Source organism: Agromyces sp. NPDC056523, assembly GCF_042794545.1.
Taxonomy (GTDB): Bacteria; Actinomycetota; Actinomycetes; order Actinomycetales; family Microbacteriaceae; genus Agromyces.
The window spans coordinates 1-111,529 of record NZ_JBHTTM010000003.1 but is presented as its reverse complement, the minus strand read 5'-3'; the positions used below and the strand labels follow the sequence as shown (position 1 = coordinate 111,529).

Here is a 111,529-nt window from a genome sequence, read left to right as displayed (position 1 = left end):
ACCGCGAGCGGCTCATCGTCACCATGGCGGCCACCGAGCGCGACGCCGAGCGCGAGCTCGAGCTCGTCCGCACGCTGCGCGGCCAGCGCCCGCGCGTGATGATCCTCGCCGCCTCGCGCCGCGAGGGCGACCCGAACAACGAGGCGCTCGAGGCCGAGCTGCGCGCCTTCGAGTCCAACGGCGGACGTGTCGCGTTCGTCAGCAGCGCCGACCTGCCGTTCCGAGCGGTGCAGCTCGACAACCACGCCGGGGCCGAGGCGCTCGGCCGCGAGCTCACTGGCCTGGGATACCGCCGGTTCGCCGCGATCACGGGCGCCGAGGGCATCCGCACCGCCGACGAGCGCCTCGCCGGCTTCCGTGCCGGCCTCGAGGCGACGGGCGGCACGCTCGAGCGCGTCGTGCGCCCGGCGTTCACGCGCGACGGCGGCTACGACGGCATGAAGGAACTCATCGACTCCGGGCTCGAGGGCATCGAGCTCGTGTTCGCCGCGAACGACGTGATGGCCGTCGGCGCGATGTCGGCACTGCGCGACGCAGGGCTCACTCCGGGGGCGGATGTCGCGGTCGCGGGCTTCGACGACGTGCCGACGGTGCGCGACGTCACGCCGCCCCTCACGACGGTGCGGATCCCGCTCGAGGAGGTCGGCCGCCGCGCGCTGCGCCTCGCCCTCGGCGAGGCGACCGCCGACGACGAGGCGCCCGTGCACACCGAGGTCGTGCTGCGGGAGTCGACGCCGCGCCGCGGCTGAGCCGCACGCGGACGGCGCCCGCTCTCGCCGAATCCCGCCTTCATGCGACCTGACCCGCGACAACCCGGGTCTGGCGCTTCATCCCCGCCGCGTCATCCGCGCCCGCCCAGCACCCGGCCCACTCTCGCCGAATCCCGCCTTCGCGCGGCCCGACCCGCGACAACCCGGGACTCGCGCTTCATCCCCGCCGCGTCATCCGCGCCCGCCCCCGCACCAGCACCCGGCCCACTCTCGCCGAATCCCGCTTTCGTGCGGGCCGACCCGCGACAACCCGGGACTCGCGCTTGATGCCCTCGCCCCGCACCGCGTTCACATCGAAGGAGATCCGATTCGACGCGCCGTCGGATCCGGCCCGCTGGCGGCGCGTCGGGTCGGATCTCCGACGCCGTGTACCCCGAACGAATTGCCGATGGGCCGCACCGGGTCGTGCACCCGAACAGGGTGCCGGTGGTGGCCCACCGAATCGCAACGTGCGGAGCGTGCCGCGAACGAGGTGTTGCGCTCACGGGGAACCATGTCCTACACTCGGGTAAACGCTTTCCCACAGCGTGGCGGCGGCCGCCAGGTCCGTCGCCCGCTCCCGGCTCGAAGAGGAACCTCACCGTGGCAGACGCGACGACCCCGAAGACCATCGGCATCATCATGAACGGCGTGTCCGGCCGCATGGGCTACCGCCAGCATCTCGTGCGCTCGATCCTCGCGATCCGCGAGCAGGGCGGCGTGCTGCTGTCGGACGGCATCACGCGCGTCCAGGTCGAGCCGCTGCTCGTCGGCCGCAGCGAGGCCAAGCTCGCCGAGCTCGCCGAGAAGCACGGGCTCGAGCACTGGACGACCGACCTCGACGCGGCGCTCGCCGACGACCGCTGGCAGGTCTACTCCGACTTCCTCGTGACGAAGGCCCGCGCAGCCGCGCTGAAGAAGGCGATCGCCGCCGGCAAGGCCATCTACACCGAGAAGCCGACCGCCGAGAGTTTCGAGGAGGCGCTCGAGCTCGCGCGCCTCGCCGACGAGGCCGGCATCAAGAACGGCGTCGTGCACGACAAGCTCTACCTCCCGGGCCTGCAGAAGCTGAAGCGCCTGATCGAGAGCGGCTTCTTCGGCCGCATCCTCAGCGTGCGCGGGGAGTTCGGCTACTGGGTGTTCGAGGGCGACTGGCAGCCCGCGCAGCGCCCGAGCTGGAACTACCGCGCCGAGGACGGCGGCGGCATCATCGTCGACATGTTCCCGCACTGGAACTACGTGCTCGAGAACCTGTTCGGCCGCGTCGAGTCGGTCTACGCGAAGGCCGTCACCGAGATCCCCGAGCGCGTCGACGAGCACGGCGAGACGTACCAGGCGACGGCGGATGACGCGGCCTACGCCATCTTCGAACTCGAGGGCGGCATCACGGTGCAGCTCAACTCCAGCTGGACCACGCGCGTGAACCGCGACGAGCTCGTCGAGTTCCAGGTCGACGGCACGCACGGCTCGGCCGTCGTGGGCCTGTTCGGCTGCAAGATCCAGCCTCGCAACGCGACCCCGAAGCCCGTGTGGAACCCCGACCTCGCCGACGAGCACGACTACGCGGGCGACTGGATCGAGTCGCCCGGCAACCGCGAGTTCCAGAACGGGTTCAAGGAGCAGTGGGAGGAGTTCATCCGCCACGTCGTGGAGGACGCCCCGAACCACTACGACTTCCTCGCGGGCGCGCGCGGCGTGCTCCTCGCCGAGGAGGGCCTCCGCTCGAACGCCGAGGGCCGTCGCATCGAGATCCCGGTCGTGACGCTCGACTCGCCTGTCGAGACGGTCGCCGTGCCGGGCGACGCGTCAGAGCTCACCGGAGCCCGCTGACCATGACCACGCTCACCCTCCTCGGCACGGATGGCGCGACCCGCGCCGTCGCGCTGCATCCGGCGCCGAGCTTCGCCAAGCCCCGTCGGCCCCTGCAGTCGCGCGTGGCTTACGCCGCAGCCCACGTGGTGCCGAAGGCCCACGCCGACAACACGCCGGGGCAACCGGCCGACATCGACTGGGACGCGACGCTCGCGTTCCGCCATCACGTGTGGTCGTGGGACCTCGGCGTCGCCGACGCCATGGACACCGCGCAGCGCAACATGGGCCTCGATGCGGCCGCGACGCGCGAACTCATCTCCCGCAGCGCCGCCGAGGCGGCGTCGGCGGGCGCACGCCTCGTCGTCGGCGTGAATACGGACCACGTCGACGACGAGTCCATCTCGCTCGAGCAGGTGATCGACGCCTACAAGGAGCAGCTGCATCACACCGAGGACGCGGGTGCCGGAGTCGTGCTCATGGCGAGCCGGCACCTGGCCCGCGCCGCGCAGAACGCCGACGACTACCGCCGCGTCTACCGCGAGGTGCTCTCGGCGGCGGGCGCCCCGGTCGTGCTCCATTGGCTCGGCACGGCGTTCGATCCGGCGCTCGAGGGGTACTTCGGGTCGACCGATACGGATGCCGCGGCCGGCACGCTCCTGCAGGTCATCGAGGCGAACCGCGACGCGGTCCAGGGCGTCAAGATGAGCCTGCTCGACGCCGATGCCGAGATCTCGGTGCGGCGTCGCCTTCCGGCGACGGCCCGCATGTTCACGGGCGATGACTTCCACTACGTCGGCCTGATCGAGGGCGACGAGCAGGGGCACTCCGACGCGCTGCTCGGAGCGTTCGCGGCCCTCGCGCCGAACGCCTCCGCGGCGATCCAGGCGCTCGACGCGAACGACATCGACGCCTACCGCGCCATCCTCGGCCCGACCGAGGAGCTGTCGCGCCAGGTCTTCGCCGCCCCCACGTTCTACTACAAGACGGGCGTCGCCTTCCTGGCGTGGCTGAACGGCCACCAACCGGCGTTCCAGATGGTCGGCGGCCTGCACGCGGCGCGCAGCCTGCCGCACCTCTCGCGCATCGTCGAGCTCGCGAACGCCTCGGCCGCGCTCGAGCGCCCTGAGCTCGCGGCTGCTCGCTGGCACGAGCTGCTCACGATCAACGGCGTCGACACGACCGCGCGCCCGGTCGAGACCGCAGCGGATGGCGCGCCCGCGCCGGCTGCGTCCGACTCGGCCGACGCGACGAGCGTGGGGGTGCCCGCATGAGCGCGCATCCGAGGCTCTCGCTGAACCAGGCCACGATCAAGCACGCGACGCTCGACGAGGCGCTGCAGGTCACCGCGGAGGCCGGCTACCAGGCGATCGGCCTGTGGCGAGAGCCCGTGGCCGAGCTCGGTCTCGAGCAGGCGGCCCGCCGCCTCGGGAGCTCGGGCCTGCGGTTCACGAGCCTCTGCCGGGCGGGATTCTTCACGATGCCCGAGGGTCCGGAGCGCCGCGCGTCGATCGACGACAACCGCCGTGCGATCGAGGAGACCGCGACGCTCGCGGCGGCCGGCGCGCCGGGCTCGACGGCCGTGCTCGTGCTCGTCGCGGGCGGGATCCCCGCGGGCTCGTCCGACCTGATCGGCGCGCGCGCCCGCGTGGCCGACGCGCTCGCCGAGCTCGCCCCCGACGCCGAGGCGGGCGGCGTGCAGCTCGCCATCGAGCCGCTCCATCCGATGTACGTGTCCGACCGGGCGGTCGTCTCGACGCTGAAGCAGGCGCTCGACCTGGCAGCGCCGTTCGCGCCCGAGGTCGTCGGCGTCGAGGTCGACACGTTCCACGTCTGGTGGGACCCGGAGGCGCTCGACCAGATCGCACGGGCCGGCCGCGAGGGCCGCATCGCGAGCTACCAGGTATGCGACTGGAAGGCGCCGCTGCCTGCCGACGTCCTGCTCGCCCGGCACTATCCGGGCGACGGCGTGGTCGACTTCGCGTCGTTCACGGAGGCCGTCGAGGCGACGGGCTACGACCGCGACATCGAGGTCGAGCTCTTCAATGCCGAGATCTGGGCGACGCCGTTCGCGGAGGTGGCCGACCGCACCGCGGCATCCTTCGACGCCGTCGTGGCCCCGCACCTCGCGAAGGCGCCCGCGACGTCGTCGGCCCTCAGTCGAGGCGCGTGATCGCAGGCATCCGGTAGGTGCCGTCGAGCACCGACGCCCGTGGCTCGTAGATGCGCACCATGGGCCGGAACTCGCCGGCGGGCGTCGGCAGCCAGTTCGCGGCCGCGACCTCGTCGTCGGGTCGCTCGCGCTGCATCCGGATCACGAGCGATCCGTCAGTGGCGCGCACGAGCCCCGGCGTGCGGTCCCCGATCGAGTACCGGTCGATCGGGTTGGCCACGAGCAGGAAGTCGGGCATCGAGTACATCGTGATCGACCAGAACGCGTCTGCGGGCGGCGGCTCCTCGAGCCGCAGCTCGTAGGCGTGCGCACCGTCGAGCTGCCGGCCGTCGGCGTCGACGAACACCTCGCCGTACACCGCCTCGTACCCGTGATTGCCCCACAGGCCGTTGCGGGCCGAGCGCGCCCGCGTCTCGTACGCCTGCTCGCGGTCGGCGATGCGCCACTCGGGGGCGTCGACGGTGCCGATGCCGAAGTGGTCGAGGTTGTAGTCGAACGCGTGCACGAGCAGGTTCCACCCATTGACGGCGCGCGACGCGTCGGGTCGCGAGAGCTCCTCGATGCGGTTGCGACCCTCGGCGGTGGCGTGCGCGAGGTGCTCGTCGAGCTCGCGCGAGACGATGCCGTACGGGTTGCCGCGATCGGCGAGGCCGTACGCCGCGAAGCGGCGCAGGTACTCGCGGTCGGGCGCTGACGGCGGGAACGCCTGGCTCCACGCGCGCAGAAGCTCCCACGGACGCAGGTGCTCGGGCAGCCCGGCGGCGTGACCCTGCGGGATGCCGCGGAGCGGTCCGTTCCCGTTGAGGGGCTCGAGTGCGAGGCCCGCCTCGATGCGCTGCACGCGAGGCAGGTCGTCGTCGCCGTCGACCGCGAGCCGGCCGACGATGGCGGCGATGTCGGTCGGGGCCTCGATGACACGCACGCCGTCGGACCCGACGGGACCGTCCCATCCCGGCGGCACGATGAGGAACTCCGCCTCGCCCGTTCCGGTCGCCCGTCGCCCGACGTAGGCGAAGTTGTTCGTCCACGCGTCCACGAACTGCAGCACGTAGTACGAGCCGTCGGTGTCAGGAACCCGCAGTCGAACCGGTCCGCCCGACAGGTCGAGGAAGGCGATGGCGTAGATCGTGTCGTTGTTCACGCTGACGAACGCATCATCGGGCGTCGCCAGCCGCGGCGCGAACGCGAAGCGGTTCCAGCCCGGCGGCGGCAGCGCGGCGCCCATGCCGTGCTGCGCGATCGCCTGGATCGACGAGAGGTTGTAGACGACCGGATACCCGAAGACGTAGCCGTCGACGAGCAGGCGTTCGGTCCAATCCATCGAGCACCCCCGGAAAACGGGCCCGCGCGGGCCCTTCCGGTCAGGCTACTGCGATCAGGCGGATTGCACGCGATGCAGTTCGGCGTACCTTCCGCCGACGGCGACGAGTTCGTCGTGCGAGCCGGTCTCGACGACGCGGCCGCGCTCGAGCACCACGATGCGATCGGCCGATCGGATGGTGCTGAGCCGATGGGCCACGACGAGGGTCGTGCGTCCGCGCATCAGCCGGCTCAGCGCGTCCTTCACCTTCGACTCCGACTCGGGATCGAGCGCGCTGGTCGCCTCGTCGAGCAGCAGGACGCGTGGATCGCGCACGAGCGCCCGCGCGATCGAGAGCCGCTGGCGCTGGCCTCCCGACAGCCGCGCACCGCGCTCGCCGACCACGGTGTCCCAGCCCTGCGGCTGGGCGGCGACGATGTCGAGTGCGTTCGCGTCGCGCAGGGCGGCGAGCACGCGCTCGTCGCTCACGTCTCCGAGTCCGTACGCGATGTTCTCGCGGATGGTGCCCTCGAACAGCACCGACTCCTGCGGCACGACCGACACGAAGCGCCGGAAGGTGCGCAGGTCGAGCTCCTCCATGACGACGCCGTCGAGCAGCACCCGACCGCGGGTGGGCCGCAGGAACCCGAGCACGAGGTTCAGCAGGGTCGACTTGCCCGATCCGGACGAGCCGACGAAGGCGACGGTCTCCCCCGCGCGGATCTCGAGGTCGACGCCGTCGAGCGCGGGCGGCTCGCCGGACTCGTACCGCACCTCGGCACCGTCGAGGCGGATGTCGCCGCGCACCGCCTGCACGGCCCGCTTGCCCGCGTTGTGCTCGAGGTCGGGTTCCTGCAGCACCTCGGCGATCGAGCGGACCGACTCCGTGCCGCGCGCGATGATCGGCAGCAGCATGAGCAGGCCGGTCGCCGCCTGCGTGAGCAGCGCGAAGTAGGCGCTCAGCAGCACGACCTGTCCTGCGGTGATGGGGAGCCACCCGCTCACCGAGATCCATGCGGCGAGCACGAGGCAGCCGACGCCGAGGAGCTGCAGCGAGACCCACGACAGCGAGGCGAACCGTCCGTTGAGCAAGTCGAGCGCGAAACCGGCCTGTCGCACCCCGTCGGCCCCGCGCGCGACGCGGCCGACGGCCACCTGCTCCAGCCCGTGCGCGCGGGTGATCGGCAGCAGCGTCGCCATCTCGCCGACGCGCGCCGAGAACTGCTCGACCTCGCGCCGGAACGACTCGTTGCGTGCCCGGCTCCGGCGGTTCAGGATGGCGCGCAGCAGCACGGCGAGCGGGATGGCGAGCGCGTACACCGGAAGGAACTGGGGCACGTTGATCGCGGTCATGGTGATCGCGCCGATCAGCACCATCGTGGCCGACAGCAGCGGATGCGCGGTCTGCTGCAGCATGACCTCGACGTTCTCGACGTCGCGCACCACCTTCGTCTGCACGATCGCCGAGTTCGCGCGCGTGTGGAAGCCGATCGACAGCACCTGGAGCCGCGCGGCCAGGGCGTTGCGCAGGTCGCGGCCGATGTCGCGGACGGCCCCCATGAACCGGCGCGTGTACGCGACGTGGTTCGGGTAGTTCTGCACGAGTGCGATGACCGCGATGCCGGCCCAGAGCGCGAGCGTGCCGAGCGGCCCGCCCGCGACCACGACGTCGATGATCTCAGCCGTGACGACCGGCATGAGCCACAGCGGCGTGTCCTTCAGGGCGAAGAAGGCGACGGATGCCGCGACCCGGCCGCGGTGCATGACGAGCAGTCGCAGGACCGACCGAGCGGGCCGTCGTCCGTCGACGGCCCGCTCGATCTCGGAAAGCGCTTGCCCATGCATGCGTCCATTCTGCCGTGCGGGCGACCGACGCGCCATCCCCGCTGCTGGATCGACCGGCGTGCTCGGGCGCCCGCCGCAGCACCGTAGGCTGGATCGATGTCGTTCGAACCCCGCTCCATCCCGATCGACCCCGACGCGAAGGCGGCCCTCGCCGCGAAGGGCCTGGACTATCGGCTCGTCGACCCGACCGACCTCGAGGCACTCGACGGATGGATCGATGCCGACCACCGCGGCTTCCACCACCCGCGCCCGCGCGACGTCGGCCGCGAGTACGACCGCGGGGTCATGGCGGAGCGCCGCATCCACGGCGTCTACGACGACATCCCCGAACCCCGCGTCCCGGTCGCCACGGTCTCGAGCTGGCCCTCGGGCCTGAGTGTGCCGGGCGGCCGCAGCGTCGACGGCTGGGCCGTGAGCTCGGTGACCGTCTCGCCGACCCATCGCCGTCGTGGCATCGCCCGCGCCCTCATGGAGGCCGAGCTCGCGACCGCCCGGCGCGCGGGCGCGGCGGTCGCCATGCTCACCGCGACCGAGGCGACCATCTACGGCCGCTTCGGCTACGCGCCCGCCGCCAAGGCGACGACCGTCGAGGTCGACCGCCGGCGCGCCCACTGGATCGGGCCGGATGCACCGGGGCGTGTCCACTTCGTCGAGCCCGCGTCGCTCCGCGACCAGGCACCGGCCATCTCCCGGCGTGCGGTCTCGCGCACGCCCGGCGAGATCGACCGCTGGTCCGGCGCGCTCGATCGGATGCTCGGCCTCGTCGACCCCGATTCGGATTCCTCGCGGGGCCTCAGGGCCCTGCGGTACGACGACGAGCACGGCCAGCCGCAGGGCTTCGCGACCTTCCGGGTCACCCGCGAGCCGAACGAGCCCGGCTGGGTCGAGTTCGACGTGCTGGCCGCGGCGACGGATGACGCGGAGCGCGCGCTCTGGCGCGTGCTGGTCGAGCAGGACTTCGTCACAGGCGTGCGCGGCCTGCTGCGCTCGGTCGACGAGCCGCTCGAATGGCTGCTCGAGGATCCGCGCGCCGTCACGACGCGCGACGCCGGCGACCACCTGTGGGTCCGCGTCGTCGACGCCGCGGCCGCCCTCGGGGCCCGCCGCTACGGCGCCGCGGGCGAGCTCGTGCTGGACATCGTCGATCCGCTCGGGTACGCCGCCGGGCGCTACACCCTGCTGGCGTCCGCCGACGGGCGGGCGGTCGTGCACTCCCCCCGTTCCGACGGCCAAGCCGACGAGGCGGCGCCCAAGCGCGAACGATCGCGCACGCGCAGCGCCGGTGCCGAGGCGGGCGGCTCGCGCTCGGCGAACCGCGCTGCCGTCCCGCGCTCGATGCGCCTGCACGTGCGCGACCTCGCGTCGATCTACCTCGGCGGCGTGCGTCCGTCGGTGCTCGCGCGGGCCGGACGCATCACGGAGGCGTCGCCCGGGGCGCTCGACCTCGCCGACCGCATGTTCGCGTCACCGCGCACGCCGCACCTCAGCATCTGGTTCTGACGCGTCATCCGGTCAGGCGAGGTCCTGGCGCGGGAAGATCACCTTCTCGACGATGATGATGAGCGATGCCGCGATGGGGATCGCGACGAGCGCGCCGAGCACGCCGCCGAGCGTTCCTCCCGCCACCGCCGCGATGACCACGAGCGCGCCCGGCACCGAGACGGCGCGGCTCATGATGCGCGGGCTCAGCACGTACGCCTCGATCTGCATGTAGATCAGGTAGTAGACCGCGGCCGCGACGCCGGTCGCGGGCCCGGCGGTGAAGCTGATGATGGTGATGATCACCGCGCCCGTCAGGGTGCCGATCAGTGGCACGAGCGAGCCGAGGAACGCGATGAACGCGAGCAGGATGGGCGCAGGCGCGCCGATGATCGTCAGGTAGATGAGGCTCAGCACGCCGTTGATCGAGGCGAGGCTGACCTGTCCGATGACGTAGCGGCCGACCGATCCCGTGATCTCCTCGGACACCTCGACGAAGCCGTTGCGCGAGGAGGCCGGCACGAAGCGCGAGGCGTACCGCTTCATCGCGTCGAGCGATGCGAGGAAGTACAGCGTGAGGATGAGCACGATCGTCGCACCGGTGAGCCCGCCGGCGATGCCGGCCCCCACGGCGAGGATGCCGCCGGTCAGCGCGCCGATGTTCTTCGGGTCGCCGAGCCAATCGCCGATGAAGGCGATGCTGTCCTCGATCCAGGTGGTGCCGCCGGCGACGGAGCTGATCCACGCGACGAGGTCGCTGTTCGCGGCATCCTCGACGATCTGGTCCCAGTTCTCGACGATCGTGGTCACCTGCTCGACGACGAGCGGCACGATGGTCGCGATGAGGCCGACGAACAGGCCGATGACGACCAGGAACACGATGAGGATGGCGACCCACCGCGCCATCCCGCGGCGCTGCATCCAGCTCACGACCGGGTCGAGGCCGAGCGCGAGGAACAGCGCGAGCGCGACGTACAGGAGGACCGTGCTGAGCTGGCCGATGATGCCGCCGAGGAACACCGCGAGCAGCACGCCGATCGCGCCGACGAAGCCCATCCGGAACGCCCGCACCCGGACCTCGGGCGCGTTCGAGTTCGCCTCGGCGGTCACCTCGGCCTGCACGGGCGGCTCGGGCTGCCGGACCACGCCGGCGACGCGTCTCCACATGGGTGCGACGCTACGCGCGCGCCGCGCGGCGCGACGGTCGGCGCGCCGCGCCGACCGTCAACCCACGCGATGGCGCCATCCGCATCGGGCGGGTCACACGGACACGCCGGCGGTCGTGAGCCAGACCGCGACCGCGACGCCGACCGCGAGGGCGCCGAGCAGCGCCCCGGCGGCGCCGATGAGCAGCCGTTGCTTCGCGGCATCCCCCTGGTCGGCGACCCGGGCCCAGGTGGGAACCCGGCCCTTGCGCACGTGCGTCTCGAAGATCATCGAGCGGATGATGTCGCGCATGGTGCTCGCGACGTCGTGCGCGTTCGGCCGCACCGCGGGGTCGTCCGCGGTCATCGCGGCGAGCAGGGCCCGCCACTCGGCCGAGAGCTCCTCGGGGATCTCAGGCGACCGGTGGAGGCGCGCGAGCGCGGCCTCGATCGGGGTGCCCGAGTACTCGCGCTCGCCCTTCAGCGACTCGAGGAGTACGAGCCCGAGCGAGTAGATGTCCGTCGCGGCGGTGACGTCCTCACCGCGCGCCTGCTCGGGCGAGATGTACGCCGCCGTGCCCATGATGGTGCCGTGGCCGGTCAGGCGCGTGCCGTCGACGAACTGGGCGACGCCGAAGTCGGCCAGTCGGGTCATGAGCGTGTACCCGAACGTCGGCGTCTCGCTCACGAGGATGTTCTCGGGCTTGATGTCGCGGTGGATGACGCCGTGGCCGTGCACGTAGCTGAGCACGTCGGCGACCTGGGCGCCGACATCGGCGACCTGCCGCGGCTTGAGCGGCCCGTTGTGGATCCGGTGCGCGAGGGAGAGGCCCTCGACGAGCTCCATCACGAGGTACCGGCGCTCGACGCCCGCGTGCATGAGCCTGCCCGCGTCGTAGACCGGGACCAGGCCCAGGTGGGTGAGGCCGCTGAGCAGGTTGATCTCGCGCTCCCGGCGCTGGCGGTCGGAGACCGTCTCGTCGGCGTCGCGGAACAGCTTCACGGCGACGTGCCGGCCGAGCTCGTTGTCGCGGGCCCGGTAGACGTCGGCCATGCCACCCGAGCCGATGTGCTCGAGGAACTCGTAGCGCGGCACCGGCTCGGTGTACTCGGGCTCGCCGGCCGTGTCCTGCGCAGGCACGGGAAATGCATCGGGTGAGACGGCGCCCGGGATGGACGGCATCGCGCTCGGGTCGGTGCGAAGGGCGGGATCGGTGCGGACGCTGGGATCGGTGCGGACATCCCGATGCGCGGGCAGGATCGGGTCGGCCCGCAGGTCGGCGACGTGTGCGCCGACTGCGTTCGCGCTCGCGGCCTCGTCGGGGTTCGGAACGGCGCCCGGCCCGGTGCGGTGGACCGCATCAGGTCGGAGGGTGGGGTCGGTGCTGACGCCGACGCCGGCCACGCCCGGCATGCCGGGCGGGTGCGGGCGTCCTTCGGGGGACGACTCGTGCATGCGGATGGCCTCTTCTCTCCGGTCGGGGCGACCGATTCCACGCGCACGATTGCTGGGGATCTTGCGGCGTTTCGCTAGTTTATCTAACTAGCATCCCCGGCGATCGCATCACGTCATGCAGTCTTCCGAATGCGGATACAGTTGGGCAATTCACCTGCTGCCCGTTGACATGGCGCACCTGAACGTGCAGCGGATGAGTCCGGGCTCAGGAGACGGGTCGCCCCGACACGATGGCCGAGACCCGCGCCTCAGCCCGTTCGTCGGGTCCGCCGACCTCGCTCACGCTGTCGACGGCCTCGCGCATGCGGTCGAGGAAGTCGAGGACCGCGACGGCCTCATCGGGCTCGAGCCCCTCCGCGACCTCGATCATCCTGCGGTGCATATCGCCGAGCGTCGCACGCACTTCGTCGTCGCTCGTGATGGTCGGGGCGATGACGAGCGCTCGGCGATCCGTCGGGTGCGGCAGGCGTTCGACGTGACCGCTGCGCACCAGCCGGTCGATGAGCACGGTCGTCGACGCGGACGAGATGCCGAGGTGCGCTGAGAGGTCCTTCGGGCTCACCGACCGCTTCTCGGCCTGGCACTTGAGGAGGAAGCGGATGGCGAGGAGATCGGTCTCGCCCATGTGCATGGCGGAGCGCGTGCGTCGCCGCATGGCCGTCTCGGCGGCTCGGTAATCGCGAAGCGCGTTGAGCACCGCGACGCCCCGTCGGGTGCGATCAGCGGCATACCAGTAGCCCGAGGATCGCTCGCCAGTCATCCCACCGATACTACATGAACTCGTTACTAGACCCTCTAGCAATCGGCCCCGGCGCGGGGCTCAGAAGGAACGGACGTACCTCCACGGCAGCTGGTCCATGAGGAGCCGATGTCGGGCCCCGACCGACTCGCCCGCTTCCTCGCCTCGGACGGTGTTCTCCCGCTCCACCGCGAACTCCTCATCCTCCTGCCAGAACAACCGACTCCGGTCGCCGCTGAACCGGCCGACGAACGGCAGCACCCCCTGCTCGGCGAGTCGGGCGAGCACGGCCTCGACGGAGAGCGCATCGCGAAGCCCGTGCAACGTGACCCACGTCGGCGGGAACAGGGTCATCCGGCCCCCGGCATGGCGGGCGAGCGCGTCGGCCGGGCGCAGCCACTCGGTGGCGACGAGCTCGGCAGGCGCCGGCACGGGCTCGGCCTCGGGCGCCCGGGAGGCGAAGAACCGCGTGCGGAGGCGCTTCGGCACACCCTCGGGCGGACTCCACACGGCGAACTCGACGAGTGCCTCCGGGTCGATCGCGAGCCCGACCTCCTCGGCCGTCTCGCGCACCGCGGCACGTCGCGCGGCCCCGCTCGAGTCGAGCGGCTCGCCCTCGGCGTCATCGTCGTCGACGGCGCCGCCCGGGAAGACCCAGGCGCCGGCGAACGACCCGCGGTCGGGGCGCTCTGCGAGGAGCACCTCCACTCCCCCGAGGCCGTCGCGGAGCAGTACGACGGTGGCGGCCGATCCGACGGCGGGAACGGTGGCTGGGGCCTCGTCGCGATCCATCCCGCCAGCCTATGCCGGGTCGGTACACTGCCGAGGTGGCCGAGACCGCCGATGCTCCGCAGCTGCCCGATGGCGTGACGCTGGTTCGCGCGCCGAACCCGGGGCCGATGACGCTGGACGGCACGAACTCCTGGGTGCTCCGCGCGCCGGGCGCGCGCGGCTCGATCGTGATCGATCCGGGGCCGTCCGACCCCGCGCATCTCGAGCGCCTCGCGGCCGGCGGCGTCGAGCTGGTGCTCATCACCCACCGCCACCGCGACCACACCGAGGCCGTCGACGCGTTCGCCGGGCTGTCCGGCGCGCCCGTGCGCGCGATCGACCCCGTCTGGTGCCGCGACGGCGCGCCGCTCGCCGACGGCGAGCGCATCCGGGCCGGCGGGGTCGAGCTCGAGGTGCTCGCGACGCCCGGCCACACGTCCGATTCGGCGTGCTTCGCCCTGGTGCCAGTGACGACGGATGGCGCGGCCGCTGCCTCCGCTGCCGCGGTCGCCGTGTTCACGGGTGACACGGTGCTCGGCCGCGGAACGACGATCATCGCGCACCCCGACGGCGCGCTCGGTCCGTACCTCGAGTCGCTCGAGCGCCTCCGGGCGATCGGCGCACCCGGCGGGATCGCCGTCCTCCCCGGTCACGGACCGGCGCTGCCCGACCTCGCCGCGATCTGCGACGCCTACCTCGCGCACCGCAGCGAGCGGCTCGACCAGATCCGCAACGCCCTCACCCGGCTCGGCGCCGACGCGACGACCGAGGCCGTGACCGACGACGTGTACGCCGACGTCCATGGGTCCGTGCGCTTCGCCGCCGAGGCATCCGTGCGGGCACAACTGGAGTACCTGCGCGGCGCCTGACGCCGGCAGGGCGCCCGCTCACTCGACCGGCTGGACCTCCTTGACGCTGCCGGTGTCGTCGACGTACTGCTGGTGCAGGTGCACGGGCTCGACCTCCCGCTGGGCCGAACGCTTGGCGCGGCGGCGCGCTGCGGTGAGGTTCAGCAGCTCGACGAAGATCGCGAAGGCCATAGGGCCGTAGATGAGGGCCTTGTCGATCTTGAAGCCGAAGCCGTCGGCGATGAGGAACACGCCGATGAGCAGCAGGAACGAGAGCGCGAGCATCTTCACCGTGGGGTGGCGGTTCACGAACGCGAAGATGTAGCGCGCGGCCACGAGCATGAGCGCGAACGAGAGCACGACGACCGTGATGATCACGATCATGTTCTCGGTCATGCCCACCGCGGTGATGACCGAGTCGAGCGAGAACACGATGTCCAGCGCGAGGATCTGCGCGAGGACCCGCGCCGAAGGTCGCGGTGCCGGCGCCGGTCGTGTGCTCCTCGGCGCCTTCGAGCTTGTGGTGGATCTCGGTGACGGCCTTGTAGACGAGGAACGTGCCGCCCGCGATCAGGATCAGGTCGCGGCCCGAGAAGCCCATGCCCCAGAGCGTGAACAGGTCGGTCTTCAGCGTGATGATCCATCCGGCGGCGAACACGAGCCCGACGCGCATGACCATCGCGAGGGTCAGGCCGAGGTTGCGGGCCCTCGCCTGCTGCTCGACGGGCAGCTTCGCGGCGAGGATCGAGATGAAGATCACGTTGTCGACGCCGAGTACGACTTCGAGCACGAACAGGGTCAGGAACACGGCCAGCAGGTCGGGCGTGAACTCGAGGGAGAAGTCCATGCGGACCATTCTCTCCGAGCCGCGGGTTCACTCCCTGTGCGCCGGCCTGAGTGAGATCGGCGGGATGGCGGTGCCGAGCGGATGGCGCATCCACACGTCGCCGGTGCGCCGGTGCTCCTCGCGCGTCGCGAACGTGTACAGCTCGGTGCGCGCTCGGACCGCGACCGGGCGCTCGCCGCCGAACGGATCGTGTGCGAGCAGCTTCAGCGTCGCGGCATCCGCCTCGAGCAGCTTCTCGAGGAACCGCAGGAACCAGTTCTCCTCGATGCGGCCCAGGGGCAGGAACCACATGAGCCAGTCGAGGCGCAGGTGGTAGGGCGCGTACTGCCGCGGGATCCGCCGTGCGTCGCCGGGCTTGCCCTTGAACCCGTACTCGCGCCACTCGGCCGACGGGTCGCGCGGGTCGTCGGCCGTCCCCTCGACGACGACCTCGACGCGCTGCCGCGTGACCGAACCGAACGCGCCGTACGCGTTGACCAGCATGAACCGGTCGAACGACGCGTTCATGAGCTGCCGCTTCGAGAACAGGTTCATGAGCGGATTGCGGCTGAGCCACAGGATGAGGCCCGTGACGAGGAGCACGATCGCGATCCACCACTGCGGGCTCATCGCATCCGCGGGTGCCTCGAGCGCCTCGAGCGGCAGCCACGGGAACAGCCATTGGACCGCGGCGTCGCCGACCGCGCCGAACGCGAGCACGATCGTGATCCAGTTCAGCCAGGCGAAGTTGCCGGTGATCACGAGCCACAGTTGCGTGGCGATGACGATGGCGGCCGCGGCCGTGCGCACCGGCTGCGGCGCGAAGAGCAGGAACGGCACGACGAGCTGCGCGAAGTGGTTGCCGAGCACCTCGAACCGGTGGAACCACTTCGGCAGCAGGTGCGCCTGCCGGCTCAGCGGACCCGGCATGGGCTGGGTCTCGTGGTGGTAGTACAGCGCCGTGAGGTCGCGCCAGGCGCGATCGCCGCGCAGCTTGATCATGCCGGCGCCGAACTCGAGGCGGAACACGAGCCACCACACGAGCACGATGATGGGCAGCGGCGGCGGCACTTCACGCGAGCCGAGGAACGCGACGAGGAAGCCCGCCTCGCACAGCAGCATCTCCCAGCCGAACGAGTAGAACGTCTGCCCGACGCTCGCGATCGACAGGTACAGACCCCACAAGGCCAGGAACACGAGCATCGGCAGCCAGGGCGGGCCCAGCTGGGGCAGGCCGACGACGGCGGATGCCGCGAGCACGAGCCCCACGATGGCGACGCCGACCAGCTTCGCGTCGCTGTACCCCCACCGGCGGAAGATGGTGGGGCCGAGGTACCCACGACGACGCGTGCGCCGGAGCGGCCCGACCTTCTCGCCGAGCCGTTCCTCGCGCTCGCGCATCCGCCGCTCGGTGGCGCGCACCGCGTCGAGCAGGTCGGGCACAGGCAGCAGCCCGCGCTCGCCGAGCAGGACGCGGAACTGGTTCAGCGTCGAGGCGAACGCGACGAGGAACAGGGCCGCGATGCCGCGCTGCAGCACCTCGCGCGCGAGGTCGGAATCGCGCGCGTCGAACCAGGAGAACCAGTCGGTCCAGTCCACGTCGTCACGCTAGCCCCTGCGACGACAGCGGCCCGGGGCCGAGGGCCTCTCGCCGCGTGTCGCGGTCGTCGGCGCGTTCAGGCCGGGGGGTTCGCCGGATCGACCGTCTCGATGGTCTCCTGCTCGACCGGGTTGTCGGCTTCGAGGTCGTTCGCGTCGGGGCCGGGGTCGGTATCGGCGCGGCCTCCGGGGCCTGGCTCGGCGCCGGTGTCACCCACGCCGCCCGCTGCCGTACGCTCGGCGTCGGCTGCCTCGCGGTCGGCCGAGTCAGGGTCGAGCATCGCGTCGCCGGGGCTGCCGCCGGTGCCCCCGACGCCTCCGCCCGTCGCGCCGCCGCCCATCGTTCCTCCGGAGTCGATCATGCTTCCGCCGCCCATCGTGTTGATCGTGCCGGTCAGCCCTGGCGAATTCTCGTTCAGATCGCCCGCGGGTGGGAGACGGTCCTCGTCCTCCCACGGGTTCAGCGGGTCGTCGCCCATGTGCGCGTGCCTCCTCTGCGAATCGTGGTTCGAGATGATTCCACGTTGCTCCGAGTGCGCGGAAGCGTCAACGGGTTGACACTCCTGCGGGCCCGCGGCGCGCCGGAGACGCGGATGCGCCCCGAGCCCGGGGGCTCGGGGCGCATCGTGCGTGGGGGCGGATGGCGCGGGGCGCCGGGTGTGCGCGCGGATCAGGCGACGAGCGCGACGCCGGCGTTCCAGCCGACCTTCTCCTGCACGGCCAGCGTGAGCTGGAGGAAGCCGATCGACTCGAGCTCGCGGGCGCGCGACAGCTTGCCTGCGTCGACCGCGTTCACGCCGCCGGCCCGGATGACGTCGACCAGGGCCTGCTTCGCGAGGTCGTCGTCACCGGCGACGAGCACGGTCGTGGGGTGGGCACCGCCGACCGACTTCGCGGCCAGGGTTGCGGCGAAGTTGGTGTTGAACGCCTTGAGCACGCGCGACTCGGGGAGCTTCGCGGCGAGTTCGGCGGCGGCGGACCCGTCGGCGGGCACGACGAGCGAGTCGAAGGTCTCGAAGTTGAGCGGGTTGGAGATGTCGACCACGATCTTGCCGGCGAGCTGTTCGCGGCGCGCCTCGATGATCTCGCTGAGCGACGGGTAGGGCACGGCGAGGATCACGAGGTCGCCCGTGACCTGCTGCGCGACGTCGCGGCCGATGAACTCGACCGTGTTGCCGCCCGCTGCCACGATGCCGCCGATGGCGGTGCCCATGTTGCCGTTTCCGATGATGCTGACCGTCGTCATGATGTCCTCTCCGCGCCGTTCGACGCGATTACTTGTTGCGACAACCAATACGATAGCGCAGTTCAGTTGTCGCGTCAACTATGTGTGCGAGAATGTCGTCATGACGGATGACACGCGCTGGCTGAACACCGAGGAGTCGGCGGCCTGGGTGCGCCTCGTGGCGCTCACCGAACTGCTGCCCGGCGCGCTCGACGCCCAGCTGCTGCGCGACGCCCAGCTGACACACTTCGAGTACGGGGCGCTGATGGCGCTCGCGGCCGCGCCCGACCGCACGATGCGCATGACCGCGCTCGCCGCGCGCACGAACGCCACGCTCCCCCGGCTCTCGCACGTCGCGCGCCGGCTCGAGGAGCGCGGGCTCATCCGGCGCTTCCCGTGCCCCGAGGACCGTCGCGCGACGAACGCCACGATCACCGAGGCCGGCATGGAACTCATCGACCGGGCCGCGCCCGGACACGTCGAGACCGTCCGCAGCACGGTGCTCGACGCGCTCTCGCCCGAGCAGCTGCAGCAGCTGTACGCGATCGCCGGCGCCGTGCTCACGCGGCTCGATCCCGACGAGCGACTCTCGGCGACCTCCTGCCAGTTCAGCGAGGGTCCGGCGCTCGCACGCGCCGGATAGACACGCCCGAGCAGGATCCACCTCCGACGCTCGCCCCCGTTGAGGGGTCGTGTCCGCGGAGGCACCTCGTTAGCATGAACTCATCGTGACCCGAGGGACGGCGATGCTGCCGCGCCCGGATCACCTGTGCTGAGGAGGCCAGGATGAACGTGGTTCGAACTCTCGCCAAGCCTGTGGTGCTGGTGTCCGCCGCATTGCTTCTCGCCGTCGGCTCCACGGCTGCACTGAGCGCCGCCGGTGCCGACGAGGAGACGCTCCGGCTGCACCTCGGCAGCGACGGGACGCGCTTCGTCTACAGCAACGACGGCGATCCGATCACCCAGGCGATCCCCGCTCCGCGGAACTGCCGAGTCAGCGTCGACGGTGCGCTCGCCGCCATCACCGGCAGCGATCAGGGACCGGGCCTCAAGGACGGTTCCATCGGCATCAAGACGGGCGGCTCCACGGGTGTGCCGTGCGCCCGGGTCGACAGCACCGAAGACCTGACGGTGGCGCTGAAGGGCGTGCCCGACGCGGTGAAGGCCAGCCTCGACCTCGAGCTCAAGGGCGGCGTCCGGGTCGACATCGTCGTCTCGCGCGACGGCACCGAGGTCGACACCTTCCAGATCCGCTCCGGCGGCGGGATCGTCCCCGGCCAAGGAGTGGACGGAAGTACAACCGAGCCCTACACCGCGACGGCGACCGCGGCGCAGCCGATCGCGAACTGTCGCAACGCCTCCGACTCCGGACCGGACGCAGGCCCCAAGGACAACTGCTACGTGACCATCGAACCGGCGTCGTCGTTCGACGAGGTCGCGTTCCGGCCGGTGAGCGGGGAGGTGTCGCTCGAGGGCAGTGGAGACTTCGGCAACAACCCCAGCTTCGACACGATCTTCACCCTGGCCGGGTTCACCGGTGAGCTGGGCTGCACCGAGGCCGACAACACTGCGGCCATCGAGCAGGGCGGCGTCTTCGGCAGCTTCACACGGCTGGAGAACAGCGACGGATCCGACTGCGTGCTGAAGCCCTACACGCTCGAGGTCGACGTCGCCGCCGAGACGATCAGCTTCGTGCCGGTCGACAACGAGGGAGCCCCACAGCCCGCGACCTATCGCGGCACGGTGAAGTTCGGCCCCCAGGACTCGGCGAACCCGTTCACGAGCAAGCTCGAGTACGACCAGGATGACGACGGACCGCTCGACTTCGAGTTCATGCCGTGGTGCGCGGGCGATCCGTTCGCCACGCCCGACGTGCCCGGCTCGATCGACACCTCCGTGATCCCCTCCGGCCACACCTGGTGCATCGTCTCGGAGACCACCACCATCTTCTCGGCGACGCAGACGCGCACCGCGTGGGACGTGGTCGGGATCGGCGACCCGAAGATGCGCTGACGGTTCGACCGAGCGTCACCCCTGAGAACTCGGCGTGGTGCTCACCACGCCGAGTTCGTGGAGGAGTGCGTCCGCCTCGAGACGGATCACCTGCGCCGCCGACGGGTCCTCGGTGAGTTCCGCCTCGATGATCCGGAGCTGGGCGACCTCGAACGCCAATCCCTGCTCGCGTGCCTGGGCGAGCCCGGCCGCCACCGCGTACCTGGCTTCCTCGGTACGACCCAACGCGGCAAGCGCCCGCGCCCTCGTCCGTGCGATCGTGCTGCCGTAGAGCTCCGCCTCGCCGCCTGAGCCGCGCTCCGTCTCGGCCAGGGTGTCGAGTGCCTCCCCCGGTCGACCGGCGAGGAGGAGCCCAAGTGCGACGAGTGTCGCCGCTTCGATCGCCGACTGCACCTGACCGGTCCGTGCCGCCTCCGCCTGAAGCGCGACCATCGACTCCATCGCACCGTGGTCGCCCCGGACCAGCCGGAGGCGCGTCAGTTGAATCTCTGCGAAGATCGCGGCGTCCACGAGCCCATGCGCACGAAGCACGCGCACCGCGGGAACGAGCACGTCTTCCGCCTCACTCAGCCGCCCTTGGCTGATCAGGACCTCACCGATGTTCGCGCCGCAGATCGCCGCCTCGGACTCATTTCCGGCCCGGGTGAAGGCGTCCTGGGCGCGCGAATAGAAGTTCACCGCATCCTGCCACTTGCCCTCGAAGTAGGCCTGCCCTCCCAGGTTGTTCGTCACGACGGCCGTGCCCGTCAGATCACCGAGCTCGTCGTAGATGGCGAGCGCGCGCTCGCCATAGACCGCCTTCGAGGACTGGCCCAGCATCACGTACGCCGCGTCGAGCACCTGGTACGACCGCGCCAAGGCCTCCCGCTCGCCGGAAGCCTCCGCCTCGACCATCGCCTGCTCGGCGAGGCGCACCGCGGCGGGCATGTGCTCCTGCAACTGTCGGATCTGGGCGTTCAGCGCGTTGAGCCGCGCGGTCGCGCCGAGCGCCTCCGCGCTCCCGACATCCGCGACCAGGCGACGGCCGACGGTGAGGTCGCGATAGGCCGTGACGTAGGCACCGGTGCGCGCCCGAGCTCGGGCTCGCTTGAGCAGGACGTCGGCGGAGCGGATGGGGTCGTCCCCGACAAGACGTCCGGCCTGCCGGAACGCATCGACGGACTCCTCGAAGAGTCCAGCCTGTTCGAGCACGTCGCCGAGTGCCTCAGAGACGTCGGCGATCCCGACGGGCGGGAGGCCGGGTACATGACGCGACGCGTTCAGCGCACGTCGGTAGAACGTCGCGGCTTCGAGGTTCGCGTAGATCTCCTTGGCACCGTCACCCGCCTGCCGGGAGAACTCCCACGCCTCCGGCCAGCGGTGGGCCTCCGAATAGTGGACGGAGAGAAGTTCGACCTGACCGGTGGGTCCGTCGGACGAGCTCGCGCGGATGGCGTCGCCCACCTGCGCGTGCAGCTCGCGACGGGTCTTGAACGGCAGTCCCTCGTAGGCCACGTCGCGGATCAGGGTGTGCTGGAAGCGGACCCAACCGCTCGCGTCGACGGAGAGGAAGTCGCCGAGTCGAAGCAGGGTGTTCATGAGCCAGCCGGGGTCTTCGGCGGATCGACCCAGAACGGTCGGGGTGTACTCCTCCCGGAATCCGGCGCCGAGCACGGCCAGCCGCCGAACGAGGTTGCGGTCGGTGGGCGCGAGCGTGTCGATCCTCGCGGCGATCAGGCCCTCCACGGACTGGGGCAGGTAGTCGACCGCGGCACCCGCACGCAGCGCGTGGAGCAGCTCGAGCAGGAACAGGGGGTTGCCTTCGGCGCGAGCGGCCAAGGTCTCGGCCTGACTGGACAGCAGCGGGACTCCGGTCGTCGCCCGCTGGAGGAGGTCCTTGGCGTGCGCGAGGTCGAGCGGGCGGAGCTCGAGACGCGTCACGACGGGGCTCTCGGGCGCGGTGAATCCCCCGTTCCCCGGCTGGCGAGTGAGGATGATCAGCCACGGCAAGGGCTCGATCTCGGCGATGAGCGTGGTGAGCAGGTCGCGGGACGCCTCGTCCATCCACTGCGTCCCGTCGATGAGGAACATGGTGGGATGGTCGTTCGTGGCCTGCAGCAGTGCGGACACTGCCCCGTGCGCGCGCACTGGGCGGAACTGGTCGTCCAGCTCCGCGACCTGGGGCGACTCGGCCAGCGCGAGGCCCAGGGGTGTGCCGAGCAGCGCAAGCCAGGGCTCGAGGTCGGGGGCTCGCGTTCGGACCAGTTCGGCGAGCGCCGCCGCGGTCGTCGCAGGGTCGCCGTCGTGCAGCCCCCAGGCTTCCCGCAGGAGGGCTCGGAACGGGAAGTACGGCGTGTTGGTCCGATAGAGCCGGCACTCCACCGCGATCACGCGCTCCGGCTGCGCCGACGTGAGCAATTCCTGCACGAGCCGGGACTTGCCCATGCCCACGCCGGCGGTGATCTCCACCACGCTCCCGCGGCCTTCCCGGGCGTCGGCCCAGGCTCGACTGAGGATGGCGAGCTCCTCGTCGCGACCGACCAGCGGTGAGGCGGCGACCTGCTCCGGACCGCGGCTGCCCTCGGGCTTGCCGACGGAGAAGGCATGGACGGGCTCGGCCTTGCCCTTCACGGAGAACGGCTCGGGAGCGGACACCTGGAACGTCGTCCGCGAGCCGTCCAGCACGTTCCGGGTGGCGTAGACCTCGCCCGCCGGCGCTTTCTCCATGATGCGGGCGGCCAGGTTCACCGCGTCGCCCATGATGGTGTAGGTCCGGCGGTAGCCGGGACCCACTGCGCCCGCGAAGACGTATCCGGAATTGACGCCGATGCGGAGGGGCAGGCCGTCGGGAGCGCAGTTCCGGATCTCCCCGAGCGCGAGCAGCATCTGCTCCTCGTTGTTGCCCGCGGTGTCGGGGACCCCGGCGGTGAGGATGATCTTGCCGCCGTCCTCCGCGATGTCGGTGGCGAGGAACGTCACTCCGTGCGAGTCGGCGAACCGCTGCACCCCACGGACCAGGTCGTCCAGCACGTCTGCGGCGTTGGCCGGGTCATGGACGACGAGTCGGTCGAATCCGACGTAGCGGAGGAAGGCGACGGCGGCCGGCCGGTGCTCGGGGTCGATGGTGCCGCTCAGGAGGGTCTGGCGAAGTCCGACGGGAACGAACTGCTCGAGCTCGACCTCCGGACTCTCGGCGGCGCGGAAGCCGAATTCCTCCACCTCCGGGGCTCGGCGCAGGAGGACGCCGGGCCCGCTCCGCCCGCCGAGGGACGAGCGAGGAAGCAGTCGCGCGGTCTCGGGGCTGATGAGGATCTGCGCCGCGGAGGCCGCGGCTTCCATGTGGACGGTGCGCGTGGCCGCCGGACCCGCGACGATCAGTTCCCGATGCGACCCGCCCACGAGGAAGAAGTCGAAGGTGCCGCTGTGCACTCCGACCGACATCCGGAGTGTCACGTTGCCGGCGTTCGTCGCGAATCCCTCGATCCGCCGCAGCTCGGCCCGCATCGCGTGAGCCGCGGCCGCCGCCCGGAGATGATGGTCGTCTCCGGTGAACAGCAGCAGCTGGGCGTCGCCGCCGAACTTCAGCAGGTTGGCGCCGAAGGCGTACGCGGCGGGAAGGAGCCTGCCGAACGTGCCGTCGATCACCTCGGTGACCTCCTCGGCGCCGACGTGGCCGTGACGCGCCAACCGTTCCGACATCCGCGTGAAGCCGGTGATGTCGACCAGCGCCATGGTGCCGTCGACCGGACGATGCAGGCGCCCCGGCGTCTCCTCGTCCCAGTAGCGGACCATGCGGGCGACGTACGGCTGGAGGACGTCAGTAGCGGGGGCTCGGGCGCTCGTGATCATCGCGTCGTCACGCGCCCCCGGGTCGATGTGAACAGCACGATGCCTCCTCCGCATCGGGGTTCCCTTCGAGCCAATCTAACGCCGGATGGCGCCGCATGGCGCTGTGACGCACCTGATCGCGCTGCTGTGGGCAGCACTGCCCTGAGCGGCATCCGCCCCACAGCCCGCCGGGGCGGCGCAGGGTGGACGCATGAGCGACCACGAGAGCCCACCCGTCCAGCCCATCGACCACGAGCTCATCCGCCGGCTGCACCACGAGCGCATCGTCGTGCTCGGCGACGAGCTCGACCAGGCGGGCGGCAACCGCATCTGCGCGCAGCTCGTCTCCCTCGCCGCCGACGACCCGCGTCGCGACATCCGCCTCTGGATCAACTCACCGGGCGGGTCGGTGCCCGCCATGCTCGCGATCATGGACGTGATGCGCGCCATCCCGAACGACGTGGCCACCATCGCGATCGGCATGGCCGCGAGCGCCGGGCAGTTCCTGCTCACGATGGGGACGCCGGGCAAGCGCGCCGCGCTGCCGCACGCGCGCATCCTGCTGCACCAGGGATCCGCTGGCATCGGCGGCACGGCCGTCGACGTCGAACTGCAGGCCGACGACCTCCGGCACACGCGCGACACCGTGCTCGGGCTCATCGCCGAGCGCACCGGCCAGCCGATCGAACGGGTGCGACAGGACTCCCTGCGTGACCGCTGGTACACCGCCGAGCAGTCCGTCGACTACGGCTTCATCGATCGCGTCGCCCACGGACTCGACGAGCTGTTCCCCGTCGAACCGCGCGCCGTCGCCGGGCTGGGGGTGCCGGCATGAGCTCGTACGCGATCCCCTACGTCGTCGAGAAGCGCGGCGGGGTGGAGCGGTCGCTCGACGTCTACAGCCGCCTCCTGTCGGAGCGCATCGTCTACCTCGGCACCGAGATCGACGACGGCGTCGCCAACGTGCTCATCGCGCAGTTCCTGCACCTGGCGGCCGACTCGAACGACGCGCCCATCAGCCTCTACGTCAATTCGCCCGGCGGCTCGCCGAGCGCCGCGCTCGCGGTCTACGACACCATGCGGCACATCAGGCCGGATGTCGCGACGACGTGCGTCGGCCGGGCCGGCGGGCCCGCGGCGGTGCTGCTGGCCGGCGGCACGCGCGGTCAGCGGTCGATGCTGCCCCACAGCACCGTCACGCTCCACCAGCCGTCGACGCAGGGACGCGGCACGGTGCCCGACCTGATCCTGCACGCCGACGAGGTGCTGCGCGTCCGCGCCGAGCTCGAGGCGGCGCTCGCGGCCGACACCGGGCGTTCGGCGGAGTCGATCCGCGTGGACACCGACCGCGACCTCATCCTGCCCGCGCAGGCCGCGGTCGAGTACGGACTCGCCGACCACGTGCTCACGGCCGCGGTCGGTGCGCCGGCCGGCGCGCTCGCCGCGGCACTGCGCTGACGTGTCGCGAACTGCGGCGCCGGCACGCCGGACCGCGCTTCGCGTCATCCCGACGGCGCGCTCAGGCGGCGAGGAGGAAGGCGCCCGTGACGAGGCCGCTGGGCGGGGCGGTGCCCGGGGCGAGTTCCCTCGTCGGGCGCGGCGCGTCGGCGCGGCGGCCGTGCACCTCGCGCAGGTCGAGCGTGCGCCGATCGTCGGTGCGGGCCGCGAGGCGGCCGGCCACGCGGGCCACGACGTCACCGAGCTCGAGCCCGAGCGCCTCGGCCACCGCGCCGAGCACCTCGGACGACGCCTCCTTGCGTCCGCGCTCGACCTCGGAGAGGTACTGCGGCGAGACGCCGGCCGTGGCGGCGACCTCGGTCAGGATGCGCTCCTGCTCGAGGCGCTCGCCGCGCAGCACCTCGCCGAGCACGTGCCGCCACAGCGGCTTCGCGGCGCGCGGCGCCGCCTCCGGAGACGGGAACACGACAAGCCTGCCCATGCCCCGAGGCTACGCAGCGGGGGCCGCGACCGACAGGCCGATCCGCTGAGAGCAGAACGACGTCGTCAGCGCGGTTCGTACGTGAGGCAGTCGGCGTCGACCGCACCGGGTCCGACGCGCACCGCCGCGGCCGTGCACTCGAGCGAGTCGTTGTGCACGCACTCCGCCCGCTGGCAGGCGCCGACGTGGCTGATCACCTTGTCGAGCCCGCCCTTGGTCCCGAGCGGGATGAACGTCGCGCACTCCGCGTCGCCGATCGAGCCGGCGATCGTCACGGCCGCGGCGTGGCAATGCGAGTGGTCGTTGTACGAACACCCGGTCACCGAGCATTCGGCGACGGCGGGCAGTTCGTCGAGGGTCATGCTCACGGTGACCTCCAGATGGGGTGTCGGACCGGCAGGTGCGGGCGATGCTACTCCGGCGGCCTCGCCGCGGCCAGACCCGTCCGGCGCGTCGCGCGCCGCGCCTGTCGCGGCGCGCCGATCAGAGCAGCCAGGGATCGATGCCGAGGTCGTCGCCGCGCGGCGGGTCCGCGATCGCGGGCGGCGGCGCCATCCGTCGTCGAACGGATGCCGCGACGCGGCCGCGCACGCGACCGAGCACGCCGGGCGACCCGGCGCCCAGGCGCACGAGCTCGCGCCCGCGCGGGCCGGTCGGGATGTCGCGCGGCAGCGCCGCGGAGGCGACGAGCCATCGCGGAAGCCCGAGCAGCTCGAGCGCGCGCGCGAGCCGTTCGGACTCGAACACGCTGTCGGAGTCGAGCTCCTCGTCGAGCACTTCTGCGAGCTCCTCGGCGGCATCGGGCCTGCCGGCCGCAGCGGCGAACGCGTCGGCGTGCTCCGTACCGAAGGGCGCTCCGAGCACCTCGTCGTCGGCACCCGGCTCACGGGACGGATCGCTCGAGTAGCGGCCGAGCTCGGCGTGCCCCCTCCACGCTGCGATCACCAGCTGGCGGTCCTGCCGGACCCGCAGCGCGAACGCCGTGGTGTCGAGGCGCTCGGCGAGCGCAGCGGCGACCTCGAGCACCCCGCGGCGGCCGGACGCGACGGTGCCGTCGCCCGGCTCCGCGATCGCGGCGATCCAGCCGCCGTCGGGCGGGGCGATCCATCCCGTGAAGCCGAGCTCCCGCAGCGCGTCGACCACGTCGTCTCTCGTGGCCCCGTCGGTCGTCGACACGAGCGCCGCGCCGTACGTCTCACCCGCCGCGCCCTCGGGCTCGTGCGGCGTGCCGGGCAGCGGGAGGGCCATGCCCCATCATCCCGCACACGCGGCGAGCGCGAGGCTCAGCCGGCGGCGTCGCCCGCGTCGCCCTTGGCGAGCCGGGCGCGGCCCTGCTCGGTGTTCGCGCTCGACCGGGTCAGGTTCTTGATGAACTCCACGCGCCGGAACCGGAGTGCCGACCAGTCCTCGTCGATCGCCACCTGTCGCACAGGTTCGAATCCGGCTGCCCCCATCGACGCCCAGCCGCTGTCGCGGTTGAACTCGCACGTGTACCGCTTGGACGACGCCTTCGGATAGGCGATCCACACGACCACGTCGCCCTCGGTCGCGCGCGCGACCTGCTCGGCGAACGCGTCGACCTCATGCTGCTTCGTCGCGAACGCCAGGGCGAACCCGGCGCCGGTCACGCCCTCGAGCGTGCGCTCGACGGCGTTCGTCGCGCCGACCTCGGCGAGCTCGGGTTCGAACGAGCTCGGGGCGTCGATCACGTGCACGGCGCCGTCGCCCTTGAGGTTGAGCTTGCGGAAGATCCCGCTCACGATGCCGCCCGCAGTGCCTCGGCGATCGGGGTGCCGCCGCGGTTGAAGCGGATGGTGCGCCCGATGGTGCCATCGTCGGCGAGCGCCGCCGCCACGACCGCCGCGACATCCGCGCGGTCGACGTCGCTGCTGGACTCGCCCGTTGCGTCGATCGAGCCCGTGCCGGGCCCGTCGGTGAGGGTTGAGGGCCCGAGGATCGTGGCGTCGAGGTTCGACGCCCGGAGGTGCTCGTCGGCGTCGGCCTTCGCGTCGGCGTAGTGCCGGAACGCGCTGTCGGCGGGCACCCGGTGGTCGGTGCGCGAGCCGAAGTACGAGACCATCACGTACCGCCGCACGCCGGCCCGCTCGGCGGCATCCATCGAGCGGACCGCGGCGTCGTGGTCGACCGCGCGCGTGCGCACCGGATTGCCGCCGCCGGCTCCGGCCGACCACACCACGGCGTCGTGTCCGGAGATGAGCTCGGCGAGGCCGTCGACATCGAGCTCCTCGACGTCGGCGACGACCGGGTTCGCACCGGTCTCGGCGACGTCGTCGGCGTGATCTGCGTTCCGGATGACGGCGTCGACCTCGTCGTCCCGCTCCGTCAGGATCCGCTCGAGCTGGAGCGCCACCCTCCCGTGGCCTCCGATGATCAACACCTTCGCCATCGTCGTCCCCTTCCGCGTACCTCAACCGTAGTGACGGATGCCGCGTCGGCAACCCCGTGCGCGGAATGCTGGCATCCGCGCCCGGCGCGCGGGCAGAATGAGCGCAGTGACACACGGAGGTGCACATGTCGATGGAAACGCTGCTCTGGGGCGCGATCTTCGGGATCATGGCGATCGGCGGGGTGGGCCTCGCCGCCTGCCTGTGGATGTTCGCCCGCTCGCCTCGACCCTGACGAGGCCTCGTCGATGCCGGTGACGAGCGCCGGCGTGCTGCTCTTCCGGCGTGCGCCGGAGTTGGAGGTGCTCGTCGCTCACATGGGCGGGCCGTTCTGGGCACGGAAGCAGGAGCACGCCTGGTCGATCCCCAAGGGCGAGCTCGACCCCGAAGAGCAGCCGCGGGCCGCGGCGTTGCGCGAGTTCGCCGAGGAGCTCGGCCTGCCCGCACCCGAGGTGGACTATGCGAACCTCGGAACCGTCCGCTACGCGTCGGGCAAGCTGCTGCACGTCTTCGCGGGCGAGGCGCCCGACTTCGCGCTCGACGGCTTCGAGCCGGGCACGTTCGAGCTCGAGTGGCCGCCGCGCTCGGGACGCACCGCCGAGTTCCCCGAGGTCGACGACGTGCGATGGGCGGGGCTCGCTGAGGCGCGCACGCTCCTCGTGAAGGGCCAGCTCGGCGCGCTCGACGCGCTCGAACGGCACCTCGCGACATCCGCCTGACCCCGTCATGCGACCGGGGTTCCGCCGGCCGAATCGGCGGGCAGGCCCTCACCGCTCGACGTGGCGTCGGCGTGCTGTCGGCGCCTCAGGTGGTACGACTTGCGTTCGTCGAGTGAGGGGTCGGGTGCATCCCAGACCTTCACGATCGCCCAGCCGAGGGCGGTGAGCGGCACGGCGAGCACCGCGCCGGCCACGCCGGCGAGGATCGTTCCGGCCGTCAGCGCGATGAGGACGACGAGCGGGTGCAGTTTCAGGGACTGCGCCATGACGACCGGCTGCAGCAGGTCGCCCTCGAGCTGGTTCACGACGATGACGATCGCGACCACGATGAGCGCGACGACGGGTCCATTGGCGACGAGCGCGACCAGGGCCGCCAGGATGCCCGCGAGCGTGGCGCCCACGATCGGGATGAACGACGTGAGGAACACGATCACGGCGAGCGGCAGCGCGAGCGGCACCTGCAGGATCACGAGTCCGAGGCCGATGAAGAACGCGTCGACGAAGGCCACGATCGCGGTGCCGCGCAGGTACCCGCCCAGGACCTTGACGCCCGTCACGCCGATCCGGCGGCCGCGCTCGAGACGCTCACCGCGGTACGGACGGAGGAAGAACGCCCAGATGCGGTCGCCGTCCTTGAGGAAGAAGAAGAGCACGACCAGCATGAGGATGAGGCCCGTGATGAACTCGGTGGCACGCGAGACACCGGTCAGTGCCGTCTGCCCGAACTCGGCGCTCGTCACGAAGTCGATGATCGAATTGCGGGCGTCATCGATCTGCTGCTGGTCGATCGGGATCGGCAGGGTCTCGACCCAGCCGAGGAGGTCGTCGAATCCTTGCGTGGCGGACTCCGCGAGCTCCTCCCACTGACTGCGCACGGCGAAGACGATCCCGGTGATGATGCCACCGAGCACGAGGATGCCGCCGAGCAGCGTGACCCACGCCGCAAGCATCGGTGGAAGCCCGATGCGCCGCAGCCAGACGATGAGCGGGCTGGCCGCCGCCGCCAGGATGATCGCGATGATCACCGGGATGACGAGGACCTTGACCTGCAGGAGCGCCCAGATCCCGATCGCGGCGAGCACGATGACGACCAGCATCTGCCAGCTGCGGATGGACCATCGGCCGAGGCGGTCGTTCCAGATGGGACCACCGGTGCTTCCGCGCACGCCCTCCTCGTGCTCGGGCTGCATCGTCACGACCTCGGTCGTGACGACGGGATCCGGATCGCGGTGCCGTCGGGAGAACATGGCACGACGATAGGGCCGCTCGCGCGCGATTGCACGGGCCTTGACGCGGCGCGCCTCAGGCCGAGCCGCTCCACGGCGCGGGGACGAGCACCCACACGACCTCGGCCGGCGCGTCGCCCTCGGCGTTCCAGGTGTGCGGCTCGCGCCCGGGGAAGGTGAGCGCGTCGCCGGCCTCGAGGTGCACGACCCGGTCGGCGAACCGCACGCTCACCCTGCCCGTGATCACGTGCAGCACCTCGACGTCGCAGTTGACCGTGTAGAGCTCGTGGCCCCCGTGCGCGCCGGGCTCGAGCGACGAGCGGAGCAGCTGCACGCGCGACTCGCCACGCGGCGACATGAGGTGCTCCTCGACGTGGACGCCGCCGAGGTTGATACGCGGCGCCTCGGCGCGGGTCACCTTCTGGATCTCGGGCTCGGCGAAGAGCGCGCCCATCGGGAGCGAGAGCACCTGGCAGAGCTGCACGAGGGTCGCGACGCTCGGCGACGTCTCGTCGCGTTCGAGCCTGCTGAGGAACCCCTTGCTCAGCCCCGTGGAGTCGGCGACCTGGGCGAGCGTGAGGCCCTGCGCCATCCGCGTGCTGCGCAGCTTGGCGCCGATCGGGGGCCCCGCGACGTCGGCGGACGGATGGATGGGACGCACGACGCCTCCTTCGATCTTGACGCCGGCGCGTCGCGGGCGTACGGTGTGGTCAAGTTTCCTCAACAGTACTGGAAGTTTCGTAATATGCAACCCACTCCTGAGAATGCCCCGCGCGGACCGGTCGACGCGAGCGTCGTCCCGCGCTTCGCCGGCATCGCCACGTTCGCGCGCCTTCCGCGCCTCGACGAGGTGGGGCGAGCGGATGTCGCGATCGTCGGCGTCCCGTTCGACTCGGGCGTGAGCTACCGCCCCGGCGCGCGCTTCGGCCCGTCGCACGTGCGCGAGGCGTCGCGGCTGCTGCGCCCCTACAACCCCGCACAGGACGTCTTCCCGTTCGGTGCGCAGCAGGTCGCCGACGCGGGCGACATCGCCGTCAACCCGTTCGACATCGCCGAGGCCGTGCGCCAGGTCGAGGCAGGCGCCCGCGAGCTGCAATCGAGCGCGGGCAAGCTCGTCGCCATCGGCGGCGACCACACGATCGCGCTGCCGCTGCTGCGCGCCATCCATGCCCAGCACGGCCCCGTCGCGGTGCTGCACTTCGATGCGCACCTCGACACCTGGGACACCTACTTCGGCGCGCCCACCACGCACGGCACGCCGTTCCGCCGCGCGAGCGAGGAGGGCCTCATCGACCTCACCGCGAGCATGCACGTCGGCATCCGCGGTCCGCTGTACGCCAAGAGCGACCTCGAGGACGACGAACGCCTCGGCTTCTCCATCGTCTCGAGCGAGTACCTCGAGGAGCACGGCGTCGCGTCCGCGATCGATCGCATGCGCGCCCGCATCGGCGACGCGCCGCTCTACATCTCGATCGACATCGACGTGCTCGACCCCGCGCACGCGCCCGGCACCGGCACCCCCGAGGCCGGCGGGCTCACGAGCCGCGAGTTGCTCCGCATGCTCCGCGCGCTCGCCGACCGGAACATCGTCGGCGCCGACATCGTCGAGGTCGCGCCCGCCTACGACCACGCCCAGCTCACGGCGGTCGCGGCGAGCCACGTCGCCTACGAGCTGCTCAGCGCGATGGCGCCACGCACCTGAGTCCGACCACCCCATCCAGCCGACCCACCCCAGGCGAAGGAGCCACGAGATGTCCGAACCCCGCACCCCTGACCGCGAGGAGGTCGAGGCCGCGGCATCCGCCATCGTCGAGGCCTTCGCGGCCACCGACGCGCCCCGCTACTTCGCGACGTTCGCCCCCGACGCCACGTTCGTCTTCCACACCGAGCCGGCGCGGCTCGACGACCGGGCCACGTACGAGCGGCTCTGGGCCGAGTGGGTGGCGAGCGGATGGCGCGTCGTCACGTGCACGTCGAGCGAACCCGCCGTGCAGCCCTTCCCCGGCGGTGCGGTGTTCAGCCACACGGTCGACACGACCGTCGAGACGCCCGACGGCCGCGACTCGTACCGCGAGCGCGAGAGCATCGTGTTCCGCACCGACGCGAACCGGGGCCTCGTCGCCGTGCACGAGCACCTCTCCCCCATGCCCGCCGCCGACGCGGCCTGACCCCTTCCCCACCCCTTCACCGAGGAGACCAGCAATGTCGCTCTACACCCGCCTCGAACAACGCCTCGAACGCAACTCCGATGACGCCGGCCCCGTGCGCGGCGAGTTCTCGCTGCTGCGCATCGGCATGATCTGGCTCGCCGCCAACCTCGTCGTCACGACGCTCCTCACCGGAACGCTGTTCATTCCCGAGGTGGACTACGGCCTCGTCATCCTGCTGATCATCGTCGGCACGCTGATCGGTGCCGTCGTACTCGTGCTCGTCGGCAACATCGGCACGCGCACGGGCCTGCCGACGATGGCGCTCACGCGAGGGCCGTTCGGCACGCGCGGGAGCCTGCTCCCGGTGACGGCGAACGTCGTCATCCTCATGGGCTGGAGCTGGGTGCAGGCGATGCTCGCGGGGATCGCGCTCGACTTCCTCGTGTTCTCCGTCACCGGCGTCTCGATGCCGGTGCTCTGGGCCGTCGTCTGCCAGACGATCGTCGTGATCCTCGCGATCTTCGGCCACGAGGGCATCGCGAGGATCGAGCCGTGGCTCGCCGCGCTCATGCTCGCGATCATGGCGTACATCTTCTTCGTCGCCTTCACGACCTTCACGCCGGCCGAGTACAACGCCATCCCGGAAGCACCCACGATCTACACGCCCATCCTCGTGCTCGACGTCGTCATCGCGACCGCCATCTCGTGGACCGTGCTCTCGGCGGACTTCAACCGGTTCGCGCGCGACAGCAAGGCCGGCATCGTCGGCTCGGGCATCGGCTACAGCCTCTCGACGATCATCTCGATGTCGCTCGGGGCGACGGCGTTCGCGTTCGTGATCCTGTCGGGCGGCGAGGCGATCCCATTCGACCCGGTGAGCATCATCGAGCCCCTCGGCTGGCCGCTCGCGATCGTGATCTTCGTCTCGGTCATGGCCACGAACACGATGGTCGTCTACGGCATGGTGACGACCGTCGTGAACGCGGTGCCGGGCACGCGCGTGAAGTTCCTGCCGACCGCGCTCATCCTGGGTGCGATCTCGATCATCGGCGCGACCTTCTTCGGGCTGCTGAACCAGTTCACCGCGTTCCTCGTGACGATCGGCGCCCTCTTCGCCCCGGTGTTCGCGATCATGATCGCCGACTACTACATCGTCAAGCGCGGGGCGTACACGCCGGCGATCCTCGACGCTCGCGGCGGCGGCCGGTACTGGTACCTGGCGGGCGTCAACTGGGCGGCGGTCGCCTCCTGGCTTGTGGGCGCGGTGCTCGTCTACCTCTTGACGTACGTGTGGCCGGTGTCGCCGATCGGGGCGACGATCCCGGGCTTCGCGGTGACGTTCGTGCTCTACCTGCTGCTCTCCCTGCGCGAGCGGTCGGCGCACCCCGCCGAGCCGAGCCGGCACCTCGCCCGCACGGCCGAGGACACGCCGCGCCAGGCGCGAGCCTGACCGTGCGCGACCTCAGCCACCCCATCTCGGACGGCATGATGGTGTACCCCGGCGACCCCGGGGTACACCTCGCCGCCGCCCTCGAGCTCGACCGCGACGGCGCCGCCGTGACCTCGGTGCGGATGGGATCGCACACGGGGACGCACGTCGACGCTCCCGCGCACACCGTGGCGGGCGGACGGACGATGGACGCGGTCGGCCTCGACGAACTCGTCGGCGATGCGCTCGTCATCCGGGTCGACGGGCTCGGCGATCGCGCGATGATCGGAGTCGCCGAACTCGGCGACCTGCCCGAGCGCGTTCCGCCCATCGTCGTGGTCGACACGGGGTGGGCCGCGCACTTCGGCACGGACCGAGCCCTCCGGCATCCGGCGCTGTCGGCCGAGGCGGCGCGGGAACTCGTTGGACGCGGAATGCACGTCCTCGCGGTCGACACGCTGAGTCCCGACCCGACGGATGCCGCGGGGACGACCGAGTTCCCCGTGCACGAGATCGTGCTCGGCGCCGACCGGCTGATCGTCGAGAACGTCGCGAACCTCGACGGGCTGCCGGAACGGGTGCGGATCGGGTTCTTCCCGCTTCGGCTCGGGACGGACGGCGCGCCGGTGCGCGCGGTCGCCTTCGACGCCGAGACGGTGATCGAGTAGCCCTCGACCATCGCCCGCCCCACCCGGCAGACTGGGGCGATGGACCCGGTGCAGGCGCTCGAGGAGATCGCGACGCTGCTCGAGGTGCAGCTCGCCTCGCCGTTCAAGGCGAAGGCCTTCCGGCGGGCGGCCGCGGCGATCGCGCCGCTGTCGGCCGACGAGGTGCGCGAGCGGGCCGCCGACGGCCGGCTCAAGCGCACGCCGGGAATCGGCGATTCCAGCCTGAACGTCATCACCGAGGCGCTGGCCGGCGACGTGCCGTCGTACCTGGCCGACCTGCGCGAGAAGGCGGGCGTCGAGTCCCGCACCGGGCTGCGGGCGCAGCTGAAGGGCGACCTGCACGCGCACTCGGAATGGTCGGACGGCACGACGAGCATCGCCGCGATGGCGCGCGCCGCGGCATCCGCCGGGCTCGAGTACTTCGCCCTCACCGACCACTCGCCGAACCTGCGCGTCGCGAACGGGCTCTCACCCGAGCGGCTCGAGTCGCAGCTCGAGATCGTGGCGGCGCTGAACGCTGGGCACGGCGAGGGCGTCGACGATGCCGACGAGCGCGACCGCGGCGACCTCGGGGTGCGCATCCTGATGGGCATCGAGGTCGACATCCTCGAGGACGGCACGCTCGACCAGCGGCCCGACCTGCTCGACCGCCTCGACGTCGTGGTCGCGAGCGTGCACTCGAAGCTGCGTGCACCGGCAGCCGAGATGACCCCGCGGATGCTGCGCGCCATCCGGGACCCGCGCACCAACGTGCTGGGCCATTGCACGGGCCGCCTCGTGCAGGGGTCGCGCGGCACCCGGCCGCAATCGGAGTTCGACGCCGCCGCGGTCTTCGCGGCGTGCGCCGAGCACGACGTCGCGGTCGAGATCAACTCGCGCCCGGAGCGTCAGGACCCGCCCGACGACCTGATCCGGCTCGCACTCGAGCACGGATGCCGCTTCTCGATCGACACCGACGGGCACGCGCCGGGGCACTTCGGGTTCCTCGCGCTCGGCGCCGCCCGTGCCGAGGCGGCCGGCATCCCGCCGGAGCGGATCGTGACGACGTGGGACGCGGACCGGCTGGTGGAATGGGCGGGCGCGAAGAAACGACGACGGAAGGGGTCGTGATGGAACTCGGCGCATTCTCGGTGAGCCTCGCGGTGAAGGATCTCGCGGTCTCGCGGGCGTTCTACGAGACGCTCGGATTCGAGCCGTTCATAGGGGACGCCGAGCAGGGATGGCTCGTGCTCCGCAACGGCGACCACGTGATCGGGCTGTTCCAGGGCATGTTCGAGGGCAACCTGCTCACGTTCAATCCCGGCTGGGACCAGCAGACGCAGGAGACGGCGTCGTTCACCGACGTGCGCGAGCTGCAGCGGCACCTGCGCGACGCGGGCATCGACCTCGCGAGTGAGGTCGACGAGTCGGGGTCGGGTCCGGGCAGCTTCATGGTCGTGGATCCGGACGGCAACACGATCCTGTTCGACCAGCACCGCTGAGCGAGCGTCAGCGTTCGATGCTGCTCCGGTCGCCCGAGCGACCCAGCCAGGCACGCAGCGCGAAGAACACTGCAGCCGCCACGACGGCGACGATCGCGAACTTCACGATGAACCACAGCACGCTGAACACGAGGTCGACGAGGAACCACGCGATCACGACGGAGGCGATGACGCCGAGGACGATCCAGACGGTGCGGGCCATGCCCCGAGCCTAGCGGCGCACGGCAGCGCGAGCCGCGGCATCCGTCAGCCCTGGACGCGACCCGACATCGCCGCGATGCGCTTGAGCAGCGGCGGCTTGGCGAGCACCCACGCGACGACCATGACGACCACCGAGAGGGCGAACACCGCGAACCCGAGCCAGTCGTCGGTGTCGCGCGCGGTGTACATCTGGTTGAGCTTGCGGAGGGCGCCGGTCGTGAGCACGAGCACGACGTGCACGAAGGTGAAGGCCAGGAAGAACAGCATCACCGGGTAGTGGATCGCGCGCGACCACTTCTCGGTCACCGGGTCGGCCAGGCGACCCTCGACCGGCCACGCCGACGACAGCCGGAGGCCGGTGAGGATCGCGAGCGGCGACGCGATGAACACGACCGTGAAGTACGCCAGCTGCTGGAGCGAGTTGTAGACGACCCACGAGTCCTCGGTCGGCCAGTCGAGCGAGGCGTACTGCAACGCCGCCGAGATCGCGTTCGGCACGACCGCCCAGTCGGTCGGCACGACGCGCACCCACTGCCCGGTCGCGAGCAGCAGGATGATGTAGCTCAGGCCCGTCAGCACCCAGAACGCATCGAGCCACAGGTGGAACCACAGCCAGATGCCGAGGCGGCGCGGTGCGCGCTTGGTGCGCGGCCAGCGTGTGTTGTCGCGCGTCCAGAACCCGGGCGGCCGGCGCTTGCCGCGGAGCTCCAGCCCGGTCTTCACGAGCAGTGCGAGGAAGAACGCGTTGAGGAAGTGCTGCCACCCCAGCCACGCGGGAATGCCGACGGGCGCGCCATCGGGCGGCGGCACGATGCCGGGGTACTCGCCGATGAACGCCTCGACGGCGGGGATGCCGCGCAGGACGCGCGCGACCACGACCGCGATGACGAACGCAACGAGCGCGATGCCGACGCCCCATGCCACTCGCCGGCGCTGCGCCTTCCACCATTCGGCGGCGCGCGAGGGCTTCGTCGAGGTCACGGTCATCTCCGGGCGGTTCCTTCTCCGGTGCGGTCGGCGAGGCACAGGGCGTTACGACGATAGCGCCGCCGGCTGGGAACGCGTGGGCCGGATGACGCTCCGCGACGAGACCGCCGTCCCCATGCCGCGGTCCCTATGCTGGGGCGGATGCTGAAGGAACTCGCGGCGGGTGCGCGGATGCTGCTGCGCGGCTTCGGATTCTGGAGCCGTGATGCCGGCGTCATGCTGCTCGGACTCGTGCCCGCGGCGATCGTCTTCGCCGCGCTCGTCTGGGGGCTCGTCGCGCTCGGCATCGGCCTTCCCGGGCTGGTCGACTGGGCGACGCCCTTCGCCGACGGCTGGCAGGAGTTCTGGCGGTCGGCGTTCCGCGCCCTCGTGACGGTGGTGGTCTTCGCCGGCGCGGCCGTCCTCGCCTTCGTCACGTTCACCGCGCTCACGCTCATCGTGGGCGACCCGTTCTACGAGCGTATCTGGAAGGCCGTCGAGGCCGACCTCGGCGGGCCCGCGCCATCCGAGGGGCCGAGCTTCTGGAGCGGGGTGGGCAACTCGCTCGTGCTCGTGGCGCAGGGCCTGCTCTCGGCAGCGGTCGTCGCCATCGCCGGTTTCGTGCCGGTGATCGGCGGCGTGCTCGCGGCCGTGCTCGGTGCGGTGCTCACGGGTCGCCTCCTCGCGCGCGAACTCGCCGCGCGGGCGTTCGACGCGCGGCACCTCAACCGTGGGGTGCGCCGTGCCCTGATCCGCGCGCATCGGTGGCGCTTCCTCGGCTTCGGCATCGCGACGCAGCTCTGCTTCCTCGTACCGCTCGGCGCGGTGGCCACGATGCCCGCGGCGGTCGCGGGCGCGACGATGCTCGCGAGGTCCGTGCTCGACGAGGTGCATCCGATCCCGGCCGACGACCCGAAGTAGTGGTGACGGGCATCTCGTTCCGGACCCGTCGACCAGGATGCCGCGGGTCGGTCGAGTCGCCCGCGGCATCCGCCGGTCTGTGCCACCGCCGGCCCGCCCAATCCATTCAGCCGGCGCCGAGCACCTCGTCGACCCACCGCGGCACGAGCTCGCTCGCAAGTCCGAGCCGGCTCTCCGCGAAGAACGGCGTGATCTCGCTCTCCGCGAGGTTGAGCTCGAGCGTCGCCGCGCCGAACGCCGACGCCGTGAGGACGAACCCGGCCGCAGGGTGCACGGCGCCCGACGTGCCGATCGCGACGAACCGCTCGCAGGCGACGAGGGCCGCGTCGATGTCGTCGAGCCAGTAGGGCATCTCGCCGAACCAGACGACGTCGGGGCGCAGCATCCGTTCGTCGCAGACGGGGCACGGCGGCGCGTCGACCAAGTCGCCCGACACGTCGACCCGCGATTCGCACGCGAGGCACAGCGCACGACCGATCTCGCCGTGCATGTGGCGCACGCGAGCAGAGCCGGCGCGCTCGTGCAGGTCGTCGATGTTCTGCGTCACGAGCAGCAGGTCGTCGCCGAACTCGGCTTCGAGCCGCGCGAGGGCGGCGTGCGCTGGGTTCGGGGCGACGGATGCCACGGCGCGGCGCCGCGCGTCGTAGAACCGCTGCACGGTGTCGGGGTCGCGTTCGAACGCCTCGGGCGTCGCGACATCCTCGACGCGGTGGCCCTCCCAGAGCCCGCCCGCATCGCGGAACGTGGGCACGCCGCTCTCGGCCGAGATGCCGGCACCCGTGAGCACGACGATGTGCGGCATCGCGCCCTCGTCGTCCGTCACGTCAGCCAGTATGCGAGCCGTGGGCCGGCCGGGCAACGGCACGACGCGGGCAGGCTCACGCCATCAGGGTGCGCCCTGCCCGCGTCGGGCCGTAGCGGTCAGCAGGATGTGGCGTCGTTGCCGTCGATCGAGGCGAGCAGCGATCCCAGGCCGCCGAGGCCGTCGACCCCGAACAGGCGGGCGACGTTGCCGAGGCCCAGGCGCGGTTCGTCGAAGGAGCTCGAGTGCTCACCGAGACCGCCGTCCGACCGCGCCGCCTGCGACGAGACGACGCCCCAGCAGTTGCTGCCGTCCGCAGCGACCGCGGGCGTGGCGACGGCGAGCGTTGCGGTCAGGCCGAGCACGCCGGCTGCTCCTGCAAGAGTGCGGATGTTCATGATTCCTCCCCATCCTGGATCGCGGCGGGAATCGCCGCCTGAGAGGTGTTCGTCACCGACCGTCTGCCGGATTGGACGTGCCTGGCGCCGCGGCCTCGGGCACGTGGCCACTGAAGAGCAGGACCCGGGTCGGGCCGAACGGGAACGACGGGACGCGCACCATCCGCACGTCGTCGCCGGCGAAGCCCGCCGCGGCGAGGGCGGCGCCCGTGTCGCGATCCCAGTGGCACCCGTGGCAGAACCGCGTCGAGAAGGGCGTGACGATGCGCTGGACTGCGCGCTTGAGCGTGCGCGGCGGCGCGATGACGTGGTCGACGAACACGACCGTGCCGCCCGGGCGAAGCACCCGGCGGACCTCGGCGAGCGCGGCGCCCTGGTCGCGCACCGAGCAGAGCACGTAGGTGCCCACGACCGCATCGACCGAGGCGTCGGGCAGCGGGATGGATTCGGCGACGGCATCAAGCGGTTCGCGTGCGTGCTGCCAGGCGCGGGCCTGCTGCGCGAGTTCGACGCGACGGTCGAAGTCGGGCTCGAGCCCGATCCACTCGACGTCCTCGTGGAAGGCGCCGAAGTTCGCGCCCTCGCCCGCGCCGATCTCGAGCACCCGACCGCGCACGCGCCCGATCACCTCGCGTTCGAGGTCGTCGAGCGCGTCGTCGGTGATCAGCTCGGGCCGCGCACCATCCATGCCGTCATGCGACCACGCGGGCGCGCGCTCGTCAAGCGCGGCGCCGGGGCTGGGCGAGCCGTGAGCAGAGCGGATGCCGCGAGCCCACGCCCGCGGCATCCGTTGATCTCGATCTCGACGGTCGCGCCGCTCAGCCTCGCAGCGTCGCGAAGAACGCCCGGATGTCGCCGACCACCGCGTCGGGCACCTCGATCGCGGCGTAGTGCCCGCCCTCGGGGAACCGGCTCCAGTGCACGATGTTCGAGTTGTCGCGCTCGGCGAAGACCCGGATCGTCTGGAAGTCGTCCTTGAACATGGCGACGCCCGTCGGTGCCGCATTGACCTGCGGCTCGGCCTCGACGCGGGCGTTCTCGAGGTAGCTGCGGCTCATGCCCGCGGCCGCGTTCGCGAACCAGTTCACGGTCACCTCGGTGAGGATCCGCTCGAGGGGCACGAGTGCGGTGCCGTTGCCGAAGGAATTGAACAGCTCGCTGTACGCGAGCAGCGCCACGGGCGAATCGCTGAGCCCGACCGCGACCGTCTGCGGTCGGCTCGCGTTCATGGTGTTGTAGCCGCCGACCGTCTGGAACCACTGCAGGAACTCGAGCGCCGCGTAGTCCTGCGGCTCGAGCCGCTCGAACTCCGCCGGGTCGCCCGACGGGAACGAGAAGAGCTGCAGCACGTGCAGGCCGAGGAAGCCGTCGGGGTTGAGCAGGCCGAGCTCCCGCACGACGAGCGCGCCGTTGTCGGAGCCGTGGATGCCGTACTCGGTGTAACCGAGGCGGTGCATGAGCTCGTCGTAGGCGCGGGCGACCCGGGCCATCGTCCAGCCGGCCTCGGAGACCGGGTTCGAGAAGCCGTAGCCCGGGGCATCCGGGACCACGACGTCGAAGGCCTCCTCGGCGCGCCCGCCGTGCGCGACCGGGTCGACGAGCGGCCCGATCATGTCGAGGTAGTCGACCGACGACCCCGGGTACGTGTGCGCCAGGATCAGCGGCGTCGCGCCCTCGTGCGGCGAGCGCACGTGGATGAAGTGGATGGGCTGCCCGTCGATCTCGGTCATGAAGTGCGGCACGGCGTTGATGCGGGCCTCCTCGGCGCGCCAGTCGTACGTCGTGCGCCACTGCTCGACCGCGTCGCGGAGGTAGGAGTTCGGGGTGCCGTACGACCAGTCGTCGCCGGGCGCCGGCTGCGGCAGGCGCGTGCGGGCGAGGCGGTCCGTGAGGTCGTCGAGGTCGGCCTGGTCGACCTCGACGCGGAACGGGCGGATGTCGGTGGTGGTTGCGCTGGTGTTCGTCATGTCTTCGACGCTAACGAGAGATTAGGAAGGTTCAGTTCCTAATACGCGAGAAACGATCTCGTCGCCCCGCCGACCGCCTGCGAACGCCGCGCTCAGCTCCGGTGGCCCTGGGTGACCTCGTCCTTGTGCGCCGCGAAGGCGGCCAGCACCTCGCCCTTCTCCTGCTCGGGCACGCCCACGGCATCGAGCGTGCGGCCCAGCTCGGCGGCCACCTCGTCGAATTCGTCGGGCGAGATGTGGAGCCGGCGATGCGCCTCCTCGAGGCCGAGCACCGTGGTGCCCGGAACGGTTGGGGTGTACTCGAACGGACCGCCCGCGACGTTGCACACCCAGAGCGTGCGCATGAACTTCAGGCCGGGAAGCCGGCCGAGGTTCTGGGTGTGCCACTCCCGCAGGGCCGGGTTCTGCGACTGCTGGCCCACGATCGGATTCCGGACGACCGCATCGCTGAAGTGGTCGACGACGGCGGCGATCGCGAAGACGCCGCCGAGACGTTCGTAGAGGCTCTGATCGGACATGGCTGATCTCCTTCGATCGGTGCCACGGAAACCGCATCCGTGAGGCGCTGGTCTTCTATAGTTGATGGTTATTGATTATACAGCGGATCGCGGCGGGCGTCCATGGTGATCCGATCGGATGGGCGAAGCGTGCGTGCAGAATTGACGGCATGTCCGACACGGCCGCGCGACTGCTCGCGATGCTGTCGCTGCTGCAGGCGCGACCCGACTGGACGGGTTCCGAGCTCGCCGAGCGGCTCGGGGTCACTCCACGCACCATCCGGACCGACGTCGACCGGCTGCGCGAGCTCGGATACCCCGTCGACGCCAGGCGCGGCACCGCGGGCGGTTACCGGCTCGGAGCGGGCGGCAAGCTCCCGCCGCTCCTGCTCGACGACGAGGAAGCAGTCGCCGTGGCGATCGGGCTCCAGGTGGCCACGGGGATCACGGGCATCGAGGAGTCGAGCGCTCGCGCCCTCGCGAAGCTCGAGCAGGTGCTGCCGTCGCACCTGCGTCCGACCGTGGCAGCGATCGGCGCGGTGGTCGAGAAGGCACCCGAGAACATCGGCACGGACGCCCCTGATCCCGAGGTCGACCACGCGGTACTCGCCGCGATCGCCGCCGCCATCCGCGACGTCGAGTGGCTGCGCTTCGACGACCGCGGCACGCCCCGGCTCGTCGAGCCCTACCGCCTGCTGAGCTGGCAGCGACGCTGGTACCTGGTCGGGCGGGATCCGCACTCGGGCGAGTGGGGCGTCTACCGCGCCGACTGGATCGCGCCACGGATGCCGACCCGTCGGCGCTTCGAGCCCAGCCCGCTGCCGGGCGGCGACTACACGGCCTTCGCGATGCGCTCGATCGCGATGAGCGGATGGAACGTGCACGCGCGCTTCCACGTCGCGGCGCCGGCCGACGCCGTGATCGCGCGCATCAACCCCACGGTCGGCGTCGTGGAGGCGGTGTCCGACGACGAGTCGGTGCTCGTCACAGGGGCAGACTCGCTCGACACGATCGCCGCGTACATCGGCATGCTGAACATGGACTTCACCGTCGAGTCCCCGCCCGAGCTCGCGCCCCTGCTGCGCACGTACGCGGAACGCTATGCACGCGCAGCCGACGGTGGGACGCTGGGGGCGTGACCACGACCATCGAGCGGCACGTCGACATCGCCGCCGCTCCCGAGGCGGTGTTCGACCTGGTCGCCCACCTGCACGACTACGGGCGCTGGCTGCCGTCGTCGGGCGACTACGAGGGCACGTCCGAGATCTCACCGCCGCCGGTCGCGGTCGGCACGACCTACGTCGAGCACAGCCGTCGCGGCGTCCGCCACGGCCGCGTGATCGCCCTCGATCGGCCGGCGCGCATCGCCTTCCGCCAGCCCATGACCCTGCGTCCGCAGGTCGCCGGAACCATCGACAGCACCGTGACGATGTCGGTCGCCGCGAAGGGCGTCGGCGCCCGCGTCACCAGGACGGTAGAGCTCGGCATCCCTCGAAGGATCGCCCTCGCGCGAGGCCTGATCGTCGGTCGGTACGCCCGCGAGAGCGAGCGGATGCTGCAGGCGCTGAAAGCCTTCGCCGAACGCTGAGCGCTGAGCCCGCGACATCCGCTCACCTCGGGTTCTTCCCGTCGTCACCCATCAGGCCTAGCGTGGGGACAGTCGCCATCGCCGATGCCGCCGAGAAGGAGAACGCGCATGTCCACGAGACGCCGCCGCACCACCGCCGCACTCACCGCCACCGCCACGCTGATCGGAGCCGCCGCCATCACGGCGCTTGCGGGCCCCGCCGCAGCGGCACCGCCTGATGGGCGCGGCACCACCGAGCTGCGCGTGGCGACCTACAACCTCTCGCTCAACCGCAACACTGCCGGCCAGCTCATCACCGACCTGTCGACACCCACCAACGACCAGGCGCAGACGGTGGCCGAGATCATCCAGCGCACGAACCCCGACATCGTCCTGCTCAACGAGTTCGACTTCGACGACGAGGGGCTCGCGGTCGACCTCTTCCGCGAGAACTACCTCGAGGTGTCGCAGGGCGGCGCCGACCCGGTGGAGTACCCGTACGCGTTCGTCGCGCCGTCGAACACCGGCATCCCGAGTGGCTTCGACCTCAACAACAACGGCACGATCGGCGGCGGTGACGACGCGTTCGGCTTCGGGCTCTTCCCCGGCCAGTTCGGGATGGCGGTGCTCTCGAAGTACCCGATCCTCGAGAGCGACATCCGCACGTTCCAGAACTTCCTCTGGAAGGACATGCCGGGCGCGCTGCTGCCTGACGACCCGAACACGGCCGCACCGGCCGACTGGTACTCGCCAGAGGAGCTCGAGGTCTTCCGACTCTCGAGCAAGTCGCACTGGGACGTGCCGGTGGACGTGGACGGTCGCACCGTGCACGTCCTCGCGTCGCACCCCACGCCGCCGACCTTCGACGGTGCCGAGGACCGCAACGGGACGCGCAACCACGACGAGATCCGCTTCTGGGCCGACTACGTCACGCCGGGCACGGCCTCGCGCTACATCTACGACGACGAGGACGGCAAGGGTGGACTGAAGCCGGGATCATCGTTCGTGATCCTCGGCGACCAGAACGCCGACCCGCTCGACGGCGACTCGACCGAGGACGCGATCCTGCAGTTCCTCGACCACCCGCGCATCACCGACCCGCTTCCCACGTCGGCAGGCGCCGTCGAGGCGGCCACGGTCCAGGGCGGCGCGAACCTCACGCACGAGGGCGACCCGGCCTTCGACACGGCGGACTTCTCCGACATCGCGCCCGGCAACCTGCGGGCCGACTACGTGCTGCCCTCGCGCGACCTGCGCGTGCTCGACGCCGGGGTGTTCTGGCCGGTGTCGAGCGATCCGCTGTCGTCGCTCACGGGCAACTTCCCGTTCCCGTCGAGCGACCACCGGCTGGTCTGGGTCGACCTGCGCGTGCACGGGTAGCGGCGGCTACTCCCCCACCGAGGTGCCGGGCACGCCGGCGATGCGGCGGGCGGATGCCACGAACGCGGGCCGCACGCGGTCCCAGCCGTCGAGGTATCCGCCCACCATCGCGGCGTCGCGAAGCAGCACCAGCTCCGCGGCAGACTCGGCCGGCTCCGGAGCGCCGGCAGCGCCGAGGAGCTGCTCGAGCTCGGAGCGGAACCATTCGCGATGCCGCGCGACGGTCGTGCGGACGCCGCTCGCGGCATCCGGGTACTCGGCTGCGGCGTTGATGAACGGGCAGCCGCGCGTGTGGCGCCGGGCGATGTCGTCGGCGAGGCCCTCGATCACCAGGTCGACCATGGGCGCGGGCTCGGCACCGGTGGCCTCGGCCGTCTCGAAGGCCGCCTTGATGTTCGCGTCCTCCACGCCGAGGTAGGCCTCGACGAGGGACTCCTTGCTCGGGAAGTGCCGGTAGAACGTCGCGCGCGTGACCCCCGCTTCGGCGATGATCCGATCCACCCCGACGGCGTGGATGCCCTCGCGGTAGAAGAGCTCGCTGGCGGTCGCGAGCAATCGCTCGCGCGCCGCCGAGGTGCCGCTGGATGTCGTTCTCGTTGCCACGTCGTAAATGATAGAACGATCTTTCTCTTTTTGCTTGACATGCAGTCGGGCGGGGGCGTACTGTCAGGGAATAGAGAGACAGAACGATCGTTCTACTTACTACCGGCGATGCAGAAGGAGCAGCCACCATGACCACCACCGACCGAGCCCCCATCGTCCTCGTCCACGGACTCTGGATGACCCCGAAGAGCTGGGACACGTGGGCCGAGCGCTTCCGCGCCGCCGGCCACCAGGTCATCGTGCCCGGCTGGCCCGGCATCGACGACCGGTCAGTCAGCGACATCCGCTCGAACCCCGACCCGCTGAAGGGCATCGGCCTGAAGCAGATCGCCGACCACTACGAGGCGATCATCCGCGCGCTTCCGCAGAAGCCGATCATCATGGGCCACTCGTTCGGCGGCGTGATCACCCAGATGCTCGCCGACCGCGGCCTCGGCGCCGCCTACGTCGGCGTGACCCCGGGCCAGACCGCCGGCATCACGACCCTCCCGGCGTCGACGCTCCGGACCGGCTTCCCGATCCTGTCCAACCCGTTCGACCGCAACGGTGCGCGACCGATCTCGAAGGGCCACTTCCACTTCACGTTCGGCAACGACCTCGGCCGCGAGGCATCCGATCGCATCTGGGAGGAGTACGCGGTGAACTCCTACAACCGCGTCTTCTTCGAGGGCGTCGCCTCCACGCTCAACGAGAAGGGCGGCGTGACCCACGTCGACTACGGCCGCACCGACCGCGCGCCCCTGCTCGTCATCACCGGCGAGATTGACCACGTGGTCCCTCCGGCGATCGGGCGGGCCATCGTCAAGAAGTACCGTTCGACCGGCAGCCCCGCGATCGTCGACTACCGGGAGTTCCCCGGCCGCACGCACCGCATCGTCAGCCAGGACGGATGGCAGGAGGTCGCCGACTTCGCGCTGGCCTGGGCGACCGAGCACGCGGAACTGCAGCCCACCACCGCCTCCTGACGGCGGCGTCCGCCTCAGGCGGCACCGGGGAGGCCGGGCCCGACGCGATCGGGCACGGCCTTCACGACCGTCGGCAGCCAGTCGCGCACCTCGGGCCACGCCCGGGCGGTCGGCAACCGGCGGATGAGACCCGCGAGCGGCGCCTCGCCCGGCGCCGGGATGACGCGACTCGGCGACGCGGCGGCCAGCACCCCGAGCCACCAGTGCAGCCAGGTGCCGTGCAACGACTCGGGCTCGAGCACCACGTAGTAGTCCGGGACGCGCAGCTGATGCCGCGCGACCTGGTCGATCACCTGGTCGATCTCGAGCTGCAGCACCCCGAGCGTCGAGCGCTCGTCGTAGAACTCGACCCACGCCGAGGCGACATGGCCGAGCGGATCACGGTCGTGCACGACGAACGGCGCGTGCGACGTGGTCGACCACGTGACGACTTCGACGTCGGTGGCGTCCGGCATCTCGGCGAAGCTCGCGCTCTCGACGTTCGCGAGCCCCGCGAGCGAGTCGATCGCGATCGTCGCCTCCCCGCCGACCACGACGAGGGTGGTGCTGCCAGGAGCCTCCATTTCCGGATTGTACGTCCGGATCGGGGCCACGCGGCAGGGTCGGAGGGCGGGTCGGTCAGGCGGCCAGTTCGACGGCGACCAGCGACGGCAGCACCTCGGCGAACGGCACCCGGCCGACGCTGTGCACGCGCCACGAGGCATCCGTCACCCGCTCGACCTCGGAGACCGCGAGGTTGTCGAGTCTTGGGTAGCTGCGCGCATCGTGCCCGCTGAGCTCGCCGAGCACGTGGCGGATGAGCGTGCCGTGGGCGACCGCGAGCACGCGGGCCCCGGCGTGCTCGGCGGCGATCCGCTCGAGCGCGCGCACGCCGCGCGGGCCGACGGCGTCGTCGGGCTCCTTGCCCTCGAACGCGCGGCCGGGCCAGCGAACGTCGATCTCGGAGACGAGCGTGCCCTCGGCGGCGCCGAAGTCCTGCTCGACGAGGTCGTCGTATGCGCCGGCGACCGGCAGGTCGAGGCCCCGGGCGAGGATGGCGGCCGTCTCGCGTGCGCGGCCGAGCGTCGAGCTCACGACGAGGTCCCACTCGACCCGGTCGATCAGCGCCGCGGCGGCCTCGGCCTGCGCTCGGCCGGTGTCGTTCAGCGGGATGTCGGAGCGTCCCTGCATCACTCCGCGGAGGTTCCAGTCGGTCTGGCCATGGCGGATGAGGGCGAGCAGCATGTCCACCAGCCTAGGCCGGGCCGGCTGGACGGATGCTCAACCCGGATCGCTCAGCGGGCCCGTGCCCGTGCCGTCCGGGACGGTGCGCACGTCGACGAGCTCGCCCGACCGCTTCCGCCCGCGAAGTCCAGCGCGAGCAACGGACCGAGATCGCGCGCGGAGAACTCAACTCGACGAACTCGGGTTCGAGGGCGTTCGTGTCGCGTGTTCTCGCGTCCGCGATGCTCGCGGTTCTGGCGCTCGCCGGCGTCAGGATATCGGCCCGTGCGCGCCCGGCGTGTCGAGTGCGGGCGCCCTGAGTACGGCGAGCGGATGCCGCGTGGCCGCCCGGCCCGCGGCATCCGCTCGTCGCATCCGCCCGCGGGTCAACTGGCGAGCGTCGGGAGGAAGCGGCTCCACGCGCGCCGCCGATCGCGGCGTGGATCGAGCTCGATCCGGTCCGCCGCGGCGATGATGAGCGTCGCCCGGTGGCGTTCGTCGTATCGCGGCCAGTCCTCGTCGGGCGGGGCGGCTGCGGCGAAGCGTATCCACATCCTCCGCATGCGCTCGCCGGCGGCGGCATAGGCCTCGACCCCGCCGAGCGCGGTCATGATCCGGGCGAGCGCCACGTCGGTGCGGTCGAATAGTGCGAACATCTCGACGCCGTGCGTCGCGTCGAGACCGAGCATCTCGAGCAGGCGCGGTGCCACGTCGAAGCGGTAGGACCAGGCGGGCGCGTGACGCGAGTGGAAGTCCGCGATGCGCGTGCTCGGGAACCAGAATCCGTAGTCGCCTCCGAAATCCGCGGCGGGTCGCCGGGCGGGCAGGCCCGGATACGCGGCGTGCATGCCCGCCCGTGCGCCTGAGGGCGCCCGTGCGAAGAGCGCCTCGATCCGCGCGGCCGAGCGCGGCAGGATGTCGACGCGTCCGCGGAAGATCGCGCCCTCGCGGTCGTTCGTGCCGATGATGAGCGGCACTCGGTGGACGGTCCCGTCTCGGAACGCACGCATCGGATGCCGCGGCAGCAGGTCGCCGTCGACGATGGGTGCGAGGCAGAACGTGCCGGGGTACGCATCGGGCGTCCGCATCTGCAGCACGGCGCACGCCGCGACGAGGTCCGTCGGCGATGCCGTCGCGAGCAGCGCCTGCGGTGCGGAACGGATGGCGCGCGCCGCGGCCGTGCGTTCGCCGCCGCGATCCACATCCTTCCGCTCGCGCCCGTCGACGGCCTCGCGGAGAATCGCGACGAATTCCTCTGCCCACTGCGCCGCGAGCCCGGGCGCATAGACCGCGTTCGACGGCGGACTCTGCGCGATCGCGCGCGCGAACAGGCCCCTCGCCGACGGCACGGCCATGAGGGTGGTCACCGCGTTGCCGCCCGCCGAGGCGCCGAACACCGTGACGTTGCCGGGGTCGCCTCCGAAGGCGCCGATGTTCTGGCGGACCCAGCGCAGCAGGGCGAGCTGGTCCCGCAGGCCGAGGTTGCTGTCGAACGTACGCTCAGGGGTCGTGTAGCTGCTGAAGTCGAGGTAGCCGAGCGCCCCGAGGCGGTAGTTGAAGCTGACGTAGACCACACGGCCGTCGCGAACGAAGCCTTCGCCCTGCCCCGAGAAGTCGCGCGACGACCCCGCGCTGTATCCGCCGCCGTGGATGAACACCATCACCGGCAAGGGCGTCGAGGCGTCGTCGTCCCAGATCGGGGCGTGCACGTTGACCGTGAGGCAGTCCTCGTCGGCGGTGATCGCTGCGACCGGCGGGTGCAGGAGGGGATTGCGGATCGCCTGCGGCGCGATGGCGCCGAAGTCCGAGGCATCCCGGACGCCGCCCCACGGCACGACCGCACCTGGTCGGGCGAACCGCAGCTCGTCGACCGGCGCCGCCGCGTAGGGGATGCCGCGCCAGGCGAGCAGCCCGCGTTCTCGCACGCCGCGCACCATGCCACCGACGACCCGCACGTCGACCGTGTCGTCGTCGTGCCGTCGGCGGCGTCCGATCACGATCGCACGCTGTCCACCCCTCCACCTCACCCCTCCCGCGCGTCATCCGCAAGGCATTGACGCCCCCGGGACGGCACGACAGATTGTGGAGGACGGCGGAAGGGAGCACACCATGGGAATCGTCGCGGTCGACCTGTTCATCACGCTCGACGGGGTCTACCAGGCACCGGGCGGGCCCGAGGAGGACCCGTCGAACCACTTCGAGTACGGCGGATGGCAGGCCCCCTACTTCGACGATGAGTCGGGCGCGGTCATCGGCGCGGGCATCGACCGGCTCGACGCGCTGCTGCTCGGCCGGAAGACCTACGACATCTTCGCCGACTACTGGCCCAAGCACACCGACATGCCGATCGGGGCGAAGTTCGACGAGGTGCCGAAGTTCGTCGCCTCGCGCACGCTCACCGATCCGTCCTGGGCACGCACCACGGTCGTGACGGACATCGCAGCCGAGATACCGACCATCAAGGAACGCTTCGAGGAGATCCACGTGATCGGCAGCGGCGCGCTCGCCCGCTCATTGCTCGCCGCGGACCTCGTGGATCGGCTCAACCTGTACCTGTACCCCATCGTCTTCGGGAACGGCAAGCGACTGTTCGACGAAGGCACGGTGCCGGCGGCGTTCGCGCTCGCCCAACAGCCGATCGCATTCCCGAAGGGCGCCGTCTCGCTGGTGTACGAACGCGCCGGCGTGCCGGTCACGGGGATCCAGATCGACGAGTGACCGACCGGCGGCCATCGCCGCGGCATCCGCTCAGATCTCGGTGTGGCCGAGCTCGGGCTGCGCGACGAACCGGATCTCGGGCTCGGCGAACGCCTCGAACTCGAGCACCGCGACCTCGTTGCGCCCCGCGCGCACGACCGGGCCGGGCACGATCAGCGTCCGCTGCGGCCCGCGCCGCCAGTACCGGCCGAGGAGGAACCCGTTGACCCACACGAGGCCCTTGCCCCAGTGCAGGGTGTCGAGGAACAGGTCGGCCGGGGCCTCGAGTTCGAACTCGCCGTAGGCGAGCACCGGTCCGGCGGCGAACTCGGCCGGGCCGAGCTTCGCGGCGGCCGGCACGCGGTCGAGGTCGATCGGACGCGCCGCCCATCCGGTGACGGGCTCGCCATCGAGGGCCACGCCGCCGATGAGGCCCTTGTGCTCGCCGATCCGCGCGCCGTAGTTCACGCGCCCCTGGTCCTCGACGACGATGACGAGCTCGCCGCGCGCGTCGGGCAGTGCCACGGCGCGCTCATGCGAGTCGCGACCCAGGACCCCGACGGGCGCGCCGTCGACGAGCACCCACGCGCGGTCGCGCACCTCGTCGCCGACGGTCAGCACGCCGGGTCCGCCGCGGGTGAGGCGCGTCGCGAACAGCACGACACCGCGGTCGTGCTCGAGCGCGTCGAAGGTGGGCGGCGCGTCATGGCGCGACTCGTCGCCGAGGCGCGGGGCCGCCTCGAGCAGCGACGGCCCGACCGCGAGCGGGGCGGTGAGCTCGGGAGCCGGGCGGCGGGCGGCGGGCATCTCGTCGGGCACCGGCGCGTACCGCGCGATGACCTCACGGAAGGCCCAGAACTTCTCGGTCGGATGGCCCGCCTCGTCGAGCGGCGCGTCGTAGTCGTAGCTCGTGGTGATGGGCGCGTAACGTCCCTTGTCGTTGGCGCCGCTCGTGAGCCCGAAGTTGGTGCCGCCGTGGAACATGTAGACGTTCACGGACCCGCCCGCCGCGAGCAGCGCGTCGAGCTCGGCAGCGGATGCCGCGGCATCCGTCGTGTGGTGATGCGAGCCCCAGTCGTCGAACCAGCCGCACCAGAACTCCATGCACATGAGCGGGCCAGTCGGCTGGAACTCGCGGAGGGTCTCGAGCCGCTCGGGCACGCGGGAGCCGAAGGAGCCGGTGAGGTGCAGGCCCGGCAGGCTGCCGTCGGCGAGCATCTGCGGGGTCGGCTGGTCGATCGTGGTGAGGGGCACCGTGATGCCGGCGTCGCGGGTGACGCGCACGAGCTCGGCGAGGTAGGCCTTGTCGCTGCCGTAGGCGCCATACTCGTTCTCGATCTGCACGAGGATCACCGAGCCGCCCGCGTCGATCTGCCGCGGCGCGACGATCTCGTACACCCGACGGAGGTAGTCGCTGACCGCCTCGAGGTAGTGCGGCTCGGAGCGCCGCACGCCGACGATGTGGTCGCGGAACAGCCAGGCCGGGAGCCCGCCGTTGTCCCACTCGGCGCAGATGTACGGACCGGGCCGCACGATCGCCTGCATGCCCTCCGCCGCGACGAGGTCGAGGAACCGGCCGAGGTCGAGGCCGCCGTCGGTCCGCCACTCGCCGCGGCGCGGGGCGTGCGCGTTCCACGCCACATACGTCTCGATCGCGTTCAGCCCCATCAGGCGGGCCTTCCGGATCCGGTCGGCCCACAGGTCGGGATGGATGCGGAAGTAGTGCAGGGCGCCCGACAGGATGCGGTGCGGCTGGCCGTCGAGCTCGAAATCGGTTGCGCCGATCGCGAAGCGGGACTCTGCGGTCACGTGGGTCGTTCTTTCTGGTCGTGGTGGAGCGGCTCCGCGGGTCGGGGAGGCACGGCAGCGGCCGGCTGCTCCCCGGCCCGCGGAGCGGACGGGTCGGAAGTCAGCTACTCGCTGACGGTGAAGCCCTGCTCGTTTCCGTAGGCCACGAGCTGCTCCTGCCAGGCGCCGAGCCCGTCGTTCAGGTCGGCGGCGTTCGCGTACGACTGGCCGACGGTGTCGCCGAAGATGCTGTTGGCGTACACCTGGTACGGGAGATACGACCAGCCCGACGAGACGTCCTTCGACGCCTGGGTCAGCACCTCGTTGATCTTCTGGCCGCCGAAGTACTCGGACTCGGCGCCCACGAACTCCGGGTCCTCGAGGTCGGCCGTGGTCGCGGGGAACCCGCCGCTCTCGAGGAAGACGTCGATCGAGGCCGGGTCGCTGTTCAGCCAGCGCAGGAACGCCGCGGCGAGCGCCGGGTTCTCGGACTGGGTGGTGACCGACTGACCTCCGCCGCCGTTCTCGGCCGCGACGGGGGTGCCGTCGTAGGTCGGCATCGGCGCGACGGCCCAGTCGCCGGCCGCGTCGGGCACGCTCGACTCGAGCACGCCGGGCATCCACGCGCCGATCACGAGCGAGGCGATCGACCCGTCGGCGAGGCCCTTGAACCACTCGTCGCTCCAGCCGGGCGTGGTGGCGAGCAGGTCCTCCTCGACGAGCTGGTTCCAGACGCCGGTCCACTTCTGCGTGCCCTCGTCGGCGAGGTCGACCGTGACATCCGTGCCGTCGATCTGGAACGGGCGCCCGCCGGCCTGCCAGATCATGCTCGTGGTGAAGCCCGCGTCGCCGGTGTCGGAGGTGATGTACTTCGACGGGTCGGCGGCGTGCAGGTCGCGCGCGGCCTGGACGTACTCGTCCCACGTGGCCGGCACCGCGATGCCGTGCTGGTCGAACACGGCCTTGTTGTAGAACAGGGCCATGGGGCCGGAGTCCTGCGGGAGGCCGACGAGCTTGCCGTCGACGTTCACGGCACCCCACGTCGACGCCGAGTACTCGTCCTCGAGATCGCCCAGTCCGTACTGGCTGAGGTCGACGAGCGCGTCGGAGAGGGCGAACTGCGGGATCGCGTAGTACTCGATCTGCACGACGTCGGGTGCGCCCGAGCCCGCCTTGATCGCGTTCTGGAGCTTGGTGTACTCCTCGGTGTTGGTGCCGGCGTTCACGAGCTCGACGTCGACGTTGGGGTACGCCTCCTCGAACGCGGCGACCTGCGCCTCGGCGCTCGGCGTCCAGCTCCAGTAGGTGAGCGTGCCGCCCTCTTCAAGGGCCGCGTCGAGGTCGTCGGCCGACCCGGCGGCGGCGTCCGAGCCTCCGGCAGAGCACGCCGCCAGCGAGCCGACGAGCGCTGCGGCCGCGACGACCGACATGGTCCGCCGGGCGGCGGATCGGGTGATGCGCATTGGGGATGTCCCTTCACTTCGTTGTGCCATGTGATCCGGGGCAGGACGCTCCGGTCGAGCGGGCTGGGGGTGCTCCGCCGTGCAGTGCCGCTCGGTCACTGCTTGACGCTTCCGGCGCTGAGCCCGGACTGCCAGAACCGCTGCAGCCCGAGGAACGCGACGACGATGGGGATGATCGTGAGCAGGGAGCCCGTGATCACCAGGTTGTAGATGGGCTGCGCGCTGACGCCGGCGGCCTGCGCGTTCCATTGGTTGAGGCCGACCGTGAGCGGGTACCACGTGGGGTCGCTCAGCATGATCAGCGGGAGGAAGTAGTTGTTCCAGGTCGCGACGACGGTGAAGAGCAGCACCGTCACGATCCCGGGCGCGAGCAGCTTGATCGAGATGGTGAAGAACGTGCGGAACTCCCCCGCGCCGTCCATGCGCGCCGCCTCGAGGAGCTCGGTCGGGACCGAGTCGACCGCGTAGACCCAGATCAGGTAGAGCCCGAACGGGCTGATCAGCGACGGGATGATGATCGCCCACGGCGTGTTCGTGAGCCCGAGCTGGCTGAACATCAGGAATGTGGGGACCGCGAGCGCGGTGCCTGGCACGGCGATCGCGCCGAGCACGACCGCGAACACCGCGCGGCGCCCGGCGAAGCGGAACTTCGCGAGGCCGTAGCCCGCGAGCGTGGCCAGCAGCGTCGCCCCGCCCGCGCCGATCACGACGTAGAGGAGCGTGTTGCCGAACCAGCGCAGGAAGATGCCGTCGCGGTAGGTCAGGGTCTCCCAGATGTTCTGGAACAGCACGAACTCGTCGTCGAACCAGAGCCCGAAGCTCGAGAACAGGCCGGCCTGCGTCTTGGTCGCGTTGATCACGAGCCAGGCGAGCGGTACGAGGCTGTAGATCACGAACACGCCCATGAGCAGCGTGAAGGCGACGGACTTGCGCGGCTGCAGCGGCGACGAGCGCCGGCGGCGGGTCGCGCCATCCGCTCGTCGACCTTCGTCGGCGGGGCGGATGTCGCGGACGGCGGTGGCGCTCATCGGTCCTCCTTGCGCGAGCCGCGCAGCTGCACGACGTACGCGATGACGGCGGTGATCACACCCATGACGATGGCCACGGTGGCCGAGGCGTTGTACTGCTGGCCGTTGAACGACAGGTTGTAGGCGTACATGTTCGGGGTGAAGTAGGTCGTGATGATGTTCGGGGCGAGCGTGCGGAGGATGTTCGGCTCGTTGAACAGCTGGAAGCTGCCGATGATCGAGAAGATCGTCGCGATGACGATGGCGCCGCGCAGCGCGGGGAGCTTGATCCCCGTGACGACGCGGAGCGGCCCGGCGCCGTCGAGCTCAGCCGCCTCGTACAGGTCGGTCGGGATGACGCGAAGCGCCGAGTAGAAGATGAGCATGTTGTAGCCCACGAACTCCCAGGTCACGATGTTGCCGATCGAGACGAGGATCCACTCGCGCGCGAACGGCGTGATGACCGTGGAGCCGAGCCAGTCGTTGAGGTTGGCGGCGAGTCCGAACTGGTCGCCGTACATGAAGCCCCACATGAGCACGGCGACGACGGCGGGCACCGCGTAGGGCAGGAAGATCACGATGCGGAAGAAGCCCGAGGCGTGCAGGCGGGCGCTGTCGATGGCGAGCGCCGCGATGAGTGCGAGCGCGAGCATGATGGGCACCTGCACGAGCAGGAACAGCACGACCCGGCCGAACGACTCCCAGAACTGCGGGTCCTGCGCGAGCGCCACGTAGTTGTCGAGGCCCACGAACGCGTTGCCGCCGATGAGCTGCTCGCGGAAGAGGCTGAGGTAGACGGAGTACGCGACCGGTGCGATGAACACCAGCACGAACACCACGAGGAACGGCGCGACGAAGGCCAGGCCCTTCCATTCGCTGCGCCCGCGCGGCGACCGGCGCCGACGCGGCGGAGCCGCGTCGGCCACGGCGAGGGCCGGGGCTGCTGGAGACGTCGTTGTCATCGGGTTTCTTTCTGATCACAACCATGTTCACGTCAACATGGGGTGCGGACACCGTAGCATGTTGACGTGAACATGCGCCAGTCTTGGCGCGAAGTATGACTGAGGCCGACAGGGAGGGCCATGACCACCGCCACCACCAACGGTACGGCGAATGGCCGGCGCCGCGGACCATCGATGGCCGACGTCGCCCGCCTGGCGGGCGTCTCGGGGCAAACGGTCTCGCGCGTCTCCAACGGGCGCACCAACGTCGACGCCGAGACCCGCGCGCGTGTGCTCGCGGCTATGGAGGAGCTCGGCTACCGGCCGAACAGCGCCGCGCGCGCTCTTCGCACGGGCCGCTTCCGCACGATCGGCGTGATCATGTTCACGCTGTCGAGCTTCGGCAACATGCGCACGCTCGACGCGATCGCCTCGGCGGCCGAGGAGGCGGGGTACTCGCTCACGCTCATCCCCGTGCCGCACCCCACGCGCGGCGAGGTCTCCGACGCCTTCCAGAGCCTCGCCGATGCCGCCGTCGACGGGGTCATCATCGTGATCGAGGCGCACCTGCTCGACGAGAGCGACGTCGAGCTGCCGCCGGGCCTGCCCGTCGTCATCGTCGACTCCGCGGGCGACCAGCGCTTCCCCTGGGTCGACACCGACCAGGCGCTCGGCGCGCGGGTGGCCACCGAGCACCTCCTCGACCTCGGCCACGCGACCGTGTGGCACATCGCCGGACCCGAACGCTCGTACTCGGCCACGCGCCGACGCGAATCGTGGGAGGCGACCCTGCGGGAGCACGGGGCGGAGGTCCACCCCGCCCTCGTCGGCGACTGGTCGGCCGAGTCCGGTCACGCGCTCGGGCTCGAGCTCGCCCGCGATCCCGACGTCACCGCGATCTTCGCCGCCAACGACCAGATGGCGCTCGGCGTGCTGCGAGCCCTGCACGAGTCGGGCCGCACGGTGCCCGGCGACGTCAGCGTGGTGGGCTTCGACGACATGGAGGAGTCCGGCAGCTTCTGGCCGCCGCTGACCACGGTGCGCCAGTTCTTCGGAGAGGTCGGCCGGCGCTCGGTCGAGGCCCTGCTGCACGAGGTCGAGTCCGGCGACCGTCGCGCTCCCTCGCTCGTCGCGACCGAGCTCGTCGTGCGCGACAGCACGGCGCCGCCGCACTCCCGCTGAACGACCGAGCGCCCGACCCCTGAACGACCGAGCGCCCGACCCCTGAGGGGCCGGGCGCTCGTCGCGGTCCGCGCTCGTCGCGGCCGCTCGTCAGGGCTGCTGCGAGTTCGCGGCCACGATCCGCACGCCGTCGGTCGTCGCGGTCGCCGGCTCCACGCCGTCGGCCTCGACCGTGACGCGCACGCTCAGCAGCTTGCCCGCGTCACTCGTGACGGGCGTGTAGCTCTGCTCCGTCGCGCCCTCGATCGACTCGCCATTGCGGAACCACTGCCACGCGATGTCGCCGTCGCCCGGGTCGATCGTCGCGGTCGCGACCGCCGGCGTGCCGACGCGCGGCCGATCGACGACCTGCAGGTCGGCGATCGCGGCGTGCCGGCGCGTCACCACCGTGTACACGGTCTGCGACGTGCCGTCCGCGGACGTCACCGTGACCGTGCCCGAGCCGCCGTTCGCGGGCGTCGGCTGCGCGACGCGCACGGTGGCCGCCGAGTCGATCGCCACTGCGTCGAGCACCGGCAGGCGACCGCCGTCCACGTCGACCTCGTAGCCGGTGCGCGCCGGATCGAACCCGTCGACCGTCTCGCCGTCGAGTCGCAGCACCGCGAGGTCGCTGACCGACGCGGCGGCCGGAACCGGCTCGAACACCTGCACCTCGGAGACGATGAGGTGCGTGTTCGGGTACGCGTTCATCACCACGCGCACGCCGGTCGCCGTGCTCGGGGCGAACTCGGCCGTCACGATCGGCGCCGTGCCGTCGGTGGGCGAGGCGACCGGCTGGAACTGCTCCCATCCGGGCGCTGGGGCCCACGCGCCATCCGTGCCGCGCAGCTGCACCTGCATGGTCTGCGCCCAACTGCTCGTGCCGTCGCGCCAGAAGTGCACCGTGACCTGCTCGACCTGGCGGGCCGCGAACTCGTACGTCAGCGTGCTCTGGGTCGGCTTGTTCGACGCCACCCAGTTCGACCAGCCCTTGTCGCCCACGACGCCGTTGCGCGTGCGGTCGACGGGGTAGCCCGACTCGGTCGAGCTCGCCGACGCCGTGACTCCCGCATCGGGCGCGAAGTTGCGCAGCGTGCCCTCGGTCACGAGCAACGAGAGCCGCGCCGGCAGTTCGGCGCCGTCCGCCGTCGCGGTGCCGTCGACCCGGATGGTGCCGACCTCCGCGAACGCGTCCGCCGCGACATCCGACCAGTCCCACGCGACCGGCACGTCGAACGCCTGCTCGGACGCGCCCACGCGCGCCGGCACGGCGGTCGGTGCCGCGTCCTGCACGCCCGCGAGGCTCGCGCCGCGCGCGACCGTCACCGACACCGGGTCCGTCGCGGTGAGCCCGCCGACGTCGATCCTGGCCGTCGCCGCGAACGCCTGCCCGAACACGTCGGTCGCGGCGCCGGTCACGTCGACGCGCCCGCGCTCGGCCCAGGCCGAGTCATCCGGCAGCGCCCACTCGACGGGAACCGCGACGCCGGCGCCCCACGCGTACCGCGGTGCGACCGTGGTCGGCAGCACGGGCGCGATGCCGACGAGCGTGCGCGCGGCCACCGACTGCTCGGCGAGCGGGGCGAGATCACGCGGAGCCCACGATTGGTTCGCTCCGCCGTTCGAGCCGTAGACGCCGACCGTCGCGTTCTCGGCGGACGACTGCCCGTTGACGTCGAGCGACAGCCCGAGCGCCTCGTTCACCAGGGTGAAGGCGCGCCCGTCGGTGGTGTTCACGATCCACCGGGTCGCCGCCGTCGCTTCCGCGGCATCCGCGCCGATCGTGCGGAGGTCGGTGCCGGCGCTGGTCGCGCCGAGCACGCGTCCGTCGGATGCCTCGAGCACGACGCGGCGCGTCGCATCGCGCTCGCCCGGCGCGACCTCGTGCACGGTCCACGCCTGTCGGGCCGCGAGCCCCGCGTCGGCGGCGAGCGTGGTGATGGTCGTCGCGGTGCCGGACGTGCCCGCGGTGAGCGCCTTGGCGCTCTGCGAGCCGACCAGCTGGTAGCGGTGGCCGTCGCGCAGTGCGGGCGCGTCGTCGGCGACGCCGGTCACGCCGTCGATCACGAAGGTGGTGACGGACTTCGCGGGCACGGTGAGCGTCGCGGTGGCCGCCTCGCGATCGATCGCGACGGCGTCGCCCTCGACGAGGGAGTTGGCGGTCGGCTCGTCGGCCGAGGGAGCCTGCGTGGTCACGTACGGCGTCACGGTCGCGCCATCCGCGATCTCGCCGAAGCCCGACAGGTCGAGCGTGACCGTGCGCTCGGCGGTGCCCGTGTTGCGGTGCACGACGGTCGCTCCGGTGCCGTCGGCCCGGATCGCGGCCGTGCTCGAGAGGTCGTCGACCGCGAGCAGGCGGTCGCCCTCCTGGATGAACTTCGTGAAGTTGCGGAGGGTGTTGAACTTCGAGTTCACCTCGACGCCGCACGGCTCGACCTTCGTCGAGTCGCCGCCGGCGTCCGCGACGCGGCGCGCGGACTTCCAGACCTCGCCGCCGGCCTCCTCGTACGGCGTGCAGTCGAGGTCGATGAAGATCGAACCCCAGTTGAGGTTCTCGCCCTGCGGCTCCATGTTGTAGAGGTCCTCGACCGGCTGCCAGAGCACCCACGCCTTCGGCTCGAGTTCACGCAGGTCGTCGATGATGCGGCCGGCGATGCCGAGGCCGTTCTCGATGTTGACCGGGTCGTAGCCGTTGACCCAGCTGCCCTCGATCTCGCTCATCCACAGGTCGGCGTCGGCCTGCTTGGCGAGGTCGCGCACCACGAGCCGGCCCGACGTGCCGTAGGTGTGGACGTTCATGCGGTCGACCGCGGCGCGGGTCGCAGCAGGGTACGCGGCCCAGTTGGTGGCGAAGGTGCCCGGGTTGGTCTCGTCCATCGCCGCGACGAACGCGTCGGTGGTCGTGGCGGTGCCGTCGAGCTCGCCGCGCAGCGCGTCGACCAGCTGCGCCTGACGTGCCGGGCCGACGTGCATGCCCTCCTGGCGGCCGCCGACGGGCACGCCGTTCTGCAGCGTCGTGCCCCAGTAGTTGGTGTTGGGCTCGTTGAGCGGGTCGATGCTCTCGACGTCGATCCCGTACTCGTCCTCGAGGTGCTCGGTGACGCGCACGAGGTACTCGGCGAACGACCCGATCGCGGCGGGTTTCAGCTGCTCGGCCGACGAGTTGAACCCGCCCGAGACGTAGCCGCTCTCGGTCATGAAGTACGGCGCCGAGTTCGCGAAGGTCTCCCAATGCGTGATGCGGTCGTCGGCGGCGAGGCGCTCGACCCACCAGCGCTGCGTCGCGTCGGCGTCCCAGTCGTAGGATGCCGGGTCCCCCGCGTCGAACGCCGCGAGCACGTCGTTCCGCTCGGCGTAGGTGGTCGCGGCTCCGCCGTGCACGCCGGCATCGCCGTCGGGAGCGGGCGCCCACCATCCCTCGACGGCGCCCCCCGCGCGCAGGTAGTCGCGCACGTCGGACGCGTTGCCGCCGCCGATGTTGTACCGCGCGATGTTCAGGTCCAGCCCGTCCTCGCCGAAGACCGCCTGGTACAGCTCCTCGCGGAGCTCCTCGGGGTAGTCGCCGGTCGCGTTCGCGAACCAGACCAGGCTGGTGCCCCAGCCGTCGAACGCCTCACCCGCGTAGGCGGGGTTCGGCGTGATCGTGAGCGCGTCGGCGGCGTGCGCCGGTGGCGTCGCGCCGATGGGCGCCGCCACGAGCGCGCCCGCGGCGAGCGCGGCGCCCGTGGCGAGGGCCGCGATCCGTCTGCCGTGCATCGTCATCGATGTCGTCCTCTTTCACCGTCGAGTGGATGTGCAGCGAGCATGTTGACGTCAACACGCCCGACGCCGACCCTACATGTTGACGTCAACACAGCGGAAGGGGTGGGGAGAAGATGACGCGCCGCCAGCTCGGCGTCGAACCCGCGCTGAACCCCGTGCCGTGGCGTGCGGTGACGAGGGTCAGCGCTCGTCGAGCTCCTGGAACAGCGTGAGCTGCAGGCCGGCGGGTCCGCGGAGCCGGGCGTTGACCGAGCGCCACGGCGTCTCACGAGCCGATGCTTCGAGCTCGGCTCCGGCGCCGACGAGGTCGTCGGCGACGGCGGCCGCATCGTCGACCTCGAGGGCGACGCGGAGCCGGTCGCTGCGCCCGCCGTCGGTCTCGACGCGGTCGATGAACCGCACCTGCGCGGGGTTCGACAGCTCGAGCGTCGCCCGGCCGGCGTCGAGGATCACGACCCGAGCGCCCTCGTCGCCGTCGTACGACTCCTGTTCGGGCATGCCGAGCACGTCGCGGTAGAACGCCACCGCGGCCTCGAGGTCGTCGGCCTCGACGACGAGCCGCAACTGCCGCACCCGACCCGGCCCTGACTCATCCGCCATCGTCCGCTCCCTCCGCCGCACCGCCGCGGAGCAGGCCCCGCAGCGTCTGGATGGTGTCGGCCTCGTCGGGCCGCTTGTCGTCGCGGTAGCGCTTGACCCGCGCGAACCTCAGCGCGATGCCGCCGGGGTATCGGCTCGAACGCTGGACGCCGTCGAGCGCGATCTCGACGACCGTGACCGGCTCGAGCCACACGGTGTGGGCGGTGCGGCGCGTCTCGATCTGCGGGAAGTGCTCGGTCTGCCAGCGGAGGAGCTCGTCGGTCAGCCCCTTGAACGTCTTGCCGACCATGACGAACGCGCCGGGCTCGCCGAATTCGCCGACCGGGTCGAGCGCGCCGAGGTGCAGGTTGGAGAGCCAGCCGGTGCGCCGGCCCGAGCCCCACTCGGCCGCGAGGACGACGAGGTCGTAGGTGTGCACGGGCTTGACCTTGATCCAGCTCGCCCCGCGCCGGCCCGCCGCGTACGGGGCGTCGACGCCCTTGACGACGACGCCCTCGTGACCGGCCGCGAGCGCGTCGCGGGCGACCCGCTCGGCGACCTCGGAGTCGTCGGTGATCTCGCCGGGGATGCGATGCGGCCCGGCCACGCGCTCGAGCTCACGCAGCCGGGCGGTGAGCGGCTCGTCGAGGAGGTCGCGCCCGTCGACGTGGAGCACGTCGAAGAACCACGGATGCAGCAGCACCTCGCGCGCGGCCTCGGCGCCGAAGCGCGACATCGTGTCCTGGAAGGGACGCGGAGCGCCGCCCTCGTCGAGCGCGAGCGTCTCGCCGTCGAGGATGAGGTCGCGCGCCGGCATGCTGTTCACCACCTCGACGACCTCGGGCAGCCGGTGCGTGATGTCGGCGAGGTTGCGCGTGAAGACGCGCACCGCGTCGCCCGAGCGATGCACTTGGATGCGGGCGCCGTCGAGCTTGTACTCGACCGAGGCGCGACCGACCTGCTCGAGCGCCGCAGCCGCGCTCGGCGCCGTGCCGGCGAGCATCGGCTGCACCGGACGCCCCACCACGAGCCCGACGGACTCGAGGTCGCCCGGCTCGCCGGTGAGGGCGATCAGTGCGGTCTCGCCGAGGTCGCCCGAGAGCATCGCGGCGCGGCGCACGACCTCGCCGGGGCGGTCGGCGGCCCGGGCGATCGCGTCGGTGAGCACGCCCCCGAGCGCCCCGGTGCGCAGTTCGCCGAGGATGACGCGGCTCACGAAGTCCTGCTCGCGAGCCGTCGCCCGCGTTCCGAACTCGCGCAGGATGCGAGCGCGCTCGGTCGCCGAGCCGGCACCGGACGCCGAGGCGAGCCGTTCGAGGGTGCCGTCGACGTCGAGGATCGTGAGCGTCGCGACCTCGGCCGGATCGCCCATCGCCCCGATGAGCCCGCGCCATCCGACGCCCACCCGCCCCTGGCGGGGCTTGGCGGTCAGGAAGCCGACTGCGGGCAGGATCTCGCCGGGCTCGAGTTGGTCGAGGAGCGCCGCGAGCGCGTCGACCTTCGCGAGGCGCGACCGCGTGGACGCGACCCGTTCGGCGGTGGCGACCAGCTCGTCGAGCAGCACTCGGCCAGTCTGGCACCAGCCGCCGACACGGTTCGGTCAGGCGCTCGGCGGCACTTCCGTCCCCACCGTGGTGCCGTCGGAGAGCACCTGCGAGATGAGGCCGATCACGTTGTGATCGGGATCGAGGAGGTACCCGCCCCGGCCGATGCCGGGCCAGTCGGTGGCCGGCAGCGACTCGGTCGCACCCAACTCGACCGCGCGCCGCATCAGGCCGTCGATGTCGTCGACGCCGACGACGACGTTGCACCCGTTGACGGGCGCGCCCACCTCGGGCGCGGGACCCTCGCGCTGGGTGAGGCCGCCGTTGATGCCCATGCCGGGCTGCCCGGCGGTGTTGCCGATCGCGCCCTCGCCGGTCTCGATCACCCAGTAGGTGTCGCCGTACTGGGTGAACTTCCACCCCAGCAGCTCGGAGTAGAAGTCGATGAGCCGCTGCGGCTCGGACGCGTGGATCTCGAAGTGCACGACGAGGTTGGCCATGATGCCTCCTTGGTTCGGCTGCCGCGGCGTGCATCGTCGGCACGGCCGCGCTCGGATGCGCCTCACGCTACGCGCGAGCACGGACATCGAGAAGGGTGCCGCCGACTTGACACGGCCGACTCGGAGGTCTGCAATATATTGCATGCCGCTCGATGACTTCCCCCGCCACCAGCTGACCTTCGGGCCCAGCCCGATCCACCCCGTCGACCGCCTCAGCGCCCACCTCGGCGGCGCCCGAGTCTGGATGAAGCGCGAGGACGTCAACAGCGGCCTCGCGTTCGGCGGCAACAAGACCCGCAAGCTCGAGTACCTCGTGCCCGACGCGCTCGCGAAGGGCGCCGACACGCTCGTGTCGATCGGCGGCGTGCAGTCCAACCACACCCGCCAGGTCGCGGCCGTCGCCGCGCACCTCGGCCTGAAGTGCGTGCTCGTGCAAGAGCACTGGGTCGACTGGCCCGACTCGGTGAACGACCGCGTCGGCAATATCCTGCTCTCGCGGCTCATGGGCGCCGACGTGCGCCTCTCCCCCGCGGGCTTCAGCATCGGCTTCCGCGAGTCGTGGAAGCAGGCGATCGCCGATGTCGAGGCGGCCGGCGGCACGCCGTATCCGATTCCGGCCGGGGCATCCGATCACCCGCTCGGCGGACTGGGCTTCGCCAACTGGGCGCACGAGGTCGCCGCGCAGGAGGAGGCGCTCGGGGTCTTCTTCGACACGATCGTGGTGTGCTCTGTCACGGGCTCGACGCACGCCGGAATGATCGCCGGCTTCGCCGACCTCGAGCAGAACTTCGGCGGCCGGCCGCGGCGCGTCATCGGCATCGACGCCTCGGCGACGATCGACGAGACCCGCGATCAGGTCGGCCGCATCGCCCGCGACACGGCCGAGCTCATCGGCCTCGGCCGCGAGTTGCGCGACGACGAGGTCACCGTGCTCGAGGGCTGGGCGGGCGACTACTACGGCATCCCCGTGGAGTCGACCGACGAGGCGATGCGGCTCACGGGCAGCCTCGAGGGCGTCATCCTCGACCCCGTCTACGAGGGCAAGTCGATGGCCGGCCTCATCGAGCTCGTGTCGAGCGGCGACATCCCGAAGGACTCGAACGTGCTCTACGCCCACCTCGGCGGCCAGCCCGCCCTCAACGCGTACAGCGCTCGCTACCACTGAGCGGTCCAGCCGCGCGCCCCCACCCCCTGGCTCCTCGGTTCACAGGAGATCCGGCGATGTGCCGGACGAAACCGCCGGATCCGTCCGGCACATCGCGGATTCTCCTGTACATCGGCGGCGGATGTCGCGGCCCGCGACCTTGCCCGCGCGGCATCCACGGTGCCAGCATGGGCGCATGTTGCGGCTCGTGGGGGCGATCGGGCTGGTCCAACTGGTGTTGGGCGTGCTCGGGCTCCGGAAGGCGCTCCGCGAAGGACTGGCCGGCGACGTGCCGGCATACCCCGTCAGGCCGGTCGACGAGATGCGGTCCCGCCACTGGCTCGAGGGCACCTCGCTCTCGGCACCGACGGTGATGCTCGTCGTCCAAGGTGTCGCGAGCACGTCGTTGCTCCTCGCACCGCGACCACCCGTGCTCGCCGCCCGCGTCCTCGGAGTGCTCGGGGCGATCATGTCGATCGGATACCCGATCGAACGCGTGTGGCGCGACTCGCTGGTCGCTCCGGATCGCACGCTGACACCGCTCACGCTCGGCGGGTTCCTGCTCGCCCTGAAGATGGCGATCCTCGGCTGGTCTGCGGGCAGCGGTCGCTGACGAGCGGATGTCGCGCCCAGCCGCAGCACCTATCCTCATCGGGTGACCCCGACCGCTCCCACCGCGTCGGCGACCGTGCTCGCCGGCAGCGAGTGGCGCGCCCGCGAAGCGGCGCACGCCGAGCGGGCCGACGCGCTGACCGCGGGCCATCGGGCGCGCCGGGAGCGCGGCGAGACGCATCCCATCGAGGACTTCCTCTTCACGTACTACTCCTACTCGCCCGGCGTGCTGCGGCGGTGGCATCCCGGCGCGCGCGTCGAGCTCGCGGATGCCGCGGGCACACCGCGCGCGGAGTGGCGCTGGTACACGCGCGGCGCGACATCCGCCGGCTTCACCGTCGACGTCGAGACGATGCTGCGCGAGAAGGGCGCGCAGCTCCGCGCGGTCGAGCGGATGCTGCGGCGCACCGCGTCGCGGCCCGGGCGGTTCGGCTGCTTCGGGCTGCACGAGTGGGCGATGGTGTACCGGCAGGGCGAGCACCGCCATCCGGTGCCGCTGCGCCTCGGCCAGGCCGCGACCGACGAGGTCGTCGAGGCGCACGACGTGCGCTGCACCCACTTCGACGCGTTCCGCTTCTTCACGCCCGACGCGGTGCCGCGCAACCGGTTCGCCCCGACGAGAGAGGACCAGCCCGAGCTCGAGCAGCCCGGCTGCCTGCACGCCGGCATGGACGTGTACAAGTGGGCGGTCAAGCTGGGCCCGCTCGTGCCGGGCGAACTGCTGCTCGACGCGTTCGAGCTCGCCCGCGACATCCGGTACCTCGACATGCAGGCGTCGCCGTACGACATGGCGCCCTGGAGCGGCGAGCCCGTGCGGATCGAGACACCCGAGGGCAAGGCCGAGTACGTGCGGCGGCAGCGTGCGTTCGCCGAGCGCGGCAACGCGCTGCGCGCGCGGATCCTGGAGGCGTGGCCGGGAGGCTGAGCGGGCAGCGGCCTTGCCTGCGTCGGTGGCTGGTCGTAGCGTCGGGTCATGGACGATCGGGAACGCGGGCGAGCCCTGCTCGATGAGATCGCGCCGGACTTCCTCGCGCGGACCGGCGTCGGATTCGGCCGCATGTTCGGTTCCGACGGGCTGTCGATCCGCGGCAAGTTCTTCGCCTTCACCTCGCACGCGGGCGACCTGGTCGTGAAGCTCGACCGCGACCGCGTCGGTGAGCTCGGCCTCGACAACATGGTCATGCGCGGCCGGCCGATGGCCGAGTGGGCGGTCGTGCCGCTCGCGGCGGGCGCCGACCGCTGGCGCGAGGTCGCCGAGGAAGGTCTCGCGTTCGTCGACTCCATCACGCCGAGATGAGCCGCTCGACGGGCTCCGGATGACGCGAACGTGCCAGAACGCCTTCCGCCCGCGGAGTCGGCGCGCGGTGTTAGCATCGCGCTCGACGGCAGCCCACGCGGCCGCCGATGCCGATCGCACCCGACAGGAGCCGCGCATGCCCGGACCCGATGACCTCGTCGCCGGTGCCCCGGCCTGGGTCGACGTGACCACGACCGACCTCGAGCGCACGGTCGCGTTCTACCAGGCCCTCTTCGGCTGGACCGCCGAGCACGGCGACGACCGCTATGGCGGCTACGTGACCTTCCGCCGCGACGGCGAGCGTGTCGCCGGCGCGGCGGTGCGGCAGGACTCCGACCCGGCGCCGCCGCACTGGACCGTCTACCTGCTCACGTACAACGCCGCCGCCACGAGCGAGCGCGTCGCCGAAGCCGGCGGCACCGTGCTGTTCGAGCCGATCGACATCCCCGAGATGGGCGTCATGGGCCTCGCGATCGATGCGACCGGCGCCGTGGTCGGCTATTGGCAGCCGGGCGGGCTCGCGGGGTTCGACGCGTTCGGCGCGGTCGACACGCCGGCGTGGTTCGAGCTCGCCGCGAGCGACTTCGACGCGGCCGAGCGGTTCTACGCGCACGCGTTCCACTGGAGCGTCGACCACGGCGAGGGCGAGCCGCGGTACGGCGTCTATACGCACGCGCATCGCAACTACGCGGGCATCCTCGATGCGAAGGACCTGCTCGGCGCCGACCTGCCGCCGTCGTGGAGCGTCGCGTTCGGCGTCGAAGACCTCGAGCGCGCGGTGGAACGAGCGATCGCCGCCGGCGCGACGCTCGTCGTGCCGCCGTGGGACCTGCCGGCGGGCCGGCGCGCCGGGCTCACCGACCCGACCGGAGCGTATTTCGTGCTCGCGTCCGACGCCGAAGGGGCCGTGTAGATGAGCGGCACCGCCTGGGACGTCCTCATCGTCGGCGGTGGCAGCGCGGGACTCAGCGCCGCGCTCATGCTCGGTCGTTCGCGCCGTCGCGTGCTCGTCGTCGACGGCGGCGAGCCGCGCAATCGCGTCGCGGGCCACATGCACGGCGTGCTCGGGCGCGACCACACCTCGCCGCTCGACCTGCTCGCCGCGGGCCGGGCCGAGCTCACGCGGTACGACGACGTCGTCATCGAGTCCGCGACCGTGGCGACGGTCACGCCTGCCGACGACGACGAACCGGCGTTCGAGGTCGTGCTCTCGTCGGGTGAGCGGCACACCACGCGCCGCATCCTCGTCGCCACGGGGCTCCGCGACCGGCTCCCCGAGATCCCAGGACTCGCCGACCACTGGGGTTCCGGCGTCGTCTCCTGCCCGTACTGCGACGGGTGGGAGGTGCGCGACCAGCGCATCGCCGTGATCCCGACGTCGGCGGCCAACGCGCACCAGGCGCAGCTGTTGCGGCAGCTCTCGTCCGACGTGGTGTTCCACTCTCACGGCGTTGCCCTGCCCGCGCCGGCCCGCGCCTCGCTCGAGGCCCGCGGCATCACGGTCGACGAGCGCGCGGTCACCGAGGTCGTCGCCGACGGCGACGGCCGCCTGCGCGCCATCCACTACGACGACGGAACCGAGCGCGAGGTCGACGTGATCTTCGTCGCGCCCCGCCCCGAGCCGAACGACGACGTACTGCAGCAGGTCCGGGCCCGGCGCATGCGCAACGACGGCGTGGACTGGGTGCTCGTCGACGAGGACGGCCGCACCAGCGTGCGCGGCGTCTGGGCCGCGGGCAACGTCGTGTCGGCGCGCGCGACCGTGCCGGGTTCGATGGCCGCGGGCAACACGGCCGGTGCCGCCATCAACGCCGATCTCATCGACGCCGACATCCGCGCCGCGGTCGCCGCGGCCGGCTGACGCGCGGCGGCCAACCACCTGGGCGATCGGGGGGTTCGCCGCATGTCGGCGCCGGCCGACACGTCGATACCGTCGGCGCATGACCGCCACCTCGACCACCAGCCGCGACGTCGACGCATCCGCTGAGCCGGCGGTCGACACCGTCAGCCGTTCTCGCGCAAACCGACGACTCGGGGCCCGCATCGGCTGGACCTGGATCCTCCTCACCTCGCTCGGCATCGCCGCGTTCGCGGTGGTGCCGTACCTGACCGCACCGCTGGCCGAGTCGTCCGGCGGCCTCGCCTCCTCGTACGATGGACGCCCGCTGCCGGTGCTCGTCGCCTTCTACGTGCACGTCGTCGGCGGCGGGCTCGCGCTCGTGCTGGGGCCGCTGCAGTTCTGGCGCGGCCTGCGCACGCGCCATCCGCTCGTGCATCGATCGATCGGCCGCACCTACCTCGTCGCGGTCGGCGCGGCAGCCGTCGCCGGCCTCGTGCTCGCGCCGGTGAACCAGGCCGGGCTGGTCGGACTGGTCGGCTTCGGGACGCTCGCCGTGCTGTGGCTGCTGACCGGCTGGCGGGGGTACCGCGCGATCCGGGCGAGGGATGTCGCGAGCCATCGGGCCTGGATGATGCGCAACTTCGCCCTCACCTACTCGGCCGTCACGCTGCGGATCTGGCTGCCGCTGCTGATCGTCGCGCAGATCCCATTCGCGGGGCCGGACGGATTCGATGCGGGTGCCGCCTTCGCGAACGCGTACGCGGTGGTGCCGTTCCTCGCCTGGCTGCCGAACCTCGTCGTGGCCGAGTGGCTGATCCGGCGCCGCGGCCTGCCGTCGTACCAGCCCACCGCAGTCGTCGCATAGCCGGGCGGCACGGCGACGGGCGCCCGACCTCCGGGAGAAGGTCGGACGCCCGCCGTGTCCCTGCACCGGGACGCCATCACGGCATCAGCGCGTCAACGCATCAGCCGCGACCATTCGCCGACGCAGCCGGCATGGTGAGGTTCAGCTGCAGCGTTGTGTCGAGCGCGATGTCGCGCGACGACGAGCCGACCGACACGGCGTACCGGCCCTTCGGCGCGACCCACTCGTCGGCGTCGACATCCCAGATGGAGAACGGCCGGTTGCTCGCCGCCGAGTCGACGACGACCTCGACGCGCGTGCTCTCGCCGGCGGCGAGCTCGATGCGGTCGAACCCGACGAGGCGCTTGCCCGGCTCGTCCGCGGCATCCGGCAGCGTCAGGTAGACCTGCGGGATCTCGGCGCCGTCGCGGTCGCCCGTGTTGGTGACCGTGAACGAGACCGTGGCCACGCCGCGCTCGCCCGTGCGGTCGCGGTCGACCTTCACCTTCAGGTCGGAGTAGTCGAACGAGGTGTACGACAGGCCGTGGCCGAACTCGAACAGCGGCTCGATGCCCTGCTCGTCGTACCACTTGTAGCCGACCTCGAGGCCCTCCGTGTACTCGACCTGGCGGATCTCGGTCGAGCCCGCAGGTCGGACCGTCGAGCCGTCGGAGAAGACGCCCGGGTACTGCTCGGGCGACTGCGCCGTCGGAGTGTCGGCGAGCGACGTCGGGAACGTCATCGGCAGCTTGCCCGACGGGTTCACGTCGCCCCAGAGGAGGCCCGCGAGCGCCGGACCGAACTGCTCGCCCGAGTGCCAGGCGTGCAGCACGGCGTCGACGTCGTCGATCCACGGCATCTCGACGGCGCTGCCGGCGTTCAGCACGGCGACGGTGCGGTCGGATGCCGCGGCCACCGCCTCGATGAGCGCGTCGCCGTTCGCGTCGAGGTGCAGGTCGGCCAGGTCGGTCGTCTCACCCATCGTGTAGTGGCCGAAGACGATCGCGACATCCGCCTGCGCCGCGACCGACGCCGCCTGCGTGAGGTCGGCGCCGTTGCTGTACAGGACCTCGCCACCCGACTGCTCGACGCGCTCGGTGATGCTCGTGAGCGGATCGGCGATGGCGTCGCAGTTGAGCGCGGTGCCGCGAATGAACACGAGGTACCACGCGCAGCCGGTCTTGGCGCTGACGCCGCCGGTGGCGGTCTTCGACGCCGTCTGGCCGATGACGGCGACGGTGGGCGCGTCATCCGCCAGCGGCAGCACGTCGTCGTTCTTGAGCAGCACCGTGCTCTGCTCGGCGATGTCGCGGGCGAGCGCCTTGTGCTCGGCGGTCGACACGTTCGGAATGGCGGTCGCGGGGACCGGGTGGTCGAACAGCCCCTTCTCGATGTAGGTGTGCACCACGTCGAAGGCGGCCTGGTCGATCTGGTCCTGGCTGATCTCGCCGGCGGCGAGGGCCGCGTCGAGGCGTGCCGGGGTGTACCAGACCGGACGGTTCAGCTCCTGGTCGAGGCCGGCGTCGAGCGACGCGACGGTCGAGTGGACGGACCCGAAGTCGCTCATCACGTAGCCGTCGAACCCGGCCTGCTCGCCGAGGCTCGTCGTGAGGATCGGGTTCTCGCAGGCGTACACGCCGTTGACCTGGTTGTACGAGCACATGACGCTGCCCGGGTCGGATTCCTTGACGGCGATCTCGTAGGGCAGGTCGTAGACCTGGCGCAGGGTGCGCTCGTCCATGTTCGACGAGCTCTCCTCGCGGTCGGTCTCCTGCTCGTTCGCGACGTAGTGCTTGAGGTTCGCGACGACCGGCTTCTCGGCGTTGCCCTGCTCGAGGCCGCGGACGTTGGCAGCCGCCATGAGCCCGGAGAGCAGCGGGTCCTCGCCGAAGTACTCGGAGCCGCGACCGGAGAGCGGCGTGCGGCCGCTCGCGATGCCCGGGCCGAGCACGACCGCGCTGCGGCTGTCGAAGGACTCGCTGCCGTGCGCGATCGCCTTCTCCTCGCCGAGCTCGAGGTTCCACGTCGAGGCCACGGCGATCGGGCCGGGCCAGGCGGTCGTGCCCGCCTTGCCGTAGACGCCGTCGGGTCCATTGGCGTAGATCACGACCGGCGTGCAGGCGAGCTGGGCCGGGTAGACGACGGGCGCCTCGCCGGTGAAGCCGGCGGGCCAGGTGGTCCGGGTCGGGTCGTTCGCCGGCTGCTCCACGAGCCAGCGGTACTTCTGGTGCTGCGAGCTCGCGTCGAGGAGCGCGTTCGCTCGCTCCTCCGAGCTCGCGGTGGTGTCCATCCACGGCACCGTCGAGCAGTCCTCCGCCGCGGCCGGCATCCCGGCCACGGCGATCATGCCGCTCGAGGCGATGACCGCGCCGGTGACGAGCGCCGCCAGGCGCCGCCGCGATCGGGCTCGCGGCCCGTCGTGCATCCGGCTCATCTGCATCGTGTTCTTCCCTCTCCGTCGAAGGTGGATCGCGAAGCGACGCCGGCGTAGGTATCGGCGTCGCGAGATTTGTAGACCGATCTACATTGTAGACCGATCCACAGTTTGGCACGTTTCAAAAGTCGCCCGCAAGCCCCATGACGATGTCCGGCCACGAGTCGCCCGCCAAGCCCATGACGACGGACCCCACCCTCCGATTGGGTCTGCCCGGCATCATCCGTCATGCTCGAAGCATGCGCCCTACCGCATCGCGCCTCCGCCTCACCGCCCTCGCGGCGCTCGTCGCCGTCGCGCTCGCGGCCTGCGCGGCTCCGGCCGCCGAGGAGCCGCCGGCCGATCCGGAGGCGCAGCTGAAGGCCGATCTCGCGGAGCTTCCCGGCGTGGCATCCGTCGAGATCGGCGGCATGGAGCCCGCCGACGAGAACCCCCGCTACACGACCGTCACGTTCGACGCCGGCGCCGAGCGCGACGACGTGCTCGCGACGGCCGAGCAGGTGCCGGGCATCGCCGCCGGCCTCGAGTGGGAGGACCCGATCACGCTCACGGCCGACGCGCCCGAGTCATCCGCCGCCGCCGAAGCGACGTTCGTCGAGCCGTGGTGGTCGTTCGAGATCACGCCCGAGACGGATGCCGCGACCGCACGCGGCACGGTCGGCGGCCTGCTCGACGCGGCCGAGGTCGACGGCGTCGTCGGACTCGCGTTCATCGACGGCTGGCCGTACGCTGCCCTGCTCGAACCCGACCGCGTCGCGGAGCGCTTCGACGCACTCATGGAGACGGCGCTGTTCGCCCAGGGCGGCTCGTTCGCGCTGCGCTCGGAGCAGCCGCTGCTCCGCTTCTCGCACCTCGAGGGCGTGACGTCGCGGAACCTCATCGACGAGCTCGTCGCGATCACGACCGAGTACCCGCACGCCGAGGTGCTGCTCGAGGGGCCGCAGCATCCGAAGCTCTACATCGCGCGCGTCACCACGGCGGAGGCCGAGACGATCGCCGGGCGCCTCGTCGACCCCGACCTGCGCGAGGGCGTCGAGCCGGGCGACGGCGCGCTCCCCTGGCAGATCACGTCGCCCGACGGCGACGGCTCGGGGTTCTGGGAGGGCGAGGTCGGCGCGGGCTGAACGCGCGCCGCGCCATCCGTCACTCGACGATCTGCACGTACACGCGTTCGTAGGCGCCCGCGTCCACCGCCACCGTTCCGGCGTACGGGAAGTCCATGTCGGCGGTCACGAAGATGACGAGGCCGATGAAGAGCGCGAGCAGGCCCGCCATGAGCAGGTGGAGGCGCTTGCCCTCGACGGAGATGAACCCGACCAGGATGGCGTTCACCGCGGCGCCCACCCAGATGACGACCCAGATCAGCGTCGGCAACGAGAGCGCGGTCGCATCGATCCGCTCGCGGCGGGACTCGATGAAGACGTCGAACGACTCGAGGACCTGCTTGTACTCGGCCTGCTCGCTCAGCGTCTCGGCCTCGAAACTGTGCATGATGTCCTCGATCGCATCGACCTCGTCGAGGCTCGCGTCGGGTAGCACGCCCTCGCGCTGCATCGGGAAGTCCTCCTCGATCACGGCGACCGTGTAGTCGTCGATGAGCTCGCGCATGGGCTCGCCGATGTCGTCGGGCAACGCGGTCGTGGCCCGGTAGAGCGCGCCGATCTGCCCGGCCTCCTCGACGGTCGCGTCACGCGTGGCCGCGTAGTTCTCGTACACCGACACCGCGACGAGGGCGAGCAGGATGCCGAAGAACATGCCGAACGTGCCGATCACGTGGCCGAGCGTGCGGTCCCACTCCCTGCGGTCCTTGACCAGTCGCTTCACCAGCGGCCGCAGCGCGAGCACGATGAGGCACGAGATCAGGACGAATCCGCCGACGAAGAGCGGCAGTGTGATCCACACGCTGGTGTTCACCAACCAGTTCACGCCGCCCCTCCCCCGCGGATCAGCGCCGCGGGGCGTGCGCTCGCCCCGCGATGCGCCACAGCCTAGGACCGGAGCCCTGCCTCCGCCAGACCCGTGCGGCTGAGCGGTCGACCGGCCTCCCCGCGCGGGGCTCAGTGCGCGCCCGCATGACACCCCGGACGGCCGCGCCCTATGCTCGCGCCATGAACCGCGACCCCGCCGCGCGCCATCCGTCCCTCCTCGCCGATGCCGCGCTCGCGCTCGCGGCACTCGGCGCTGTTCCCGCGATGCTCGCCGGCGTCGTCGGCGTGTTCAGCGGCACCGTGCCGAGCTACGCGGAGGAGTGGTACGGCGGCCCGCTCATCGCCCTCGGATTCCTGCTGAGCGTGGGTGCCGGGCTCGCCGCGGTGCTGCGCGGCTCGGTGTGGGGCGCGATGCTCGTGGCCAGCCCAGCGATCTTCGTCGTGCTCGCGAGCCTGCTCGGCGGGGGGAATGAGCCGATGTGGGCCGCGTGGCCCGCCATCCCATTCGTCATCGTCGGTCTCGTGATCGTGTTGGCGACGACGCGCTCGCTCCCGCAGGAGAGGTGGGTCGCTCCGGCGCCGACGAGCGAACGGGCGGCGGCGGATGGCACCGCACACGCGGCGGACGAGCCGGTCACCGTTCGGCGGATCGCCGGACGGGACCCGATCGAGCCGCCGCCCGGCATCGGCGTGACCGAGGTCGAGGTCGGTTCGGGTGCCGACGATCCGACGTCGACCCGCGCGCCCGACTGAAGGGCGCTACCTGGCGCGCAGACCGTCGAGCGCCAGGTCGACGACCCGCTCGCGCTGCTCGGCCGTCGGGAACGCGACGCCGGCGACGCCGGCGACCAGGCGCACCGCGTCGTCGATGCCGATGTCGGCGCGGACGACGTCGGCCTCCTGGGCGTTCCGGAGCAGCGGCTCGCCGGACTCGTACATGACGTTGCGGCAGGTCTTCAGCAGCTCGGAGTCGCGATTGAGCCCCTCGAGCAGCACGCGCTTGCGGCTCGCGTAGTCGGCGAACCGGCGCAGCCATGCGGCGAGCGCGTCGAAGGGCGGTGCATCGCCGAGGCCGTCGGCGAACGACGCGACCCCGGCCACCTCGTCGAGGTAGACCGCCTCGACGAGCGCGTCGCGGGTGGGGAAGTTGCGGTACAGCGTGCCGATGCCGACACCGGCCCGCCGGGCGATGTCCTCGAGCGACGCGTCGACGCCGTGCTCGGCGAACGCATCGCGGCCGGCTTCGACGAGGGCGTCGAAGTTGCGGCGCGCGTCGGCGCGCGTCGGGCGCCGGGCGTCGAGCAGCGCGCTGAGCGCGGGGTCGGTCATCACACCTCACTTGCGAAGTGGAGGCTGCCTCCGCTACTCTAACCGGAGGCAGCCTCCGATCGGAGACTCCCTCCAGTATAAGCCCGGCAGTCTGCCCGGCACCTGAATGGAAGGCGCAATGCCACCCACCCGTCTCACCTTCATCGCGGTCGCCACGAGCTTCACCGCGGTCGCCAGCCTCCAGTCGCTGATCATCCCCGTCCTCTCCGACATCGGCTCCGACATCGGCGCCGACGCCGTGGGCCAGACGTGGATGCTGACCTCCTGGCTCATCGCCGCCGCGGTGGCCACTCCCCTGCTCGGCCGCGCCGGCGACCTCGTCGGCCGCCGCCGCATGTACCTCCTCGCGCTCGGCGCGGTCGCCGTCGGCTCGGTCCTCGCGGCGTTCGCCCCGAACCTCGCCGTGATGCTGATCGCCCGTGTGCTGCAGGGCCTCGGCGGCGCGGTGTTCCCGCTCGGCTTCGGGCTCGTTCGCGACGCCTTCCCGCCGCAGCGCCTCGCCGGCGCGATCGGCGGACTCTCGGCGATCATGGCCGTCGGCAGTGGACTCGGCACGGTGATCGCCGGCCCCGTGTCCGCGGCGATCGGATGGCGCGGGCTCTTCGCGCTGCCGCTCGCGCTCGCGCTCGGCGGGCTCGCCGTCGGCGCGCTCGGCCTGGCTCGGTCGTCGAGTCGCTCCTCCGGACGGATCAACGTGCTCGCGGCCGCGCTCCTGTCGGGTTGGCTCATCGCACTGCTCCTGCCGCTCAGCTCGGGCAACCAGTGGGGCTGGGGTTCGCCGCTCGTGATCGCCCTGTTCGCGACATCCGCCGTGCTCGCCGCCGCCTGGGTGACCGTCGAGCTCCGCTCGCGCAACCCGCTCGTCGACATGCGCGTGATGCGCCTGCCCGCGGTGTGGACGACGAACGTCACCGCGCTGCTCACCGGCGCCGCGATGTTCGGCGTGTGGGCGTACCTGCCGCGCCTCGCCGAGACGCCGGCCGCCAGCGGCTACGGCCTGGGCATCGACGCGAGCGCCGCCGGCCTGATGATGCTGCCCATGCTGGTCACGATGGCATCGGTCGGCTTCGTCGCCGGGCCGCTCAGCCGTGTGCTCCCGTTCTCGGCGCAGCTGACGATCGGCGCCTTCCTGTCAGCGGCCGCCGCACTCTCGATCGCGCTGTTCCACGGCGACATCCTGCTGCTCGCCGCGGCGGCCGCGGTGCTCGGCCTCGGCACGGGGCTGGTCACGTCGTCGACGCCGAACCTGATCGTGCGGAGCGTTCCCGCCGACCAGGTCGGCATCGCGACCGGCATGAATGCGAACATCCGGACGATCGGCGGCGCCATCGGCACCACGGTGTTCGCCGCCGCGATCGGCGCGAGCCTCGGCGCGGGCGGGCTGCCGTCGGAATCGGGCTACGTGTCGGCGTTCGTGATCGGCGCGGTGCTCGCGGTGATCGGCGGGCTCATGCCGTTCCTCGGCCGGAGCCGCCCGGCGCGTCCCGCGGCTCGCGCGATCCGGGTCGTCGAGTCGCCGCTCGAGGAACTCGCCGAAGCCGCCTGACCCCTGGTCGTCGGCGGCGAGTCCGCGGCCGCCTATCGGGTCACGTGCGGCGGATGGCGCGACGCGCCGTTCAGGCGCCGGGCGCCGCCGCCTCGAGCAGCGCGATGCGCTGTCGCGCGTGCCGCTCGCTCGGCGAGATGCGCCCGAGCACCCGCTCCCCGGTCGCGAGCACGAGCCGGGTGAGGGTGATCGCGGGCCACCACGGTCGTCGAAGGCCCAGCAGGCGGCGGTACCGCGGGTCGAGCGACGCGACGGCGCCGCCGAAGAGGATCGGGTAGAGCCATCCGGTCAGCCCCGGAAGCCCCGGCCTGCGGATGAACCGCACGGCCTCGGTCACGCGCTCGTCGACCCTCGCGCCGCCGATGAACGCGTCGAGCTCGGCGTGCAGGTCGGCGACCGTCGTCGGCGGCTCCTCGACGCCCATGAGCCGCCCGGCCTGCGCCCACTCGCGCACGTAGGCGTCGGGCCCGCCGGGGATCGGTCGGCCCCACACCTGGTGCGCGCCGATGAAGGCCTCAGTGAACGCGTCGTGGACCCAGCGCAGCAGGTCCTGGTCGTTGGCGGCGTACGGGCGCGTCTCACCCGCGACATCCGTGTAGGTGCCCCGCACCCGCCCGTGCAGGCGCGTCACGAAGGCGCAGGCCTCCGTCGCCTGCCGACGGTCGCCGAACGTCGTCGTGGCGACCCAGCGGATGGTGCCGTCGAGGCGTCCGAGCGGATCCTCGCGGTACCGGGAGTGGTCGTGCACCCCCGCCATCGCGCCGGGGTGCAGGGTCTGCAGGAGCAGCGCGCGGATGCCGGCGACGAGCGTCGGGAGCGCGCCGTTGACGGCCCACACGGCGCTGCCGGGACCGAAGAATCCGGCGTCGTCGCCCTCGGCGAGCGCTCGCGTCCACGCCGGGAGCTCGTCGTCGGGCTGCGTCGAGCGCCCCCGAACGCGCACCCGAGCACGCGGCGTCGCGCGGCGCGACTCGGTGGTCGACGAGGCCATGCCTCCGACCGTAACCCGCTCAGGCGGCGGCGTGGCTGACGATCCGCCGCGAACGTCCGCTCGCTACGCTGTGGCCGTGACGTCGACGTCGGAACACCGCCCAGCGGCCCACTGGGCACTGCGCGCGACCTGGGCCGCCGTGGCGATCGCGGCCGGGCCGGTGGTCATCGTCGCCGAGCTGTTCCACGGGTTCGGCGCGATCGGCATTCCGAACGCCCACCCCTGGGCCGAGCCGCTCGCGCTCGTCGCCATGCTCGCCAGCTTCGGCGCCGGCATCGGCGCGATCGCCCTCGGGGGCCGCTGGTGGACGGCCATCCTGGTCGCCTCGCCGGCGATCTGCCGGGTACTCATGTACTCCGGCGGCGACAAATGGGCGCTGTTCGCACTGCTCGCCACCCCGATCATCGCGCCGCTCGGCGTGGTCCTCGCGATGACCCCGCGCCGCGACGACGAGGACGACGACGCCGACGCTGACCGGCAGGACCAGGCCGACGACGCGCCCGGTGCTACGCCGGGAGCTCCAGCGTCATGAACACGCTGTGTGGATCGAGGACGTAGTCGCCGAAGGGGCCGCACTCGCGGAAGCCGTACCTCGCGTACAGCCTGCGCGCCGGGCGGAAGAAGTCCTGCGACCCCGTCTCGAGGCTCACGCGACGGTACCCGCGGCGGGCCGCCTCGGCGAGCACGTGTTCGAGCAGGCGCGCACCCAGCCCGCGACCGCGGGACGCGGCATCCGTGCGCATCGACTTCAGTTCGCCGTGCTCGGGGTCGAGCTCCTTCAGGGCGACGCAGCCCAGGATGTCCCCCTCCTCCGCGATCGTCCAGAACGTGACCTCAGGCACCTCGAGACCCGACACGTCGAGCGCGTGCACGCTCTCGGGCGGCGAGGTCGCGAACATGTCGTCGAGGTGGTCGCGGAGCAGGCGCAGCACGCGCTCGTCGGCGAGGTCGCCGCGGTCGATGGTGATGGAGGCGGGGGTCGTCACCCCTCCATTCTCGCGAAAGGTCGCCGGGCGCCGAATCCGTCACGCCGGCCGCACCGGCTGGCGCAGCACCGTCTTCAGCTTCTCGGGCGCGGTGCGGCGCGGGTCGCTGAGGTAGATCTCGTGGTGGTCGCCGGCGAAGGTGAGGCCGTGCTGCGGCATCCACTCGTCGTGGAGTCGTGCCAGCGTCGGCCCCTCGTCATCGTAGGAGCCGAGGTACAGGATCTGGACGGCCGACCCCTCGTGCAGTTCGCGCAGTTCGACGAGGTCGAGCGCCGGCCGGTCGCCTTTCGCGCGGGCGGCCGCGATCGCGTCGGCGACGAGCGCGTCGCCGATCCAGTCGGGCTGCGCGATGAGCATGGTCCAGTCCCATGCCGACTTCTCGCGGGTCACGAAGGTCGCCGGGTCGTCGGCGCGCCAGAGACCTTCGAGCGGACCGACGACGAAGTCGCGCCCGAGCTGCTTCTTGCTGCGGAACTTGACGGCGTACGCCACGGCGTAGAGCGCCTCGACCGCTTCGGCGTACGCCGTCGCGGTGTTCGGGTCGCCGTGACCGTCGACCGCGAGGTACCGCATGGGCGGCACGTCGACGAGCGTGAACTCCCGCGCGGATGGCGCATACAGCTCGCGGTATATGCGCTTGAGGTCGACCTTCTCGTCGGGCATGGAGGCAGGCTACGCCCGCCCGCGGTCAACGGGCGACCGGAAGGGCGACGACGCCAGATCAGCCGAGCGCGGCGATCGCGTCCGCAACGAGCTGCACGACCGAGTCTTCCTCGCTGGCTTCGGGGGTGAATCCCATTCGCAGCACGACGAGCTGCTCGGACGGCACGATGAGCATCTTCTGCCCGTCGTGCCCGGCCGCGTAGTAGGTGTCGGCGGGCAGCTCGGGCCAGCGCAGCGTCCCGTCGGGCATCGTGTTGGTGCGCCATCCCATGCCGTAGCCGGGGTCGTCGGTCTCGGCGACGTCGGTGACGGTGAGGCTCTGCAGCATCCAGTCGCGCGGCAGCAGCTGCTCGCCGTTCCACTCGCCGTTCTGCAGCGCGAACTGCCCGATCGCGACCCAGTCCCGCGGGGTCGCCCACACGTACGACGAGCACACCGGCGTGCCCGAGGCATCCGGTTCGAGCACCGCCGACGTCAGGCCGAGCGGGCCGAGCAGCTCTTGCCGCGGCAGGTCGGCGCCGACGCCGGTGCGTTCGGTGAGGATGTCGCAGAGCAGCGTCGTGCTGCCGCTCGAGTACAGCTGCACCGAGCCCGGCTCGTGCACGAGGGGCAGGCTCGCGACGTAGTCGCCCATGTTCGGCTCGAGGTAGAGCATGCGGGTGATGGGGGTGCCGAGGTCGTACGTCTCGTCCCACTCGAGGCCGCTCGTCATGCGCAGCAGCTGCTCGATCGTGATGTCCGCGCGGTCGTCGGTCCACTCGGGGCGCAGGTGGTCGTCGTCGAGCGAAACGACGCCCTGCTCGACGAGCACGCCGGTGAGCAGGCTCGCCACGCTCTTCGACATCGACCAGCCGAGCTGCCGGGTGTCGGCGTCGAACCCGTCGGCGTAGCGCTCGGCCACGAGCTCGCCGTCCTTGACGATCACGACCGCGCGGGTGCCGAGCGCCCCGGCCAGGATCTCGTCCTCGCCGCCGAACGCCGCGGCCATGGCCTCGTCGAGGGCGGGGTTCGGCGTCGGCGCCGGCGCGTCGGTGAACGGGTTGGCCCCGGCGTCGATGGCGGATGCCGCGCCGAGGTCGGGGCGCGACGGGGCGAGCGTGCAGCCGAAGCCCTCGGCGTACCAGGCCTTCTGCCGAGCGAGCGCGCCCAGCAGCGACGCGGCCGTCGGGTCGCCCGACCCGTCGACACGGAGGTACGGGACGAGCGGGTTCGGCGGCAGGTCGGTCGCGGGGTCGTCGCGGCCGGCGACCTCGGTCACGGCGCAGGCGTTGTGCGCCGCGTATCCGGTCCCGGTGAGCAGGATCGGCTGCTGCCACAGGTAGACGCCGGTGAACGCGGCGATGACGACCAGCACGAGGACGGCGACGACGGCGACGACGCGGCGGAGGATGCGCACCAGCGGATGCTAGCAGCGCGCGGCGCGGTCATTGTGTCGCGCGCCCAGCCGGAGGATCCTGAACCCATGAGCGAGCGCGACGAGTTCCTGGCCTGGGTGCAACGCGACCTTGTGGGCGCCGAGCGGGCGATGATGAGCGGCGACGACGGCCCACGCCGGGCGATCTGGTCGCACATTCCGCCCGTGAGCGTGCTCGGCGCCTGGAAGAACGCCGTCGGGCGCGAGGAGCTGGTCGAGGCCTTCGAGGTGCTCGCGGGCAGCTTCTCGGACTGCACCGACTGGAACCTCCAGCTGATCTCGTACGACGTCGTGGGCGACATGGCCTACACGGTCGGCTTCGAGCGCATGACGGCGTCGATCGACGGCCGGCCGCGCACCTTCACGCTGCGCGCGACGCAGGTATACCGCAAGGAGGACGGCGACTGGCGCGTCGTGCACCGCCACGCCGACTCGGTCTCGGTGTAGCAGGCTCGATCACCACTCCTTGATCATCCCGGTGACGCTCTCGATGACCAGCTTCTCGTTGTCGAACGCGCCGTGGCTCAGCGCCTTCGCGCGGAATCCGGGCAGCGCATCATCCCCGGTCGGCGAGAGCACGACGCGGTCCTTCACGATCAGGTAGGTGCGGGTCTCCTGCAGCAGCGCGGACTTCTTCAATGGCGACGCGAGGACGCGCTTGAGGTCGTCGTCCTCCTTCGCGGACAGGTAGCGGGACAGGCCGATCAGCGGGACCAGCGCCGACTTCTCCTTGGCATCCCGCTCGAGCGCCCCTGAGACCAGGTAGAGCAGGGAACGCGGGTAGACCGCGCCGGCGACCCGGTCGGCCCGTTCGCTCGTATCATCCATCGTGAAGATGCGCAGCCGCTCCACCATGGGCTCGGCGAGCGCGAGCGTCTCGGCGAAGTGCGTGGTGGTCGCGGCGGGTGCGAGCAGCACGACCTGGAACTTCGTCGTCTCGGGCAGCGGCGTCTCGTTCTCGCGCCGTCGGCGCGCGACATCCCGCAGCAGGTTGTCGATGAATACCGCGCCCGTCGAGTGGCCGACGAGCGAGATCTTCACGCTGCCATCGTCGGGCAGGTGCTTCGCGAGCGCGTCGAGGAACAGGCGACCGCCGCGATCGCCGCCGGCCTTGAAGGTGTCCTCGGTCTCCTTCTTCATGGCGTTCCAGAGGGCGCCGCCGACGTCGCCGACGTAGAAGACGCGCAGCAGCTCGTCCACGACGGTCGGGTACACCCCGGCATCGGTTCCGTCGCGGAACCGGGCGACGACGGCGTTGAGCACCTGGAACGCCTTGCGGGCGAGCGCGATGATGCTGAGGCCACCGCGTGCTCCGCCATCCGCCACCCCCTCGCCGATCTCGTCGAGCACATCGTCGTCCATCCGGGTCGGCTTGGGCGGCACGTCGGGCACGCCGCGCGAGCCCTCCTGGTTCATCGGCTTGTCACGAGCGGCGAACGCCCCGGCGAGTGCCTTGTTCAGTTCGGTGTCGATCTGGATGTCGCGGACGAATGCCTCCTCGTCGGCCTTCGAGAGTTCCGCGGTGTGAGCGGTCGACTCGTCCGCGAAGGGTTCCTCGCCCGTCTCCGGAGCCTCGATGCGCCGCCGCTGCGCGAGCTGATCGCGCACCTCGCCCTCGGTCGGCAGAGCGGTGCCGCGCCCGCCTTCCGGTGCGCGGGCCTTGCCGACGGCCCACGAGACGACCCGCCGCAGGAGCCGCTCGAAGAGATCCTCCTTGGCGATTTCGAAGAGGTTGTTGCGGATGATCTCGAGCCACCCCGATCGCCAGACGAAGAAGACCGGGTACGCGCCGACATCGGTGAACTCGGCGCCCAGCCGTTTCGCGGTGGTCGTGCCCGCTGCCTCGGGCACGAGCCCGCCGTGGAAGTACACGACGATGCGGCCCTTCTCGACGGCGGCGCGGACCATCTCGTCGATGTCGGCAGCGGTCAGGTTCTCGAGCTCGCCGTCCTTGCCCGTGCGGATGATGTGTTCGGCCATCGTCGGTCCCTCCCCCGGTGAGTTCCGGCCGCCGTCCGGCCGGCTGTCCTGCGGCGCGTTCGGCGCGCCCTACCCGTACAGTTCTGCAAGGCTGCGCTCCACGAGCGCGGTCGGCACCTCGAGCCGGTTCGCGATCTCCTCGGCCCCGAGCTCTTCGGCAGCGTCGCGTACCGGCAGTTCGAGGCGCGGCGCCGCTTCGGCGACGACCTCCTCCACCCGGCGCATGACGGTGGGCGAGACCGGCTCGGACATCGTCGGCGGCCCGGGGGGCGGCGCCGGCATCATGGGAAGCTCCTCGAAGCCGCCGGCCCCGCCGTCGGCGGGCCGGAACGCCGGGATGTACAACGCCTCCTCGGTCGCCCACCGCTGGCGCGACGCGCGCGATGCGACGAACGCCTCGACCTCGAGCGGACGCCACAGCAACCAGGGGCGGCAGGCATACTGCTCGCCCGCCGCGGTCTCGACGACCGAGCCGGCGGGGATCACGTCGGGATCGTCGCGGTCCGCGGCGAGCAGGATGTCCATGCACGCGCTCAGCATCGGCGGAACGTCCGATGAACCGGTGACCCCGCTCGCAGGGACCGCCCGGCCGAGCGCGAGGACGTCGGGCATGTCGCCGAGCTCGTCGTGCAGGCGTCCGACCGCGGCCGCCAGGCGCGGGCCGACGCGCTCGTCGGATGCCGCGTCCGCGTGCGACGCGAGGGCTGCCGCGGCGAACAGCTGCGCGGTCAGCGGCGTGCGGGCGCCCAGCATCCGATTCGCGTCCTCGAGCAAGCGACGCCGGGCTCCGCGTCGGAGGATCGAGAGTGCGAGCTCGACGGTCTCGGTCTGCGGATTGCCGTCCTCGTAGGCGCGCGTCCGCGCGAGGAAGTGCATCGACATTCCCGCGACATCCGGCCCGCTCGCGCCCTGCGGGACGAATACGAGCGTCTTGCGATCCGCCGCAGCCCACAGCGTGTGCTCCGCGGGCTGCGTGCCGGTCCGCTTCCATCGCACGCGATAGGCGCCGGGTTCGAGGTCGACGCGCCATCCGACCGCGCGTGGCGACCTGCGGCGTCGGACCTCTTCGAAGCGCGGCGCAGGGAGCACGATGGGCGCGCCATCCCAGTCGGAGATCTCCGGCGACTGCTCGAGCGGCGCCATGTCGTGGCCCTTGAGTCCGCGCAGCACGATGACGAGCGCGGACGTTCCGACTGCCGGTCGCGCCCGGCTGAGTTCGCGTGCGAGGTCGCCGTGCGTCTCGTTCGCGGTGGGAAGCCGGTAGACGGGCGCCGCCGGCACGAGGGGGACGTCCAGCGCCACCGGTTCGTCGCTGCCGGGTCGCACGAGGAGGTCTCGCGAGACGCTCGCACCCTCGAGCGTGCTCACGACCGTGTACGCACCGGGCGCGAGCGAGGCGTTCACGTTGCCGACGCCCGAGGCCTTCGGCACCGGCCGTAGGTACGCGTCGAGCACTTGGATGTCGGCCCCGGGCGAGGTGATCCGAAGGTGGCCGCGCTTCTCAGAGGGAGACATCGCGCCCCTCCCCGGTGATCGTGAACACGCCGTCATCGGCGAAGCCCGTGGTGTGCATCGGCTTCCCCGCGTGCTGGACGTACCAGGTGCCGTCGTACAGCCAGACGGTCCACGGGCCGTCGGCGATGTCCCAGACCTGGGTCGTGCCGTCGGGTGCGACGAGCTCGACCATGCCTCGCCGTCGGCGCCGGAACGCGATGACGACCTTGCGGGCCTCGCGACCGGGCGGAGCAGCGGGGCCGCCGTTCGCCGCTGGCTCGGCGACGGAGCGCTCCGGTCCGAACCTGAGCGTGCCGCTCAGCACGGGTTCCGGCACCGACTGCTGGCGGCCCGATCCGAGCCCCGCGGTCCGATCGGTGACGATGCGTCGCGCGTATGCGATGAGCGCGTCGCTCGTGACGTATCCGGTGTCGGGGTCGGCAGCAGCGCCGCCCAGCCCCTGCATCAGGGCGTAGCTGAAGTGCCCGCGCCATTCATCCGGGTCGGATGTCGCGTCCTCGAACGACAGCTCGCCCGCGCTCGTCGCGAGCGCGAGCAGGAACCGCACCGCTTCGGGAGCCCGTCCGGCGCGGCCGAAGCCGGGCGAACCCGGCTCGGCGAGCAGCTCGAAGCCGCGGCAGCAGTCGGCGAAGATGCACACCTCGGCGAACAGCCCGTCGCGGCGGAACCAGTCGAGGTACCGGCCGAGGTCGAGGTTCGTGGGGCGGTCGAGCTCCGCCTTGGCGTCGAGCAGGGCGGCGTCCCCACCCCCGGGCATGATGCCGTGGCCCGCGACGAAGAGGTACAGGCGCGAGGTCTTCCGCAGCTCGGATCGCTGCTCCTCGGGCGCCGCGTCGAGCTGGGAGCGGAGCGCCTTGTACGACGCCCACAGCGCGTCGTCGATGACCTCCTTCGTGGGCCGTGCCTCGCCGAGGTTCTTCGGGAACGGACGCTGCGTGATCACGCGCTGCACGTTCGCCTTCGGGAGCCCGCCCTGGCCGGGATCGGTGAGCCACGCCGCGAACGCGCGCGCGTCGGCGACCGGTCCCTTCAGCGCGGCGTAGCCGCCCGGGTACCGGTTGATGCCCACGACGACGCCGTAGTGATACGGATTCGCGTGCTCGGCCATCGCGGCCCTCCCCCCGGAGCACCTCGGCCCTCCGTGGGCGTGGGAACCCTGCGGCACGCGAAGCGAGCCGAGTGGTTCACCGTCCCAGCGTGAGCCGACCTCACTTGGGCTGAGCGTACTGCCGTGGAGCGGTGCGGCTCCATCCCCCGTTTCGGTGGGATCTTGCACGCGCGGCGTCGCCCCGCGTCGCGGGCGCAGACTCGCGCGCTCAGCGGCCGAGCAACGCGTTCAGCCAGCCGGGGCCGGCGATGAGGGCGTCGATGTCGACGAGCCGGGCCCGTAGGCCGCGATCGGCGGTGACGACGAGCACTCGAGCACCGGATGCCGCGGCGTCACGGGCCGAGTCCACGATGGCGTCATCCCCGGCCGCCGGAGCCCGCACGACCTCGACTCCTTCGGGAGCGGTGGCCGCCTTCGCCGCGCCCTCGATGACCGCGACGACCCGCTCGATACGGACGCGGCCTTCGCCCCTCCAATCGGCGTCGGCGTCCGCGTCCGTATGTGGCCCGTCGACCTCGCGGTCGACGAGGTCGGGCAGGCCGGCGAGCAGCCGGGTGGCCGCGCCGGCGCGATCGCGCCACCAGCCGTCGGGGCGCGAACCCATGACGTTCGCGACGTCGACGACCACGACGACCTGCTGCGCCACCGTCACCCCTCGCGGAGCGGCAGCACCGCGCCATCCGTCTGGCACGTCGCGCAGTACTGCGCGGTCGCGCTCCCGAACGTGAAGTCGCGGATGGTGTCGCCGCACCGCGGGCAGGGCTCGCCCGCGAGTCCGTGCACGCGCATGGCCGCGACCTTCGCGCCCTTCAGCTGGTCGATCGGGATGCCGCGGCGCGCGTCGATCGCGGACCGGATCTCGTCGACCGTCGCCTGGTACAGGCGGGCGCGCTCGTCGTCGGCGAGCGCCGCCGCGTGCCCCACGGGCGACACCTTCGCCGCGTGCAGGATCTCGTCGGAGTACGCGTTGCCGATGCCCGCGAGGGACTCCTGCTCTTGCAGCACCGCCTTGACCTGCTTGCGGCGGCCCACGGTGGCGGCGTCGAAGTCGGCCTGCGAGAACTCGTCGGCCGCGGGGTCGGGGCCGAGCTTGGCGACGGCGGGGACCTCGAACGGATCATCGACGATCCATCCGCCGAGCGAGACGAAGTCACCTGCGTCGGTGAGTTGGAGCGTGCGCCCGTCGTCGAACGTGATCTCGACGAGCGCCGGGGGCGGCGGTTCGTCGCCGCCCGCGGCAGGGTCGGGGGACGCCGCGCCCTCGGCCCAGCGCGCCCACCCGTGCCGACCGAGCGAGACCACGAGGTGGCCCGCGTCGCCGGCGAGCGCGAGGTCGATGAGCTTGCCGTGCCGATTCACGCCCGCGACCTTCTCGCCGACGAGCGACGTCAACGGTCGTGCGCGCGTCTTCGTGACACGGAACTCGACGACGTCGACGTCGGTGACCGTACGACCGGTCAACGCGCTGTCGAGCTCCTCGGCGAGGATCTGCACCTCGGGCGACTCGGGCATGCGGCCAGCATCGCACGACCCTCCGACGCCCGGCCAGCCCTCGACTCAGTGCTCCGCGGCTCCCCACTCGAACCCGTCGGGGTCGACGAACGGGTCGCCGGCACCGTCGATGCGGATCCGATGCGAACCGGAGCCCTCGGATGCGATGCCGGCCGACTTGGCGAGTGCGCGCCGCTTGTAGAGGCCGAGGCCGATGGGGCTCGACGGCGTGGCGAAGTCGACGTAGCTGCCGAAGCTCTTCGCGACCTTCAGCCCACGGTCGACGTAGAACTTCTTGCTGGCGCCGACGTCCTCGACGCCGAGCAGCAGCACGAGGTGCTCGAACTCGCGGCTCGCCGGAGCGGTGTCCTTCTTCGTCGACGTGGCGAGGTTCCAGATCGCGCCATCCGGTGCCTGCACGACCCCGCCGAAGCCCCAGAGCGACTTCGTGAGCGGCGTGAGCACCGTGGCGCCGGCGGCGACCGCCGCCTCGAAGAGCGCGGTCACGTTCGCCGGCTGCGATGCGACGAGCGACATGGTGAATCCGCGGAAGCCCTCGCTCGCGGCATCCGCTGCTCGCGTGCGCACCCGAGCGTCGAGCCCGAACGCGTCACGGTAGAAGGCGGCGGCGGCCTCGGGATCGGCGGCGTCGAGCGTGACGGAGTCGATGGAGGTGATGGTGATGGAGTCGGTGGTGTTCATGTGCTCGACGGTAGGTCCGCGGGGTCGACTGGCGCTTCTCGATTCGTGATCGATGCGGACGGCCTCGGGCCGAAGGACCCGACCCGTCGCACGTCGTCGCGCCTACTCTGGCGGCGTGGCAGGTCAATGGATGTGGACCCAGGTCTCGAACATGGGCCCGAGTGCCCGTGTGGAGCCGTCGATCGCGTTCCATCCCGGAGACATGCGCGTCGTGCTCTTCGGCGGCCTCGTCAACGGCGGCTTCCTCCGCGACACGTGGGAATGGGACGGCGACCTCTGGTCGATGGCTCAGGACATCGGTCCCTCTGAACGGCACGACGCCGCGATGTCGGAGGCGTTCGACGGCACGGTGCTGCTGTTCGGTGGCCGACGCGGCGCCCAGGTGTTCGGCGACACCTGGCAGTGGAACGGCGAGACGTGGACGCAGGTCGAGGATTCCGGCCCTGGACCTCGCGGCGGGGCCGCACTCACACTCGATCGCGCGACCGGCCGTACGATCCTGTTCGGCGGCGACGGCGGAACGGACACCTGGCTCTGGGACGGCACGCGGTGGACGCAGCTGCAGGACGCGGGTCCGACGCTCGGGGAACCCAGGCTCGTCTTCGATGTCCCGTCGGGGACTCTGCTCCTGGTCGGCAGCATCACGCCGGCGCAGCCGTGGCGAACGTTCATGTTCGCGCAGGACACCTGGGTGCCCGTGAGCGACATGGGTCCGGCGTCGGTCGTGCGCTGCACCTTCTCGTCGCCAAAGGGGGCGGTCGCGTGCGACGACCACACCTGGCTGTGGGATGGCGCGCAGCGACGGTGGACACAGGTCCAGGACATGGGACCGAAGTCGGGCACGCTCGTCGGCACGTGGGATCCCGCTCGCAGTCGCGGCGTGGGGTTCGACGGCAACGCGGCCACGACGTGGCGGCTCACGGCCCCGAGCTGAGCGCGATCGACCGCATCGGCCGATCGGCCGAGGAAGGTCCGGCCTGCGGGCCGATGTGCGCCCCGTCGTCGGTCGCGAGCATCGAACCATGACCACCATCGCCGCGCCGAAGACCTCCGCCCCGCGCCGCCGCCCGCGCCTTCGCGGCTCCGGCTGGCTCCCCGTCGCCGGCCTGCTGCTCCTCAGCCTCGTGCCGATCGCCGCCGGCGCGTTCCGGTTCACCGAGCTGACGACGGGCGCGACCGTCACCGCCGACAACGCGCGGTTCTTCGCGTCGCCCGTCCCGATCCTCGCGCACATCGTGGGCTCGAGCGTGTTCCTCGTGCTCGGCGCGTTCCAGTTCGTGCCGTCGCTGCGGCGCCGGCGTTGGCATCGGTACGCGGGCCGGGTGCTGCTGCCCGCCGGTCTCGCGTCGGCCCTGTCGGGGATCTGGATGGCGTTCGGCGCCGACCTGCCCGCGAGCAACGGCATCGCGCTGCTCGTGATGCGCGTGGGCTTCGGCGCCGTCATGGTCGCGGGCCTCGTGATGGCCTTCGTGGCGGTCCGCCGCGGCGACATCCCGACGCACCGGGCCTGGATGATGCGTGCCTACGCGATCGGCATGGGCGCCGGCACGCAGGTCCTCATGTTCCTGCCGTGGACGATCGCGTTCGGGGCACCGGATGTCGCGACCCACGCCGTGCTCATGGGCGCCGGGTGGGTGATCAACCTCGCGGTCGCCGAGGTGGTGATCCGGCGCGCCCGTCGCTGCCGGGGCGGCGCGCGTCCGGCTCGCCGCCGCGCGGCCGCTCCTATCATGAGCGCATGACGAGCCCCGTCCGCGCGCTGTGGGATGCGCCATCCGCCGCCCCCGCGCCGCCGCGGCGGGTGTGGCGCGACTGGGTCCTCGTCGGCGTGATCCCGCCGCTTGCGTTCCTCGAGGCGGCGCTGCGACCGGATGTGCCGTGGCGGTGGCTCTGGGCGGTCGTGCTGGCGGCGCTCGTGCCGACGCTGCTGTGGCGTCGCATCCGCCCGCTGACGATGCTGGCGATCGCGTTCGCCGTCGGATCGGTGTTCGGCCTCGCGACCGGCGGCGACCCGCAGCTGTTCACCACGGCGTACTTCCTGATCCTGCTGTACGCCCTGACGCGCTGGGGCAGCGGTCGCGCGATGATCGGCGGCGGATTGATCGTCGCCGGCGGCATCCTCGTCTCGCTCGTGTACACGGCGCCGAACCCGAGCGACGTCATCGGCGGCATCGCGGTCGTGGTCATGACGAGCACGCTCGGCCTCGCGCTTCGCTGGCGGGCCGGCGAGCGGGCGCGCGAGCTCGATCGGGTGCGGTTTCTCGAGCGCGAGCAGCTCGCGCGCGACCTGCACGACACGGTTGCGCACCACGTGTCGGCGATCGCGATCCAGGCTCAGGCGGGTATCACGGTCGCCCCGACCACGCCGGAGGCCGCGACCGACGCGTTGCGCGTGATCGAGGGCGAGGCGTCGCGCACGCTCGACGAGATGCGGGCGATCGTGCGGGCGCTCCGGCGCGACGGTGAGACGACGGATGCGTCGGAGCTGGCGCCGACCCCAGGCGTCCCCGAGCTCCGTGCACTGGCGGATGGCGCGGGCCCGGCGGTTGACGTTCGCGTCGACGGCGACGCCGACGCGCTCCCACCCGCGGTCGCGGCGACCCTCTACCGCATCGCGCAGGAGGCGGTGACGAACGCGCGCCGTCACGCGCGCGGCGCCACGCGCGTCGACGTGCGCGTGCGAATGGACACGGCCGGGGTGCGACTCGATGTGCGCGACGACGGCGAGGGCGCGCCATCCGTTTCACCCGGCTTCGGCCTGACGGGGATGGCGGAGCGCGCCGCGCTGCTCGGCGGCACCTGTTCGGCGGGTCCGGCGCCGGGCGGCGGTTGGGCGGTCACCGCGCTGCTGCCGCGGACAGGATGGACGTCGTGACCATCCGGGTGCTCATCGCCGACGACCAGGATCTCGTGCGCACGGGGCTGCGCATGATCCTCGACGCGCAGCCCGGCATCGAGGTCGTCGGCGAGGCGCCCGACGGCGCCCAGGCGGTGGCGCTCGCGCGCGACATCCGCCCCGACGTGTGCCTCTTCGACATCAGGATGCCGGTCATGGACGGGCTGCAGGCGACCCGCGAGCTGGCCGGCCCGGATGTTGCGGACCCGATGCCCGTCGTCGTGATCACGACGTTCGACCTCGACGAGTACGTGTACGCGGCGCTGCGGGTGGGTGCGCGCGGGTTCCTGTTGAAGAACGCGGGGCCGGTGCTGCTCGCGGAGGCCGTGCAGGCCGCGGCGCGCGGCGACGCGCTCATCGACCCGAACGTGACCGTGCGGCTCATCGAGGCGTTCGCGGGGTCGGCGGCGCCGCGGTCCGGGCCGGGGCGCGGCGCCGAGCCATCCGCCCCCTCGACCCCGCTCACCGACCGCGAGGAGGACGTGCTCGCCGCGGTCGCGCGCGGCCTCGGCAACACCGAGATCGGACGCGAGCTGCACATCTCGCTCTCGACGGTCAAGACGCACATCGCGAGCCTCATGGCGAAGCTCGGCGTGCGGAACCGCGTCGAGCTCGCGATCTGGGCCGTCGAGCGCGACGCGGGCGGCGGGCGCTGATCGCGCTGACCGCGCGGGACAGCGCGGTCACCACTCGGCGCGGTTGCCCTCGCCGCAGGCGTTCACGTCGCTGCTCCAGTTCGCCGGCGCAGGCACGTACTGATGGCAGACCTCGCCGCCGAGGTAGACGGCGCCGTAGTCGCCCTCGTCCTCCTCGAGCTCGATCGACATGACGACGAACGGGCCGTCGGGGCCGGAGACGCGCTCGGTGTGCTTCGTGTTGCCGTCCCAGACCGTCAGGTCGAGCTGCACCTCGCAGATCGAACCGGTGAAGGCGGGACTGAAGTCGACGACGAGCGCCATCTGCTCATCGCGCGCCAGCGTGATCGTGCGCTCGGGGAAGTAGTCGTGCGGATTCCCGACCTCGTCGTAGACGTAGGCATCAGACGGGCCCTCGCCGACATGGATGTTCACGATCTCGGACTCGACTCCGGCACCGCGACCCGACGTCATGCGCACGAGCGTGCCCCTCGAGATCGGCTTGCACGTCTCGACCGACGTGAGGTCGGTGATGCGCACCGTGCCGGCCCGATTGCCGGTGAGGTACAGCGTGATCCGCCGCGGTCCTGAGACCTCACCGCGCTCGTTGTCCTCGAGCCAATCCACCTGCGCTTCGGCCGGCAGGTCGGCGAGTTCGGCGAGCTCGCTCGTCGAGAGCTCGGCGCCCGGTGAGAGCACGACGTCGTCCATGCGCGGCTCCGCGTCGACCCGGACGTCGACGGGGTCGCCCTGCGTGTTCACCGTCACCTCGAACCATCCGAAGCCCTGGCTCATCGCCCCGGCGAGGACGGTCGCGAGGGCCGCCGCTGCGACGCCTCCGACCCAGACCCCGGCTCGGCGCCCGATCGGTCGTCGCGGGTTCGTCGTCCCGCCGGTCTCGTTCGGCTGCTTGCGCTCGCCTTGTTCTGTGGACATGACCGCACCAGATCTCTCGGCTCGCGGTCGATGTTAGTGATGAGGTTTTCTCGCGTTATCCGGAGCGGCCCTGAGATCTGTCGAGTGACCCCTGACTCACCACGCCGAGCCGGCCCGCAGGGCGGCATCCACCACCGCATCGACCGGCCCGATCCACGCCGCGCCGTGGCCCGGGAGCAGCACCTGCGACGACGAGGTTCGAAGCCGCTCGAGCGAGGCGCGGGCGCGAGCGACGTCCTGATGGAACACCGACGGCAGGAGCTGCGGGCCGACGATCGTGGAGATGCCGTGGCGCGTCGCGAGGGAATCGCCGACGACGAGCACGCCCTCGTCCTCGAAGTCGAATGCGGTGTTCCCGGTCGTGTGACCCTCGACGAGCAGGACGCGCGGGTGCCCGGGGACGTCGGCCCTGCCGTCGCGCACCGGCAGGGCTTCCACCTCCGGGACGCCGAGCAGCGGCTTCCCGTCCAGCAGCGGGACGATGTCGAGCAACCACCGCGGCACGCCGCGGCGCCGCACCTGCCGCGCCAGCTGGCCGACGCCCGCCTGCTCCACGACCTCGCGGCGGACGTTCGCCAGCTCCGACGGATGTGCGAAGACCGGCGTGCCGAACGAGCTGGCGAGCCAAGCCGCGCCGCCGAGATGGTCGGCGTGCCCGTGGGTGAGCACGACCGCGGAGACGTCCTCGACGCGACATCCGATGGCCTGCAGTGAGGCGTTGAGCAGGTCGCGCTGGCCGACGTATCCCGAGTCGATGAGCGTGACGCCGTCGGGGCCGGCGTAGACAGCCCAGTTCACGTGCGGGGTGTGCACGAAGTGGACGTGGTCGCTGACGCGATCGACGCGGAACCCGCGCCGACGCGTTTCAGCGTGGCTCTCGGCGCCCACCATGCCCCCTACCGACCGGCGAGCCGTGACGATCGGCCCTGTCCATCAAGGCTATCGACCTGGTCGTACGCGTGGCGCGTCTCCGCCCGCCCGCGGAGTGACCTTCGTCACGGGCGTCCGCATGGCCTCGGCGTAGCGTGCTTCCGAGAGGCCATGAAGGGGGAGATCGCGATGAAGGTGCTGGTCGCCTACGCGAGCAAGTACGGCGCGACGGAGGGCATTGCGCGACGCATCGGCGAGACGTTGACCACACGCGGCCTGGACGTGGTCGTCGCGGCATGCAAGACGGTGAATGACGCATCCGGCTACGACGCATTCGTCGTGGGCTCGGCCGTGTACGAGTTCAACTGGCGCAAGGCCGCCAGGAAGTTCGTCGAGCGCAATGCCGAGGTGCTCGCTTCGAAGCCGACGTGGCTGTTCGCGAGCGGGCCGCTCGGTGCCGAGGACGTCCACAAGGACGGCAACCACGCACTGAAGGACTCGGCGCCCAAGCAGTTCGCGAAGTACGAGGATCTCGTCCACCCGCGGGGTACGACGGTGTTCCGGGGCGCATACGACCACGACAAGGTCAGCCGCGGCGACCGGTTCGTCGCCTGGTTGCCAGGCGTTCGCGACCTCATGGACGAGGGCGACTTCCGCGAGTGGGACGTGATCGACGCGTGGGCGACGGACATCGCCGACGAGCTGGAGGCGGCGGAGGCTCGCTCCTGACGGGCGAGCGGCTGGCGCGCGGCCGGAGCGCGCTTGTGAGACCGCCGCATCGCGCGCATGCTCGGAGCATGCGCGCCACCGCACCGCGGCGACGCTGGAGGACCTGCAGGCGCCGCACTGAGTGCAGGGTGGAAGTGCCGCGAATCCCGGGTTCGTGCGGGTGACACTGCAGAAACCCGGGACTCGCAACGCCGGGCTACGCCGCGGCGCGCTCCGAGTCGCCCGAGCGGCTCGCCGTGGCGAACACCTCGTCGGCGCGCTGCTCGGCGAGTTCCGTCTTCGTCGGCGCGAACACCCTGCGGATCACCAGGTCGAAGACTCGGTCGGGCAGCACCCGGCGCAGCCCGACGATGAACTTCGCACTCACGGGGGTCGCGTACCGCGTACGCGGACGTCCCGCCGTCACGGCCTTGGCGATCGTCGCGGCGACGACCTGCGGCTCGCTCGATGCCGATGACTGGTCGGCCGCCTCGAGCGTGCGCACCAGCGCCCGCGCCTGCGCGGCATAGGCCGTCGCGCCCGAGCGCTCCATGGCGCTGCGCCGCGAGATGCCGTTCCATTCGGTGCGGACGCCGCCCGGCTGGATGACCACGACGCGAATGCCGTGTGGCTCGAGCTCGACGCGGAGCGAGTCGCTTAGGCCTTCGACCGCGAACTTCGTGGCGTGGTACCACGCGCCGAGCGGCTCGTAGATGCGCCCGCCGATCGACGAGATGTTCACGATCGTGCCCGAGCGGCGTTCGCGCATGCCGGGCAGCACGAGCTGGGTGATGCGCGCGAGGCCGAACACGTTGACCTCGAACTGGCGCCTCGCCTCGTCGATCGGCACGTCTTCGAGGGCGCCGTACGAGCCGTAGCCGGCGTTGTTGACGAGCACGTCGATGCGCCCCTGCTCGGCGGTGATGCGGTCGATCGCGGCGCGGACGGACCCGTCATCCGTCACGTCCATGGCGATCGCGTGACCGCCCGCGTCGACGATCGCCGACATGCGATCGGCGCGCCGCGCGGCGCCGTAGACGATGAAGCCGCGGCGCAGCAGCTCGAGGGCGGTCTGCTCGCCGATGCCCGACGAGGCACCGGTCACCAGGGCGACCTGTCGTTCCATGTCAAACTTCCTAACCAGTTGGTTACTTCGGATGCTTCGAGTGAAGCACGTTCTCCCACGATTTGCAACTAACTGGTTATATACTCACAGGATGGCACGCAACGCTGATCGCACCCGCGCCCGGATCCTCGAGGCGGCGACCGCCGAGTTCTCGGCTCGCGGCATCGCGGGCGCCCGAGTCGATCGCATCGCGGACGCCGCCGAATGCAACAAGGCGCTGCTCTACTCGTACTTCGGCAACAAGGAGCAGCTCTTCGATGCCGTCTTCGCCGCGCTCGTGGCCCGGTTGGTCGCCGAGAACCCCCTCGACGCCGAGCATCTCGACCGGTACGCGGGCGAACTCGTCGACTCCTCCCTCGAGCGACCCGAGCTCGTCCGTCTCGCCCTATGGGACCGCCTCGAGCGCGGAGGCGCCGGCATGCGCTCCGACGACCTCTTGGCCACGGATGCCGCGAAGCTCGCCGCGATCGCCGACGCACAGGCATCCGGCACGATCTCGGACCGGTTCTCCCCCACCGAGATCCTCGCGCTCGTGCAGGTGCTCTCGTCGATCCTGCCGGTCCTGCTCGACGGCGCCTCCGACGCGAGGGTCCGCGACGTGGTGACGACCGCGGTCGCCCGTCTCCTCGACTGACGGCTCCCCCGCTATCCGCCGATGCAGTTCGGGTCGCCAGGCCCGTAGCAGCTGCCGCCTCCGCCGCCGTCGTCGGCCGGCGCGGGCGGCTGGTCCGGGATGAAGCGGTCCGCCGGAACCGGCACGGCGAACGCGACGATCAGCCCGAGGCATCCGACGATGCATGCCGTGACGATCAGCGCGGGCCGCCGGCTGATCGCGGCGAACACGACCGCGCCCACCAAGGCGCCGAGCGTGAGCGCCGCCGTGATCAGGTACCGGTCCCCGTCCACCGGTGTGACCTCCGGCTCCGAACCGAAGAGCGTGAAATAGACCTCGAAGGCCTGCCAGAGGAGAACGAGCGTGAGCAGTCCGCCGAGCGCGAGCAGCCCGCCCGCGATCCTCGCCGACGTGCGTCGTTCGCGGCTGAGGAACGCCACGGAGGACGCGATGCCGAGCGCGACGACGGCCGTGAGGATGCCCGCGTCGATCCACGCGATGCTGTTCGCGAAGATCGCCCCGAACCCGGCAACCGCCAGGCCGGGCAGGCTGCGCAGGACGGTCGCGATGAGCACCGCGACCGGTGCGGCGAGCAGGATCAGCGCCCAGCGCCCGGGCCGGCGCATCGACCGCAGCCCGAACTGCACCGCTGCGGTGAGCGCGATCCACGCGAGCAGGTTCGGGTCGGCGACCATGGCGACGAGTGGAAGCCACGCGTCGAACGAACCGAGCTCGTACGACGAGGCGACCAGCAGCAGCACGCCCACCAGCCGAAGCACCACGACGGATGCCACGAGCACGAGTGTCTCTTTGGCGCGCACTCGCAGGTCGAAGGTTGCGCGATCAGGAGCGACCGGTGCGTGCACACCAGCGTCGTGGGCGTCGGACAGGGCTCCGCTCATCCGCCCAGCATGTTCGGGGCGTGTGGCTCTCGCCACAGGGCTGGCCCTGAGCGGGCGCCGGGCCCAACGTCCCTGCTCGGTCGGCGACGCGAGGCTAGCCTCCCGCCATGACTGCTCCCGCAACCCCGCAGACCGACAAGTGGAACGTCTGGGCGATCGTCGCCATCATCACCGTGTGGTTCACGGTGATCCTCGGCCTCATCTTCGGCCACATCGCCCTGTCGCAGATCAAGAACACGGGCGAGCGCGGCCGCGGCCTCGCCCTCACCGCCGTGATCGTCGGCTGGCTCGCCGTGGTGGCGGGCGCCCTCACCGCAATGTTCATCCTGATCTTCGGCGGCATCGCCATCTCGAGCAGCGGCGCCTGAGGCCGGCCGCCACCCGCCGGGTGCAGCGAGTCCCGAGTTCCTGCGGGTCACACCGCAGGAACTCGGGACTCGCGTGCGGTTCAGCTCCTCGCGACCTGCTCGTCGCTCGCCTCGCCGCGCGCCGCCTCGGCACGACGTCGGCCGCGGCCGAAGCGGATCGTCAACGACGAGAGGACCACGGCCCACGCCAGGCCGATCCAGCCCCACGTCGTGCCCCAGCTGCCCAGGTGATCGGGGTAGACGATGCCGACGACGGCGAACCAGGCGGTCCCGAGCCCGACGAGGATGGTCATCGGACGCCAGCCCGGAAGACGCAGCGCGAGCAGCGCGGTCGCCAACGGAATCGCGAGCGCGAATGCCGCCTGGATCGGGTAGTGGTCGAAGACGTAGGTCTCATGCACCGGCGCAACGCCTTCGATCGCCGTGCCGATCATGTCCGTGGCGTAGACGATCGTCGGCGGAAGCGCGACGAGGGACATGGCGAGGTACGCGACGCGTGACGCGAGATGCGCCGGCTCGCGGAGTGGTCCCGCCAGGCCGGAGTCACCACCGGAGTCGGTTCGCAGGGGCGACAGCACGAGGACGGCGGCAGTCGGGACGAGCAGGCCCACGACGACCAGCAGTTGCAGCGGCTGGCCTGACGCGATCCCGGCGACGAGGACCGCCGTTCCCGCCGCACCCGTGAGCAATGCCGCCGAGCTCCAGTCCGGACGCGCACCGAGGAAGCAGAACGGCAGTCCGGCGAAGAACGTGAACAGCACACCCCACCCGGTTTCGATCAGGTAGCCGGCGTAGAACTCGGGTCGAGCCTGCATGGTCAGCGGAACGGTCAGGTCGACCAGCCCGAAGAAGAGCACCAGTAGGAACCCGCCGGTGACCCATCCGATCACCCTGATCGCATTCGACCGCCAACCGAGCTTCGCCATGGCCCCACCTTGTCTCGGTCGGGGATCACTTCACGACCCCAATTCACGGGTGATCACGGCATCGGATGGCGCGGGCTGCCTCGAGGGCCGTCGTTCGTGTCCCGTCAGCTGGTAGCAACGGCATCCACAGCATCGAGAAGGTGAACAAGGCCACCTTGGGCCACACCGAACGACGTCTGGCGCACCGATCTTGCAGCTTCGGAGTCGTTACTGGCCTGCACTGTGTCCCACGCATGCTGCAATGCTGTTGCCGAAGCGAGCGTGCTTCGTGCGCCGCTCATCGTCTGGTATGCGTCAAGCGCACCGATCGCGCGAGCAGCGAGCAACATATCGCCCGATGCGACGGCTGAGGGCACGAGCCGTTCCAGCGCGCCTCCTTGTCCGAGACGATCGCCAACCAAGGCCGACCGACGGAGGGAGTCGATGAGAAGTCCGACCGCTTTCGGGGGCGCACCCGTTGTCAGTTCCACGGCCGCCTCCACACGAAGTACGGCAGCGACCGCCTTCTGGTCGTCATCTTCCACGCGATCAGCCATGACGTCCTGCGCTATCGTCCGAGCGTCCTCCCACTCTTCGTCGGCGACCAAGGCCTCGGCGAGATCCGTCCGAGCCATCGCCACTCCCCATTTGTCGTCCATCGAGGAGAAAGTTTGGATTGCCTCGTTCTGGGCCCGGATGGCGGCTTCGATGTCGCCACTCGCGGCCAGCGTGAGGCCACGGTTATTGAGATTCATGCCGTACCACAATCGCCAGCGCTTGTGCTGCGTCCGCAGATTGATCTCTTCGGCGAGCGCGATCAGGCGAAGCGCCTCGTCGTAGTCACCTCGAGCGCGCCGAAGCAGACTGAGGTTGTTGAATGAGCCTGCGGTAAGACCCTCTTCACCTTCCTCCTTCCTGATCTGCAATGCAGTCGTATGCGATGCTTCGGCTGCGGCGAAGTCAGCCAAGTTGTACGCGTAGTTCCCGGCGTCGTTGAACAGCTGGGATCGAAGGATTCGATCCTCGCGAGTTGCGCCGACGGGGTCTCCGAGCTCGAGCACGCCGTTCGCGAGGTCCAGACCCCGCTGGAACTGGCTCGTTCGATAGAAGTAGGGCCACAGCGTCGTCATCAATCGCACCGCGAGCCGTGTCTCTTTCGCCCGCACCGCCCAGTCGAGCGCCGCGCGCACGTTGTCTGCCTCGGGCCTGAGCTCACCGACCCACCCGGCCCAATCGTCGCCCTTTGTGACGGCCTCGACGTGGTCGATGAGGTACTTCATGAGCCGCCGATAGGCTGCGCTGCTGCCGCGCTTACCCTCCCCGGCGAAGTCAGCGATGGCCTGATGCAGGGCGAATCGACCACGAGCATCCGGAGGTTCTACGAGTCCTTGTTGGGTGATGGCATCGAAATGATCCGGTTTCTTGACCACGTGCTTCGCCGCTTCCCGCGAGAACGTGTTCGCCTTCGGCGGGAACACGGCGAGCGCTGCCAAGGACAGTCGCTGCTCGGGCGTGAGCCGATTCGTCGACAACTCGATGACTGCGCGAAGAGTCGCCTCCTTCAAGCGGGGCAGACGATCATCGTCCAAGTAGTCGTCGACCTTGAGCTTGAGCGTCGTGCCGGCAGCAGACAGCTCACGAAGGTATTCCACTCCGGCTTCACTCCCACCGCGCGATGAGGTCACGTACAGGACGGTGCCTACCACAGTCAGCGTCAGCGGTAGACCCGCGATGTGTTCGAGGACCGCGTCGAGTTCTGGGCCGAACTTCGCGTGCGCTCCAGGGCAGTGGAGTTCGAGGAGTTCGATGGACTCGGAGTACGTCAAGTCGGGCACGTAGTAGGCGGGTTGAGTGAATCGGTGCCCCACATCCGGAATGCGGGTAGTGAGGACGCGGCGACAGTCTGTTCCGATGCGCTTGAACAGCCGCGCATCGTCTTCAAGCCACACGTCGTCGAATACGAGCAGCATGCGCCGATCACCGATCGCCGCGCTGGCGAGGCCTGCGAGCGCGGCGTCGTCCTGACGGCTTACCGCGTCTCCGACCCGATCCGGACTGACTCCGAGCACACGGCACCACTCTGAGATTCTGTGCCGCCAGTGCGACAGACCTGATCCCTCGGGATCTCCGACGGCGAGCCACAGGATTCCGTCGTTGAACTCTCGTTCGACGCGTGGCTCCTTCGCCAACTGGACCGCAAGCGCTGTTTTCCCGACGCCCGGCAATCCGGAAAGAAACACGACATCGGACCCACCGCGCAGTCGCTTGATCGCGTCCCTGATGAGCCCTTCTCTCCCGACCAGCCCACCCTCTGGTGCTGCCGGAAGTCCACTCCTGAGTACCGGATGCTGCTCCCCATGCTCGTCTGGTCGGGGTTCGAGTTCGACTTCCTGCCATGATGCCGACCCGTCGTCATCCTGAATGAGCGAGAGGAGTTCCGGGTCCTCGGCGAGTCTGGTGATCGGGAGTGCCCACAGTTCCAGCCGGCTTGGATCGGTGGGGCTCGGGTCTGCGATGGTGACCCCGAGAAGCACAGAATCGGCATCGTCGTGGTCGATGGCCGAGAGCACGGCGGCGCCCGAGAGACCTGCCCACGAGCTGTCCAATCGAGACTCCGAACCGATCGAGTGGCGAACCGAGATCACGATCGAAGTGCCCTTCCAGTGGGTGAAGGGAGAAATCTCCCCCTCGAACTGCCTGGACTCGCGACGCGTTTTCCCATCGTTCCGGTTGGCATCGAGGCTGGGAAATCCGACCCCCGTGCATTCAACGGTTGACCCGCCGGTGATTCGGGCCCATGCAATCTCGTCGTCGAGGTCCAGTCCGTCGCCATCCACGATCTGCAGGACGGCTGCATCGAAATCGTCGTCGGCCCTCGGCCAGATCACGCGCGCATGTCGGAATCGCGCATTCGGACCGGCAGGATCGAATGCCCCCTTCTCCGGCGGGAGGGATCGGACCCTAACAGGGAAGTCCGTATCGCGCGCTGCCTCCGCGACATCTTGCGAGGGTGGTCGTGCAGGCTCGACTGTCGGCAACTCGGAGCCGTCGACGACGTGCTTCGCGGTGAGGACCAAGTGCGGCGTGAGCGCGAATCCCGAGCCGATCTTGCCGCGCCCTGGAACCCATATCTCGATGATGCGCTGTGGTGAAATGTGCATCAGCCACTCCAATAGGCGACTACTCGACTTCTCCGGCGTTGCCAGCGATGACGACCGATTGAGGGTCCGCATCCGGGCTGAGGAGCTTCGGTTCCATCTGGAGCGTCACACGGTGGGTGCGCTGATGAACGGTGGATGCCTTGGCGCCGACCGACACGACGCCGAGTCGCACACCGCCCTCAAGCCCAGCGTCACGAATGACCGCGATCTCCAGTTCTACCGCCGCCTCGGTGACGTGAAAGCCGATTCCCTGACGTGGGGCGCGCTCGAGCGCGCGACTGAGTTCGCTTCGAAGCGCCTCTACCGTCTCACCGATGCTCGCAAGTTGCTCGTCCATCTCATCCCCCTCCGCACTCGGATTGTGCCCCTCATTGGGCACCCGAAGATACGAAGCATTCGGGCCTCAGGAATAGACTCCTGACCAGTTTCGCGCGTGAACATGAGGAGGCGTGAGCCCCATTCGAGGGGTTTGTCCAGTGTTCGATTCGCGCGCAGGTGCGAAGAGATGATGCAAGAAGGCGAGGCCGCGCTCACGCCGAACGCCCGCCCCCGACAGAACGGGAGCGGGCGTCCGGTCGGATCGCTCTGAGTGGATTACGCGGCGTTGGGCAGCGACACCGTCGCGTTCGGCACGGATGCCACGACGAACCCGCCGTCCGCGGCATCCACCCGCACCGCCTCGCCGTCGCCCAGGGCGCCGGTGACGAAGAGGTCGGCGATGCGGTCGTCGATCTCGCGCTGGATCAGGCGACGCAGCGGACGGGCACCGTACTCGGGCTCGTAGCCGCGCTCCGCGAGGAGCGCCACCGCGGCATCCGTCACCTCGAAGCCGATCTCGCGAGCCGCGAGCCGCGCGCCGGTCGCGCCCAGCATCAGCCGAACGATCGACGCGATCTCCGAAGCCGACAGCTTCTGGAACAGCACGATCTCATCGATGCGGTTCAGGAACTCCGGCCGCATGGCCTCGCGCACCTTGCCCATCACGCGAGCCCGCACGTCATCCGAAGACGAGAACCCCGAGCCATCCGTCGACGCCACGAAGCCGAGCGCACCCGACCGCGACGCGAGGAACTCCGAACCGAGGTTCGAGGTCATGATGACCACCGTGTTGCGGAAGTCGACCGTGCGACCCTGGCCGTCGGTCAGGCGTCCGTCGTCGAGCACCTGCAGCAGCAGGTTGAAGACGTCGGGGTGCGCCTTCTCGATCTCGTCGAACAGCACGATCGAGTACGGGTTGCGCCGCACGCGCTCGGTGAGCTGGCCGGCCTCGTCGTAGCCGACGTATCCGGGAGGGGCACCGACGAGCCGCGACACGGTGTGCCGTTCGCCGAACTCGCTCATGTCGAAGCGGATGATCGCGCCCTCGTCGTCGAACAGCGACGACGCCAGCGCCCGCGCCAGCTCGGTCTTGCCGACGCCGGTCGGTCCGAGGAACAGGAACGAGCCGACGGGCCGGCGCGCGTCGCCCATGCCGGTGCGGTTGCGGCGCACCGAGCGCGCGACGGCGGTGACCGCGTCATCCTGCCCGATGACCCGAGCGTGCAGCTCGCCCTCGAGGTTCGCGAGGCGCTCGCGCTCCCCCTCGGTGACGCGGTTGACCGGGATGCCGGTGGCCCGCGAGATCACCGCGGCGATCTGCGCCTCGTCGACCGTCGTCGAGGCGGCGGCTGCGTCATCCGTCGAACCGGATGTCGCGACGCGACCCTGCGCGGCCGCCTTCTCGGTCGCCTCGTCCAGCCGCTCCTGCACCTTCGAGATCTCGTCGCGGATGCGCGACGCCTCCTCGTAGTGCTCGGCACGGACGGCCGCGTTCTTGTCGGCCTCCAGCTCGGCCAAGCGAGAGATCAGCCCCGAGACATCCACCTTCACGCCCAGCTTGAGGCGCAGGCGCGCCCCGGCCTGGTCGATGAGGTCGATGGCCTTGTCGGGCAGCACGCGGTCGGTGAGGTACCGGGCGCTGAGCTCGACGGCGGCACGGAGGGCGTCGTCGGTGTAGGTGACGCCGTGGTGCTCCTCGTACGCGGGGCGCAGGCCCTGCAGGATGAGCACGGAGTCCTCGATGGACGGCTCGCCGACCTTCACCGGCTGGAACCGGCGCTCGAGCGCGGGGTCCTTCTCGATGGTGCGGTACTCCTTGAGCGTGGTCGCACCCACGAGGTGCAGCTCGCCGCGGGCGAGGCGAGGCTTCAGGATGTTGCCCGCGTCCATGCCGCCCTCACCGGCACCGCCGGCGCCGACGACCGTGTGCACCTCGTCGATGAACACGATGAGCTCGCCCTTGTGTTCGGCGATCTCCTCCATCGTCTTGGTGAGGCGCTCCTCGAAGTCGCCGCGGTAGCGGGTGCCGGCGAGCATGCCGGGCAGGTCGAGCGCGACGACCCGCTTGCCGAGCAGCGCCTCGGGCACGTTCTCCTCGACGATCGCGCGGGCCAGGCCCTCGACGATCGCGGTCTTGCCGACGCCGGCCTCGCCGATCAGCACGGGGTTGTTCTTCGTGCGGCGGCTGAGGATCTCGATGGTCTGCTCGATCTCGTCGGCACGGCCGATCACGGGGTCGAGCTCGCCGTTCATGGCGCGCTCGGTGAGGTCCATCCCGAACTTGTCGAGCATCGGCGTGCTCGACGCCTGTGCGCCCTCCGCGGATTGAGGAGGCGCCCCAGCGCCGTCTCGAAGCCCCTCGGTCTGCTCAAGGTGCTCCCCCAGCCCCGCGGCAAGTGCGTCGGCCGTGACTCCGGCCCGCGCCAGCACTTGCCCCGCCGGCGCATCCTGCCCCAGCACAAGCGCGAAGAAGAGATGCTCGGGGTCGATGTACGTCGACCCGCTCGAGCGTGCGACCTGGTACGCGTGGAACAGCGCGCGGCTCGCGCTCGGCGTGATCATGGCCGAGTTGACGTCGGCGGTGTCGGATGCCGCGGGCAGCCGCGCCTCGGTCGCCGTGATGATGCGCTCGGGACTCGCGCCGACGCGCGTGATCGCCTGCGCGACGGACTCGTCCTCGACGATGACACGCAGGATGTGCAGTGCGTCGAGCTCGGTCTGCCCGCGCTCGAGCGCGAAGCGTCCGGCGCGCTGCAGGATGCTCTGGGTCCGCGAGGTCAGGAACCGGCTGAGGTCGATCGACCGGGCCTGCCTGGCCTGCTCACCCGCGAGGTAGCGGGCGAGGAACTCGTCGAACGAGCTCGCGGCGGCCTCGTTGAAGTTGTCGGGCACCTAGGTCCTCCTGAGGGAACTTGAGTTGGGTACGCTCAAGTTCAACGCACTCGACCGAGGACTATTCCCGACAGGCCGCTCGGTTCCCGCAACGTTCGGCGGGCACTTCGAGTGTGCGCGGGGGGATCCGCTTACAGGCATCCACTCATGGACCGTCACGAACTCGTAAGTCGTTACCGCGAGCGCTCTCCCGGCTGAAAGAGAAGTTAGCGCGTGCGGGTGCGGGTGCGGGTGCCGAGAACCTTCCCCAGCGTTATGGCAATGTCAAATTCCCGATCCCAAGTAAGCGCGACGAGATCGTCGTACTCAGCCTCCGGACGGAGCAGATTGAGTACGTCAGCTTCGAATACTGAACCCGATTCTGCAAGCCCGAGCACTTCGTCGCGAAAGCGACGGTACTTCTCGCGCGAGCGGAATATGACCGAGTAGTCCCCGCCTACGAGTTCTCCAACAGAAACATCCCACTTCGATTCAAGCGTGATGAGCGCGTTGGCGATGTCGTCGGCGTTGAAGGGCTCGATGAACAGCTCCGCACCCGTCGCTTCGCGCGCTGGATCCAGCGGGAGCGTATCGTTCCAGACCACCGAGAGGTGGCGCTCGACCCCGATCTCTTCGCGAACTGATGGGTCGAACGCCAAGTAGTCAGTGTTCAGATATCGGCGCATGCTGCGAATGATCCAGAGGATCGGGGCGTTGATTAGATTCGTCCGCAGCGAGTCGTAGTCTTCGCCATACACTGCTGCTCGGATGCTTGTCAGAAGCTCTTCGCAGTGGTAGTCCTTGCAGAATCGAAACAGGTGAGCCGACTGCCGTGGCAGACCATCCCAGAGCGACCCCTGTGGGAGAGGCAGATCAGCCAGAATATTCTCGAAGTCGCGCATAAGTTTCGGCTTAGCGGCTGATGACACCAGAGCGTCGTCATGCTCGTCCCACGCCCCGGCGCCTTCGTAGTCGAACTTCGCCTTGCACAGCGAGAAGACAACGGCCTGCGCGCAAGCGTTGAACAGTTCCTCACTCGCCTCGTATGAGATCTCACAGTGATAATTGAGGTTGTACCGACTCAGATCCTCCTCCGCGACCCGCTCGAAGACGTATTTTGCCGACAGGACGTCCCGGGCAGCACGGTCGAGGACTCGCTCAACCTCAGCGGACGACGCGCCAGTGGGCACTTCATTCGGACGCATCTCATCGGCGCTCTCCGCGATTGTCGAATCGAGCCGCTGAAGCATCACTCGGAGAAGGCCGCGCACGGTCTCCACGCGAAGCCGCTGCGCCGCATCTTGAAGCAACATCCGCTCAACGATCGGGTCGAGATCCGCGAGGAACGGGTAGCGGTCGCGAATGAGCGCGTGCCGCCTCCCGCGGGCATTCTGCTTTGTGAACATCTCGGTGATGACGAGCCCGAGCGCGAAGACGTCCGCCGGCTTGCCGACGCCCTGCGCGTTGCTCTTCAGCATCTGTTCCGGGGCGAGATAGTTCCGGTTCGCCAAGAGATCGTCGCGCTTCGTGAGCACGGAGTCTCTGAAGTGCGCGATGCCGAAGTCGGCGAGAACGAGGCGGCGCGCGTCCGGGTCGACGAGGACATTCTCGGGCTTGATATCTCGATGCACCATGCCGTCCCCGTGCACATGCGCGAGTGCCTCGCAGAGCTGGCGCATGTAGACGAGCAACACGTCGGGATCGATTTCGTCGTTGATCACGTCGCGTAACGTCATCGGATAGAAGTCCATGACGTAGTAGTAGAACTTCACGTCCTCCGAGTACGCGTGGATCCTCACGACGTTCGGGTGTCTGGTCATCTGGCCGTATTCGATCTCCTGCTCAAAACGCCTGTTGCGGGCGGAACCCTCCCTGAGATCCTTTTCGATCCGCTTAACCGCGAACACCTCGCCGTCGAGCTTCCGGTGAACCTTCCAGACCACTGCTGACCCGCCCTGCCCAAGGGATGATTCGGGCTCGTACACGGCTCCATCGATAAGGAACGGCTCCTGTTTCGGCATGGTCCCACGCTAGCGATGCTTCTCAGGCGTCTACGGCGACGAATGGCCCGGGTACACGGACATCGAGGGGACAGGATCCGCAGAAGTCTGCCGAACCGTCCCCCCGAAGTCCCGCACTCGCCCTGGGCGGGGTGGATCGCGAACCCGTGCGCTCTGAGAGCCGACGACATCAGAGGTCTCAGTATCGTGGATGACGAACTACCGGGCGGCTCGGGATCACTCATCATCCAGCTGTATGCCGACGCCTGAAGGCGACCGTGCTGCATCTGTGCTTCATGCCGGAGCAGTCCGCCACGCGGCGATTCGCTGGGCGTATCGAACGACACAACGGCGTGAGGCTCTAGCGCATCCCTCAGGAGGCAGGATGCGACGGACGACCACCGACGGTGCGCTCGAAGCACCCCGTGTAGCCGGATGGGTTCTCGGGTTGAATCGACCCGCGATGCGGTGAAGCAGGATGCCACCATCGTCTCGTGCACGACGACATCTCTCGCGATGGCGCTGCGGACTCCGGACTCCGGACTCCGGACGGTCACGAAATGGGGGGCAAAGATCGGTGCAAGCGATACGCGAACAGGCACGTCAAGGTTGGTCTCGGGCGCGCCGGGGTCTCGCGCTAATGGCGTTCCGCCCCGGTTCGACCCGTTACTCTGACGCGCCGGACGACTGCGGAGGTTAGTGCCGGATCTGTTGGCGGCGGTGCTTACCTTCCGAGCGTCATGCCAGAAAGCCGATAGTGTCGCGTCGTGGAGTCGCTTCTCAAAGACGATGTCGCCCTGATTGTGCTGTCTGAGGCAGTCGATGCCGGTGCGTCCAGACACGCCCGAGGCCATCTCTTTGAACGCTTCTGCGCACGTCTTCTCGAATCGTTCGGGTACGAGGATGTGAAGAGCGAAGACGCAAATGTCACCAGCGAGGGCATTGAGATTGATTTTGTCGCGAGGCACAAGCTCACCAGGAAGCCTGCCCTCGTAGAGTGCAAGGCCTACTCGTCCGCGGTTGCTGCGAAGGAGATGCTGGCGTTCGTTGGGAAGCTCAGCGCCGAGCGTCATGCGCAGAAGGACCTTGAGGGCTACTTCATCTGTTTGCCGCGACTGACGAGCCAGGGGGTCGAGAAAGCGAAGTCCATCGAGGAGCATGACCAGTCATTCCACTACTTGTCGGCCACGGCAGTGTACGAACTGCTCGTCGACGCGAAGATACTCGGGGCGGAGCCTGCTGAAGTCGGCTCCGCCATCGTCTCCGATCGTCTCGTCGCGATTACGGAGCATGGCGTGTACAGCGCCGCGAAGCGATTGGACCCGGTGTCGCGGGTTCCGACGGAGGTGTTGATCTGGGGCCCTGGTGTGGATGTGCCCGACCCTGCAGTGGAGCTAATACGAACCTCGGATTACGCCGGGGGTTTGTCATGCCGAGCGCTCTCGAAGTCGGGCGCGTCAGTGGCCGTCGGCCGGGGTGAGGTTGCTGAGGACATTCTTATCGAGGTGCGAGGCGGCAGTAGCGACTTCGAGTATCAGTTGCCCGCATCGCCGAAGTACTTTGTCGGTCGTCGTGATGTGCTCCACTCGCTGGCCACCGCTCTGGACGAGGGCTCACGGGTTATGGTGATAAATGCGCAGTCCGGATGGGGGAAGAGCTCGCTTGCTCTCCGGCTGCGGCGGGTCATTGAAGCCGATGCGGGCGTTGGCTTGGTCTTCGACAGTCGAACCGTGTCACGGACCTCCTACGTCGCCTCCGCTTTGCGCAAAGCGGCCGAGGCTGCTTCGAAGGCAGGTGTGCTGACGGTCACCGAGGATGCGTCTTGGGCCAGCCTCGCAAGCGCCATGCGAACCTTGGCGGCGTCCCGCTGGGCAGCCCCTTCGCGCCGGCTGCTCGTGATCTTCGACCAGTTCGAAAACGTCTTCCGTGACGAGAACCTGACTCGTGACTTCAGAGATCTGGCTCTGCTCGCCTCGGACGCAGCCTTCCCGATCGTGATCGGATTCGCCTGGAAGACAGACGTTGTCGGCTGGACCGAGGGGTACCCCTACCAGTTGAGAGACGAGATCCGCCAGTCGGCGCGGATCGTCAATCTAAGCCCACTAGGTCCGAGCGAGATCGGGACGCTTTTGTCTCGACTCGAAAAGGAACTCGGCAGCAAACTACGCTCCGACCTGAAGGTGAAGCTTCGTGAGTATTCGCAGGGTCTGCCGTGGTTGATGAAGAAGCTTGCGAGCCACGTCCTTGACGAGACGAGGCGTGGCATTTCGCAGGACGATCTGGTTTCGGAAGCACTGAATGTCCAACGGCTATTCGAGAACGACCTGCAGGCTCTACAGCCGGGCGAACGGGAAGCGCTCAACTGGGTCGCAAAGTTCGCGCCGGTGCTGCTCTCAGAGGCACTTGAGCGTTTCCCGGCTGGCATCGTTCAATCGCTTCTCGATCGACGACTCATCGTGCAGGTTGGTGAGCGACTCGACACGTACTGGGACATCTTCCGCGACTATCTGACGACCGGGCGAGTGCCGATCGAGGATGCGTACACCCTTCGCGTGAGCGTGAACTCGGTCGGCCGCTTGCTCCAGACTCTGCTCGACGTCGGCGGGTCCGCTGACGTGGGCGTTCTCGCTGACTTGTTGGGGTGGGCTGAGCCAGCCCTCTTCAACGCGGTGCGTGACGCGCGAGTCTTGGGCCTCGTCCGAAGCGGGTCCAGACGAGTAGAGGTTCTCGTCGGGAACGGCGAAGACGAGGATCCGGAAGACGCTATCCGGGCACGAGTAAGCGTTGCGCTCAAGCGTCATCGCGTCTACAGCGCGTACCAATCACTGAATGAGCGGCTCGAGGGAAACGTCACGATCTCCGAGCTAGCTTCTCGTCTGCCTGTTCTGTTCCCCGCGATCACGGCGGCGCCGAACACTTGGAACATCTATGCCACGGTCTTCGCAAAGTGGTTTGACTACGCCGGGTTGGTATCGCTTGAGGGTACAACTCTGAAGCCCGTCGCGCTCGCTCCCTCCGTATTGATCCTGGACCCAAGCGGGACCAGTCGCGGCTCGAAGGTCTTCCCGCAACGTGCGCCCGATCCAGCACTGCGATTTCTCGAGCGGCTGTCCGGCGCGTCTGACCAGATGCTCCCGGCGTCTGAGACCCCCTCGTCCAATGTCGTGGATCTGATCGCACTTGGCTTGGTAGAGCGGGATCGGTCAGGGTACTACCGCCTCCTCAGGCCCGAGATTGTCGATGACGGACATTACTCACCCGCCGAACTGCTGTCGACGATCAAGGCCGTCCCGGGCGGTACAGAGTCGCTCGCTCTGCTTGAGGCAGACCCACGGGAGTCCGGCTCCAAGATCGGCGAAGTTCTCCGGGCCGCTCAGAACACATCTTGGTCCGAGGGAACGGTCGAGGTTGCGGGGAAGCAGTTCCGCGCATGGGCCAACCGGGCAGGAGTCTTTACTGGCAAGGGAGCGCGGCGAACTCGTCGTCAGAGCGCGGTTTCTTCAGGAGAGACAAGCTAGCCACACCTGCAGATCCTCATGGCGAGCCTCGTCGGATCGGCGATATCGCTGCCTGCATCGGCGACGCGTGGAAGCCGAGCGCGGGCTCGGAGCATCCGACCCTGCAGTTGCTCGGGTGCCGAACAAGACTTGTCTGACACCAGCAGCCGGTCGGCGAGCTTGTCGACGAAGAACCGGTCGTGCGAGACCACGATCACTGCGCCGGGGAAGTGGGTGAGCGCGCGCTCCATCACCTGGGTGGAGGTGATGTCGAGGTGGTTCGTGGGCTCGTCGAGCACGATCACCGCGGCGCCGGAGAGCAGGCACTGGGCGATCGTGACGCGAGCGTGCTGGCCGCCGGAGAGGGTGCCGATCTTCTGCTGCAGGTCGGTCTCCGAGAACTGCAGCATCGACAGGAATCGGTTCACGCTCTTCTTCGTCGCCGTGAACGCCAGCGAGTCCGGTAGGCGTTCACCGCGTGGCCGACGGTGTCATCGAGATCCAGTTCGGCGTACACTCGGTTGTACGAGATGAACCCGACCCGCTTCGCCCAACGGACGGTCCCGGCATCCGCGGGTCTCAGGAACCGGACTCGATCAACTCCTTCAGCTTCTCGTCGTCGATCGCGTTGATGAAGCCGGTCCGTTGCCGCTCCTTGGCCTTCTTGTCTTTCTCGAGCTTCGCTTTCACCTTCGCATCGCTTGCATCCTCGATCTCCTTCGAGAGTGCGTCGATCTCCTCCGCGAGCTCTGACGCCTGCTTCACCATCAGTGCGTCCGAATATGACGAGAACACCCTCTCGGTGAGCTTCGGGAGGTCCGGAGCCTTGGCGGACGGTGCGAGGAATCTCGAGACGAGATCCGCTGAGACCGATGCCGGCTTCCACTTCTTCAGTTTCGGATCTGCCTCGCCGTCGATCGAGATGACTGCGTACGGCCAAGGCCCCTCGACGACGTCACCCGTCTGGAACTTCTTGATCACCTTCCCATCTTGTCTCCAAGCTCCGTCAGAGGCGTGCCGTAATGAGGCATCGTCACGGAAGACGTAGAAGTCGAGGTCCTCGACCTGCACTTTCTCCTGCTTTCCCTGATTCACCGAGTTCTGATATCCGTCGTTGCTCGTGTATCCGACCATGACCGATGAGCCGTTGGCCCCGGTGCTTTTCACGGGGTATTCGTCGGGCGTCACCACTAGGAACCCCGCTTGGGCGAGCGGGCGTCCGGGCTGGTTGATCGTGAGGTCGCCACCCATGATTGTCCCGCTGTTGCCGTCAATCGAGTGGTTGAGCAGGCCGACTGTCAGGTCCGAGATGGCGCCTCCGACTCCCACGATCGCTTGCGCGGCGGCAGCACCACCGGGTCCGAACGCCAAGCCGCCGACCAGCACAGGCAGCTTCAAGATGTTCTGCGTGGCGTCGCTCCACGCCTTCCAGACCTCCTCCGGGAAGTAGTCGAACTTCAACCAGACACCGATCTCGAGTGTGCGGGCCGTCTCCGCTGGTGAGTAGTACATGACGGCGCTGCCAACCTCACCGTCGGACATGTTCGGGTGAGAGCGGGCTTTCACTTTCTTCCCCCACCAGTTCATCGACTTCGGGGCTTCCGCGCCATCTTCGCGATCCTTCGCGTACGACATCACCAGCAGCTCACCTCTCGCGCGAGTCATGTCGCCGACATAGAGACTCTCGACTACCGCCTTGAATGGCAGCCCCTTCCCGATCGGAGTGAAGGCTGCAACCTCCTCCTCGTCCTCTTCTTCACGTTCCGGCTCGGCGCCGGCGGCGGTGGCGGGCCTAACCCGGGCGCGGCTCGAATTATCCTTCGGCGACGCCTTTCCGCCGTCCCGGACGACGACGGACCTGGCCGGCACATCCTTCACGATGTAGGACAGTTTGTGGTGCTTGCCCGCCCAGGTCGGGCTCAGGAGCGAACCTGAGGTCGTGGCGTCGAATCTGTCGCGGACCATAGCTACCCCCAGCTGTCACGCAGTTGGGTTCAGGGTGCTACCGGATCGGCGGGTGCGCAACACCCCGGTAGGGGGGTGATCGCGGTGCGACCAGGAGCCCGCGTCGACCCCTGCCCCGGTCGGCAGACTCCGTTGCCGTGGCCGGCGAAGTCGACGAGGCCTTCCTGGAGCAGCTTGCCGAGGGTGCGGCGGATGTCTCCGTCGTTGGTGCAGGCGAACGGCTTCCCGGTGGTGCGGTGATAATCCGCTTGAGGACCATCTTCTGCGGTGCGGGGAGCGGGTGGCATCGTGGAGGATGACGTCGACCTGGTTGCCGTGGCAGGCGAGGGCTTAGTCGACGCACGGTCGGATACGACTTGGGGATCTACGTCCTGCCCAACCGGTACTGGCATGTCACCGCCCCTAAGTCCTTCTCGTTCAGCAAACCTCGGCCCGATCGGCGCTCGAGCTTGGTGCACCACGACGAAGCTTCGACCACGACCTCGGCAAGAACGAATCCGGCGTCGACGACACCCGGCGGGTGATGCGTCACCTCGTCGAGCATGGCAGTGGTGGCCTGCGACGATCATCGTCCACACATCGAACCCGGTCGGCCGCCGACGGCTGGTGGAGACCGCCCATCATGACGGGCCAGCCGGGATGTCGGTGCACGTCGGCGTGTACCATCCGTGAGGTTTTGGTGGCGCCGTCAGCTCTCCTGCTGACTCTCCTGCGGGTCGGTTCCGTCGCCCGGAGCTTCGACCCAGTCCGACCCCGCCCCACCTCCGCCCGGATCGTATCCTCCGCCCGAGCCCGGGTTCGAGTTCCCTGCTGAGCCGCGGCCGCCGCCGCGGCCCTCGCTCGGATCGAGCACGTGTTTGCCATCCATTCGCGGCCTCTCGCTTTCGACGGTCAGTCTCGCACCGGCCATCGCCGCCGCATACCTCCAATGAGAGGGAGGGCTTCGGGACCGCCAGGAGGGGAAGGTTCATGTTCGCTCGAGCTCACCGCCGCCGTGACCTACTCACCACCGCCTGGTCCGCGATCGAGGTGTCGATCCCAAGAAACATCGTCGCGATCACCAGCAGCCTCTCGTCATGCTCGCCGTCCTCGCCGGCGTGACCTGGGCAGTCCCGCGGGCCAATGATGAACCGCCCCGGGTTCAATGGAGGGTTTCTTGTGCCATTTGAAGGGTTTCAGATGGCGGGCTTTGACGGAAGTAGGTCGCTTCGGCTTCCGCGG

Annotated in this window: 105 protein-coding genes and 1 pseudogene (1 of these 106 cut by a window edge); 44 read left to right on the top strand and 62 right to left on the bottom strand. The window is 70.5% G+C overall.

Features of this window, described 5'->3' with window-relative positions:
- The 4 genes from ACFQ58_RS11425 to ACFQ58_RS11410 form a co-directional block, all read left to right on the top strand.
- A protein-coding gene (locus tag ACFQ58_RS11425) for a LacI family DNA-binding transcriptional regulator (protein ID WP_376951229.1) crosses the window boundary here: on the top strand, nt 1-749 show its 3' portion. 295 nt of this gene lie to the left of the window's left edge; the window shows 749 of its 1,044 coding nt (coding positions 296-1,044); its start codon lies beyond the left edge, outside the window; the stop codon is at nt 747-749.
- A gap of 642 nt (nt 750-1,391) precedes the next feature.
- The gene (locus ACFQ58_RS11420; protein WP_376951615.1) at nt 1,392-2,579 is read left to right on the top strand and encodes a Gfo/Idh/MocA family protein; all 1,188 of its coding nucleotides are present in this window, start codon (nt 1,392-1,394) and stop codon (nt 2,577-2,579) included.
- Nucleotides 2,580-2,581: 2 nt separating this feature from the next.
- Nucleotides 2,582-3,832, top strand: a complete 1,251-nt coding sequence (locus ACFQ58_RS11415) for a DUF993 family protein (protein ID WP_376951228.1) — start codon at nt 2,582-2,584, stop codon at nt 3,830-3,832.
- Entirely contained in the window at nt 3,829-4,731 is a 903-nt protein-coding gene (locus ACFQ58_RS11410) for a sugar phosphate isomerase/epimerase family protein (RefSeq protein WP_376951227.1), read from the top strand. The genes ACFQ58_RS11415 and ACFQ58_RS11410 overlap by 4 nt, the downstream gene beginning before the upstream one ends.
- On the opposite strand, the gene ACFQ58_RS11405 is transcribed toward ACFQ58_RS11410, so the two are convergent.
- Both ACFQ58_RS11405 and ACFQ58_RS11400 read right to left on the bottom strand, forming a co-directional pair.
- Nucleotides 4,715-6,052, bottom strand: coding sequence for a DUF1254 domain-containing protein (locus tag ACFQ58_RS11405; RefSeq protein ID WP_376951226.1), 1,338 nt, complete (start codon nt 6,050-6,052; stop codon nt 4,715-4,717). The two genes, ACFQ58_RS11410 and ACFQ58_RS11405, sit on opposite strands and share 17 nt — an antisense overlap.
- Nucleotides 6,053-6,106: 54 nt before the next feature.
- Nucleotides 6,107-7,876, bottom strand: a complete 1,770-nt coding sequence (locus ACFQ58_RS11400; protein WP_376951225.1) for an ABC transporter ATP-binding protein — start codon at nt 7,874-7,876, stop codon at nt 6,107-6,109.
- A 96-nt stretch (nt 7,877-7,972) separates the two neighbouring features.
- On the opposite strand from ACFQ58_RS11400, the gene ACFQ58_RS11395 reads away from it, so the two are divergent.
- Nucleotides 7,973-9,376 carry a GNAT family N-acetyltransferase gene (locus tag ACFQ58_RS11395; RefSeq protein WP_376951224.1) on the top strand — a complete coding sequence of 468 codons (1,404 nt, stop codon included), beginning with the start codon at nt 7,973-7,975 and terminating at the stop codon, nt 9,374-9,376.
- Between the two features lie 12 nt (nt 9,377-9,388).
- Here ACFQ58_RS11395 and ACFQ58_RS11390 read toward each other — a convergent pair whose 3' ends face one another.
- From ACFQ58_RS11390 to ACFQ58_RS11375, 4 genes are all read right to left on the bottom strand, one after another.
- Complete coding sequence (locus tag ACFQ58_RS11390; protein WP_376951223.1) at nt 9,389-10,522, bottom strand: AI-2E family transporter; 1,134 nt, start codon at nt 10,520-10,522, stop codon at nt 9,389-9,391.
- Nucleotides 10,523-10,615: 93 nt separating this feature from the next.
- Complete coding sequence (locus tag ACFQ58_RS11385; RefSeq protein ID WP_376951222.1) at nt 10,616-11,956, bottom strand: serine/threonine-protein kinase; 1,341 nt, start codon at nt 11,954-11,956, stop codon at nt 10,616-10,618.
- Nucleotides 11,957-12,161: 205 nt separating this feature from the next.
- Nucleotides 12,162-12,716: a MarR family winged helix-turn-helix transcriptional regulator gene (locus ACFQ58_RS11380; protein ID WP_376951221.1), complete on the bottom strand. Its 555-nt coding sequence runs from the start codon at nt 12,714-12,716 to the stop codon at nt 12,162-12,164.
- A gap of 60 nt (nt 12,717-12,776) precedes the next feature.
- Nucleotides 12,777-13,487, bottom strand: a complete 711-nt coding sequence (locus ACFQ58_RS11375) for an NUDIX domain-containing protein (RefSeq protein WP_376951220.1) — start codon at nt 13,485-13,487, stop codon at nt 12,777-12,779.
- 107 nt (nt 13,488-13,594) lie between these two features.
- On the opposite strand from ACFQ58_RS11375, the gene ACFQ58_RS11370 reads away from it, so the two are divergent.
- The gene (locus ACFQ58_RS11370; RefSeq protein ID WP_376951614.1) at nt 13,595-14,335 is read left to right on the top strand and encodes an MBL fold metallo-hydrolase; all 741 of its coding nucleotides are present in this window, start codon (nt 13,595-13,597) and stop codon (nt 14,333-14,335) included.
- Between the two features lie 18 nt (nt 14,336-14,353).
- Here ACFQ58_RS11370 and ACFQ58_RS11365 read toward each other — a convergent pair whose 3' ends face one another.
- From ACFQ58_RS11365 to ACFQ58_RS11345, 5 genes and pseudogenes are all read right to left on the bottom strand, one after another.
- Entirely contained in the window at nt 14,354-14,746 is a 393-nt protein-coding gene (locus ACFQ58_RS11365; protein WP_376951219.1) for a TerC family protein, read from the bottom strand.
- A gap of 127 nt (nt 14,747-14,873) precedes the next feature.
- Nucleotides 14,874-15,161 (bottom strand): annotated as a pseudogene (locus ACFQ58_RS11360) (TerC family protein); the annotation flags it as partial.
- A gap of 27 nt (nt 15,162-15,188) precedes the next feature.
- Nucleotides 15,189-16,739: a lipase maturation factor family protein gene (locus ACFQ58_RS11355; protein ID WP_376951218.1), complete on the bottom strand. Its 1,551-nt coding sequence runs from the start codon at nt 16,737-16,739 to the stop codon at nt 15,189-15,191.
- Between the two features lie 77 nt (nt 16,740-16,816).
- Nucleotides 16,817-17,218: a hypothetical protein gene (locus ACFQ58_RS11350; protein WP_376951217.1), complete on the bottom strand. Its 402-nt coding sequence runs from the start codon at nt 17,216-17,218 to the stop codon at nt 16,817-16,819.
- 191 nt (nt 17,219-17,409) lie between these two features.
- Nucleotides 17,410-17,985, bottom strand: a complete 576-nt coding sequence (locus tag ACFQ58_RS11345) for an NADPH-dependent F420 reductase (protein ID WP_376951216.1) — start codon at nt 17,983-17,985, stop codon at nt 17,410-17,412.
- A 100-nt stretch (nt 17,986-18,085) separates the two neighbouring features.
- On the opposite strand from ACFQ58_RS11345, the gene ACFQ58_RS11340 reads away from it, so the two are divergent.
- Together ACFQ58_RS11340 and ACFQ58_RS11335 are read left to right on the top strand one after the other, a co-directional pair.
- Nucleotides 18,086-18,607: a MarR family winged helix-turn-helix transcriptional regulator gene (locus ACFQ58_RS11340; protein WP_376951215.1), complete on the top strand. Its 522-nt coding sequence runs from the start codon at nt 18,086-18,088 to the stop codon at nt 18,605-18,607.
- A 143-nt stretch (nt 18,608-18,750) separates the two neighbouring features.
- Nucleotides 18,751-19,977, top strand: a complete 1,227-nt coding sequence (locus tag ACFQ58_RS11335) for a hypothetical protein (protein ID WP_376951214.1) — start codon at nt 18,751-18,753, stop codon at nt 19,975-19,977.
- A gap of 15 nt (nt 19,978-19,992) precedes the next feature.
- Here ACFQ58_RS11335 and ACFQ58_RS11330 read toward each other — a convergent pair whose 3' ends face one another.
- Nucleotides 19,993-23,748 carry an adenylate/guanylate cyclase domain-containing protein gene (locus ACFQ58_RS11330; protein WP_376951213.1) on the bottom strand — a complete coding sequence of 1,252 codons (3,756 nt, stop codon included), beginning with the start codon at nt 23,746-23,748 and terminating at the stop codon, nt 19,993-19,995.
- Nucleotides 23,749-23,995: 247 nt separating this feature from the next.
- Between ACFQ58_RS11330 and ACFQ58_RS11325 the strand changes: the two genes are divergently transcribed.
- Together ACFQ58_RS11325 and ACFQ58_RS11320 are read left to right on the top strand one after the other, a co-directional pair.
- Nucleotides 23,996-24,619, top strand: coding sequence for a ClpP family protease (locus ACFQ58_RS11325; protein ID WP_376951212.1), 624 nt, complete (start codon nt 23,996-23,998; stop codon nt 24,617-24,619).
- Nucleotides 24,616-25,242 (top strand): ClpP family protease, encoded by a 627-nt coding sequence (locus ACFQ58_RS11320; protein WP_376951211.1) that lies wholly within the window; start codon nt 24,616-24,618, stop codon nt 25,240-25,242. The genes ACFQ58_RS11325 and ACFQ58_RS11320 overlap by 4 nt, the downstream gene beginning before the upstream one ends.
- Nucleotides 25,243-25,303: 61 nt before the next feature.
- Here ACFQ58_RS11320 and ACFQ58_RS11315 read toward each other — a convergent pair whose 3' ends face one another.
- The 5 genes from ACFQ58_RS11315 to ACFQ58_RS11295 all read right to left on the bottom strand — a co-directional run bounded on the left by ACFQ58_RS11315 (nt 25,304) and on the right by ACFQ58_RS11295 (nt 28,130).
- The gene (locus ACFQ58_RS11315) at nt 25,304-25,723 is read right to left on the bottom strand and encodes a helix-turn-helix domain-containing protein (RefSeq protein ID WP_376951210.1); all 420 of its coding nucleotides are present in this window, start codon (nt 25,721-25,723) and stop codon (nt 25,304-25,306) included.
- 65 nt (nt 25,724-25,788) lie between these two features.
- Nucleotides 25,789-26,085, bottom strand: coding sequence for a DUF1540 domain-containing protein (locus ACFQ58_RS11310; RefSeq protein ID WP_376951613.1), 297 nt, complete (start codon nt 26,083-26,085; stop codon nt 25,789-25,791).
- Between the two features lie 121 nt (nt 26,086-26,206).
- Entirely contained in the window at nt 26,207-26,971 is a 765-nt protein-coding gene (locus tag ACFQ58_RS11305) for a hypothetical protein (RefSeq protein WP_376951209.1), read from the bottom strand.
- 35 nt (nt 26,972-27,006) lie between these two features.
- Nucleotides 27,007-27,483, bottom strand: coding sequence for a hypothetical protein (locus tag ACFQ58_RS11300; protein WP_376951208.1), 477 nt, complete (start codon nt 27,481-27,483; stop codon nt 27,007-27,009).
- Nucleotides 27,480-28,130, bottom strand: coding sequence for an SDR family oxidoreductase (locus ACFQ58_RS11295; RefSeq protein ID WP_376951207.1), 651 nt, complete (start codon nt 28,128-28,130; stop codon nt 27,480-27,482). Before ACFQ58_RS11295 ends, ACFQ58_RS11300 begins: the two co-directional genes overlap by 4 nt.
- 246 nt (nt 28,131-28,376) lie before the next feature.
- Between ACFQ58_RS11295 and ACFQ58_RS11290 the strand changes: the two genes are divergently transcribed.
- Nucleotides 28,377-28,847, top strand: coding sequence for an NUDIX domain-containing protein (locus ACFQ58_RS11290; RefSeq protein ID WP_376951206.1), 471 nt, complete (start codon nt 28,377-28,379; stop codon nt 28,845-28,847).
- 5 nt (nt 28,848-28,852) lie between these two features.
- Here the strand turns inward: ACFQ58_RS11290 and ACFQ58_RS11285 are convergent, their stop codons facing one another.
- Nucleotides 28,853-30,037 carry an AI-2E family transporter gene (locus ACFQ58_RS11285; protein ID WP_376951612.1) on the bottom strand — a complete coding sequence of 395 codons (1,185 nt, stop codon included), beginning with the start codon at nt 30,035-30,037 and terminating at the stop codon, nt 28,853-28,855.
- Nucleotides 30,038-30,149: 112 nt separating this feature from the next.
- A complete protein-coding gene (locus ACFQ58_RS11280; protein WP_376951205.1) occupies nt 30,150-30,734 on the bottom strand; it encodes a helix-turn-helix domain-containing protein in 585 nt (194 codons plus the stop codon).
- Between the two features lie 84 nt (nt 30,735-30,818).
- Between ACFQ58_RS11280 and speB the strand changes: the two genes are divergently transcribed.
- Genes speB through ACFQ58_RS11250 form a run of 6 tightly spaced genes read left to right on the top strand, consistent with a single transcriptional unit; the run spans nt 30,819 to nt 35,801 of the window.
- On the top strand, nt 30,819-31,775 hold the full coding sequence (gene speB, locus ACFQ58_RS11275; protein WP_376951204.1) for an agmatinase: 957 nt from the start codon (nt 30,819-30,821) through the stop codon (nt 31,773-31,775).
- A gap of 49 nt (nt 31,776-31,824) precedes the next feature.
- A complete protein-coding gene (locus tag ACFQ58_RS11270) occupies nt 31,825-32,241 on the top strand; it encodes a YybH family protein (RefSeq protein ID WP_376951203.1) in 417 nt (138 codons plus the stop codon).
- A gap of 34 nt (nt 32,242-32,275) precedes the next feature.
- Complete coding sequence (locus ACFQ58_RS11265) at nt 32,276-33,673, top strand: purine-cytosine permease family protein (RefSeq protein ID WP_376951202.1); 1,398 nt, start codon at nt 32,276-32,278, stop codon at nt 33,671-33,673.
- Nucleotides 33,674-33,675: 2 nt separating this feature from the next.
- Entirely contained in the window at nt 33,676-34,320 is a 645-nt protein-coding gene (locus ACFQ58_RS11260) for a cyclase family protein (protein WP_376951201.1), read from the top strand.
- Between the two features lie 39 nt (nt 34,321-34,359).
- Nucleotides 34,360-35,430 (top strand): PHP domain-containing protein, encoded by a 1,071-nt coding sequence (locus ACFQ58_RS11255; protein ID WP_376951200.1) that lies wholly within the window; start codon nt 34,360-34,362, stop codon nt 35,428-35,430.
- On the top strand, nt 35,430-35,801 hold the full coding sequence (locus tag ACFQ58_RS11250; protein ID WP_376951199.1) for a VOC family protein: 372 nt from the start codon (nt 35,430-35,432) through the stop codon (nt 35,799-35,801). The genes ACFQ58_RS11255 and ACFQ58_RS11250 overlap by 1 nt, the downstream gene beginning before the upstream one ends.
- A gap of 7 nt (nt 35,802-35,808) precedes the next feature.
- Here ACFQ58_RS11250 and ACFQ58_RS11245 read toward each other — a convergent pair whose 3' ends face one another.
- Nucleotides 35,809-36,003: a hypothetical protein gene (locus ACFQ58_RS11245; protein ID WP_376951198.1), complete on the bottom strand. Its 195-nt coding sequence runs from the start codon at nt 36,001-36,003 to the stop codon at nt 35,809-35,811.
- Nucleotides 36,004-36,047: 44 nt separating this feature from the next.
- A complete protein-coding gene (locus ACFQ58_RS11240; protein ID WP_376951197.1) occupies nt 36,048-36,989 on the bottom strand; it encodes a cytochrome b/b6 domain-containing protein in 942 nt (313 codons plus the stop codon).
- Between the two features lie 141 nt (nt 36,990-37,130).
- On the opposite strand from ACFQ58_RS11240, the gene ACFQ58_RS11235 reads away from it, so the two are divergent.
- Complete coding sequence (locus ACFQ58_RS11235; protein WP_376951196.1) at nt 37,131-37,889, top strand: EI24 domain-containing protein; 759 nt, start codon at nt 37,131-37,133, stop codon at nt 37,887-37,889.
- Nucleotides 37,890-37,995: 106 nt separating this feature from the next.
- Here the strand turns inward: ACFQ58_RS11235 and ACFQ58_RS11230 are convergent, their stop codons facing one another.
- The 5 genes from ACFQ58_RS11230 to ACFQ58_RS11210 form a co-directional block, all read right to left on the bottom strand.
- On the bottom strand, nt 37,996-38,712 hold the full coding sequence (locus ACFQ58_RS11230; RefSeq protein ID WP_376951195.1) for an NAD-dependent deacylase: 717 nt from the start codon (nt 38,710-38,712) through the stop codon (nt 37,996-37,998).
- A 98-nt stretch (nt 38,713-38,810) separates the two neighbouring features.
- Nucleotides 38,811-39,089 carry a hypothetical protein gene (locus tag ACFQ58_RS11225; RefSeq protein ID WP_376951194.1) on the bottom strand — a complete coding sequence of 93 codons (279 nt, stop codon included), beginning with the start codon at nt 39,087-39,089 and terminating at the stop codon, nt 38,811-38,813.
- 52 nt (nt 39,090-39,141) lie between these two features.
- Complete coding sequence (locus tag ACFQ58_RS11220; RefSeq protein ID WP_376951193.1) at nt 39,142-39,777, bottom strand: class I SAM-dependent methyltransferase; 636 nt, start codon at nt 39,775-39,777, stop codon at nt 39,142-39,144.
- A 130-nt stretch (nt 39,778-39,907) separates the two neighbouring features.
- A complete protein-coding gene (locus ACFQ58_RS11215) occupies nt 39,908-41,056 on the bottom strand; it encodes an epoxide hydrolase family protein (RefSeq protein WP_376951192.1) in 1,149 nt (382 codons plus the stop codon).
- 92 nt (nt 41,057-41,148) lie between these two features.
- Nucleotides 41,149-41,574: a group 1 truncated hemoglobin gene (locus tag ACFQ58_RS11210; protein WP_376951191.1), complete on the bottom strand. Its 426-nt coding sequence runs from the start codon at nt 41,572-41,574 to the stop codon at nt 41,149-41,151.
- 149 nt (nt 41,575-41,723) lie between these two features.
- Between ACFQ58_RS11210 and ACFQ58_RS11205 the strand changes: the two genes are divergently transcribed.
- From ACFQ58_RS11205 to ACFQ58_RS11195, 3 genes are all read left to right on the top strand, one after another.
- Nucleotides 41,724-42,692, top strand: coding sequence for a helix-turn-helix transcriptional regulator (locus ACFQ58_RS11205; protein WP_376951190.1), 969 nt, complete (start codon nt 41,724-41,726; stop codon nt 42,690-42,692).
- Entirely contained in the window at nt 42,689-43,141 is a 453-nt protein-coding gene (locus ACFQ58_RS11200; RefSeq protein ID WP_376951189.1) for an SRPBCC family protein, read from the top strand. The genes ACFQ58_RS11205 and ACFQ58_RS11200 overlap by 4 nt, the downstream gene beginning before the upstream one ends.
- 108 nt (nt 43,142-43,249) lie before the next feature.
- Complete coding sequence (locus ACFQ58_RS11195; protein WP_376951188.1) at nt 43,250-44,500, top strand: endonuclease/exonuclease/phosphatase family protein; 1,251 nt, start codon at nt 43,250-43,252, stop codon at nt 44,498-44,500.
- A gap of 6 nt (nt 44,501-44,506) precedes the next feature.
- Here ACFQ58_RS11195 and ACFQ58_RS11190 read toward each other — a convergent pair whose 3' ends face one another.
- Complete coding sequence (locus ACFQ58_RS11190; RefSeq protein ID WP_376951187.1) at nt 44,507-45,103, bottom strand: TetR/AcrR family transcriptional regulator; 597 nt, start codon at nt 45,101-45,103, stop codon at nt 44,507-44,509.
- A 128-nt stretch (nt 45,104-45,231) separates the two neighbouring features.
- Here ACFQ58_RS11190 and ACFQ58_RS11185 point away from each other — a divergent pair, with 128 nt between their 5' ends.
- Entirely contained in the window at nt 45,232-46,068 is an 837-nt protein-coding gene (locus ACFQ58_RS11185) for an alpha/beta hydrolase (protein WP_376951186.1), read from the top strand.
- A 14-nt stretch (nt 46,069-46,082) separates the two neighbouring features.
- Here the strand turns inward: ACFQ58_RS11185 and ACFQ58_RS11180 are convergent, their stop codons facing one another.
- From ACFQ58_RS11180 to ACFQ58_RS11170, 3 genes are all read right to left on the bottom strand, one after another.
- Nucleotides 46,083-46,631, bottom strand: a complete 549-nt coding sequence (locus ACFQ58_RS11180; RefSeq protein WP_376951185.1) for a hypothetical protein — start codon at nt 46,629-46,631, stop codon at nt 46,083-46,085.
- Nucleotides 46,632-46,686: 55 nt separating this feature from the next.
- Nucleotides 46,687-47,292, bottom strand: a complete 606-nt coding sequence (locus ACFQ58_RS11175) for a histidine phosphatase family protein (protein WP_376951184.1) — start codon at nt 47,290-47,292, stop codon at nt 46,687-46,689.
- A gap of 365 nt (nt 47,293-47,657) precedes the next feature.
- Nucleotides 47,658-49,268 carry a carboxylesterase/lipase family protein gene (locus ACFQ58_RS11170; RefSeq protein ID WP_376951183.1) on the bottom strand — a complete coding sequence of 537 codons (1,611 nt, stop codon included), beginning with the start codon at nt 49,266-49,268 and terminating at the stop codon, nt 47,658-47,660.
- 112 nt (nt 49,269-49,380) lie between these two features.
- On the opposite strand from ACFQ58_RS11170, the gene ACFQ58_RS11165 reads away from it, so the two are divergent.
- Entirely contained in the window at nt 49,381-49,989 is a 609-nt protein-coding gene (locus tag ACFQ58_RS11165) for a dihydrofolate reductase family protein (protein ID WP_376951182.1), read from the top strand.
- Nucleotides 49,990-50,019: 30 nt separating this feature from the next.
- On the opposite strand, the gene ACFQ58_RS11160 is transcribed toward ACFQ58_RS11165, so the two are convergent.
- The 4 genes from ACFQ58_RS11160 to ACFQ58_RS11145 all read right to left on the bottom strand — a co-directional run bounded on the left by ACFQ58_RS11160 (nt 50,020) and on the right by ACFQ58_RS11145 (nt 55,188).
- A complete protein-coding gene (locus tag ACFQ58_RS11160) occupies nt 50,020-51,777 on the bottom strand; it encodes a beta-galactosidase family protein (protein WP_376951180.1) in 1,758 nt (585 codons plus the stop codon).
- Between the two features lie 104 nt (nt 51,778-51,881).
- Nucleotides 51,882-53,219, bottom strand: a complete 1,338-nt coding sequence (locus ACFQ58_RS11155) for an ABC transporter substrate-binding protein (RefSeq protein WP_376951179.1) — start codon at nt 53,217-53,219, stop codon at nt 51,882-51,884.
- A gap of 95 nt (nt 53,220-53,314) precedes the next feature.
- Nucleotides 53,315-54,247 (bottom strand): carbohydrate ABC transporter permease, encoded by a 933-nt coding sequence (locus ACFQ58_RS11150; protein WP_376951178.1) that lies wholly within the window; start codon nt 54,245-54,247, stop codon nt 53,315-53,317.
- Nucleotides 54,244-55,188, bottom strand: coding sequence for a carbohydrate ABC transporter permease (locus tag ACFQ58_RS11145; RefSeq protein ID WP_376951177.1), 945 nt, complete (start codon nt 55,186-55,188; stop codon nt 54,244-54,246). The genes ACFQ58_RS11150 and ACFQ58_RS11145 overlap by 4 nt, the downstream gene beginning before the upstream one ends.
- A 120-nt stretch (nt 55,189-55,308) precedes the next feature.
- Between ACFQ58_RS11145 and ACFQ58_RS11140 the strand changes: the two genes are divergently transcribed.
- A complete protein-coding gene (locus ACFQ58_RS11140; RefSeq protein ID WP_376951176.1) occupies nt 55,309-56,349 on the top strand; it encodes a LacI family DNA-binding transcriptional regulator in 1,041 nt (346 codons plus the stop codon).
- A 90-nt stretch (nt 56,350-56,439) separates the two neighbouring features.
- On the opposite strand, the gene ACFQ58_RS11135 is transcribed toward ACFQ58_RS11140, so the two are convergent.
- From ACFQ58_RS11135 to ACFQ58_RS11120, 4 genes are all read right to left on the bottom strand, one after another.
- Complete coding sequence (locus ACFQ58_RS11135; protein ID WP_376951175.1) at nt 56,440-60,090, bottom strand: glycoside hydrolase; 3,651 nt, start codon at nt 60,088-60,090, stop codon at nt 56,440-56,442.
- 180 nt (nt 60,091-60,270) lie between these two features.
- A complete protein-coding gene (locus tag ACFQ58_RS11130; RefSeq protein ID WP_376951174.1) occupies nt 60,271-60,690 on the bottom strand; it encodes a VOC family protein in 420 nt (139 codons plus the stop codon).
- Nucleotides 60,680-62,233, bottom strand: coding sequence for an ATP-dependent DNA ligase (locus ACFQ58_RS11125; RefSeq protein ID WP_376951173.1), 1,554 nt, complete (start codon nt 62,231-62,233; stop codon nt 60,680-60,682). The genes ACFQ58_RS11130 and ACFQ58_RS11125 overlap by 11 nt, the downstream gene beginning before the upstream one ends.
- Before the next feature lie 36 nt (nt 62,234-62,269).
- Nucleotides 62,270-62,713, bottom strand: a complete 444-nt coding sequence (locus ACFQ58_RS11120) for a VOC family protein (protein ID WP_376951172.1) — start codon at nt 62,711-62,713, stop codon at nt 62,270-62,272.
- Between the two features lie 142 nt (nt 62,714-62,855).
- Between ACFQ58_RS11120 and ACFQ58_RS11115 the strand changes: the two genes are divergently transcribed.
- The 7 genes from ACFQ58_RS11115 to ACFQ58_RS11085 all read left to right on the top strand — a co-directional run bounded on the left by ACFQ58_RS11115 (nt 62,856) and on the right by ACFQ58_RS11085 (nt 68,471).
- The gene (locus tag ACFQ58_RS11115; protein ID WP_376951171.1) at nt 62,856-63,878 is read left to right on the top strand and encodes a 1-aminocyclopropane-1-carboxylate deaminase; all 1,023 of its coding nucleotides are present in this window, start codon (nt 62,856-62,858) and stop codon (nt 63,876-63,878) included.
- A gap of 175 nt (nt 63,879-64,053) precedes the next feature.
- Nucleotides 64,054-64,470, top strand: coding sequence for a hypothetical protein (locus tag ACFQ58_RS11110; RefSeq protein ID WP_376951170.1), 417 nt, complete (start codon nt 64,054-64,056; stop codon nt 64,468-64,470).
- A gap of 42 nt (nt 64,471-64,512) precedes the next feature.
- Nucleotides 64,513-65,394, top strand: coding sequence for a 3-methyladenine DNA glycosylase (locus tag ACFQ58_RS11105; RefSeq protein WP_376951169.1), 882 nt, complete (start codon nt 64,513-64,515; stop codon nt 65,392-65,394).
- A 48-nt stretch (nt 65,395-65,442) separates the two neighbouring features.
- Entirely contained in the window at nt 65,443-65,766 is a 324-nt protein-coding gene (locus tag ACFQ58_RS11100) for a hypothetical protein (RefSeq protein ID WP_376951168.1), read from the top strand.
- A 136-nt stretch (nt 65,767-65,902) separates the two neighbouring features.
- The gene (locus ACFQ58_RS11095; RefSeq protein ID WP_376951167.1) at nt 65,903-66,679 is read left to right on the top strand and encodes a VOC family protein; all 777 of its coding nucleotides are present in this window, start codon (nt 65,903-65,905) and stop codon (nt 66,677-66,679) included.
- Nucleotides 66,680-67,627, top strand: coding sequence for an NAD(P)/FAD-dependent oxidoreductase (locus tag ACFQ58_RS11090; RefSeq protein WP_376951166.1), 948 nt, complete (start codon nt 66,680-66,682; stop codon nt 67,625-67,627).
- 79 nt (nt 67,628-67,706) lie between these two features.
- Entirely contained in the window at nt 67,707-68,471 is a 765-nt protein-coding gene (locus ACFQ58_RS11085; RefSeq protein WP_376951165.1) for a DUF2306 domain-containing protein, read from the top strand.
- A gap of 100 nt (nt 68,472-68,571) precedes the next feature.
- Here ACFQ58_RS11085 and ACFQ58_RS11080 read toward each other — a convergent pair whose 3' ends face one another.
- The gene (locus ACFQ58_RS11080) at nt 68,572-70,884 is read right to left on the bottom strand and encodes a glycoside hydrolase family 3 C-terminal domain-containing protein (protein WP_376951164.1); all 2,313 of its coding nucleotides are present in this window, start codon (nt 70,882-70,884) and stop codon (nt 68,572-68,574) included.
- A 239-nt stretch (nt 70,885-71,123) separates the two neighbouring features.
- On the opposite strand from ACFQ58_RS11080, the gene ACFQ58_RS11075 reads away from it, so the two are divergent.
- The gene (locus tag ACFQ58_RS11075; protein WP_376951163.1) at nt 71,124-72,008 is read left to right on the top strand and encodes a hypothetical protein; all 885 of its coding nucleotides are present in this window, start codon (nt 71,124-71,126) and stop codon (nt 72,006-72,008) included.
- Nucleotides 72,009-72,027: 19 nt separating this feature from the next.
- Here ACFQ58_RS11075 and ACFQ58_RS11070 read toward each other — a convergent pair whose 3' ends face one another.
- Nucleotides 72,028-72,810: a DUF4239 domain-containing protein gene (locus ACFQ58_RS11070; protein WP_376951162.1), complete on the bottom strand. Its 783-nt coding sequence runs from the start codon at nt 72,808-72,810 to the stop codon at nt 72,028-72,030.
- 182 nt (nt 72,811-72,992) lie between these two features.
- On the opposite strand from ACFQ58_RS11070, the gene ACFQ58_RS11065 reads away from it, so the two are divergent.
- Nucleotides 72,993-73,565, top strand: a complete 573-nt coding sequence (locus ACFQ58_RS11065) for a hypothetical protein (RefSeq protein WP_376951161.1) — start codon at nt 72,993-72,995, stop codon at nt 73,563-73,565.
- Nucleotides 73,566-73,571: 6 nt separating this feature from the next.
- Here the strand turns inward: ACFQ58_RS11065 and ACFQ58_RS11060 are convergent, their stop codons facing one another.
- On the bottom strand, nt 73,572-74,141 hold the full coding sequence (locus ACFQ58_RS11060) for a TetR/AcrR family transcriptional regulator (RefSeq protein ID WP_376951160.1): 570 nt from the start codon (nt 74,139-74,141) through the stop codon (nt 73,572-73,574).
- 118 nt (nt 74,142-74,259) lie between these two features.
- On the opposite strand from ACFQ58_RS11060, the gene ACFQ58_RS11055 reads away from it, so the two are divergent.
- Nucleotides 74,260-75,687: an MFS transporter gene (locus ACFQ58_RS11055; protein WP_376951159.1), complete on the top strand. Its 1,428-nt coding sequence runs from the start codon at nt 74,260-74,262 to the stop codon at nt 75,685-75,687.
- A gap of 70 nt (nt 75,688-75,757) precedes the next feature.
- On the opposite strand, the gene ACFQ58_RS11050 is transcribed toward ACFQ58_RS11055, so the two are convergent.
- Nucleotides 75,758-76,678 (bottom strand): oxygenase MpaB family protein, encoded by a 921-nt coding sequence (locus tag ACFQ58_RS11050; protein ID WP_376951158.1) that lies wholly within the window; start codon nt 76,676-76,678, stop codon nt 75,758-75,760.
- A 76-nt stretch (nt 76,679-76,754) separates the two neighbouring features.
- Between ACFQ58_RS11050 and ACFQ58_RS11045 the strand changes: the two genes are divergently transcribed.
- Nucleotides 76,755-77,210, top strand: coding sequence for a hypothetical protein (locus tag ACFQ58_RS11045; protein ID WP_376951157.1), 456 nt, complete (start codon nt 76,755-76,757; stop codon nt 77,208-77,210).
- On the opposite strand, the gene ACFQ58_RS11040 is transcribed toward ACFQ58_RS11045, so the two are convergent.
- Genes ACFQ58_RS11040 through ACFQ58_RS11030 form a run of 3 tightly spaced genes read right to left on the bottom strand, consistent with a single transcriptional unit; the run spans nt 77,185 to nt 79,723 of the window.
- Entirely contained in the window at nt 77,185-77,664 is a 480-nt protein-coding gene (locus ACFQ58_RS11040; protein ID WP_376951156.1) for a GNAT family N-acetyltransferase, read from the bottom strand. The two genes, ACFQ58_RS11045 and ACFQ58_RS11040, sit on opposite strands and share 26 nt — an antisense overlap.
- A gap of 39 nt (nt 77,665-77,703) precedes the next feature.
- Complete coding sequence (locus tag ACFQ58_RS11035; protein ID WP_376951155.1) at nt 77,704-78,327, bottom strand: GyrI-like domain-containing protein; 624 nt, start codon at nt 78,325-78,327, stop codon at nt 77,704-77,706.
- Nucleotides 78,328-78,385: 58 nt separating this feature from the next.
- Nucleotides 78,386-79,723, bottom strand: a complete 1,338-nt coding sequence (locus ACFQ58_RS11030; protein ID WP_376951154.1) for a serine hydrolase domain-containing protein — start codon at nt 79,721-79,723, stop codon at nt 78,386-78,388.
- A 66-nt stretch (nt 79,724-79,789) separates the two neighbouring features.
- Between ACFQ58_RS11030 and ACFQ58_RS11025 the strand changes: the two genes are divergently transcribed.
- A complete protein-coding gene (locus ACFQ58_RS11025; RefSeq protein ID WP_376951153.1) occupies nt 79,790-80,188 on the top strand; it encodes a nuclear transport factor 2 family protein in 399 nt (132 codons plus the stop codon).
- A 9-nt stretch (nt 80,189-80,197) separates the two neighbouring features.
- Here ACFQ58_RS11025 and ACFQ58_RS11020 read toward each other — a convergent pair whose 3' ends face one another.
- The 6 genes from ACFQ58_RS11020 to ACFQ58_RS10995 form a co-directional block, all read right to left on the bottom strand.
- Nucleotides 80,198-81,721: a hypothetical protein gene (locus tag ACFQ58_RS11020; protein WP_376951152.1), complete on the bottom strand. Its 1,524-nt coding sequence runs from the start codon at nt 81,719-81,721 to the stop codon at nt 80,198-80,200.
- A 69-nt stretch (nt 81,722-81,790) separates the two neighbouring features.
- Entirely contained in the window at nt 81,791-83,236 is a 1,446-nt protein-coding gene (locus ACFQ58_RS11015; protein WP_376951151.1) for a hypothetical protein, read from the bottom strand.
- Nucleotides 83,223-84,344 (bottom strand): caspase family protein, encoded by a 1,122-nt coding sequence (locus tag ACFQ58_RS11010; protein ID WP_376951150.1) that lies wholly within the window; start codon nt 84,342-84,344, stop codon nt 83,223-83,225. The genes ACFQ58_RS11015 and ACFQ58_RS11010 overlap by 14 nt, the downstream gene beginning before the upstream one ends.
- Before the next feature lie 208 nt (nt 84,345-84,552).
- Complete coding sequence (locus ACFQ58_RS11005) at nt 84,553-84,990, bottom strand: hypothetical protein (RefSeq protein ID WP_376951149.1); 438 nt, start codon at nt 84,988-84,990, stop codon at nt 84,553-84,555.
- 2 nt (nt 84,991-84,992) lie between these two features.
- Entirely contained in the window at nt 84,993-85,856 is an 864-nt protein-coding gene (locus ACFQ58_RS11000; RefSeq protein ID WP_376951148.1) for a DNA-formamidopyrimidine glycosylase family protein, read from the bottom strand.
- Between the two features lie 45 nt (nt 85,857-85,901).
- Nucleotides 85,902-86,537: a VOC family protein gene (locus ACFQ58_RS10995; RefSeq protein WP_376951147.1), complete on the bottom strand. Its 636-nt coding sequence runs from the start codon at nt 86,535-86,537 to the stop codon at nt 85,902-85,904.
- Between the two features lie 115 nt (nt 86,538-86,652).
- On the opposite strand from ACFQ58_RS10995, the gene ACFQ58_RS10990 reads away from it, so the two are divergent.
- From ACFQ58_RS10990 to ACFQ58_RS10975, 4 genes are all read left to right on the top strand, one after another.
- On the top strand, nt 86,653-87,471 hold the full coding sequence (locus ACFQ58_RS10990; RefSeq protein ID WP_376951146.1) for a hypothetical protein: 819 nt from the start codon (nt 86,653-86,655) through the stop codon (nt 87,469-87,471).
- A gap of 88 nt (nt 87,472-87,559) precedes the next feature.
- Nucleotides 87,560-88,279, top strand: a complete 720-nt coding sequence (locus ACFQ58_RS10985; protein ID WP_376951145.1) for a DUF2306 domain-containing protein — start codon at nt 87,560-87,562, stop codon at nt 88,277-88,279.
- Entirely contained in the window at nt 88,276-89,412 is a 1,137-nt protein-coding gene (locus tag ACFQ58_RS10980) for a sensor histidine kinase (protein WP_376951144.1), read from the top strand. The genes ACFQ58_RS10985 and ACFQ58_RS10980 overlap by 4 nt, the downstream gene beginning before the upstream one ends.
- Nucleotides 89,409-90,089 carry a response regulator gene (locus tag ACFQ58_RS10975; protein WP_376951143.1) on the top strand — a complete coding sequence of 227 codons (681 nt, stop codon included), beginning with the start codon at nt 89,409-89,411 and terminating at the stop codon, nt 90,087-90,089. Before ACFQ58_RS10980 ends, ACFQ58_RS10975 begins: the two co-directional genes overlap by 4 nt.
- Nucleotides 90,090-90,116: 27 nt before the next feature.
- Here ACFQ58_RS10975 and ACFQ58_RS10970 read toward each other — a convergent pair whose 3' ends face one another.
- Both ACFQ58_RS10970 and ACFQ58_RS10965 read right to left on the bottom strand, forming a co-directional pair.
- On the bottom strand, nt 90,117-91,004 hold the full coding sequence (locus ACFQ58_RS10970) for a hypothetical protein (RefSeq protein WP_376951142.1): 888 nt from the start codon (nt 91,002-91,004) through the stop codon (nt 90,117-90,119).
- Between the two features lie 96 nt (nt 91,005-91,100).
- On the bottom strand, nt 91,101-91,895 hold the full coding sequence (locus ACFQ58_RS10965) for an MBL fold metallo-hydrolase (protein ID WP_376951141.1): 795 nt from the start codon (nt 91,893-91,895) through the stop codon (nt 91,101-91,103).
- 150 nt (nt 91,896-92,045) lie between these two features.
- Between ACFQ58_RS10965 and ACFQ58_RS10960 the strand changes: the two genes are divergently transcribed.
- Nucleotides 92,046-92,603: a flavodoxin domain-containing protein gene (locus ACFQ58_RS10960; RefSeq protein WP_376951140.1), complete on the top strand. Its 558-nt coding sequence runs from the start codon at nt 92,046-92,048 to the stop codon at nt 92,601-92,603.
- Nucleotides 92,604-92,799: 196 nt separating this feature from the next.
- Here ACFQ58_RS10960 and ACFQ58_RS10955 read toward each other — a convergent pair whose 3' ends face one another.
- Nucleotides 92,800-93,708 carry an oxidoreductase gene (locus ACFQ58_RS10955; protein ID WP_376951139.1) on the bottom strand — a complete coding sequence of 303 codons (909 nt, stop codon included), beginning with the start codon at nt 93,706-93,708 and terminating at the stop codon, nt 92,800-92,802.
- Nucleotides 93,709-93,799: 91 nt separating this feature from the next.
- On the opposite strand from ACFQ58_RS10955, the gene ACFQ58_RS10950 reads away from it, so the two are divergent.
- A complete protein-coding gene (locus ACFQ58_RS10950; RefSeq protein ID WP_376951138.1) occupies nt 93,800-94,342 on the top strand; it encodes a TetR family transcriptional regulator in 543 nt (180 codons plus the stop codon).
- 11 nt (nt 94,343-94,353) lie between these two features.
- On the opposite strand, the gene ACFQ58_RS10945 is transcribed toward ACFQ58_RS10950, so the two are convergent.
- Nucleotides 94,354-95,223: a hypothetical protein gene (locus ACFQ58_RS10945; protein WP_376951137.1), complete on the bottom strand. Its 870-nt coding sequence runs from the start codon at nt 95,221-95,223 to the stop codon at nt 94,354-94,356.
- 107 nt (nt 95,224-95,330) lie between these two features.
- Between ACFQ58_RS10945 and ACFQ58_RS10940 the strand changes: the two genes are divergently transcribed.
- Nucleotides 95,331-95,591 carry a DUF4190 domain-containing protein gene (locus ACFQ58_RS10940; protein WP_376951136.1) on the top strand — a complete coding sequence of 87 codons (261 nt, stop codon included), beginning with the start codon at nt 95,331-95,333 and terminating at the stop codon, nt 95,589-95,591.
- An 80-nt stretch (nt 95,592-95,671) separates the two neighbouring features.
- On the opposite strand, the gene ACFQ58_RS10935 is transcribed toward ACFQ58_RS10940, so the two are convergent.
- From ACFQ58_RS10935 to ACFQ58_RS10915, 5 genes are all read right to left on the bottom strand, one after another.
- A complete protein-coding gene (locus tag ACFQ58_RS10935) occupies nt 95,672-96,517 on the bottom strand; it encodes a hypothetical protein (protein WP_376951135.1) in 846 nt (281 codons plus the stop codon).
- A 104-nt stretch (nt 96,518-96,621) separates the two neighbouring features.
- Nucleotides 96,622-99,657 (bottom strand): NB-ARC domain-containing protein, encoded by a 3,036-nt coding sequence (locus ACFQ58_RS10930; RefSeq protein WP_376951134.1) that lies wholly within the window; start codon nt 99,655-99,657, stop codon nt 96,622-96,624.
- Nucleotides 99,658-99,676: 19 nt separating this feature from the next.
- The gene (locus tag ACFQ58_RS10925) at nt 99,677-99,994 is read right to left on the bottom strand and encodes a trypco2 family protein (RefSeq protein WP_376951133.1); all 318 of its coding nucleotides are present in this window, start codon (nt 99,992-99,994) and stop codon (nt 99,677-99,679) included.
- Between the two features lie 257 nt (nt 99,995-100,251).
- Nucleotides 100,252-102,867 carry an ATP-dependent Clp protease ATP-binding subunit gene (locus tag ACFQ58_RS10920; protein ID WP_376951132.1) on the bottom strand — a complete coding sequence of 872 codons (2,616 nt, stop codon included), beginning with the start codon at nt 102,865-102,867 and terminating at the stop codon, nt 100,252-100,254.
- 206 nt (nt 102,868-103,073) lie between these two features.
- Nucleotides 103,074-104,867, bottom strand: a complete 1,794-nt coding sequence (locus ACFQ58_RS10915) for a serine/threonine-protein kinase (RefSeq protein WP_376951131.1) — start codon at nt 104,865-104,867, stop codon at nt 103,074-103,076.
- A 746-nt stretch (nt 104,868-105,613) separates the two neighbouring features.
- On the opposite strand from ACFQ58_RS10915, the gene ACFQ58_RS10910 reads away from it, so the two are divergent.
- On the top strand, nt 105,614-108,364 hold the full coding sequence (locus ACFQ58_RS10910; protein WP_376951130.1) for a restriction endonuclease: 2,751 nt from the start codon (nt 105,614-105,616) through the stop codon (nt 108,362-108,364).
- Here the strand turns inward: ACFQ58_RS10910 and ACFQ58_RS10905 are convergent.
- Nucleotides 108,361-108,771, bottom strand: a complete 411-nt coding sequence (locus ACFQ58_RS10905; RefSeq protein ID WP_376951129.1) for an ATP-binding cassette domain-containing protein — start codon at nt 108,769-108,771, stop codon at nt 108,361-108,363. The genes ACFQ58_RS10910 and ACFQ58_RS10905 overlap by 4 nt on opposite strands.
- Before the next feature lie 151 nt (nt 108,772-108,922).
- Nucleotides 108,923-110,308: a hypothetical protein gene (locus tag ACFQ58_RS10900; RefSeq protein ID WP_376951128.1), complete on the bottom strand. Its 1,386-nt coding sequence runs from the start codon at nt 110,306-110,308 to the stop codon at nt 108,923-108,925.
- Between the last annotated feature and the right edge of the window lie 1,221 nt (nt 110,309-111,529).

Excerpts from the sequence above, each read along its gene's own strand:
- ACFQ58_RS11055 (WP_376951159.1), top strand. The coding sequence starts at position 74,260 with ATGCCACCCACCCGTCTCACCTTCATCGCGGTCGCCACGAGCTTCACC.
- ACFQ58_RS11175 (WP_376951184.1), bottom strand. The coding sequence starts at position 47,292 with ATGCTGCTCGCCCTCATCCGCCATGGCCAGACCGACTGGAACCTCCGC.
- ACFQ58_RS11185 (WP_376951186.1), top strand. The coding sequence starts at position 45,232 with ATGACCACCACCGACCGAGCCCCCATCGTCCTCGTCCACGGACTCTGG.
- ACFQ58_RS10900 (WP_376951128.1), bottom strand. The coding sequence starts at position 110,308 with ATGGTCCGCGACAGATTCGACGCCACGACCTCAGGTTCGCTCCTGAGC.
- ACFQ58_RS10970 (WP_376951142.1), bottom strand. The coding sequence starts at position 91,004 with ATGTCCACAGAACAAGGCGAGCGCAAGCAGCCGAACGAGACCGGCGGG.
- ACFQ58_RS11095 (WP_376951167.1), top strand. The coding sequence starts at position 65,903 with ATGCCCGGACCCGATGACCTCGTCGCCGGTGCCCCGGCCTGGGTCGAC.
- ACFQ58_RS11415 (WP_376951228.1), top strand. The coding sequence starts at position 2,582 with ATGACCACGCTCACCCTCCTCGGCACGGATGGCGCGACCCGCGCCGTC.
- ACFQ58_RS11010 (WP_376951150.1), bottom strand. The coding sequence starts at position 84,344 with ATGGCCGAGCACGCGAATCCGTATCACTACGGCGTCGTCGTGGGCATC.
- ACFQ58_RS11220 (WP_376951193.1), bottom strand. The coding sequence starts at position 39,777 with ATGGATGGTGCGCGGCCCGAGCTGATCACCGACGACGCGCTCGACGAC.
- ACFQ58_RS10960 (WP_376951140.1), top strand. The coding sequence starts at position 92,046 with ATGAAGGGGGAGATCGCGATGAAGGTGCTGGTCGCCTACGCGAGCAAG.
- ACFQ58_RS10915 (WP_376951131.1), bottom strand. The coding sequence starts at position 104,867 with ATGCCGAAACAGGAGCCGTTCCTTATCGATGGAGCCGTGTACGAGCCC.
- ACFQ58_RS10935 (WP_376951135.1), bottom strand. The coding sequence starts at position 96,517 with ATGGCGAAGCTCGGTTGGCGGTCGAATGCGATCAGGGTGATCGGATGG.
- ACFQ58_RS11245 (WP_376951198.1), bottom strand. The coding sequence starts at position 36,003 with ATGGCCCGCACCGTCTGGATCGTCCTCGGCGTCATCGCCTCCGTCGTG.
- ACFQ58_RS11060 (WP_376951160.1), bottom strand. The coding sequence starts at position 74,141 with ATGACCGACCCCGCGCTCAGCGCGCTGCTCGACGCCCGGCGCCCGACG.
- ACFQ58_RS11225 (WP_376951194.1), bottom strand. The coding sequence starts at position 39,089 with ATGAACATCCGCACTCTTGCAGGAGCAGCCGGCGTGCTCGGCCTGACC.
- ACFQ58_RS10985 (WP_376951145.1), top strand. The coding sequence starts at position 87,560 with ATGACCACCATCGCCGCGCCGAAGACCTCCGCCCCGCGCCGCCGCCCG.
- ACFQ58_RS11235 (WP_376951196.1), top strand. The coding sequence starts at position 37,131 with ATGCTGAAGGAACTCGCGGCGGGTGCGCGGATGCTGCTGCGCGGCTTC.
- ACFQ58_RS11075 (WP_376951163.1), top strand. The coding sequence starts at position 71,124 with ATGCGCCCTACCGCATCGCGCCTCCGCCTCACCGCCCTCGCGGCGCTC.
- ACFQ58_RS11265 (WP_376951202.1), top strand. The coding sequence starts at position 32,276 with ATGTCGCTCTACACCCGCCTCGAACAACGCCTCGAACGCAACTCCGAT.
- ACFQ58_RS11120 (WP_376951172.1), bottom strand. The coding sequence starts at position 62,713 with ATGGCCAACCTCGTCGTGCACTTCGAGATCCACGCGTCCGAGCCGCAG.
- ACFQ58_RS11370 (WP_376951614.1), top strand. The coding sequence starts at position 13,595 with ATGACGCTGGACGGCACGAACTCCTGGGTGCTCCGCGCGCCGGGCGCG.
- ACFQ58_RS11215 (WP_376951192.1), bottom strand. The coding sequence starts at position 41,056 with ATGACGAACACCAGCGCAACCACCACCGACATCCGCCCGTTCCGCGTC.
- ACFQ58_RS11240 (WP_376951197.1), bottom strand. The coding sequence starts at position 36,989 with ATGACCGTGACCTCGACGAAGCCCTCGCGCGCCGCCGAATGGTGGAAG.
- ACFQ58_RS11335 (WP_376951214.1), top strand. The coding sequence starts at position 18,751 with ATGAACGTGGTTCGAACTCTCGCCAAGCCTGTGGTGCTGGTGTCCGCC.
- ACFQ58_RS11065 (WP_376951161.1), top strand. The coding sequence starts at position 72,993 with ATGAACCGCGACCCCGCCGCGCGCCATCCGTCCCTCCTCGCCGATGCC.
- ACFQ58_RS11050 (WP_376951158.1), bottom strand. The coding sequence starts at position 76,678 with ATGGCCTCGTCGACCACCGAGTCGCGCCGCGCGACGCCGCGTGCTCGG.
- ACFQ58_RS11330 (WP_376951213.1), bottom strand. The coding sequence starts at position 23,748 with ATGGTCCGCTACTGGGACGAGGAGACGCCGGGGCGCCTGCATCGTCCG.
- speB (WP_376951204.1), top strand. The coding sequence starts at position 30,819 with ATGCAACCCACTCCTGAGAATGCCCCGCGCGGACCGGTCGACGCGAGC.
- ACFQ58_RS11385 (WP_376951222.1), bottom strand. The coding sequence starts at position 11,956 with ATGCACGAGTCGTCCCCCGAAGGACGCCCGCACCCGCCCGGCATGCCG.
- ACFQ58_RS11085 (WP_376951165.1), top strand. The coding sequence starts at position 67,707 with ATGACCGCCACCTCGACCACCAGCCGCGACGTCGACGCATCCGCTGAG.
- ACFQ58_RS11290 (WP_376951206.1), top strand. The coding sequence starts at position 28,377 with ATGCCGGTGACGAGCGCCGGCGTGCTGCTCTTCCGGCGTGCGCCGGAG.
- ACFQ58_RS11375 (WP_376951220.1), bottom strand. The coding sequence starts at position 13,487 with ATGGATCGCGACGAGGCCCCAGCCACCGTTCCCGCCGTCGGATCGGCC.
- ACFQ58_RS10945 (WP_376951137.1), bottom strand. The coding sequence starts at position 95,223 with ATGAGCGGAGCCCTGTCCGACGCCCACGACGCTGGTGTGCACGCACCG.
- ACFQ58_RS11390 (WP_376951223.1), bottom strand. The coding sequence starts at position 10,522 with ATGTGGAGACGCGTCGCCGGCGTGGTCCGGCAGCCCGAGCCGCCCGTG.
- ACFQ58_RS11035 (WP_376951155.1), bottom strand. The coding sequence starts at position 78,327 with ATGCCCGACGAGAAGGTCGACCTCAAGCGCATATACCGCGAGCTGTAT.
- ACFQ58_RS11090 (WP_376951166.1), top strand. The coding sequence starts at position 66,680 with ATGAGCGGCACCGCCTGGGACGTCCTCATCGTCGGCGGTGGCAGCGCG.
- ACFQ58_RS11000 (WP_376951148.1), bottom strand. The coding sequence starts at position 85,856 with ATGCCCGAGTCGCCCGAGGTGCAGATCCTCGCCGAGGAGCTCGACAGC.
- ACFQ58_RS11315 (WP_376951210.1), bottom strand. The coding sequence starts at position 25,723 with ATGGGCAGGCTTGTCGTGTTCCCGTCTCCGGAGGCGGCGCCGCGCGCC.
- ACFQ58_RS11320 (WP_376951211.1), top strand. The coding sequence starts at position 24,616 with ATGAGCTCGTACGCGATCCCCTACGTCGTCGAGAAGCGCGGCGGGGTG.
- ACFQ58_RS11345 (WP_376951216.1), bottom strand. The coding sequence starts at position 17,985 with ATGACGACGGTCAGCATCATCGGAAACGGCAACATGGGCACCGCCATC.
- ACFQ58_RS11350 (WP_376951217.1), bottom strand. The coding sequence starts at position 17,218 with ATGGGCGACGACCCGCTGAACCCGTGGGAGGACGAGGACCGTCTCCCA.
- ACFQ58_RS11310 (WP_376951613.1), bottom strand. The coding sequence starts at position 26,085 with ATGACCCTCGACGAACTGCCCGCCGTCGCCGAATGCTCGGTGACCGGG.
- ACFQ58_RS11210 (WP_376951191.1), bottom strand. The coding sequence starts at position 41,574 with ATGTCCGATCAGAGCCTCTACGAACGTCTCGGCGGCGTCTTCGCGATC.
- ACFQ58_RS11080 (WP_376951164.1), bottom strand. The coding sequence starts at position 70,884 with ATGAGCCGGATGCACGACGGGCCGCGAGCCCGATCGCGGCGGCGCCTG.
- ACFQ58_RS10955 (WP_376951139.1), bottom strand. The coding sequence starts at position 93,708 with ATGGAACGACAGGTCGCCCTGGTGACCGGTGCCTCGTCGGGCATCGGC.
- ACFQ58_RS10940 (WP_376951136.1), top strand. The coding sequence starts at position 95,331 with ATGACTGCTCCCGCAACCCCGCAGACCGACAAGTGGAACGTCTGGGCG.
- ACFQ58_RS11420 (WP_376951615.1), top strand. The coding sequence starts at position 1,392 with ATGAACGGCGTGTCCGGCCGCATGGGCTACCGCCAGCATCTCGTGCGC.
- ACFQ58_RS11130 (WP_376951174.1), bottom strand. The coding sequence starts at position 60,690 with ATGGCGGATGAGTCAGGGCCGGGTCGGGTGCGGCAGTTGCGGCTCGTC.
- ACFQ58_RS11025 (WP_376951153.1), top strand. The coding sequence starts at position 79,790 with ATGAGCGAGCGCGACGAGTTCCTGGCCTGGGTGCAACGCGACCTTGTG.
- ACFQ58_RS11150 (WP_376951178.1), bottom strand. The coding sequence starts at position 54,247 with ATGAGCGCCACCGCCGTCCGCGACATCCGCCCCGCCGACGAAGGTCGA.
- ACFQ58_RS11410 (WP_376951227.1), top strand. The coding sequence starts at position 3,829 with ATGAGCGCGCATCCGAGGCTCTCGCTGAACCAGGCCACGATCAAGCAC.
- ACFQ58_RS11400 (WP_376951225.1), bottom strand. The coding sequence starts at position 7,876 with ATGCATGGGCAAGCGCTTTCCGAGATCGAGCGGGCCGTCGACGGACGA.
- ACFQ58_RS10980 (WP_376951144.1), top strand. The coding sequence starts at position 88,276 with ATGACGAGCCCCGTCCGCGCGCTGTGGGATGCGCCATCCGCCGCCCCC.
- ACFQ58_RS11135 (WP_376951175.1), bottom strand. The coding sequence starts at position 60,090 with ATGACGATGCACGGCAGACGGATCGCGGCCCTCGCCACGGGCGCCGCG.
- ACFQ58_RS11285 (WP_376951612.1), bottom strand. The coding sequence starts at position 30,037 with ATGCAGCCCGAGCACGAGGAGGGCGTGCGCGGAAGCACCGGTGGTCCC.
- ACFQ58_RS10995 (WP_376951147.1), bottom strand. The coding sequence starts at position 86,537 with ATGAACACCACCGACTCCATCACCATCACCTCCATCGACTCCGTCACG.
- ACFQ58_RS10950 (WP_376951138.1), top strand. The coding sequence starts at position 93,800 with ATGGCACGCAACGCTGATCGCACCCGCGCCCGGATCCTCGAGGCGGCG.
- ACFQ58_RS11145 (WP_376951177.1), bottom strand. The coding sequence starts at position 55,188 with ATGACAACGACGTCTCCAGCAGCCCCGGCCCTCGCCGTGGCCGACGCG.
- ACFQ58_RS11015 (WP_376951151.1), bottom strand. The coding sequence starts at position 83,236 with ATGTCTCCCTCTGAGAAGCGCGGCCACCTTCGGATCACCTCGCCCGGG.
- ACFQ58_RS10930 (WP_376951134.1), bottom strand. The coding sequence starts at position 99,657 with ATGCACATTTCACCACAGCGCATCATCGAGATATGGGTTCCAGGGCGC.
- ACFQ58_RS11195 (WP_376951188.1), top strand. The coding sequence starts at position 43,250 with ATGTCCACGAGACGCCGCCGCACCACCGCCGCACTCACCGCCACCGCC.
- ACFQ58_RS11250 (WP_376951199.1), top strand. The coding sequence starts at position 35,430 with ATGGAACTCGGCGCATTCTCGGTGAGCCTCGCGGTGAAGGATCTCGCG.
- ACFQ58_RS11020 (WP_376951152.1), bottom strand. The coding sequence starts at position 81,721 with ATGGCCGAACACATCATCCGCACGGGCAAGGACGGCGAGCTCGAGAAC.
- ACFQ58_RS11115 (WP_376951171.1), top strand. The coding sequence starts at position 62,856 with ATGCCGCTCGATGACTTCCCCCGCCACCAGCTGACCTTCGGGCCCAGC.
- ACFQ58_RS10925 (WP_376951133.1), bottom strand. The coding sequence starts at position 99,994 with ATGGACGAGCAACTTGCGAGCATCGGTGAGACGGTAGAGGCGCTTCGA.
- ACFQ58_RS11405 (WP_376951226.1), bottom strand. The coding sequence starts at position 6,052 with ATGGATTGGACCGAACGCCTGCTCGTCGACGGCTACGTCTTCGGGTAT.
- ACFQ58_RS11395 (WP_376951224.1), top strand. The coding sequence starts at position 7,973 with ATGTCGTTCGAACCCCGCTCCATCCCGATCGACCCCGACGCGAAGGCG.
- ACFQ58_RS11340 (WP_376951215.1), top strand. The coding sequence starts at position 18,086 with ATGACGGATGACACGCGCTGGCTGAACACCGAGGAGTCGGCGGCCTGG.
- ACFQ58_RS11380 (WP_376951221.1), bottom strand. The coding sequence starts at position 12,716 with ATGACTGGCGAGCGATCCTCGGGCTACTGGTATGCCGCTGATCGCACC.
- ACFQ58_RS11140 (WP_376951176.1), top strand. The coding sequence starts at position 55,309 with ATGACCACCGCCACCACCAACGGTACGGCGAATGGCCGGCGCCGCGGA.
- ACFQ58_RS11155 (WP_376951179.1), bottom strand. The coding sequence starts at position 53,219 with ATGCGCATCACCCGATCCGCCGCCCGGCGGACCATGTCGGTCGTCGCG.
- ACFQ58_RS11110 (WP_376951170.1), top strand. The coding sequence starts at position 64,054 with ATGTTGCGGCTCGTGGGGGCGATCGGGCTGGTCCAACTGGTGTTGGGC.
- ACFQ58_RS11295 (WP_376951207.1), bottom strand. The coding sequence starts at position 28,130 with ATGGCGAAGGTGTTGATCATCGGAGGCCACGGGAGGGTGGCGCTCCAG.
- ACFQ58_RS11100 (WP_376951168.1), top strand. The coding sequence starts at position 65,443 with ATGGACGATCGGGAACGCGGGCGAGCCCTGCTCGATGAGATCGCGCCG.
- ACFQ58_RS11180 (WP_376951185.1), bottom strand. The coding sequence starts at position 46,631 with ATGGAGGCTCCTGGCAGCACCACCCTCGTCGTGGTCGGCGGGGAGGCG.
- ACFQ58_RS10965 (WP_376951141.1), bottom strand. The coding sequence starts at position 91,895 with ATGGTGGGCGCCGAGAGCCACGCTGAAACGCGTCGGCGCGGGTTCCGC.
- ACFQ58_RS11165 (WP_376951182.1), top strand. The coding sequence starts at position 49,381 with ATGGGAATCGTCGCGGTCGACCTGTTCATCACGCTCGACGGGGTCTAC.
- ACFQ58_RS11270 (WP_376951203.1), top strand. The coding sequence starts at position 31,825 with ATGTCCGAACCCCGCACCCCTGACCGCGAGGAGGTCGAGGCCGCGGCA.
- ACFQ58_RS11305 (WP_376951209.1), bottom strand. The coding sequence starts at position 26,971 with ATGGCCCTCCCGCTGCCCGGCACGCCGCACGAGCCCGAGGGCGCGGCG.
- ACFQ58_RS11255 (WP_376951200.1), top strand. The coding sequence starts at position 34,360 with ATGGACCCGGTGCAGGCGCTCGAGGAGATCGCGACGCTGCTCGAGGTG.
- ACFQ58_RS11325 (WP_376951212.1), top strand. The coding sequence starts at position 23,996 with ATGAGCGACCACGAGAGCCCACCCGTCCAGCCCATCGACCACGAGCTC.
- ACFQ58_RS11205 (WP_376951190.1), top strand. The coding sequence starts at position 41,724 with ATGTCCGACACGGCCGCGCGACTGCTCGCGATGCTGTCGCTGCTGCAG.